86 protein-coding genes and 9 pseudogenes (2 of these 95 cut by a window edge) are annotated in these 115343 nt (G+C 40.1%); 60 read left to right on the forward strand and 35 right to left on the reverse strand.

Going from position 1 to position 115343, the window contains the following annotated elements; genetic code table 11:
• The 6 genes from PARA125_RS03605 to PARA125_RS03630 all read left to right on the forward strand — a co-directional run.
• Window positions 1–98, forward strand: partial view of a SycD/LcrH family type III secretion system chaperone gene (locus PARA125_RS03605; RefSeq protein ID WP_213157342.1) — the end only. The gene continues 472 nt to the left of window position 1, outside the view; the window shows 98 of its 570 coding nt (coding positions 473–570); its start codon lies beyond the left edge, outside the window; it ends in the stop codon at window positions 96–98.
• A gap of 53 nt (window positions 99–151) precedes the next feature.
• The gene (gene sctE, locus PARA125_RS03610; RefSeq protein ID WP_213157343.1) at window positions 152–2704 is read left to right on the forward strand and encodes a type III secretion system translocon subunit SseC family protein; all 2553 of its coding nucleotides are present in this window, start codon (window positions 152–154) and stop codon (window positions 2702–2704) included.
• Window positions 2705–2740: 36 nt separating this feature from the next.
• Window positions 2741–3517: a SycD/LcrH family type III secretion system chaperone gene (locus PARA125_RS03615; RefSeq protein WP_213157344.1), complete on the forward strand. Its 777-nt coding sequence runs from the start codon at window positions 2741–2743 to the stop codon at window positions 3515–3517.
• Between the two features lie 21 nt (window positions 3518–3538).
• Window positions 3539–5143, forward strand: coding sequence for a hypothetical protein (locus PARA125_RS03620; protein ID WP_213157345.1), 1605 nt, complete (start codon window positions 3539–3541; stop codon window positions 5141–5143).
• A gap of 41 nt (window positions 5144–5184) precedes the next feature.
• Entirely contained in the window at window positions 5185–6357 is a 1173-nt protein-coding gene (locus tag PARA125_RS03625) for a hypothetical protein (RefSeq protein ID WP_213157346.1), read from the forward strand.
• A 63-nt stretch (window positions 6358–6420) separates the two neighbouring features.
• On the forward strand, window positions 6421–6810 hold the full coding sequence (locus PARA125_RS03630; protein ID WP_213157347.1) for a type III secretion system chaperone: 390 nt from the start codon (window positions 6421–6423) through the stop codon (window positions 6808–6810).
• Between the two features lie 141 nt (window positions 6811–6951).
• On the opposite strand, the pseudogene PARA125_RS10135 reads toward PARA125_RS03630, so the two are convergent.
• The 3 genes and pseudogenes from PARA125_RS10135 to PARA125_RS10140 all read right to left on the reverse strand — a co-directional run.
• Window positions 6952–7635, reverse strand: a pseudogene (locus PARA125_RS10135) (transposase family protein); the annotation flags it as partial.
• 676 nt (window positions 7636–8311) lie between these two features.
• On the reverse strand, window positions 8312–8437 hold the full coding sequence (locus PARA125_RS09935; protein WP_283248327.1) for a hypothetical protein: 126 nt from the start codon (window positions 8435–8437) through the stop codon (window positions 8312–8314).
• On the reverse strand, window positions 8400–8792 hold the full coding sequence (locus tag PARA125_RS10140) for a transposase (RefSeq protein WP_213157348.1): 393 nt from the start codon (window positions 8790–8792) through the stop codon (window positions 8400–8402). Before PARA125_RS10140 ends, PARA125_RS09935 begins: the two co-directional genes overlap by 38 nt.
• A 246-nt stretch (window positions 8793–9038) precedes the next feature.
• Between PARA125_RS10140 and PARA125_RS03640 the strand changes: the two genes are divergently transcribed.
• Together PARA125_RS03640 and PARA125_RS03645 are read left to right on the forward strand one after the other, a co-directional pair.
• The gene (locus PARA125_RS03640) at window positions 9039–10697 is read left to right on the forward strand and encodes a hypothetical protein (RefSeq protein WP_213157349.1); all 1659 of its coding nucleotides are present in this window, start codon (window positions 9039–9041) and stop codon (window positions 10695–10697) included.
• 166 nt (window positions 10698–10863) lie between these two features.
• On the forward strand, window positions 10864–12663 hold the full coding sequence (locus tag PARA125_RS03645) for a hypothetical protein (protein ID WP_213157350.1): 1800 nt from the start codon (window positions 10864–10866) through the stop codon (window positions 12661–12663).
• Window positions 12664–13164: 501 nt separating this feature from the next.
• Here the strand turns inward: PARA125_RS03645 and PARA125_RS09725 are convergent.
• Window positions 13165–13335 carry a hypothetical protein gene (locus tag PARA125_RS09725; RefSeq protein WP_249274152.1) on the reverse strand — a complete coding sequence of 57 codons (171 nt, stop codon included), beginning with the start codon at window positions 13333–13335 and terminating at the stop codon, window positions 13165–13167.
• A gap of 432 nt (window positions 13336–13767) precedes the next feature.
• Here PARA125_RS09725 and PARA125_RS03655 point away from each other — a divergent pair, with 432 nt between their 5' ends.
• Complete coding sequence (locus tag PARA125_RS03655) at window positions 13768–18225, forward strand: ankyrin repeat domain-containing protein (RefSeq protein WP_213157352.1); 4458 nt, start codon at window positions 13768–13770, stop codon at window positions 18223–18225.
• 210 nt (window positions 18226–18435) lie between these two features.
• Here the strand turns inward: PARA125_RS03655 and PARA125_RS03660 are convergent, their stop codons facing one another.
• On the reverse strand, window positions 18436–18687 hold the full coding sequence (locus PARA125_RS03660; protein WP_213157353.1) for a type II TA system antitoxin, ParD family: 252 nt from the start codon (window positions 18685–18687) through the stop codon (window positions 18436–18438).
• A gap of 169 nt (window positions 18688–18856) precedes the next feature.
• Here PARA125_RS03660 and PARA125_RS03665 point away from each other — a divergent pair, with 169 nt between their 5' ends.
• Complete coding sequence (locus PARA125_RS03665; protein ID WP_213157354.1) at window positions 18857–19423, forward strand: hypothetical protein; 567 nt, start codon at window positions 18857–18859, stop codon at window positions 19421–19423.
• 206 nt (window positions 19424–19629) lie between these two features.
• Window positions 19630–21711 (forward strand): ankyrin repeat domain-containing protein, encoded by a 2082-nt coding sequence (locus PARA125_RS03670; protein WP_213157355.1) that lies wholly within the window; start codon window positions 19630–19632, stop codon window positions 21709–21711.
• Window positions 21712–21807: 96 nt separating this feature from the next.
• Here PARA125_RS03670 and PARA125_RS03675 read toward each other — a convergent pair whose 3' ends face one another.
• Together PARA125_RS03675 and PARA125_RS09730 are read right to left on the reverse strand one after the other, a co-directional pair.
• Complete coding sequence (locus PARA125_RS03675) at window positions 21808–21954, reverse strand: hypothetical protein (RefSeq protein ID WP_213157356.1); 147 nt, start codon at window positions 21952–21954, stop codon at window positions 21808–21810.
• 63 nt (window positions 21955–22017) lie between these two features.
• Window positions 22018–22639 (reverse strand): annotated as a pseudogene (locus PARA125_RS09730) (IS256 family transposase); the annotation flags it as partial.
• A gap of 69 nt (window positions 22640–22708) precedes the next feature.
• Here PARA125_RS09730 and PARA125_RS10065 point away from each other — a divergent pair.
• A pseudogene (locus tag PARA125_RS10065) lies at window positions 22709–22841 on the forward strand (transposase); the annotation flags it as partial.
• A gap of 201 nt (window positions 22842–23042) precedes the next feature.
• Window positions 23043–23192: a transposase gene (locus PARA125_RS03695; RefSeq protein ID WP_502920491.1), complete on the forward strand. Its 150-nt coding sequence runs from the start codon at window positions 23043–23045 to the stop codon at window positions 23190–23192.
• Between the two features lie 129 nt (window positions 23193–23321).
• Here PARA125_RS03695 and PARA125_RS03700 read toward each other — a convergent pair whose 3' ends face one another.
• Window positions 23322–23762 carry a helix-turn-helix domain-containing protein gene (locus PARA125_RS03700; protein WP_213157360.1) on the reverse strand — a complete coding sequence of 147 codons (441 nt, stop codon included), beginning with the start codon at window positions 23760–23762 and terminating at the stop codon, window positions 23322–23324.
• A 388-nt stretch (window positions 23763–24150) separates the two neighbouring features.
• On the opposite strand from PARA125_RS03700, the gene PARA125_RS03705 reads away from it, so the two are divergent.
• Window positions 24151–26118, forward strand: a complete 1968-nt coding sequence (locus tag PARA125_RS03705; RefSeq protein ID WP_249274153.1) for a patatin-like phospholipase family protein — start codon at window positions 24151–24153, stop codon at window positions 26116–26118.
• A 453-nt stretch (window positions 26119–26571) separates the two neighbouring features.
• Window positions 26572–26976: a hypothetical protein gene (locus PARA125_RS03710; protein ID WP_213157361.1), complete on the forward strand. Its 405-nt coding sequence runs from the start codon at window positions 26572–26574 to the stop codon at window positions 26974–26976.
• Here PARA125_RS03710 and PARA125_RS03715 read toward each other — a convergent pair.
• A pseudogene (locus tag PARA125_RS03715) lies at window positions 26933–27286 on the reverse strand (transposase family protein); the annotation flags it as partial. The gene PARA125_RS03710 and the pseudogene PARA125_RS03715 sit on opposite strands and share 44 nt — an antisense overlap.
• 68 nt (window positions 27287–27354) lie before the next feature.
• Here PARA125_RS03715 and PARA125_RS03720 point away from each other — a divergent pair.
• Together PARA125_RS03720 and PARA125_RS03725 are read left to right on the forward strand one after the other, a co-directional pair.
• Window positions 27355–27663, forward strand: a pseudogene (locus PARA125_RS03720) (IS982-like element ISPasp3 family transposase); the annotation flags it as partial.
• Window positions 27664–27763: 100 nt separating this feature from the next.
• Complete coding sequence (locus PARA125_RS03725) at window positions 27764–29122, forward strand: hypothetical protein (protein ID WP_213157363.1); 1359 nt, start codon at window positions 27764–27766, stop codon at window positions 29120–29122.
• A 516-nt stretch (window positions 29123–29638) separates the two neighbouring features.
• Here the strand turns inward: PARA125_RS03725 and PARA125_RS03730 are convergent.
• The 4 genes and pseudogenes from PARA125_RS03730 to PARA125_RS03745 form a co-directional block, all read right to left on the reverse strand.
• A complete protein-coding gene (locus PARA125_RS03730) occupies window positions 29639–29968 on the reverse strand; it encodes a helix-turn-helix domain-containing protein (RefSeq protein WP_213157364.1) in 330 nt (109 codons plus the stop codon).
• A pseudogene (locus PARA125_RS03735) lies at window positions 29961–30311 on the reverse strand (type II toxin-antitoxin system RelE/ParE family toxin); the annotation flags it as partial. The gene PARA125_RS03730 and the pseudogene PARA125_RS03735, both read right to left, overlap by 8 nt.
• A 611-nt stretch (window positions 30312–30922) precedes the next feature.
• The gene (locus PARA125_RS03740; RefSeq protein WP_213157366.1) at window positions 30923–31240 is read right to left on the reverse strand and encodes a type II toxin-antitoxin system HicB family antitoxin; all 318 of its coding nucleotides are present in this window, start codon (window positions 31238–31240) and stop codon (window positions 30923–30925) included.
• On the reverse strand, window positions 31234–31491 hold the full coding sequence (locus PARA125_RS03745; RefSeq protein ID WP_249274193.1) for a type II toxin-antitoxin system HicA family toxin: 258 nt from the start codon (window positions 31489–31491) through the stop codon (window positions 31234–31236). The genes PARA125_RS03740 and PARA125_RS03745 overlap by 7 nt, the downstream gene beginning before the upstream one ends.
• A 239-nt stretch (window positions 31492–31730) precedes the next feature.
• On the opposite strand from PARA125_RS03745, the gene PARA125_RS03750 reads away from it, so the two are divergent.
• Entirely contained in the window at window positions 31731–33470 is a 1740-nt protein-coding gene (locus PARA125_RS03750) for an F-box protein (RefSeq protein WP_213157368.1), read from the forward strand.
• A 69-nt stretch (window positions 33471–33539) separates the two neighbouring features.
• Here the strand turns inward: PARA125_RS03750 and PARA125_RS03755 are convergent, their stop codons facing one another.
• Complete coding sequence (locus tag PARA125_RS03755; RefSeq protein ID WP_349305669.1) at window positions 33540–33959, reverse strand: transposase; 420 nt, start codon at window positions 33957–33959, stop codon at window positions 33540–33542.
• Entirely contained in the window at window positions 33956–34321 is a 366-nt protein-coding gene (locus PARA125_RS03760) for a transposase (RefSeq protein WP_213157370.1), read from the reverse strand. Before PARA125_RS03760 ends, PARA125_RS03755 begins: the two co-directional genes overlap by 4 nt.
• Here PARA125_RS03760 and PARA125_RS03765 point away from each other — a divergent pair.
• A complete protein-coding gene (locus PARA125_RS03765; protein WP_283248328.1) occupies window positions 34321–34767 on the forward strand; it encodes a transposase in 447 nt (148 codons plus the stop codon). The two genes, PARA125_RS03760 and PARA125_RS03765, sit on opposite strands and share 1 nt — an antisense overlap.
• A 132-nt stretch (window positions 34768–34899) precedes the next feature.
• Here PARA125_RS03765 and PARA125_RS03770 read toward each other — a convergent pair whose 3' ends face one another.
• On the reverse strand, window positions 34900–35262 hold the full coding sequence (locus PARA125_RS03770) for a helix-turn-helix domain-containing protein (RefSeq protein WP_213157372.1): 363 nt from the start codon (window positions 35260–35262) through the stop codon (window positions 34900–34902).
• The gene (locus PARA125_RS03775) at window positions 35240–35620 is read right to left on the reverse strand and encodes a type II toxin-antitoxin system RelE/ParE family toxin (protein ID WP_249274154.1); all 381 of its coding nucleotides are present in this window, start codon (window positions 35618–35620) and stop codon (window positions 35240–35242) included. Before PARA125_RS03775 ends, PARA125_RS03770 begins: the two co-directional genes overlap by 23 nt.
• Window positions 35621–35869: 249 nt before the next feature.
• Between PARA125_RS03775 and PARA125_RS03780 the strand changes: the two genes are divergently transcribed.
• From PARA125_RS03780 to PARA125_RS03790, 5 genes and pseudogenes are all read left to right on the forward strand, one after another.
• Window positions 35870–36292, forward strand: coding sequence for a hypothetical protein (locus tag PARA125_RS03780; protein WP_249274155.1), 423 nt, complete (start codon window positions 35870–35872; stop codon window positions 36290–36292).
• Between the two features lie 44 nt (window positions 36293–36336).
• A complete protein-coding gene (locus PARA125_RS09740) occupies window positions 36337–36501 on the forward strand; it encodes a hypothetical protein (RefSeq protein WP_249274156.1) in 165 nt (54 codons plus the stop codon).
• Between the two features lie 12 nt (window positions 36502–36513).
• Window positions 36514–36687 carry a winged helix-turn-helix domain-containing protein gene (locus tag PARA125_RS09745; RefSeq protein WP_249274157.1) on the forward strand — a complete coding sequence of 58 codons (174 nt, stop codon included), beginning with the start codon at window positions 36514–36516 and terminating at the stop codon, window positions 36685–36687.
• Between the two features lie 62 nt (window positions 36688–36749).
• Window positions 36750–37286 (forward strand): annotated as a pseudogene (locus PARA125_RS09750) (IS630 family transposase).
• Window positions 37287–37621: 335 nt separating this feature from the next.
• Complete coding sequence (locus tag PARA125_RS03790; protein WP_213157374.1) at window positions 37622–39580, forward strand: alkyl/aryl-sulfatase; 1959 nt, start codon at window positions 37622–37624, stop codon at window positions 39578–39580.
• Between the two features lie 23 nt (window positions 39581–39603).
• Here the strand turns inward: PARA125_RS03790 and PARA125_RS09945 are convergent, their stop codons facing one another.
• Together PARA125_RS09945 and PARA125_RS03795 are read right to left on the reverse strand one after the other, a co-directional pair.
• The gene (locus tag PARA125_RS09945) at window positions 39604–39726 is read right to left on the reverse strand and encodes a hypothetical protein (RefSeq protein ID WP_283248329.1); all 123 of its coding nucleotides are present in this window, start codon (window positions 39724–39726) and stop codon (window positions 39604–39606) included.
• 180 nt (window positions 39727–39906) lie between these two features.
• Window positions 39907–40155, reverse strand: coding sequence for a hypothetical protein (locus PARA125_RS03795; protein WP_213157375.1), 249 nt, complete (start codon window positions 40153–40155; stop codon window positions 39907–39909).
• A gap of 574 nt (window positions 40156–40729) precedes the next feature.
• Here PARA125_RS03795 and ltrA point away from each other — a divergent pair.
• From ltrA to sctE (PARA125_RS03820), 7 genes and pseudogenes are all read left to right on the forward strand, one after another.
• The gene (gene ltrA / locus PARA125_RS03800; RefSeq protein WP_349305652.1) at window positions 40730–42208 is read left to right on the forward strand and encodes a group II intron reverse transcriptase/maturase; all 1479 of its coding nucleotides are present in this window, start codon (window positions 40730–40732) and stop codon (window positions 42206–42208) included.
• Window positions 42209–42291: 83 nt separating this feature from the next.
• A pseudogene (locus PARA125_RS09755) lies at window positions 42292–42674 on the forward strand (transposase family protein); the annotation flags it as partial.
• A gap of 598 nt (window positions 42675–43272) precedes the next feature.
• Window positions 43273–43557, forward strand: a complete 285-nt coding sequence (locus PARA125_RS09760) for an AAA family ATPase (RefSeq protein WP_249274158.1) — start codon at window positions 43273–43275, stop codon at window positions 43555–43557.
• A 42-nt stretch (window positions 43558–43599) separates the two neighbouring features.
• Window positions 43600–44598: an ATP-binding protein gene (locus tag PARA125_RS03805; RefSeq protein WP_249274159.1), complete on the forward strand. Its 999-nt coding sequence runs from the start codon at window positions 43600–43602 to the stop codon at window positions 44596–44598.
• Window positions 44599–45514: 916 nt separating this feature from the next.
• Window positions 45515–45880 (forward strand): hypothetical protein, encoded by a 366-nt coding sequence (locus PARA125_RS03810; protein WP_213157376.1) that lies wholly within the window; start codon window positions 45515–45517, stop codon window positions 45878–45880.
• Between the two features lie 1002 nt (window positions 45881–46882).
• Window positions 46883–47452 (forward strand): SycD/LcrH family type III secretion system chaperone, encoded by a 570-nt coding sequence (locus tag PARA125_RS03815; protein ID WP_213157377.1) that lies wholly within the window; start codon window positions 46883–46885, stop codon window positions 47450–47452.
• A gap of 50 nt (window positions 47453–47502) precedes the next feature.
• Window positions 47503–50052 carry a type III secretion system translocon subunit SseC family protein gene (gene sctE, locus PARA125_RS03820; protein WP_213157378.1) on the forward strand — a complete coding sequence of 850 codons (2550 nt, stop codon included), beginning with the start codon at window positions 47503–47505 and terminating at the stop codon, window positions 50050–50052.
• A 395-nt stretch (window positions 50053–50447) separates the two neighbouring features.
• Here sctE (PARA125_RS03820) and PARA125_RS03825 read toward each other — a convergent pair whose 3' ends face one another.
• Window positions 50448–53075, reverse strand: coding sequence for a GTPase (locus PARA125_RS03825; RefSeq protein WP_213157379.1), 2628 nt, complete (start codon window positions 53073–53075; stop codon window positions 50448–50450).
• A gap of 794 nt (window positions 53076–53869) precedes the next feature.
• Between PARA125_RS03825 and PARA125_RS03830 the strand changes: the two genes are divergently transcribed.
• Together PARA125_RS03830 and PARA125_RS03835 are read left to right on the forward strand one after the other, a co-directional pair.
• Window positions 53870–57469 (forward strand): DUF648 domain-containing protein, encoded by a 3600-nt coding sequence (locus PARA125_RS03830; RefSeq protein ID WP_213157380.1) that lies wholly within the window; start codon window positions 53870–53872, stop codon window positions 57467–57469.
• 813 nt (window positions 57470–58282) lie between these two features.
• Window positions 58283–60034: a hypothetical protein gene (locus PARA125_RS03835; RefSeq protein WP_213157381.1), complete on the forward strand. Its 1752-nt coding sequence runs from the start codon at window positions 58283–58285 to the stop codon at window positions 60032–60034.
• Between the two features lie 189 nt (window positions 60035–60223).
• On the opposite strand, the gene PARA125_RS03840 is transcribed toward PARA125_RS03835, so the two are convergent.
• The 4 genes and pseudogenes from PARA125_RS03840 to PARA125_RS03855 form a co-directional block, all read right to left on the reverse strand.
• Complete coding sequence (locus PARA125_RS03840) at window positions 60224–60997, reverse strand: hypothetical protein (RefSeq protein ID WP_213157382.1); 774 nt, start codon at window positions 60995–60997, stop codon at window positions 60224–60226.
• Window positions 60994–61965, reverse strand: a complete 972-nt coding sequence (locus PARA125_RS03845) for a hypothetical protein (protein WP_213157383.1) — start codon at window positions 61963–61965, stop codon at window positions 60994–60996. The genes PARA125_RS03840 and PARA125_RS03845 overlap by 4 nt, the downstream gene beginning before the upstream one ends.
• A 429-nt stretch (window positions 61966–62394) precedes the next feature.
• A pseudogene (locus PARA125_RS03850) lies at window positions 62395–63219 on the reverse strand (IS5 family transposase).
• Window positions 63220–63516: 297 nt separating this feature from the next.
• Window positions 63517–64116 (reverse strand): hypothetical protein, encoded by a 600-nt coding sequence (locus tag PARA125_RS03855; RefSeq protein WP_213157384.1) that lies wholly within the window; start codon window positions 64114–64116, stop codon window positions 63517–63519.
• A gap of 1456 nt (window positions 64117–65572) precedes the next feature.
• Here PARA125_RS03855 and PARA125_RS03860 point away from each other — a divergent pair.
• The 25 genes from PARA125_RS03860 to PARA125_RS03975 all read left to right on the forward strand — a co-directional run bounded on the left by PARA125_RS03860 (window position 65573) and on the right by PARA125_RS03975 (window position 99313).
• Window positions 65573–65773, forward strand: coding sequence for a hypothetical protein (locus tag PARA125_RS03860; protein WP_213157385.1), 201 nt, complete (start codon window positions 65573–65575; stop codon window positions 65771–65773).
• Window positions 65774–66348: 575 nt separating this feature from the next.
• Entirely contained in the window at window positions 66349–66639 is a 291-nt protein-coding gene (locus PARA125_RS03865) for a hypothetical protein (protein ID WP_213157386.1), read from the forward strand.
• 458 nt (window positions 66640–67097) lie between these two features.
• Window positions 67098–68009, forward strand: a complete 912-nt coding sequence (locus PARA125_RS03870; RefSeq protein WP_213157387.1) for a DUF648 domain-containing protein — start codon at window positions 67098–67100, stop codon at window positions 68007–68009.
• Between the two features lie 396 nt (window positions 68010–68405).
• Complete coding sequence (locus PARA125_RS03875) at window positions 68406–68972, forward strand: hypothetical protein (RefSeq protein WP_213157388.1); 567 nt, start codon at window positions 68406–68408, stop codon at window positions 68970–68972.
• 175 nt (window positions 68973–69147) lie between these two features.
• Window positions 69148–70641, forward strand: coding sequence for a leucine-rich repeat domain-containing protein (locus PARA125_RS03880; RefSeq protein ID WP_213157389.1), 1494 nt, complete (start codon window positions 69148–69150; stop codon window positions 70639–70641).
• A 516-nt stretch (window positions 70642–71157) separates the two neighbouring features.
• Window positions 71158–73749, forward strand: a complete 2592-nt coding sequence (locus tag PARA125_RS03885) for an ankyrin repeat domain-containing protein (protein ID WP_213157390.1) — start codon at window positions 71158–71160, stop codon at window positions 73747–73749.
• A 164-nt stretch (window positions 73750–73913) separates the two neighbouring features.
• A complete protein-coding gene (locus PARA125_RS03890) occupies window positions 73914–75404 on the forward strand; it encodes a hypothetical protein (RefSeq protein WP_213157391.1) in 1491 nt (496 codons plus the stop codon).
• A 906-nt stretch (window positions 75405–76310) separates the two neighbouring features.
• The gene (locus PARA125_RS03895; RefSeq protein WP_213157392.1) at window positions 76311–77174 is read left to right on the forward strand and encodes a KGG domain-containing protein; all 864 of its coding nucleotides are present in this window, start codon (window positions 76311–76313) and stop codon (window positions 77172–77174) included.
• Between the two features lie 753 nt (window positions 77175–77927).
• Window positions 77928–78362 carry an Hsp20/alpha crystallin family protein gene (locus PARA125_RS03900; protein WP_213157393.1) on the forward strand — a complete coding sequence of 145 codons (435 nt, stop codon included), beginning with the start codon at window positions 77928–77930 and terminating at the stop codon, window positions 78360–78362.
• A 1039-nt stretch (window positions 78363–79401) separates the two neighbouring features.
• Window positions 79402–81663 carry a type III secretion system inner membrane ring subunit SctD gene (sctD, locus tag PARA125_RS03905; RefSeq protein ID WP_213157394.1) on the forward strand — a complete coding sequence of 754 codons (2262 nt, stop codon included), beginning with the start codon at window positions 79402–79404 and terminating at the stop codon, window positions 81661–81663.
• A gap of 111 nt (window positions 81664–81774) precedes the next feature.
• A complete protein-coding gene (locus tag PARA125_RS03910; protein ID WP_213157395.1) occupies window positions 81775–82020 on the forward strand; it encodes a DUF5398 domain-containing protein in 246 nt (81 codons plus the stop codon).
• Window positions 82021–82247: 227 nt separating this feature from the next.
• On the forward strand, window positions 82248–82514 hold the full coding sequence (locus PARA125_RS03915; RefSeq protein ID WP_213157396.1) for a DUF5407 domain-containing protein: 267 nt from the start codon (window positions 82248–82250) through the stop codon (window positions 82512–82514).
• Between the two features lie 22 nt (window positions 82515–82536).
• Window positions 82537–82668: a hypothetical protein gene (locus PARA125_RS09950; protein WP_283248330.1), complete on the forward strand. Its 132-nt coding sequence runs from the start codon at window positions 82537–82539 to the stop codon at window positions 82666–82668.
• Window positions 82638–83099 carry a CdsG family type III secretion system protein gene (locus PARA125_RS03920; protein WP_213157397.1) on the forward strand — a complete coding sequence of 154 codons (462 nt, stop codon included), beginning with the start codon at window positions 82638–82640 and terminating at the stop codon, window positions 83097–83099. Before PARA125_RS09950 ends, PARA125_RS03920 begins: the two co-directional genes overlap by 31 nt.
• An 82-nt stretch (window positions 83100–83181) precedes the next feature.
• Window positions 83182–83850, forward strand: a complete 669-nt coding sequence (locus PARA125_RS03925) for a hypothetical protein (RefSeq protein WP_213157398.1) — start codon at window positions 83182–83184, stop codon at window positions 83848–83850.
• Window positions 83851–83963: 113 nt separating this feature from the next.
• Window positions 83964–85280 carry a flagellar protein export ATPase FliI gene (gene fliI / locus PARA125_RS03930; RefSeq protein WP_213157399.1) on the forward strand — a complete coding sequence of 439 codons (1317 nt, stop codon included), beginning with the start codon at window positions 83964–83966 and terminating at the stop codon, window positions 85278–85280.
• Window positions 85281–85304: 24 nt separating this feature from the next.
• A complete protein-coding gene (locus PARA125_RS03935; RefSeq protein ID WP_213157400.1) occupies window positions 85305–85796 on the forward strand; it encodes a type III secretion T3S chaperone in 492 nt (163 codons plus the stop codon).
• Window positions 85797–85821: 25 nt separating this feature from the next.
• Window positions 85822–86763 carry a hypothetical protein gene (locus PARA125_RS03940; protein WP_213157401.1) on the forward strand — a complete coding sequence of 314 codons (942 nt, stop codon included), beginning with the start codon at window positions 85822–85824 and terminating at the stop codon, window positions 86761–86763.
• A 100-nt stretch (window positions 86764–86863) separates the two neighbouring features.
• The gene (gene sctQ / locus PARA125_RS03945) at window positions 86864–88240 is read left to right on the forward strand and encodes a type III secretion system cytoplasmic ring protein SctQ (protein ID WP_213157402.1); all 1377 of its coding nucleotides are present in this window, start codon (window positions 86864–86866) and stop codon (window positions 88238–88240) included.
• Between the two features lie 268 nt (window positions 88241–88508).
• Window positions 88509–90104, forward strand: a complete 1596-nt coding sequence (locus PARA125_RS03950; RefSeq protein ID WP_213157523.1) for a protein kinase domain-containing protein — start codon at window positions 88509–88511, stop codon at window positions 90102–90104.
• 401 nt (window positions 90105–90505) lie between these two features.
• Window positions 90506–93256 (forward strand): secretin GspD/PilQ domain-containing protein, encoded by a 2751-nt coding sequence (locus PARA125_RS03955; protein ID WP_249274160.1) that lies wholly within the window; start codon window positions 90506–90508, stop codon window positions 93254–93256.
• A gap of 1 nt (window position 93257) precedes the next feature.
• Complete coding sequence (locus PARA125_RS03960) at window positions 93258–94244, forward strand: tetratricopeptide repeat protein (RefSeq protein WP_213157403.1); 987 nt, start codon at window positions 93258–93260, stop codon at window positions 94242–94244.
• Window positions 94245–94252: 8 nt separating this feature from the next.
• Window positions 94253–97063, forward strand: a complete 2811-nt coding sequence (locus PARA125_RS03965; RefSeq protein ID WP_213157404.1) for a secretin GspD/PilQ domain-containing protein — start codon at window positions 94253–94255, stop codon at window positions 97061–97063.
• The gene (gene yidD, locus PARA125_RS03970; protein WP_213157405.1) at window positions 97063–97443 is read left to right on the forward strand and encodes a membrane protein insertion efficiency factor YidD; all 381 of its coding nucleotides are present in this window, start codon (window positions 97063–97065) and stop codon (window positions 97441–97443) included. The genes PARA125_RS03965 and yidD overlap by 1 nt, the downstream gene beginning before the upstream one ends.
• A gap of 379 nt (window positions 97444–97822) precedes the next feature.
• Window positions 97823–99313, forward strand: a complete 1491-nt coding sequence (locus tag PARA125_RS03975; RefSeq protein ID WP_213157406.1) for a DUF648 domain-containing protein — start codon at window positions 97823–97825, stop codon at window positions 99311–99313.
• A 342-nt stretch (window positions 99314–99655) separates the two neighbouring features.
• On the opposite strand, the gene PARA125_RS03980 is transcribed toward PARA125_RS03975, so the two are convergent.
• The 3 genes from PARA125_RS03980 to PARA125_RS03990 all read right to left on the reverse strand — a co-directional run bounded on the left by PARA125_RS03980 (window position 99656) and on the right by PARA125_RS03990 (window position 103639).
• The gene (locus PARA125_RS03980; RefSeq protein ID WP_213157407.1) at window positions 99656–100570 is read right to left on the reverse strand and encodes a YfdX family protein; all 915 of its coding nucleotides are present in this window, start codon (window positions 100568–100570) and stop codon (window positions 99656–99658) included.
• Between the two features lie 1462 nt (window positions 100571–102032).
• Window positions 102033–102347 (reverse strand): hypothetical protein, encoded by a 315-nt coding sequence (locus tag PARA125_RS03985; RefSeq protein ID WP_213157408.1) that lies wholly within the window; start codon window positions 102345–102347, stop codon window positions 102033–102035.
• Between the two features lie 512 nt (window positions 102348–102859).
• Window positions 102860–103639: an IS982 family transposase gene (locus PARA125_RS03990; RefSeq protein WP_349305653.1), complete on the reverse strand. Its 780-nt coding sequence runs from the start codon at window positions 103637–103639 to the stop codon at window positions 102860–102862.
• A 1264-nt stretch (window positions 103640–104903) separates the two neighbouring features.
• On the opposite strand from PARA125_RS03990, the gene PARA125_RS03995 reads away from it, so the two are divergent.
• The gene (locus tag PARA125_RS03995; RefSeq protein WP_213157410.1) at window positions 104904–105326 is read left to right on the forward strand and encodes a hypothetical protein; all 423 of its coding nucleotides are present in this window, start codon (window positions 104904–104906) and stop codon (window positions 105324–105326) included.
• Between the two features lie 387 nt (window positions 105327–105713).
• Here PARA125_RS03995 and PARA125_RS04000 read toward each other — a convergent pair whose 3' ends face one another.
• Window positions 105714–106430, reverse strand: a complete 717-nt coding sequence (locus PARA125_RS04000; RefSeq protein ID WP_213157411.1) for a lipoyl protein ligase domain-containing protein — start codon at window positions 106428–106430, stop codon at window positions 105714–105716.
• Window positions 106431–106502: 72 nt separating this feature from the next.
• Here PARA125_RS04000 and PARA125_RS04005 point away from each other — a divergent pair, with 72 nt between their 5' ends.
• Entirely contained in the window at window positions 106503–107075 is a 573-nt protein-coding gene (locus PARA125_RS04005) for a hypothetical protein (protein ID WP_249274161.1), read from the forward strand.
• A 3-nt stretch (window positions 107076–107078) separates the two neighbouring features.
• On the opposite strand, the gene PARA125_RS04010 is transcribed toward PARA125_RS04005, so the two are convergent.
• The 7 genes from PARA125_RS04010 to PARA125_RS09955 all read right to left on the reverse strand — a co-directional run.
• Entirely contained in the window at window positions 107079–107819 is a 741-nt protein-coding gene (locus PARA125_RS04010) for a hypothetical protein (RefSeq protein WP_213157412.1), read from the reverse strand.
• A gap of 129 nt (window positions 107820–107948) precedes the next feature.
• Window positions 107949–109460: an NAD(P)H-hydrate dehydratase gene (locus PARA125_RS04015; RefSeq protein WP_213157413.1), complete on the reverse strand. Its 1512-nt coding sequence runs from the start codon at window positions 109458–109460 to the stop codon at window positions 107949–107951.
• A gap of 40 nt (window positions 109461–109500) precedes the next feature.
• A complete protein-coding gene (locus PARA125_RS04020) occupies window positions 109501–110499 on the reverse strand; it encodes an NAD(P)H-dependent glycerol-3-phosphate dehydrogenase (RefSeq protein WP_213157414.1) in 999 nt (332 codons plus the stop codon).
• Window positions 110500–110551: 52 nt separating this feature from the next.
• Window positions 110552–112024, reverse strand: a complete 1473-nt coding sequence (locus PARA125_RS04025; RefSeq protein WP_213157415.1) for a glycine hydroxymethyltransferase — start codon at window positions 112022–112024, stop codon at window positions 110552–110554.
• 127 nt (window positions 112025–112151) lie between these two features.
• Window positions 112152–112526: a CBM20 domain-containing protein gene (locus PARA125_RS04030; protein ID WP_213157416.1), complete on the reverse strand. Its 375-nt coding sequence runs from the start codon at window positions 112524–112526 to the stop codon at window positions 112152–112154.
• A gap of 193 nt (window positions 112527–112719) precedes the next feature.
• Window positions 112720–113178, reverse strand: a complete 459-nt coding sequence (locus PARA125_RS04035; protein WP_213157417.1) for a hypothetical protein — start codon at window positions 113176–113178, stop codon at window positions 112720–112722.
• A gap of 165 nt (window positions 113179–113343) precedes the next feature.
• A protein-coding gene (locus PARA125_RS09955; protein WP_213157418.1) for a hypothetical protein crosses the window boundary here: on the reverse strand, window positions 113344–115343 show its 3' portion. 532 nt of this gene lie beyond the right edge of the window; only the last 2000 of its 2532 coding nucleotides appear in the window; its start codon lies beyond the right edge, outside the window; the stop codon is at window positions 113344–113346.

Here is a 115343-nt window from a genome sequence, read left to right on the forward strand (position 1 = left end):
CCTTAAAAGATCGCACAACTTTGACAATTAAAAGTTTGCAAAAAGAAATTGACAAGATTTACAAGCAAATTGCGGAGACCAGCCAACCGATTTCATAGGCTTAATCGTTTGTTTTTCTAAGGCCTCTATTGAAAAACTTTAGGAGAATCGTATGGATGATATTAATATTTCGTCACAGGGACAACAAACCAACTGGAATGTGACTACCAACGAAGCGGAAGGCGCAAAAGCTACAGTAAATGTCGCGAAAGGCGCTACTACTCAAGATTCGCTCAATCAAGCAGAAGGGACACAAGGCGCACCTAAAACTTATCAGCAGCTCCCCGGTGCCCCTGCGCTAGAAACTCCGTCTGAAAATGGAGTTCCCTTTAAGCCAATGACCATGAGTGAAGCTTCCCAAATGTTCAACACCTCTGAGACCCCTGAGCAATTGTTGAATAACTTTGTGAAAGGCGGGCTCGCCGAAGCGATCCTCAGTGGAGAGCTTTCCGATTCGGATGCGGCAAAAGCGTTTACCCAGTATGCTAATCCAGCAAGATCTAAGTCATCCGTCAATCCACAAGTTAAAGTCAAATTCGATGAAGTTGTGAACCAGGCTAAGCAACAAGTCGAGCAGTTAACCAAACAAGCCCCTAATCAATCTACAGCCCAATCTCAAGCCGCCCAGCAACTTCAAGATACAGCTAATCAAACCTACGAGAATGCTTTCAAAGCTGCAGTAAAGCAAGCCGTGGCTCAAATGGGATTGCCTGAAGATGAGGCTCAACAACTGGTTGCAAAAACAATGTTCGCGCATGCCCACCCAGAAGCTGCCACAGGAACTTCCGGTGATTTGGCGAACCAGCTTGAAAAGCAAGTGGGTGAACAGGTTAAGCAAGAGTTGGGCTTATCTGAGGATTGGCAATTTTCTGCCGATAGCTCTTCCTTTGATGCAAAGCTGGCAAAAGATTACAACTCGGCTTATAATGCCGTTATTTCAGGAGATTTTTCCAAGATCCAGTCCTCTCCCGATTTGGTCAAAACCCTCCAAAATATGACTCCTCAGCAGCTTGCTCAGCTAAAGAACGCTCACTACAACCCCGGTAGTAGCGTCACAGGTAATCTACGCGATGTCAATGCGCAGTTAGAAAGCATGATTTTAGGGAGCTTAATTAGCGAATATGGATTCCCAGACGGATGGAAGCCAGCCGTAGACAACTCGGGTCAAAATGCCATCATCAAAGGCGCTTACCGCGCAGCCTTTGCCCAGCAAGTGAGCAATTACGCTAAAAATCAAAACCCACCCCTTACTCAGGACCAGATTGACCAGATCATGGAAGCTTTTGATAATCCCGAGGTGGCTTCTCCTGAAATGACAGCCTTGGTCAGCAAGCTGAAACAGGCTGCGATTAGCTCCATTCGCGACCAGTATGGATTACCCTCTGACTGGACAGCTCCCGTGGGGGCTACTCAAAATACTATGTTGGATGCCTTTTCAGCTCAAGTGGGAACAAATGCTATTAGCACGGCCCAAGAGATGATTTCCAATGCGAAAACCTTAGCTCTAGATTTGCCGAATGTTCCCATGAGAGCTGAGATTTTGGACTTCATGAAAGCTATCAGCGATGCTTTAACTCAGCTTCAGCAAGAGATTTACCTTATCCAAAATCAGGATGCCATTAAATCCAAAGATTTAGGAAAAGCCGAGCTGGATATCCAGCTGAATAAACTCGAAAAGCAAAAAGAGGAGTTGAAGAAACAACGAGAATCGGGTAAGCCCGGTATGGGGATTTTCAATTCGATCATGAAAGTGCTTGGCCCCATCATGACAGTCTTAACGGTAATCATTGCGATTTTTACGATGGGAGCAGGAGCTGGCTTGCTCGGAGTTGCCGTAGCTGCCGCAGCTATCGCTTACACCGTGGCAGACCAAGCTCTCACTGCCAGTGGAAAACCAGGAGTGATGTCTTATGTGATGAAAGGTTTGACAGAAGCCATCAAGGCTATTATTCCAGGTCCTAGTGCTTTTCAAACAGCTATGGATATGATTATTAAAACTGTGGCGATTATTGCTTTAACGGCTTTAATTATGACCGCTAATCCGATGGTGGGAATGACAGTGGGAATACAAGCCATCGGACAGGCCGTCATGGAAAGTAACATCATTCAAAACCTAGTAAAGTTCATGGGTGGAGATGAGATGGCGCAGCAAATTACGGCTATGGTGTTAGTCACCGTGGCAACCGTGGTGGCTTCGATAGCCTTTATGGTCTTTACCTTCTTTATCCAGGCCGAATTGATTCCTCAGCAAATTGCCCAAACAGTCGCGAATGTGGCAAAAACCCTTATTCAACAGCTGACCAAAATGGCGCAATTAGCAGAGAAGGTGGCTGATATGATCCTTAAATTTGCCAAATCGCAACTATTAGAGATTGCTCAAATCTCTGTTCAGCTTTTGTCAAGTGGCTTAGATGCCGCTCAAAGTGGGATTCAAATTCGATCCCAACTCAAGCAAGCTGCTCTTGCCTTAGAGAAAGCTGACCTTGAGGCAGACATGCAGATGATGAATGCCATGATTAAGTTGCTCCGTAAAATCATTGATAGCCTGACTTCCGGGATGCCTATCCAATCAGAAGCCATCTCTGAAATTTCCACACTCAAAACACATCTTTGGAGCAGCCAAAGCCAAATTACAACCAATATAGCCAATTCAGGAGCTGCCTAAAAGCAGCTCCCCAAATTACGAGAGGGAGGGTGAAGAATGGTCTCAACAGCCGAAGAGCTCATTAAAAAACAGATAGATAAATTAGGTCCCCAAATCACCAAAGAGCAGCGCCAATCTTATGAGGAAACGCTTCTTAAAATTTTTAAAGGAGGACAATCTCCCCAGCAAGCTATGGGTTTGAGCGATGAGATGCTCGAAGAATTTTATGGATATGCTTATCGTTTCTACAACGCCGGAAATTATGCCGACAGCCAAAGCCTTTTCCAATTTTTGGTGACTTTGGATGCTTCTCGCAGCAAATACGCCTTAGGCCTTGCCGCCAGCATGCATATGCAAAAAAAATATCAGGCTGCCATAGAAGTTTACATGTTAGCGGCCTTTTATGAGCAAGAATCCCCCGTTCCTTTTTTTCATATCGCAGACTGTTATTTGAAACTCAATCAACCCTACGAAGCTTTACTGGCCTTAGATGATGCCATTAGACTGGGTTTTTACCCCAGGTATTCTTTACTACGCTCTAGGGCCATCTTAATGAGAAAAAAAATTCGAGATGAGCTTGGCTTACCCGATACTCCTCCTCCTATCAAAGATTACTTGATCTCCATAGGTTGTGATGTGGAAGGGGTAGACATTGATAAGTTATTCATCAATGGAGCCGAGGAGGAAGCCAAATTTGAAAAAGCCCTGGAACAGGCAGAAGGGAAAAAAGCCTCGTCAGGCAAGACTCAACAAATGGCAGCAGGGGAGGGGGGTTCGCAAGACATGAACCTAGAGCCAGGTAGACCCTGGGAACCCCCTACTTTGGAGCTATAAAAAGACAGTAGGAGAAAACCTATGGATGGCGTTTCAGGATCAGGCGGGCCTCTTGGAGGCCCTCAACAACCCACCGTTTATGATTGGCAACAAAGAGGGATCGAAGACACACAAAAGGCCCAATTGGCGCTTGTCAAAGATACGGTCGAGATTCCCCTCACCCAATTAGGGGGAGGCGCAGAGGAAGTGTATGAACAATATAAAGCCTCAGCTTCTCGACCTGTCTTAGCCCCCTTAGCGCAATTGCGGATGGGATCTGCAGAGGATGCCCCAGAAACCCAAGATACCACCGGGATCTATCAAAACCTGCTTTCCCGTTTGCCTACGGCTTTAGCGAACGGCTTGGAGGAAAACCAAGCTCTACCTGCGCAAGAGCAAAATTTAAGCTTTGTGGCCCTCGATAATTTGCTGTCTTCTACTGCGCAAGTGCTTACCTCGCTTGAAAGTGCCGCGCTTCCTCCAGCAGCCGGCACTTTAGCCTCCGATCGCTTAGAAAATGCTCAAACAGCCCCTTATCAAGCGGTTTTATCCGCACTTAACTTAAATCAGGAGCTTTCCTCTTCCCTGCAAAGCATGCTAAGTGAAGCTGGACCCAACGATCCCAATTATGACACCCTGCAAAATGCTCTCAGCGAAATGGAAACCTTTAGCTCAGCCTTAACTGCGCTCTCTCAACAGCAAACTGTTTACTCAGGGGACCTAGTCCAAATTTCTACAGGACTGCAAAACATCCAAGAAACATTACAGCGGGATTTGCGAGAGAATTCCTATCAAATTTTAGGAAATTCAATGGAGGCTCTTAGCACCATTACCTCGGCTTATTCCCTTGGATCGGTCGCTCCTTCCAATTTGCTCTCCTTGCTGATTGTGGATAAAGGTCTCTCAGGGGAAAATGGAGTGTATAGCGACAATTTTGCCTCCCTCATCGATACTACTGCCAGTGGATTGCAAAATGTGCTCAATTTAGACAACCAGACCCAAATCCAGTCCTTAAATTTAATGCTCAGCACTTTAGCGCTGGCTTCGGTCTCAGCAGGATCTACTTTGGGAAATGGAGTAGGGCAGTTTCCCGATCGATCAGAAGGAGATATGAACGCCGCTACACGCTTTTCCACAGATCTCGCTGTGAGCTTTCTAGTAAGCTCTGGCGCGATTGAAACCGTGATTGGGGAGTTAGTTTCAACCACAGGGGTAGAGCAAAATGCAGCCGAGCCGCTCACTTCAGCCTTGACCTTGTGGTCTCTCACGCTCGGCATACAAGCCGCAGGGACCCTAGGGAAATCGCAAGCCAACGACTTAATTGAAAGCTTACAGCCCCAACTGCTCAATCATTTAAACACCCTTGACCAATACATCACTAACCAGCAAGAAAGCGGAGAGCTTTCCAAAGAGGTGGGTCAAGGGGCCTTAGTCTATCTCAGCCAAGCCAGCATCGCTTTGCAGAATCAAGATTACGAAGCTTTTTCAAGTAGTTTGGAGTCATTACTTCAATTGACAGGACAGTCAGGAGATAGCCTTAAAAAAGAGATTGTTTCTATTACAGAATTTAGCTCTTTAGCAGGAGCCGCCCTAGCAGGGAAATTAGACGACCAGCTCACAAACTTGACCGGAATCAGCCAGGTGTAGTTGGAAGAGTGAGTTTATAAACCGAAAAAAAGGAGTTCATTATGCCTATCAACTCTGATGTAACTACCCAAGGATATAATTTCGATCCCTCTTTATTCACTGCCTTTGAGAAAGCCTTGTCAGCTCAAGAAGATGCAGATGGCCAAATAGTGACAGGAGGGACACAAAAAAAACAAGTTGTTCAAACCGAAGGGCACGCAGTTAAGCCAGTCGGGGTAAGCGATACCCAGGATAGTGACGCTTCTCAAGCTGCCTCAAGTGCAGCTTCCATCGGCGTGACAGTGGACGCACAAGGCAATAAAGTCGCCGTTGTATCCGTGGGGATGCAAGATATTTTAGAGCAAGCTTCAACCGAAATTGATAAATTTAGTTCAGCTTATGTTTCTGTCAATAACCGAAACTTAATTGTCAATAGCCAATCCGATTCTCCTGCCTTAGTGCTGACTACCTCCACCGGCACCCTTCCCAGTGGGTCGGCCGGAAAAAGCAACCCCTTTTTGACAGCTTCTTTTATGGTAGCGTTAGTAGAAGTGATGGCAGAATTGATTAAAGTACAATCTGAACAAAGACAGGTTGAGACAAAGCTCGATATTATGTCCAACCAATGGACCATCGACCTAGCCAAAAGAGCCGCTAGTGATATTCTGGAAGCCGCAAAAACCGAAGCCCAAATGCACTACATGTTAGCTGCCAGCGCTGGCGTACAGCTCGGAATGGCCGTTGCCAACGGTGCGATGGGCGCCATCGCCATGAAGAAAGCGATTGGGGATCATAATGCACAGACTAAGATTTTGCAAAATAAGTACAATGATTTGAATGAACCTGTAAAATCAAATACTGCAAATGGAAAAGCAGGTACTGACCAGGAAATCTCGGATGCCTTATTTAAACTCAATGAACACAAAGCCAATAAATGGTCTAATATTTCTACTCAATTCAGAATGAGAATGTTTGCTATGGATACAGCTAAAGATGTGACAGACGCAAGCGCAAAAATGTATGAAAATGTCGTTCAAGGAATGATGAAAGTCAAAAAAGCTGAGTATGATGCAGACTTGAAAATGCTCGAAGCATACCAAGAAATTTCTCGAAAAATCGGTTCAGATGCAAGCGCTTCCTTAAAAGACATTGAAGACAAAGTGAAAAGCATTGCAGACTTGGTTTCCCAAATTCTTGATAAGAACTACCAAGCATTTAACTATCGTATTCACTAAATTTAATTTCATCCACAGACCCTTTCCAGGGTCTGTATTTTTTTATAACCAAAGAGAGTTTTCATGCTCGACAATCATATGAAACGGTTAGCTGCTGAATTAGAACTTGAGAATTCAATGACAACAGAAACCCCTGGTGTGTATGCTTTCCCTTTAAGCGAAGATATTAAAATTTATATTTTGACTATATCAGAGGGGATTTATTTCGAATGTGCATTTGCTCCATGTCCATCTACGCGACAAGAAGAATTATTTACTCAGCTTCTTCTGGCAAATTTGTTTGGACAGGGAACCCGTGGGGCAACTTTGGGATTAAGTGAAGAGGGTAAACTCGTAAAATTATCCCAACTCTTAGAGAATAAAGAAGATTATCAATTGTTCAAGAATAACCTAGAAGATTTTATTAATTCAGTCGATTTTTGGTCTGAAGAAACTTTGACTTACAATAAATAAACTTGAATTGGCACTCTTCTTAAAGCAAAACTTAAATAAAAGTGTTTGCTAATTTTAGTGTTATTTCAGCCCACATGGCTGAGGTGGGAGCTGTGCCTAGGCTATTAAGTAGTCTCTTTTTACCAGAGCTCGTGCATAACCCTAATGGTATAATTCCCAATTATAAATCCCAACGATCAAATTAGAACTTAGGCAGAAGAGTTTTTTTTTGATTTCTGTAGCGCTTAGCGATAATTTTAAATCGTTTCAACGAGCCTATCACATTTTCGTTGATTGCTCGTTCGCTGGATAGCTTGCTGTCCTTTAGTCAAGGGTGTTTTTTGCCTTTCTTTTTGGGCATACGTGTTCTAGCATGCAGCTTTTGTAATCCAAGGTAAGCTGAATCTTTTAAGACATTTATTTTCGGATGAATAGATATTTTTGATTCTTTAAAGAGCCTAAAATCATGCCTCTTGCCATTGCAAAATCGGCACAAATAATCTTTTGGCTTTTCTTATCCAATCTGCGCCTTTAAGGTGGGTCTTTTCTTCTTTCCTGAGTAGTAACACTTTTGTTTTTTTAGACCTTTCAATGGGCGTCTCTGTGGCATCAATCAAAATGGCGTCATATTCTATATTGCTTTTTAAAAGAGTTTTTCGGTCCGGAAAAGCAAAATCAGGATGTTTGATCAGTACGTCTTCAATTCAACGAATATTACACTAGCAAACGCTTTCTGAAATTTTGTAGGAGGCCGCCACATGAAAATAGGTACGATATTCTTTTATATATTCTAAAGTCTAAAGCCATCAGCAAGGGATCTTCCACGACCGACTTATTCGACTTACCACTTATAAGTGTCTAATTAGCTCAACTTCCTAAATTTTTAAGGCTAGAGCATTCTTTCGGTAAAAAGAGGAACGTCTATGCCAAAACCATTTTCAAAAGCTAAAAGACAGGAGTGTAAAAAAAATTTCTCAAACAGCGCAAAAACAGACTCTCGATCAATGGCGGGTATGCGCAAAGCAATACAGCCGTTCCTACTTTCCATTGGCTGTATTGAAAAAATTTGTTTAAAATATAATTAAAATTTTTAAAAGTTCTTATTCTTTAATTCTCAAGTTGTCAATCTTCTCATCTTGTTGAACAAAATTTATCGGAATCGAATATCAACTATCTGTTGTTCAATAGTTTTTGAAAAGAATCGATCGCCAAATAAGCATTTCAAACTGGAAAAAGCCGTTTTCACAAAAACCCAGTGATTATAGCCTGTCAGTCTTCCCCAAAGTGACCTGGCCTGTTGATCACCTCCAAGGCCTAATATTTCCAGTATGGTTATAATTTCTCCTATCATTTTTGAACTTATATCTTGGATTCATTGGAGGCGGAATTAATGGTTTGGCTCTCTTCTCTTTGATGGCTTTCCGCGCCTCCTGCCTATCGTATTCTCCGCCGCCAATCACTTGTTTTGGCGGACTGATTAGTTGATCCAGTAACGGAGCTGCCATTCTACTATCTCCAACCTCTAAGTTGTCGTGATTTCTGCTAAGATTTCCAAAGTCTCAGGATCTACTGCTAAGAGGACTTTCATCCACTTGCGAGGTCTTCCTCGTTCATGCATTTTTACTTTCCATTCGTCTTCGCCTGCCACTTTCATCCTCCTGATGTATTAAGGGTGATTGTTCTGTTGTGAGAGAGAGCTTAGGCAATGTTTTGCCTAGCTTTTGAACACACTTGCAAATCAAGGTATAGCTTGGAATCTTGTTGCATGGTAAAAGTTTTGCTAAAAAAGACTGAGCAAACCCTTGAAGGGCACGATATGCCAACTTGAACTGAATTTTGAGCATGAAAAGTATCTCAACGAATACATTCGAGTACTCGTATGGTCTTCCCTTGGTAGGCTGTCGTTTTACTGTTGGTTTGAGAAGTTTTGGCTCTAAAAGAAAAGTTAGGCTTCCACGTTGGATGAGTTGTTTGTTATACTGCTTCCAGTTGCGTTCACTCATCAGAAATTCCTTGGTCTTTTCTTTGATCGGAAAAAACAAGGCGTTTCTTTTTTTAAGGGATTTTAGCAAGATCCTAGAAGGAATTTTTTCAACACAGTCAGAGAAACGTTTAAATAAATTTTAAAAAGCAAGCTGAAACACATGTGTTTGAGTGAGGGGTTACAACTAGTAATCAAAAAATAAAGTTGTAAAAATGCTAAAAATTATTTAATGTGTTTTCTGTTCTAACTTTACAAGGAGATTACTATGCAATGTTCAACAACAAACGATTTATCAAATGGTATTCATGATGTGTATATAGCTGGGATTAAATCAAAATTAAATTCCAAAATAGGCCAACAGGAAATGAAAATAAGCTTAATATCGACTCGAGCTTTTAGCGATATGGAGCTCACCAGTTATGAAACAACGCTCCCTGATAGAGCATACGTTCCTTCCCTACATACACAAGTAAAATATTCTACCTCATTTACCAGATATACTTGGGGAATAGAAAAAATAAGAAATATCCTTACGACATCCTATGCTAAGCTTGATGTTAAAAACGGCGCAAGCTCTTTAACAATTAGCCCATTGTATACTAATCAGTTTAAAGAACACCTTCCAATAAAAATTGTTTACTATAGGGATCAGAAAACTTTTGAAAAAAAGGAAGATAAAATAGAGTTAGGAGCCATGCAAATTTATGCATTTGCAGAAGAAGAGTTTAAATATGAGTATATTCAAGCTGCGCATAGAATACAGTCAAACGATAGAAGGGTTGTCTGTGCTATCTTTAAACAAACCAAAAAACCCACTTCCTTACTTGGAAAAATTAAAAAAGCTCTAGAATCCGAGGGGGAGTATACTGAATATAAACCAGGTCAACCTTATGATATTGAAAAAGAGCTGGTTTTTAACAAAAGTAAGCCCCAAAGAAAATTACTTGGGTATTCTATAGCACCGTCTAAGCAAACTAGTTCGGATGCATCATTTGTTTCAGCGTTGTCCTCAAGTCGATCTATGTCAAGCTCTGATGAAGAATTTCAATCTGCATCAGCGCCTTCGCTTGCATCATTATCTTTAAGCTCACCAGAATCTTCTCCCTCATCGCAGTTATCTAACCATAGAGAATTTGCAGTAAATCAGCCGCATGCTGCAAAAATCTCTGAAAAATTAACTTACAAAAGAGGCCCCATAGAAGATTATAATGAAATGGTAGATGAAATTGATCGAATATTGGCCAAAAAAGGTCTCAACCGTGAAAGCAACTCCTTAGCCGGATGTCGAAAATTTACTCTTTCAATGCATTTCAAGAGCTCTTCTCGTGATCCGGCAGCAATCCTACTCACGACATGGTTGTCAGAAGCCTCTGAAGCAGGCAAACCTAGCATTCCCTTTTATGGCATACCAATGAATGTAGAAATTTCTTTTGACGATGGATCTTCAGAAAGCTTTGAATATATTCTTAGAACATGGATACGGATTCCTTTAAGTGCTCCTAAATGGGAAGGATGCTTTGCTGAAATGCCTGTTCCCAGAACTTGTGAAGAAGCGAGAAAAAATGCAGAATATGAAGCTTATTTAGACGGTTTAGCAATGAGGATTTTATTTAAGAAGGTGATGCATGAAGGTTCTTCTATAGCTAAAAGAAAGTTTAACACTATTTATTGCAACCACGGTTTCTGGACTAATATAGTTCCTCATATTTCTTATGAAAGCAAAGATTTTAAAAAGAGATGGAGCTCCTATTATCTATCCCTTAAAAAACGAGATGTCAAAAGTATTGGGATTGGCGATCGAGATAAAGATCCGGACCTTGTTGTATTTGATTTCACTAAAAAAATTAACGGAAAGGCAATGAATAGGCTGGCCAAAAACAAGCTGCTCAAGTTTGAAGTGGATAATCCTTTTTTTGCTCCATAAAATGGCAAAAATTAAGGGAAAGGTATTTTTTACCTTTCTCTTTAATTAAAAGTAATTAAAAACCCACTTTCGTAAACAATTTGTTTTATTAAATAGATAGTAAATTATTAAAATTATATAATAAGTAAGGAGCGAATGATTAATTAAAATAGCTTGAGGTATGATTATGATGATAGGGCCATCAAATTCCGGCAGCCTTGAACCCACTTATCCTGTCTCCTCTCCACAGCCTCCTCTTTCTCAGGCGCCTTCTGAATCTGAGCTTGCTTCTTCCGGCACAGTAGCTCCTCCTCCTCCCTTAAAAACAGTTTCCGGTTTGATGAATAAGATCGATGAGATCTTAGATGAGCATCAACTTAGTAGGAATCAACAAAGGCCTCAAGAATCCTTCCAAATTTCCATGCATTTTAAGCGACCGGCCGATGATCCTAGCGGCGTTTTAATGAAAACTTGGGAATTCAAGCAGACAGTGGATGGCAAAGAGACCTCAAAATTGCTTTATTCCTTTCCTATGGAAATTGAAGTTTCTTTTAAAGATGGAAAACCTCCTGTAAAATTTGAATATATATTTCAAACAGATATGGAGGTACCCGATGCTCCTCCTAGACCTGCTATAATAAATGGAGAAGAAGTGAAAAACCTTTTGCCTACCACGACAGCGGGAGCTAGAAAGCAAGCTATGTATAAGGCATACTTACACGCTTGCGCTTTTCGCAGCTTGATTAAGGCCAGCACGAATAGTCAAGATCCTCACTACGATTTAGCTAAAATGAAGGTGGAAACATTTATTAGAACAGATAGTCCTATTTTTTATTTATCGCCGCAAATTGAGGATATGAGTAAAAGGTTTGAAGTCACCTACAAGCGCCTTAAAGCTAGGAATCTTGGTCAAATCGGAGTGGGAAGTGCAAATGATCAAAATCCTTTCTTTATAGATTTTAGCGAAAGGGTCGTTAAAACATCTAAAATTGCCGGTAAAACTTTTGCAAATGCAGCTCAAAAGCATTCCCGAACACGATTGCAGCTTGATACCGATGACCCAGGAGCACAAGTTCTAGAGAAAGCCTCCCGCTTAGTTCCTCCCACCAACCCAAAAGCTATCCCAGCTTTTAAAGAGCAGCTTGAAAAAGAAGATGTCAATCCTGGCGCTTTAGTAAGATATTGGCCAGAATGCATTGAATCCGATTACGAACGATTTCAAGAGAAAAGTAAAGCTTTCATGAACTTTCCTGAAAAGCTATTGAGCTTCGGAACAATTAGAAACCTTTTTATGAGGGTTTTTTTGCAATCTACGGGAACTTCTAAGCTTCGAAAACTAAAATCTGAAATCGAAAGATATGAAAAAGATCTAGATGAAGACCGCTTGCCTCCCGCTTCCAAAAAAAATCCGCGTTCTCGCTTAGGGAGATTGCAAAAAAATAAAGGCCTCTTAGCTTTGCAGCAGCAGGCTAGCCAGGATAAGCTGAATGAATTTCGGTTAGGGATTCTTAATTTAAAAAGGCCTCCAGATAGCCGCTTGGATTTAGAAACCTTTTATAGCCTACCACCGGGAGGAGCTGCCCTTATTGATGAGGAATGGAAGGCGACAGAGCCGAATTTGAAGCCAGAAGAAAAACAACAATGGGCGGAGCTCCAAGCAAAAGCTGAGGTTAATGCTGAAGCTCTAGAGAAAGCTGAAAGAGAATTTAAAGAGTGGAAAAGGCTTCTTTTAAATACTCATCGACATTTTAAATCGGAATTTGAAGAGTTAAAAGAGCTAAGCGAGAGTATTTCGGCTCGCATGGATTGGCTAAATAAGGAGATTCCGGAAGAAGTTTGGGACGGTTTAGGAAAATCAAATGACATTAGGGAAAATATCTTTAGAATATACAAGCTTACAGCACATGTTCCTAGTCGATTGAATAAAATTCAAGGTACCTTTCAACCTCGAAATGATGCTATAGCAGAGATTGAAAATGCTAATTGAATTTTTTGAAGGTACGGACATAAACAAAGAGGGTTATTTGTGCTTACCCCCTTTTTATGAGGTAAGCGATTTTAGCCTTCTTAATTTCTTTTCATCATAGTTTTATCTTTTTGTGCCTGAAAGTTAAGCTTTTAAACACTATCCAAAAATAAGCGAAAAGTTTCTTTTCGAGTTTTTTCTAAATGGCTGTTTTTTTAATCGTTCTTAGCTGTTGCTTAAGAAAAGAGGCCTTGGTGGAAGGCCTTTATGAAAGGATTTTTGTAGTTACCCAGAAAACACGACAACGTACTTTTTTAAAGAAAGAAGGAAAGATTAAATCGCCTTTAAGGCATTTCGCAACACTCATTTATTCTTTTTGGCCTAGTCCCTTCTAGGTAAAAAAAAGACCTTTCCAAACGGTTTATCTCAAATAGCCTACGCTGTTTTCACGATCGCAGTAGAGGCTCTTTATAACTTTCTGGCTTTTTCATCACCGCTTCATTCTGCGATTTTTTTACCTCCTCATTTTGCTTTTATCCTAGCCGCATCGGCTGGATCTTTGTGAATGATGGGATGTCCTTGGACGGTGAGTAAGTGACTCTGTTCCCGATCCATCAGCTGGTGATCGAAAGCAGAAATCCTTGCAAAGTTCTTAGAGGCACACGGTAAATTGTCCTGATTAACAAGGTGCAAAGGATGGCCTCATGCGAATATATTTGAGGTTGCCTTTTTACATGCATGATTAGCTGTATGCCACAACTGCATATTAACGCCTGAAAACCAAAAAGGAGTGCTTCTATGCTGGATGAGAGATTGGTTATATTTGGCTAGCTTTTTACAATATTGAGATATGACACAGCTCTGCCGCTGCCATGGCTGAGCTGCTAGTCTACCTTATTATTTTTCCAGAAACTTCTTCTTTATGCTAGCTAGTTAAGCCCTCTTATTGGGTATTTATGCAATAAGCCATTACAGTATGTATTTTAACCAGACCGGAAATTTTTAAAGAAAATAACAAAACAATAAATTTATTTAATAAATGCTTGAAATAATAATTTGTTTGGGTGATCATGCCTTTCTAAAATGTGTTAGACTGGCAAATAATTTTCATAAAAAGGTACTAATATGTCATTCATGGGAGACTATCTATTAGCCTGGCAATTACAAGCCGAGGAGTACAAGAAATGTTCACAGGCAAAGTCTTCCTCTGCTGCTCCCCGTATCGAGGGATCATCCCAAGGACGCCAATTTAAGCGTTTATCACAGGGAAAAGAGGTTACTTACACGTTCCGAGAGGTAAGAGGCGACCGCGATTGTTTCTTTCATGCAGTGAATAGAAAAGACTTGAATCGGGGTAGCTTGATACGCACTTTAAATGAAAAAGCCCCAAATGATGAGGTGAGAAAGGCATTTGCGTCCGAAATTCGCCAATTTCTTTACCTGGGTTGTACAAGAGGGCATGAAGATCCTGCTGAGCAGCAAGCCTTTATGAGCCTCTACCAAGAAGATTTTGGCAAACTAATCGGTCAACTTACTAAGAGTGAAAATCAACTGAAGCCATCTATTATTCAGGCTCGCGCGCTCTTAGGAGAAGAGGCTACTAAGGGCAAAGGCCCTATCGAACTAGCAGGCTTATTAGAAAAAATGAAGCCGAGTTCATTATTAGCACAAAAGCTTCGCAGCGAGCATCTAGTCATGTTGCAGGCGGATGAGGAAATTATTGAATATTGTTCTCAGGAATCCATTTATAGAGGCTACGTGGAACATTATCTCAACCAAGCACGCGGCTATATTCCTTTTTCTCGTAGGCTTAAAGGCGAAAATTTTAAGACGACTATTGATGTCATCAACGAATTATTTCATATGAACATTCAAGTATTCCTACAAGACGGTTCGCGGGTGACAAAAAAACGATCAGGGCCGACTATTCCGATTTCTCATAACGGTATCGATCACTTTTCTGGGCTTAAGAAGTTGGCTCCTGAATTAGATATGCCTTCACGGAGAGGTGATGGGGGCGAGGGGATACCGTCGCTAAATAAAAAGGTATTAGTTGATAAACCGAGCATGCCTTTAACAGTAAGTGACGTCCTGAATAGAATGCTCTCATCAAGTAAACCTGAAGATTTTGAAATGGAGTCCCTCTTGCAGGCAGGCTATCTTGGAATAGATTATCAGTTATTAGTGTTGTTAGCTAAAATAGCGAAGCTGTTAGTACAAAATAAGCCATTTGAAGCTACGTTTGAGGAAAAAGATCATGGCAATTTAGATGATATTAAACTTGTCATCAAGGATGAGAAAGGCGGTAAATGTAAATTGCAAGCATTTCAGGTTAAATACTATAAGAAAAGCATTTCAGCTGACCTTTTTGTCAATAAAGAGAATGGTAAAACAATAAAAAAGAGCAGCAAGAATGCAAAAATGCATATAGGAAAATTTTTTGATGGCTGGTTGAATTTGAAAAAGAAATACTCCGAGCTTAACGATGAGGACCGGGAAAGCATCATCTATTCCAATTCAGGTTTAGATCATATTTTAGAGCAATGCGTTGAAGAGGGGGTTTTTTGCGATAAATTTATGAATGGAAAAAAATCTGTTAAGCTAGGGGGTAGGATCAATAAGGGCAAAGATTTTTATGTCCTTATGAGGGAGCAAGCATGGAGCTATTTGGAAACTGAAAAACTGCATCTAGAAATTGTAAAAAAACGTGATGAAGCCTTATTCCAGCAGTTTTTGCGTTCATTTCGATTCAAAGTGGGTAAAAAAGATTTCGTTCATTTAATCAAATCTATTATTGAGAACCTATCAAGCCTTCATAATGCAAATTCTGAAAAAGCCCCACCAGCGCAATTATTTATTAATTTATACTATGCGATAGGAGAATGGTTTCGACACAATCATGTAGGGTCTCGGAGAACACCCACGTTAACAGATGAGGTAATGATAAGCTTAATAAATGACAGCCAAATCCGATATCATGATCCAGTAGTGTTACAGGGAAGATCTCAAGCAACGCTATGGAATATTTCTGATACCTGTGAAGAAAAAACTATTAAAAGGGAAGAGCTAGACGATTTAGAACGCGCTATGTGTAAGCCAGGGTTGGTAATGGTGGTTGGAGACAAGGGTATAGGGAAATCTGGGTTGGTCAAACAAGCCCTAACGAACCGTTTCTCCCTAAATTATCTTTTTCTCGCAGCAGACGCATTGATTAAAGATCCTGAACTTAAGAAGAAGGTTCTGGATGTATCAAAATTAAAAATGCTGCGTTTGATTGTGCTCGATAGCGCAGAAGCTTTGCTATCTCTCTCTAGCAATGAGGTCCGGTATGTCATTGGCTCCCTTTTGGAGTCAGGCCTTACAGTTATTTTGACATTAACTCCTGATGCATACCATGAGCTTGCTATTGAACCGGTAAGCCATCTAGTTCCAGTGAAGCCTTTACCCCTAAATACTCTACTCCAGGCGTTTCCTAAATTGAAACCGTACCAAGAGGTTCTCCCTCTCATGGAGCTTGCTACAGTCCCCTTTTACTTAAAATTTATTCTTGAAGTGATTTCCCAGGATCCAGGCAAATTTGTGCGCCTCATAAATGCTAAAAATATCACTTTAGAAGCTCAACTAATAAAGCAAGTAGTGAAGGGGCGAAGCAAAGAGGTTGCTAAAGAGAGGCAAATCGCCTGGAAGCATTTGGCAGTTAAATTAGCTCAATCTCGGAAGCCTACGCAAGTTGAGGCATTGAAGCAAACCTCTATTGTGGTGGGTAAAGATGATAAATATGTCTTTAGTCATGATTTATTTTTTGAGCATGGTTTAATGGCTTTTTGGTTTGATGAGTGGAAAGCATCTTGTATTAAGGAAACGACACTGAAGTTTTGGGAAAAGCTTCCTAATTTTCTTAAGTTTAATAGTCCCATTGCTGTTTTGGCAAAATGGTTCACCATTCATAAAGAGAAATTAGTGCCAAATCTCTTGAAGCATGCAGAAAAGCTTTCCAATACACCTGTTTTTGGGTCTATTATAGCCATGGTTATTGCGGCTGAAGACAAGCAGTTGTTAAGTAAACTTCTCAAATACAAGAATGAAGCGCCCATGCAGAACCCTTCAGGAAGCTCTACTGTAATGCTGGCGATTTTTTATAATAGCCCAGAAGCGCTTAAAGCACTTTTTAAGCTAGGCGAGCCTGCTCATCACCGGAAATCAAGACCAGCCCTTTTGTCTGACTCAGCTTACTATACTCACCATGGGCAGGATCCCTCTTATAACCCTGAAGAAAGTTCTTCGGATGAGTCGTCAGAAAGTTCTATCGAAAGAGTCACAAGTGGAGACAATAGTGATTCGGATAGCTTCAGCTACAGTGAGCTAGAGGAATCGCCTATAGAAAAGTTTTGCGGGCATATAGCTAAATATTGGTCCGCTGGCTTTTATGAGGAGCCTTATTATGTAGATGACGACGAAGGGGATTGGATTACTAATCCTCGCTTTCAACCTCTTCCCCATAATGATTCGTACCTACATCAAGCCGTTTTGTTAAATCGCAGAGAGTGTTTATCCATACTATTGGAACAATATGAAGAACCGCAGATGCTCAACCTTTGCAATGAGTACAACGAAACACTTTTGCATTTAGGTATCTTAAAGGAAGCAATAGAGGTGGTGAGGCTTTTGCTTGCGAAAGGTGCCTTGGTTGATAGGCCTGACAATTGGGGCGAAACCCCTCTCCATAATGTGGCTTATACCGGAAATATCCAACTGGCAGAGCTACTTTTACAAAAAGATGCAGGTCCTAATAGATTAAATGAAGCAGGATTGACCCCTTTGCATATTGCTGTTGCTCGCTTAGATCTACAAATGGTGAAACTGTTCTTAGAGCATCACGGTGACTTATCTATAAGATGTTTTCATTCAGCAGAAGTAGGAGTCGCCGATATTTTAGAGGAGCTCCCCGACGCACAACAAGAAGAGATGGAAAACTTCGTGATAGGGTTAATTGAGCTTCTCAATTTTGGCTACAACCAAGGAATGGATGAACTCAATGAGGACAGTCGAGAAATTGTTGAAGATTTGATGACATTGATTGAGCATCGGGCTCAATTATCTGAATATGCGCCTGATTGGGATTATTGGGATTCGGAAACAGAATTGGAATATGCTATTAACAATGTCGATTTTGAAATGATTGAAGGACTCGCCTCTTATATTTTAGATGACCCTGATCGCATTGAGGAGGTCTTGGAATCAGACGCCTTTACTCACCTTAGGAAAGAGTTGGTGGATGGGTGGATGGATCAGCTCCATGGCACCCAGTATCAAAATCTCTTGCTATACGTCTATAATTCTGGTGACCCAGAAGTGTTAACGTGTATTGCACCTATTAATTCTTATATTTTAGATGACCCTGTTCGCATTGCGGAAGTCTTAGAATCAGAGGATTTTATTGATCTTAGGGAAAAGTTGGTGAAGGCATGGCTTGAAGAGGCTGAGGAAGAACAGTATCAAAAACTTAGAAAATACATCCAGGATTCCAAGGACCAAGAAATGTTAGCATGGATTCAAGAATTCGAAGAAGAGAGTGAAGTATAAAGAAAAACAAAGTAAAGCAGACCAATTTCTCCTGAATGTTCTTACCTCAAGACGATTTTAAGAAAAAGCTTGATTATCTTTAGGAGAATTCAATAGTTTATCCCTAGGCGGAAAGGTTATTTTTTTTTGTGTAATAGACAAGACTTAATCTGACGCTTTTGATAAATATAGCGTGCATCTTGAGAATTTCTTCTAAGGTCAGATATTTAATCATTTTTTAGACAATCTTTTTAGTACGTCCGCTTTCTCATTGAGCAAACCTTTTAATAATTCATCAAATTCATCTAGCTCAATATCCTTGTGCGTTTTTTTATCTTTTTTGAGGCTAGGTAAATGGTCTATCACGAATTGTCTTAAGCTAACTCCTTGTTTGGCCGCTAGCATTTTGAGATAGGTGTGTTGATCTGCAGGAAAATCAACTGTCAAACGAACTGTATTCTGCTTAGAATGTTGCTGTTTCATAACAAAGCCCTCCTTTCTTATAAGGTACCGTATTGCCGCAAATAAGTCAATTTTACAAAACCCTCAAAATATGACTCCTCAGCAGCTTGCTCAATTAAAGTAAGCTCACTACAACCAAGGTGATAGCGCCGCAGGTAATCTACGCGATGTCAATGCCCAGTTAGAAAGCATGATTTTAGGAGGCTTAAATAGCGAGTATGGATTCCCTGCCGGATGGAAGCCAGCGGTAGGCAACTCGAGTCAAAATGCTATGTTGGATGCCTTTTCAGCTAAAGTGGGAACAAATGCCATTAGCACGGCCCAAGAGATGATTTCCAATGCGAAAACCTTGGCTCTACATTTGCCGAATGTTCCCATGAAAGCCGAGATTTTGGACTTCATGAAAGTTATCAGCAATGCTTTAACTCAGCTGCAGCAAGAGATTTACCTCATCCAAAATCAGGCTGCCATTAAATCCAAAGACTTAGGAAAAGCCGAGCTCGATATCCATCTGAACAAACTAGAAAAGCAAAAAGAGGAGCTGAAGAGCCAAAGTAGATCGGGTAAGCCCGGTCTGGGAGTTTTCAATTCGATTATGAAGTTCTTAGACCTCATCTCCACTGTTTTATCGATAGCCATTGCCATTTTCAGGATGGGAGTTGGAGCTGGTTTAATCGGTATAGACTTAGTAGCCGCTGCTATTGCTTACACGTTGGTAGACCAAGTTCTCATTATCAGTGGAAAACGAGGGGTATGAGTTATGCCATGAAAGCCCTGAAAGCTGCCAGTAAGGCCATTATCCCAGGCGCAGTGCTTCGCAAACGCTTTGTCCATGGCTGGTAACCCCATGGTAGGAATTTGGAAATTTTTACTTTATTTTGAATGGTTAACTTAATTTTTTCTTTACTTAATTTTCGAAGCAGACTAGTTTAAGCATCAAAAAAAAATTAACAAGGATTTGTCATGATCGGTTTAAACGTAAATCAATCAGCTTACACTTTAACAGGGTTAAGTGGGGAAGCAACAAATAACAGGACATTTGTAAGCCGTAGAGCGCCAACCTTAGCAGACCTAGCTAGAAGAGTTTTTAGAATGCATTTTTCAGATAAAAGTGCTTCAGAACTACGCAATCGTTTTTTTACTTTAATCGTAGAAGTATGTGAAAGCGAAAAATGGAACATTCTTTCACAAAATAAAAATGAGATTTTTGGCTTCCTGAAAACAGCAGATCAATCTGTTATTATGCATTTCATAAGAAGCGGAAAGATTGAACTTGTTAAAAAAATCGTGAAAAATAAATTATTTAAAGCCCTAATTGGTACAGAAGAAAACCAGGTAACCCATACAGTGGTAAGAGAGGGATTTCGGGATTTATTGCATCTTTTATTGGCTGAAGACCTTGCTCACGTGAATGCGCTTGATGAAAGAGGGGCCAATTTGCTTCTGAGTGCCATTGAGGGTGATCAAACAGATTTGATAACAGACTGTTTGGGATATGGAAATAATCCCAAGCAATATTTTAGTTATATGGGATTTCGCTTGAACTCCCTTTCTTTTGCTATTTATAAAGGATCTACAGAATGTTTAGATAAGCTTATTCAAAGCTTAAAAGTTTTGAAATCCTCTTTTCCAATCGATTTTTCCGGGCAAATTGAAAACATTGGGACCGTCTTGCATCTAGCGATTCATGCGGATCAAGCCCATATGCTTGAGCATTTATTAACAAAGTATTACAAATTCACAAAAAAATTAATTGAAACTTGCGACCAGGAGGAGCGAACTCCTTTTATACTAGCCGCATACTACGGAAAAGTTAGGATGCTTGAAGCCCTAATATACGCCGGAGCTAGCCTTTTGGCAGAAGATGAGAAGGGGTATAATGCGATGCATTATGCAGTTATGGGCAAGCAATCGGAGGCAATTAAGTTTTTACATAAGCGCGGAATGGATGTGAATTCAATTGGTCTTCGTGGGAAAACACCCCTAATGATTGCTAAGAGGCTTTACAAAGAAACAAGGGATTTAGAGTATAAGAAAAAGATTAAAGTTCTTCTTGAAAATTTATCTGATTACCAAAAAGTTAATCCTTACAATCCCCTTGATTACGGTGATTTGCCGCCCGAGAGTTTTGTTTTTCAAAGTTGCATGTCCGCGCCGCCCGCCCTCTCTTCAGACATTATGAATGCATTAGAAAATTTTTTTAAGATATCGAAAAACCTCAAAAGAATAGGGGGCGTTTTTCATGGAGCATTGGCAGCAACAATTTTGGCAATAGGTGAGGACATCTCTAAAATTGACATAAGGCTTGCGGATCTATCAATCAAACAATTACCGGAGAAAAAAATTTGCGATATTCAAAAAAAGCTCGGAACGTTTACCACCACGCATCCAATCAGACCAATCTGGTCTTTTTTAAGTAATTTAAAGAATGTTAACGATGGCATTAAGCTGCGCGATCAAATTGACCAACTTATTGGCAAGTATACAGAAAAAACTCATTGCACATTTGGAGAATTAGCCGAATTAGTTTATTCACAATCAAAAAATACTCACACAAACGAATCTTTCAAGCATTTACATATTATGGTTTTCGAAGCTAAGGACATGCAAGTCTTGCAAATTAATTCCGAAGAAAAAAAATGGAAAAATTTACTTATTGCTGATGCAGTGGTTGCAGGTATTGCCTTTCCATTTTTTATAAGCATCCAAAATCTAAGAAAAAAAAAGAATCAGTGTGTCTTTAATTCAAAATTTTTTTGTATAGGAGGATGGGGATTTATAAATCCTGCAATTCAAATGTTTGACCAAAAAAAATATTTATTTAATTGTTTTGAAGACCCTTTTGAGAGTGACTATCATTTTAACAACCGCGTTGTAGGTATACGGATTAATCCAAAAAATCCTGCAGAAAAGCAATTAAATGATTTTATGAGGGGAAAACCACTAATTAAAGGGAAAGGTAAAGAAGGAAAGTTAATCGACCAAGAGCGTGTACTAAAAATTAAAATGGGTAATGTGTATAGAATAGAATGGGGATGCGAGTGATTTTTTCTTAGATTGGAATTATTGCTTAAATCATCACATAAGAATTGCAGTTCATTCTTTACTAAATCAATAGAAGAACAAGAGCTGCTAAAAAAGTTAAGGAGGAGAGAAAACGCTTAAATGACCAATCCCCTCAAAACCCGGAGTACCACCCTCAATACCCCTTAGCTGAACTTTGGAGAGAGGTTGAATACCAGTCAAAGCGACCAAAGCATAGCTAGTACTGTAGTGGTAATAGACCATAAACCCTCTTTGGAAGATATTCTCAGATGTGGTGGATGAGCGTTCCCCGATTTCTTGAAATTTCTATGCTACCTGCTCTTTTTCTTTGACTTCTCCGCCATCCTTAAACTTGGTTCCATTTATAACCTTTTCTATTAATTCATGTCTTCTAAGTCTTCTCCAATGTTTTTCAGCAGTTGTAGCTAACTTGTATACCATAGTAAGCGTACAAATCCTAGATCCACATCCCTTGGTTTGCTTTGTCCGATGCCTGATTTTGGCAAAAGTCGATTCTATAGGATTAGCCGTGCCAATATGCCCCCAGTGCATCGCTGGGAAATCATAAAAAGCCATTAAAGCTTCTTTGTCTTTCATCAGACGTTCGCAAGCTTTTGGATATTTAGCCTCATAAAGACACACAAAGGCCTCAAATGCTTTAAATCCTTTCTCCTTAGCATAGGGGCTATATAAGTCTCGTGGATCATCTTCTTGGCATTGATTTGGGCACTTTCTGGCATTTTATCTAAAATATTTGCTGTTTTATGCACCCAGCATCTTTGCTCGCGAGTTTTGGAAATTCTTTTTCCATGGCTGCCCAAAATCCTAAAGCGCCATCGCTCACAGCTAGATGAGGTGCCTGCTGCAATCCACGTCGCTTTAAATCCTGCAAGGCTTCTTTCCAAGATAGCTTGCTTTCTCTTATCCCATGGAGCAGACGAATAGCAGGCCTACCCAAATAAGGCGCCTCAAGACCGGTAGAAAAGAGGCTCCCACTGCAGCCATTGTCGATAGTCAATCTGTCAAAACGACAGAAAAAGGGGGGCTCAAAGGCTATGACGGAACCAAGAAAATTAAGGGAAGAAAAAGGCATCTTTTGGTGGATACACAAGGAAACCTAATAGGAGCCTTAGTCAATGCAGCAAGCGCAAAAGACGGCCTTAGTCTAATCGAACTTATCCAAAAAAAGGCCTATCCTTCCTACGCTAAAACTTATTTATGGCGATTTAGCTTATCGCCGCAACGAGGTCTACCGTCTTTTAAATGCGGGTTCATCAGGATTGTCTTGCTGAAGCCCTAGCCTATTTGCGTTCTCAACCCTCCTTTCGCGCATTCAGCCTAGGCGATGGGTGGTAGAGCGCACACTCGCTTGGATCTCTAAGCATAGACGGTTGAGTAAAGATTATGAACATTTGCCAGAGGGCAGCGAATCATATCTATATGCAGCCATGGCTGTGACTACTCTAAAGAAAATTACTTAAACAAATGTAAAAATGAGTCTTTGAAACACTTTCTTATCTTAAGGTCCACAACTTTTGAAATACCTCTGTCATGAAACAGATGGTTTCATCGGCTGGAAATTTTTCGTTAAGCTTTTGATACTCGGCTATTTACTCTTTTTGTTGTTGCTGATCGGCATTTCCTGGCTCAATAGCTAGTTTTTTGTAAGAAAAGCCGTGCCGCTGAAGTCCATTTCTTATGCCGCGAATGGTATATGTTATCTTAAAAGTTAGCTGGATATAAGCGACGATATCCTTGACGTAGAGATGGGCGTGCGCTTGCAGATGATCCTCAAGTTGCCTGGATTGGTTAGAAGAGAGTTTTTCTACGGAACTGCCACTCTTCGGGCGCAATTTTTTCAAAGCTCTATATTTGTCAGTATAATTGCGAATGGCTTCATTAGGCAGCAATAAGACCTCGGCAATTTCCTGAAAAGTCCAACCCTTGCCATAAAGGAGCACAGCCTTGATTCTATCACAGATGCGTTTATCACGTTTTTTTTTATGCTGAGCATGTAGCTGCAATCTTTCTTCTTCTGTTAAAGAATTCATGCCCTCCTTTTGAATGCAAGGAATATTTTTCGGAAGAAAAACTTTCATTCACAAACGGTACAGGTGAATTTTGTTTACATATTTTTTATTGTAAAGTAATTTTAATAATTTTAGTCGAAATTTGGAAGGAGTAGTTATGATATGTTCAAGCACAGATATAACGGCGGTTTCTTTAGAAGGATTAGGGGATAATGAGCAAAATGAAGCACTATCTGTAAATTTTCAAGGCGCTACTCTCACAGGTCTTTTTCAGCATAGTTTCGGAGCTAACTCTTCAAATGAAAGAGCTAGAGAATTGCATGAACGCTCCTATTCTTTAATCTTAAAAGCCTGCAAAGAGGAAGATTGGGGTATACTTTCGCAATATAAAAGTAAAATTTCTGCATGCATGGAAGAAGCAGAACAATCTGTCATCATGCATTTTTTAAGGACAAGAAATGACGAAATTATAAAGAAAATTGCAGCCAAAAAATTGTATGAAACGCTAGTTGGTCGTGATTCAAACCGTGCTATACATGAGGTTGTAAGAGGAGGACATCATAAGTTAGTACCCATTTTATTTGGGGATACCGAATTGGCTCAAGTAAATGCGCTCGATTCTAGGGGTGCCAACCTACTTATTAGCGCTATTGAAGGAAGACAAAAAGCCTTCGTAAATGTCTGTTTGCAATATGGCAACCTTCCTAATCATTATTTTATCCATGACAAATTTCGCCTAAATGCCTTTTCTTTTGCCGTTTATAAGGGAGCCATAGAGTGCCTAGATCAATTAGTTGAAACTTTGCAAAAGATGCAAAGGTTAAATAAAATTAATTTTTTGCAAGAAACAAATCCTGTAGGTAATCTTTTGCATTTAACTATTTGGGCAAATCAACCGGAAATGTTGCAGCATTTACTAACAAAATATCGAAAGAAAACCTTACCTCTTGTTGAAAATGAAGATCGGGATGGGAGAACTCCATTAATGCTTGCTGCCTCATTGGGAGACATTCAATCTTCAAAAATACTATTAGACGCGGGAGCTCTGCTAGAAGCCAGGGATAGCAAGGGAAGAACAGCAATGCATTATGCTGCAGAGAAAAACAATAGAGACGTTATTCGTTTTTTAAGCAAAAAAGGCGCTGATGAAAGTGCTCAAGATTGCTATAATAATGCGCCTAGCCAGTGCGGTGATGAGGTAACCGCACAACTCCTTCTCAATATAAAGTCTAAGAAACAAGTCGATGATGAATTTCCAACAGATTATATTGCGCTCCCTCCCCATAATTGCATATTTCAAGGCGGAGGAGCAAAAGGGTTAGTTTATCTGGGAGTTATTAAAGCTTTAGAAAAGCTGAATTTCTTCGATGATTTAAAGAGGTTTGCTGGTACATCCGCAGGAGCCTTATCCGCACTTTTTCTTTCTCTGGGTATGAGAACAACCGAAGTAGAAAATACATTGAAAGATACTTCATTAGCGAAGTTACTTGACCTACTAACGTTTCGAGTCTCAACTGAAGAAGAAAAACAAAGTATTATCCAATATTTAGGCATCGTTAAAAAAGCGGGCTCTACTATTGGCAAATTGGGAATCGCTTGTCTTAAATCTTTAGCTATTTTAGTCGGAAGAAGAACGGGATGGACCGATGGAGAGGAATTAAAAAATTGGCTAAACCTGCTCATAGAAAAATATACATATATCCCAAATTGCACTTTCGGGGAGCTTTCGGATTTGATTAAAGGTGGAGGATATAATCCTAAGGGCAGACCATTTAAACATTTACACGTAATTACAACGGACCTAAAGACATCCTCTCTTCTTCATATAAATTCTGAGCACAAAAAATGGAAAAATTTCCTAATTGCAGATGCTGTAGTAGCCTCTGCTGCCTATCCTGTACTCATTGCCCTTCAAACAATGAGAGAAAAGATCGATGGTATACTTATACCCAATCATAATTACCAATGCTCAGATGGAGGAATTCTTCTCAATTTACCTGCAGAAATTTTCGATCGAGTCGAGCAGCCAGGATGGATGGATCCTCAGTTAGCTATCCCTCAATTCAATCGTCGTTCAATTGCTTTTTGTTTTGAACAACCTAAAATTACTCCATCTGAAGACAAGGAATCGGTTTACGCTTTTCTTGGAAGTGTTTTAACTAAAATTTATATGAATTCTGAAAATCTAACTCGCCAAATGCTTTCAAAAAAGCATGAAGAAAGGCTTGTAAGAATAAGTACTGGTGGAATCACCACAACGGAGTTCCGCATTAAGCCCGATGATGAAAAAGGGATAGAAGCCATTGATAACGCTTACATAACTACAAAAAAATTTTTCGAAGAAAGAAGACGTAATGAAAAGTCTTTTTTTAAGTAATCGCTGTCTTTCAAAAAACTCAAAGGAAAACACACTGCCACTCAAATAAAAAAATTTGGAAACTCCGAATGTCTTGGCAGTACAGGTTGTCTAGCAGGCGTTATTTCTTGCCAGGCGACTTATCCCAATTAAAGTTTAAAAGGAAATGAAGCTTATAGAGTAGTAGATCTGAGATCAATTCTTCTTCTCTAAGTATCGATAATGTCGATTTTCATAAAATGGTTTCATCCAGATGATAGAAAATTGTTGTAATATCTAATCTAATTGTTAAACTTTATTTTTTTGAAAATTAGGCAAAGATAGTTTTTAAGATCTAAATTATTTATTTTTTTTATTGACAATTTAAAATTGTAAACTTAAAATTTTAACAAAAAATATTAAGCCCCAAACATCCTAAAAGATTAGAATTTCGTGCTTGGCCGAGACTTCATTACTAATTAAAGAGGAGATGTTATGCCTTTTCAGCTTCATGAAACCCGTGAAAGCTTTTATTCAAAAGTAAGGCAATTAACGGAAATTAGCACGGACAACAGTGTTTTTCTTAATACAAAATTAGAAACATCTTCTAGGCAAGATTCTAAAGTATTTCGTTGGTTAAAGTGGTTCATTTCCCTTCTCCCTAAAGTTCACCTAGTCCAAACCTCTCCTTTAAAAGTTGCCCAGGAAGTGGCTAAGTTCGCAGAAAAACATCAAAAATTTTTAGGCAAAAAAGATCAAGCAGATTTGATTGATGTGGTGAAAACGCTTAAAATTAAATGTCAAAGATCTGTAAAGGAGAAGCAAAAAAAATTTGATAATAGACCTCTTTCGAAATTCACTGGGTTAGTTCCAGATTATGAATCCCTGCAATCAAATTAAAACGGAGAGAGAACCTCTTCCGTCTGTTTCTATAGCGATCAGAGATGATCTTAAACCGCTTCAGGCTGCCGATAACATTTTCATTAAGCGCACGTTCACTAGAAAGTTGGCGGTCATTTTGCTTGTCCTCCTTTGTGAGCGGATACTTTTTCCTCCTTTTTTTGGGCATTTGCGTCTTAGCATGTAATCTCTGCAACCTTTGATATCCACTATCAGTCAATACACTTACACAGGGATGAATTCGAATTTTTGACTCTTTGAACAATCGAAAGTCATGCCTCTTCCCCCGGGAAAATGGAGATATTATCAAATGTTGTGGATCTTAAGATAAGAAGAGCGTAACCTCAGTGAAATTTTAAGCAGAGAACTTTAATATGTATGGAGCGGAATTTACCTGCAGGCAGAGAAATTTATGCAGATCCTGCTTATTTAGATTACGAGCATCAAGACATGCTTGAAAAAGTGGAGAAAATAAGGTTAATAGCAGAGCCCAAATCGAATTCTTTGCGTCCCATGGATTTGCATGAATTTGTGAATTTGAAACATATTAGAAAATTTATCGAAGGAGCATTTGGTGCAATATCAAGGCTTTTGCCGAGGAAAATTCCTGCGATTACTGCTGAAGGATTTGAAATTAAAGTTTTAGGTTTTTTAGTTGTGGCTGCAACAAATTTTTTATCAATATAGTAATTTGTAACTTACATTAAATATTAAATTTAAAAAATAGGTGCTAGATAGTATAATAGTTGATGGGCTATCTAGTTTTTATTTTTTAATTAGGGAATCTATGACATTTTCTACTCAACCCCTCGATACTTTTGCACAAGCTGTTAAAGAGTCTTATCATTTAACGGATTTAATCTTAGTCAAAGAAAAAGAAGGGCGATGGAAGATTGGACGAAAATTCTACACTTCCATTCCTTTTTTAGGTCGTTTTATCAGCTTGGTCTATTCTCGCTGGACAGACCCTACCTCGCTTCATCAAACAATCGAAGAATTTACAGCCAGCCAATCGAAATCTTACAGAAAATTCGTGGAAAAGCTGGAAAAAGACTCCATTACCCTCAGCGAAAAAGAGTTTGCATTCCACTTTCGCTTTCAAGCCTTATTTGAGCAAGCGATCTGTGAGGCAACTCGTAAATGTACGCCAAGTAAGAAAGATCTGCTGCGAGCTTGTTGGACCAGGGGGCACCTTCAATCTGCTAAGGAAAAGCTTTTAGAAATTTTTGATAGAACGCTTACTTCTTCTGCCGGGGCGGATGTAAGCTTAATCTCCAATTACCCTTCAAAACTTTTTATGCGGCAAGCACGCCTTAATTTACTAAAAGACAAAGTTTTAATACTGGGAGAATTGGGGAATTTGCTTAGTTTAATGGAGATAGCACGTTCCCGTTTTGAAAATGCACGAAAGGTGAGCTCTCGTATTGTAAAAATTGAAGGAAAAGATGTCCATGTAGAAGAAAGATGGGCAATATTTGGAAATTATACAAAAAAGATTAATAGTTATATTAATATGCTAAGTGATTCTCTAAAGCTTAATTTGTCGGTAGAAGGTCCTAAAATCAATCCTTCCCGCCACGAACCCATATTCCTAGGCAAGAACGTTGGCAAGAACTTTGCACTTTTTGCTATTGGTTCAAACAATGGTAATTTTCGAAGATGGGCCATCCTTGTAAGCCACCAATTTAGGGTAAAATATCTTGAGGCTAAAGGGCTTTCTTCCGATCAAGCAGCCTCTCTTGTTGAGTTAAAAAGACAAAAGCCAGACTTCACTAGCAAAGTGTTGAAGGGATATATTGCGACAGAGCGATTAGCATGGAAAAATCTTTATAGAGAGTACAAAATTAAGCAAAAACAAGAGGCTCTTCGAGCCTTTGAGAAAAAAGGTAGTTCAGAAGAATTGGAAAAACCAACAGGGATGGAGAGAATAAAACTCTCTCCTCAAAGTGCAGACCCAGAGGTTAAAGAAGGGAAAGGCGCCCTCCCTAGGCCTTGGGAAGAGGCGGGGGCTTTAAGCGTTGCTGAGAAGCTCTACCTCAAGAATACAGCCAGTGAACGTCGTCAAGATCCCGACAGATTTTTCTTAAAAAATATACAAGCCTATTTTGAAGTAATTATGAAGAACTCAATTGAACCTTATTTTTAAATTAGGAAATCTATGGCCTTTTCTTTTCCTTCTCAATCTATTGGTGCTTTTGCACAAGCCGTAATTGGCTGCAGGAGCTCCAATTGACCTAAATTTATCCCTGGCCCGCCTCCTAAAGGATTGGCCTAGCAAAGATTCAGGACTAAGCGTTGATAGAAGATTGAAAAAATAAAAATTGCCGACTTAAACTCTTCAAATCCTGAGTAGTACGCATTGTAGATTACTCGCTCCTTCATCCGCTTCTATGGCCCCTTATATGTATAGAGGGATAATTTCTTTAAGCCTTGCTTGTCGCTCGTATTTCCAGACGTGACTTTCGCTTGTAAGAGCAAGCCTCTTTAGGGGTTTTGGCCGAAAGTTCATATAAATATTTAATGGCACCATGGCTACTTTTGCATTTATAGCTAAATTAATAGAGCTTCGTCCGTTAGCTATTAATTGATTGTGATTAATCCTATAGGTCTCAATCAAAAGACTTATCAACTTTATTTACCCAGAAATTTTGACGGCCCTAAATCAGCGAATAACATCAAGACCTTTGCGGCGGATAACATTCAGTAATGCAAGAACAGCTCCTGTAGGTTCTTTCACTCCTCTTTCTAACTGCGATACATACCCAACACTCAAATTAAGATAACTTGCAAATGCAGCCTGGCTAAGATGGGCTTTTTCTCGTAATGCTTTAATTTCTTTGCTTGTCATTGAGTCTATTTGGGGAAAGTTTCCTTTTTTGAGATGACGCATAGTGATTTTTTCATAGTCTTTCTCTGTAATAATCCCACAATCTAACATGTCACTAGCTGTTTCAAGAATAGCATCTTTCAATCGACTAGATTTTTTATTCATAATTCACCTCTTTTAAAAGACTATTAGAAAGCGAGCGATTAAGCTCTTGATCATTAGCCTTAATCCATGCTGAAGCAAGCTCTTTTAACGATATTAATTCGTTGCTATCGATATTTTCACGTTCGTTTTTGGCAAATCCATATAGAAACACAGCTCTTTTGCCCTTTTTGTAAGCAATTAATGTGCGATAACCAGATGATCGACCTTGACCTTTTCTAGCGATCCTTATTTTGATAAGGTTTCCACCTAAATCTGCATCCACTAGTCCCTTTTCAGCTCGTTTTATTGCTTCATTTAGGGAATCATAGTCGATACCTTCTCGCATTGCATGTCGAACAAACCATTTTGTTTTAAGGCTCGCAAAGCATTCTCGCTTTTAATTTAGCTATAGCACTATGAACTATATTTTTGCAAATATGTGATTTTAAATTTAGGAGTAGGAAATGACTCAGTATTCAGCAAAAGAGCGTATTTAGAAGAGTATTATCCGATAGTGGGTGATTATAAGCAAAATTAACGATTAAGCTGGCATGCAAAAGGGATTCACCTTATCTTAACCTGCGGGTAGAAGGTCTCCTCATTTGTTCTACCAAAGTGAACACATATTTCAAGGTAAGAGAAGAGCTTTGCATTTGGTGCTATTAAACCGATGCCAATTTAGCTTAAGGGCAGCTTAAATATAGGCTAAGATTCTACATTTCCATTCCTTCGAACATTCCTTTTTTAAGCCCCCTTTTCTTATTTCCTGCATAAAGGCTTATTTATATATTTTTGGAAACTCAAGCAAAAAGTTCAGGTAAAGCTTCCCAGGAATGTCCGGAAGGCTTCAATAAGGGAAGCTGATGGCGTAACATATGCTTCCATTCTGCGGCGAGGATCGCCTTTTGATGGCGCTTTATTTATTCAAACACTGCTACAAGTTTTGGATTGAGTAAAATTATCAGTATAGAGCGGTTAAAGAGTATTTAGCTTGTTAACGATATAAGAGTTAATACTCATCCCATTCTGAGCTGCCTGTGCTGCAATTTTGACATACAGATCAGAGGGCATTCTCAAGCTAAACCTACCCGAATAAGCTTTTTCTGGATCTACGCCTCTTTCTTTGCACCAATCAAGATAATCATCAATAGACTCTTTAAAAGCATGCTCAATTTCGTCAACCGTGGTACCTTGGAAAGTAATTACAGCTTTTAATCCTGCTACCTCTCCATGAAAAATACGCGCTTCGTCATCATAAATAACGTAGCCTGAATATCCTTTATATTTTAACATGGTTTTACTCCTGCATTTTCTAAAAACCTACGAACTGAAATAACGGCTCCCTTATCCGTTTCTTTTTGTGGATGGGGCCTATGGAAGACAGCTTCTTGGTTATTAAGCAAAACTCTGATTCTAGATCCTCTTCCTTCTCGGATTTCTGCGCCTAAAGCGGCAAATAATGATTCAATGTCTTTCCAGTGAATGCTGGCTTGAACCGGTTTGGCAAATATTGCTTGTAAGGTACGCTCGTGTTTTTTATTCATAATTGAGATGATATCATTTAATGACACCGTTGTCAAATTTGTGTATTTTTTGACCCATCTCCATCCTGTGATAGGAGTTCCGTCATGTGCATGCACGGTTGTTACCGCAAATAAAATTCTTGTGTCAATTTTTTTGTGTAAGTTAAATCGTTTATTTAAATTTTAATTTTAAAAAATAGGCGCTAGATAGTATAATATTTGATTAGCTATCTAGCCCTTATTTTTAAATTAGGAAATTTATGACCTTTTCTTTTTCTTCTCAACCCATGGGCGCTTTTGCCCAAGCCGTTAAAGGCTCCTATAGTCTAACAGACTTAATCTTAGTCAAACAAAATGAGGGGCAATGGAAGATTGGGCGAAAATTCTACACCTCCATTCCTTTTTTAGGCCGTTTTATCAGTTTGGTTTATTCTCGTTGGAAGAATCCCACTTCTCTTCATGCGGCTATTGAAGAATTTACAGCTAGCCAAGCGAAATCTTACGGAGAGTTTTTGGAAAAGCTGGAAAAAGACTCGCTTACTCTCAGCGAAAAAGAGGTTGAGTCTCTCCTTCGCTTTCAAGCTTTATTTGAGCAAGCAATCTCTGAGCTAAAGCGCAAATGTGCTGCAAGTGAGGCAAATCTTCAGCAGACGGGCTGGACAAAGATGCAGCTTAAGTCGGCAGAGAAAAAGCTTCTGGAAATTTTTAATAGAGCTCTTACTTGGTCTGCTTCGGAAGATTTAAGCCTATCCTCTACAGAGCTTATAGAAAAACAGACTGCTCTTAAAAATGCGCGCGCGCTTTATGAGCTTGCGTATCGCGTGTATACAAAACTTCCTGAAACTTTTTTTAATCCTGATTTAAAAAAAAGAATCGAAAGCTTACCCTTTCCCTCTCTCATTCAGGAGAAAATTTATACCTTAGAAACTTTAACGCAAATCAAAGGAAATTGCCTTTCTCAGGAAAGGATCTTAGAATTAAGGGGAAGTCTAGAAAAACACGCCCTCAGCTTAGCCAATTTTGCCGATTTAGAGGATGACCAAATCCTGGTAATTTTGCGCGATTGGGCCATAGCAAGACAAGTGCAAACCTCCCATGAAATTTCAAGTTTTATGTGTTCTCACCAAAACAGCTTAAGGCCTCTTTTTGCTAAAATCGCAGCTCGCATTCCTGAAGATCAATTGTCCATTGCCTTAAATCCTAAATTTAAAGAAATATGCGCGCTTATTGCAGAATATTTTCCCGAAAAAGAATTTAAACAAACCGCTTCCATTCGCAAGTATTACCACGATTTGACGATAGTGGAACGTTTGCCCCTCGAGCTGTGGCTGAAAATCTTTACTAATTTGTCTTTTTGCGACCAAGCAAAGTTGGGCCTTACCTCGCGCTATTTCGCTAACCTCTACTCTGCTCTAAAACAGTCCTGCCATAAGTTTGCAAAGGCAATCGTCTCGCAATGGCTAAAGAATTACGAGCATCCTCCCCAGTATCCAGGACTGCAAGGCCATCTGAAGTTCCTGTTAGATGGATTTTCTAAGAACCCATACCTATTATGCCCTTCGAAAGGACTTTTCGTTACCCGATGTGAGAGGAGAGAAGTGGAAAAAAATCTTAAGGAAAACCAATCTACGCAAAAAAAGGAAGATCCACCTACTCAAAAAGCTGAACCCAAGAGACTCGCATTTTATAACTCTGTCCGAGAAGCTTTTACAAGAAATTTTTCCCTTGTGGAATCAAATAACTCATTAAGCTTAACCTTTGCATTTACATTTTCAGCTGCCGTAAAAAAACCGAGAGTAAAAGCAAAACATTTTTTATCTTATTTTGGTATGCAGATATCTATAGAAGAAGAGTATGTGCCTCATTCCTATCAAATCTACCATATGGACATGATTAAAATCTTTTTTGCCATGATTGAAAAATTTAATACCATAGAATTTAAAGGCTTTGCTAAGGCTTTTGACTTAATTAGCAAACATAGCGTGAAACAGATTTTGTAATGCTGTCCGATCTATCAAATATATTCCTACAAAGCATCTAAAGGAATTTATGGCTGATTTATGGCACTGTTAACAAAGTAAATGAGTAATCAACATTATTGCACAATAAATAAATGAGGTAAATGTAGAGTCTAATTTATCGTACCTCAAACTCAAACGCTTGTGTTCTTTAAGATGGCTAAAAAAGTGTTCTATTTTCACGCGTGTCTTATAAAGCTGCTTATCATACTTATTGGGAAAACAGCGATTAACTTTAGGAGGAATCACTTCTTGGTATTGATTAGAACGAATCAATTGCTTAACTTCAGAGCTAGTATATCCTTTATCAGCAATAATAAATTTCATTTTTTTCCAGGGAAAGTCTTTGCAAAGTGTGGGGAAAACCTTCACATCTTGCCTTTGGCCTTCTGATAAAACAAAATTCACATAGCCATAAGGACTTAAAGCCACATGAATTTTTGTACTCCAGCCACGTTTTCCTCTTCCTATGGACTGTTGACCTTTTTTTTAATTGCTCCGCCTCCATGACGATGGACATTGATGTTTGTTGAATCTACCCACACAATCTCGAGTTGGACCTGCTTTTTTTGTTGCAATTGATAAAGGATAGACCAAAATAAACCATTTTCACTCCAACGCTTAAATTGCATATAGACGGTATGCCAATGGCCGAAGCAAACAGGGATGTCTCGCCAACTGATGCCCGTTCTTAAAACATATAAAATGGCACAAAAGAAAAGGTAATAACCATGTTTGGGCGGTCTTCCAGGCCTTTTGTGGTGGGAATGAATGAGAGGCATGACGTGATCTTTAAAAAACTTTTCCGATAACGGAAACAAGCGATCTTTCATTGATACACCTTTGTTTATTTTTTTATAAAGGTTATCACCTCTTATACTTTGTTAACAGTGCCATAAAAGATATCTATGGGGCAGCCACATTGGATTTAGCCGAACAAAACCTTGATCGGCTTCAAGAAAAATGGAATAGCAACTACCCTTTAGCTGTAAAGCCGTGGGTATTTCGCTGGGAAAACATAAAAACGTTTTTTGATTTTTCCATTCCCATTCGTCGTATGATTTATACCGCGCATGCGGTAGAATCTCTGCATAGGCAGTTTAGAAAAGCCACTAAAAATAAGGCTATTTTCTCTTCGGATGAAGCCTCATTTAAAATACTTTTCTTAGTAGCCAGGGATGTTTTTAAAAAATGGACCATGCCAATTAAAGAATGGAAAACAATTATCTCTCATCTAGCGCTTGCTTATGAGGATCGGCTAGGTTTAGCAAATGGCTAAAACGATTTACACAGAAAAATTGGCAGACTCGCGTAACCAAAAAATCTATTGCATAGCCTTTGCGAGATTATAAGCTCATTACTCTATTAAAAAATCAAAGTTTTTCTATATTCAAATGCGGTGAAAAGACTTTTACCTTTTTAAGGCAGCTATCCGAGTACTAGAAGCAGATTCGCTAATCCATGTATGGCCTCTTTCTGCTTGAGATTTTGCAGGAGTAATCATAATGCTCACATCCTGCCCCAATTCATTTAAAAAACGAATCAGGCGCTCTAATGAAAAGCTATGTAATCTTCCACGAATTAAAGCTGAGATTTTTGGTTGATCTATTTCTAAAATTTCAGCAGCTTTTTTTTGGGTCAGCTTTTTCTTTTTAATAAGTTTAGCTATTTGGCGAGCGAGCTCCGATTTTGCAAGCGCTTCTTCCGGGTTTTTAATATCTAAGTCGGCAAAAATGTTTCCTGAGCTTTCTTCATATTTGATCCTTCTTTTCATTATTATTCTCCCTTGTTAATTCTTTATATAGAGACTCAGCCTCTTTCAAACGGCGCTTAATTAGGTTCACGTCTTGCTTAGGAGTAGAAATGCCACTTTTTGACTTTTTTTGAAAGGCATGCAATACAAAAATAAACTCTTCCATTTCCACACTGTAAACAACTCGGTATGTTCCAGACCTATCATTTTCCCGAATTTCTATAATTTTAGCGCTTCCCAATCCACTAAGCGTCTTAGCGTGGTTATGCCTCTCACCCATTTGCGCAAGATATAAGCCGTGTCCCATCTCATTTCTTACTTCATCGGGAAATTCTTTGAGGTCTTCTCGGCTTGAACCAATCCAGAACAATCTTTTCATGTGCATGCAGTTCCTAGGTATTTCTATACCTTATTATGCCTAAATAAGCATATTATGGCAAGTGATTGCAACGAAGCTTAGGATGCCGTTATTTCGGGAGGCTTTTCCAAAATCCAATCCTCTCCCGATTTAGTTAAAACCCTCCAAAATATGGCTCCTCATCAGCTTGTTCAACTAAAAAACGCTCACTACAGCCGCGGCGGTAGCGTCACAGGGAATCTACGCAACGTCAATGCCTAGGTAGAAAGTATGATTTTAGGGAGCTTAATTAGTGAGCGTGGATTTCCACCTGGATGGAACCCTGCAGTAGACAACTCGGGCCAAAATGCGATCATCAAAGGCGCTGATCGCGCAGCCTTTGCTAAGCAAGTGAGCAATTACGCTAAAACTCAAACTCCACCCCTTACTCAGGACCAGATCGACCAGATCATGGAAGCTTTTGATAACCACGAGGTGTCTTCTCCTGAGATGGCAGCGCTGGTCAGCAAGCCGAAGCAGGCCGCGATTAGCTCCATTAGCGGCCAGTATGGATTACCTTCTAACTGGACAGCTCCCGTGGGAACCACTCAAAATGCTATGCTGGATGCCTTTTCAGCTAAAGTGGGAACAAATGCCATTAACACGGCCCAAGAAATGCTTTCCAGAGATATTATCAAAAGTTGTGGATCTTAAGATAAGAAGAACGTGATAAGCGCATTTGCGATAGAATCAAAGTCGTGCTGCTTCACGATAAGTGGTGGCCTTTTCCCCAGATTGCAGAAGCTTTATTGCTCTCCGATGAAGCCATCCGAAACCATATCGAAGAGTATAAAATTTCTAAAAAATTAAAACCGCAGAATGGCGGTTCTTTAGAAAAGCTTTCCCATAAACAATCTCGATAGCTTGAAGCCCATTTGCAAGAGCATACTTATCTTTATATCAAAGACATCGTTGCATATGTTCAGATCACTTTCACTGTTACCTACACCATTCACGGTATGAGAAATTGGCTTCAAAGACGCTTTGCATATAAAAAACCTGCAGTCGTACCCGGAAAAGCAAATGAGCAACAACAAAAAAATGGATAGCTGAGTACGAGAAGCTGCGTGCTAGGCTTTCGGCAGATGAAACAATTTGCTTTATGGATGGAGTGCATCCTACACATAATGTACAGTCGACATATGGGTGGATTAAAAAAGGGGTACGTAAAGAAATTCCTACTAATGGAGGAAGGTCTAGGCTTAACCTGTCAAGAGCTTTGGATATGATTGCCTATAAGCTTATCATTCAATCAGATAAGACTTTAAACGCTGATTTAACTATTAGTTTTTTTCGAAGAATCGAGGAGGCTTATCCCGACAAGAGCAGAGTGCACGCATTTTGTGATAATGCCAAATACCATAAAAATCAATTGGTGGAGGAGTAACTTAAAATATTAAAAATAAAACTTCACTTTTTACCTCCTTATAGTCCTAATCTCAATCCCATTGAAAGGCTATGGAAGTGGATGAAAGAGCGAGTGATCTACAATACATACTACCCGGGATTTGAAGAGTTTAAGTCGGCAATTTTTGGTTTTTTCAATCTTCTATCCACCCTTGAACCTGAATCTTTACTAGGCCAATCCTTCAGAAGTCGGATCAGGGATAAATTCAGGTCAATTGGAGCTCCTGCTGCCAATTTTTGAATTTACTTCGGTATAGCTTATGCTTAAGCTACCTTTACGTTAAATTGGCGTTAGTTACTTGCAATTTACATTAATTAATAAAAAAGATAGTTTTGACTATTGAATATAAAAACGCTATTGTTGGCGATTTTCCTTTATATAAGCAAGAAGTTGAATTTAGATTTGGATACTTTTTTTAAAGATTAGAACAATTTATTCAACTGCATTTTGTACAAACAAAATGAAGCTAGACTAAACACTCGATTGGTTTCTCTGTCTGCAAAAGAAAATTGGCAGCGAGGACTCACTTCTTTTATAGGTGAGTTTTGGCCTTTAAGAACTTTGGGGGGGGGGATATGATTAGATACTTTATTTTGCATGGTTTATTAATATTTAGCAGTATGCATCTTTTAGCTGATGCCAGTTCTTTTACACGAGGCCGCAACCTAGACGCCTTAAAACAGTTACCTTTCGATAACAGAGATGATTTTGAGGAAGCAACAAAGGGATTTATTGCCGCTCTTCCAAATGATGGCTTAATTAAAAATAATCAAGGTGAGATTGTCTGGAATTTGCCCGCTTATGGCTTTGTTTCCGAGAAGAGAGAAGAGATTCCTGATACGGCTAATCCAAGTTTATGGCGTCAACTAAAATTATTGCAAAAATCTGGTCTGTTCAGGGTCGTTGATGGAATCTATCAGGTACGCAGTGCCGACCTATCCAATATGACTGTTATTGAGGGGAAAACAGGGTTGATCATCATTGATCCATTGTTATCTAAAGAAACCGCAAAAGCAGCTATTGATCTATATTATGCAAATCGTCCTAAAAAAGAGATAAAAGCTGTGATTTATACACACAGCCATGCTGACCATTTTGGAGGCGTTAAGGGAGTTATTTCTCAGGCTGATGTAGATGCTAAAAAAGTAGAAGTTATTGCTCCATATGGTTTCACAGAAGCTGCTTTGAATGAAAATATTATGGCTGGCAATGCAATGACAAGACGGGCCATGTATATGTATGGCTCTCTACTAAAGCCAGGCCCTGAAGGGCAATTATCCGCAGGATTGGGTTTAACAACCTCTAGCGGAGAAACAACCTTAATACTCCCCACGTATTTAGTGACAAAAACTGGAGAAGAAATGACGATCGACGGAGTCAAGTTTGTGTTTTTAATGGCTCCAGGATCTGAAGCGCCTGCAGAGATGCTTTTTTTCTTACCAGAATTTAAGGCTCTTGCTGCTGCTGAAGATGCGACTCATACAATGCACAATCTATACACATTGCGAGGAGCAAAAGTACGTGATGCAAGGGCTTGGGCAAGTTATTTAAATCAAGCAATCGAAATGTTTGGCGCTCAAACTGAAGTTGTTTTTGCACAACATCATTGGCCAAAATGGGGAAATGAACGAGTTATAGACTTCATCGAAAAGCAACGTGATATGTATAAATACATTCACGATCAAAGCTTACGCTTGGCTAATCAAGGTTTTAATATGGTTGAAATTGGAGAAATGATTCAAATGCCTGATAGCTTAGCTAAAGAATGGTATAATCGGGGATATTATGGCAGCTTAAATCATAATGCAAAATCTGTTTACAATTTTTATTTAGGTTGGTTTAGCGGAAACCCCTCGACATTACATCCTCTCCCAATAGTAGAAGCAAGTAAAAAGGAAGTTGAGTATATGGGAGGAGCTGATGCTATCCTTGAAAAATCAAAAAAAGATTTCGACAAAGGAAATTATCGTTGGGTAGCGCAGGTTCTAAATTACCTTGTCTATGCAGAGCCACACAATAAACAGGCTAAAAATTTATTAGCTGATACTTTAGAACAATTAGGCTATCAAGCAGAAAACGGAACTTGGCGTAATTTTTATCTTTCAGGAGCTAAAGAATTAAGAGAAGGAGTTAATCTAATGGCAACAGCGAATACTCTAAGCCCTGATATGATTTCTTCTATGCCAATTGAGAATTTTTTTGATTATTTATCCATTAAATTAAATGGGTTAAAGGCTGCTGAAAATCCGATGAGCATCAATTTTGAGCTTCCAGATCAGGATAAGAAATATTTTATTCAAATCAAAAACGGAGTATTGCATTATTTCTCTAATAAAAATCAGGATGCCGCAGATTTATCTATTACAATCAATCGTAAAGATCTAGATTCTCTTATTATTGGGAAAACAACCATTGATGGCTTGACAAAGGCAGGCAAGTTATCCATCAAAGGAGAAAAAGGAAATTTTCAAAGGTTTCTATCCTTATTTGATAAATTTAATCCTTGGTTTAATCTTGTTGAGCCAATTAACTAGTCCGCTTAATTGAACAATAATAATCAATTAATCGGCCTTCCCGTTTTAAGCTCATCTTTTCTTTTAGGAAAAGGAGCTTCTCTTTCGTTTTCTAGGGCATCAATAGCTTTGGAGAAAGCTTCAGCTTCTCCTGCTAAGGATGCCACTTAATAGTCGCCACATCTGAATCGCTACAGCGGTTCCTTTGATTCTTTCAAATTTTTGTATCCATCAGGTCGCGGGGATTGTCGGCTAGTGGCAGGACGCTTTCTCAGATTTGCTTCCTGTCTTTCTGCGGGATTTTTGCAAGGTCTTTCAGGTAGCGCTTGTTGAACTGGACTTTGTCCTTATTCGGCATCGTCCCATCCAGCTAGTCGCGTGGCGTCGCTGAAGTCAATCAGGTCACTGTCTTTCATTTCACCTAGGCGTATATCGGCCTTTTTGGCTAGTTGGTGGTCTTCGTATTCTTCGATCTCCCGAATAAGCAGATCAGAAGCGAAATCTTTCAAGGATTGTCCTTTCTTGGCGCAAAGCATCTTGAGATAAGGATAATGCTCCCTAGGGAACTCGAAATTTAGTCGAACAGTATTTTTCATGGGATTTCTCCTTTTCCTTCATTATAGCAAAAGTGATTAAATGAGTAATCTTGGGCTATTGAAAGAAGAATCCTGGGGCAAGCCCCACCAAAAAAGAGATAGTTTGCCAGGATGCTGAGGTACCAGATTACCAGAGAAGAAGTCTCAGAAACGTCTATTGAAAGATCAAAAAAAAGCAAAAACGTTTCTACTCAGGCAAAAAGAAAAAACACAGAAAGCGCCGATTAAAATCGGCTTAGAGTTGCGGATGTAAGAGCCGCACGTTGAAGATTACAGCAAAATCACAACGGCCACGAGTCATGCGCGGATAAGCGAGAGGTTATACGCGAAGCGTTAGACAGTGGTATACACAGGTTAGGTATTGAGCCCCGAAAATTTCTTAGATCAGAATGCCGACGTGTTTGTGTTCATCGGAAGGCAACACTGTTGACATCGATAATGCGAGATGTAAACAGATTCTGCGTGGTCGAAGACCCTATACATGTGTAGAAACTTTAAGCCCGGGAATCGGGAGATCCTGCAACTGGCCATGAAAACTCATGGTCCGCGTTGAAAATCCAAATGGAGCAAAGCAATGATGAACAGTTGCAGGAAGTCGGACAAATCCGTAGTACCTGAGAAGCCCTCGAACAAACCTGACAAAGTGGGAAAGGAGAGGATGGAGGGAAGGGATTTGCCCAAGGAGAATAGGCGGCCGCAAAACATGCTCCGGACACAGTGCCGGGAAGGTGTGCTCAATGAGCTGTTGCTTATACATCGAAAAGCGAAAGCGGAGAGAAGATTAAAATTCACGACCCTGATGCACCATATATACAACATCAATATGCTGAGGATGTCATATCTTGAGATAAAGAGAGATGCAGCCCCGGGTGTCGACAAGGAAACATGGGAAAGCTACGGAAGAGACCTGGAGGGAAACCTCACAATTCTCTCCAAGCAACTTAAAACTGGAGCATATAAAGCGAAAGCTGTAAGAAGAGTGTACATACCTAAAGCCGATGGAAAACAAAGGCCACTAGGGGTAACTGCGTTGGAAGACAAAATCGTCCAAAGAGCAACAGTAGCAGTACTGAACACAATCTACGAAGCAGATTTTCAGGGATTCTCGTACGGATTTCGACCGAAGCGCAGTCAGCATCAAGCGTTGGATGCCCTATACGTTGGAATATACACGAGGAAAGTGAATTATGTGTTCGATGCAGACATTCGAGATTTCTTTAACAAAATAAATCGAGAATGGCTAATAAAATTTATTGAACACCGTATTGCGGACAAAAGAGTAGTGCGACTCATCCAGAAATGGCTGAACGCGGGAATATTGGAAGAGGGAAAGATCATATACAATGAACAGGGGACTCCGCAGGGTTCGAGTGCTTCACCGCTACTTGCAAACGTGTTCTTGCACTATGTATATGACATGTGGATCCAACAATGGAGGAAACAAAAAGCGTGTGGCAATGTAGTTGTTATACGTTTTGCCGATGATACCGTAGTGGGATTCCAATACGAATCGGATGCCAGACAATTTCATGAAGAATTAAAGGAGAGATTCCTAAAATTTGGATTGGAGCTACATCCTGAGAAAACGCGACTCATTGAATTCGGGCGATTTGCATCAGAAAACAGAAAGACGCGAGGAGAGGGAAAACCAGATACATTCACATTTCTTGGATTTACACATATTTGTGGAAGAACCAGAAAGGATGGAAAATTCACAATCTGGAGGCATACAATAAAGAAGAAAATGCAGAAGAAGTTAAAAGAGGTCAAAGATGAACTCAAGAAACGCATGCATGACCCTATCCAAGAAGTTGGTCAATGGCTTAAAGCAGTGATAACAGGGCACTATAGATACTATGGAGTACCTGGAAACTATAAAGCAATGCAAGATTTCAGACATTTAATAGGACAGAAATGGAAACACTCTCTCAAAAGGAGAAGCCAGAAAGCAAATATTACATGGGAGAAATTAGGAAAACTGATTGACCAATGGCTACCACAGCCGAAAATATGGCATAAATATCCGAGTGAGCGAATCGGTGTTATTATCTAAGGGAAGAGCCGTATGCGGTAATTCCGCACGTACGGATCTGTACGGGGGGTGTTGAGTAATCGACATTCCTACCGTAACCTTTAAAGGTTGCAGTGGATAAGAAGCGACAGCAAATCATTTGCACCGCATTTTCTGAGGGCCGACGGTATGATTTTCGATTGTTCAAAGAGTCAAAAATTCGCATTCATCCCTCGGTAAGCGTATTGATTGATAGCGGATATCAAGGCCTGTAGAGGTTACATACTAAGACGCAAATGTCAAAAAAAGGAGAAAAACGCATCTGCTCACAAAGGAGGACAAGCAAAATAACCGCTAACTTTCCAATGAACGTGCGCTTAATGGAAATGTTATCGGCAGCCTGAAGCGGTTCAAGATCATCTCCATTCGGTATAGGAATAGGCGGAAGAGGCCCTTTCTTCGTTTTAATTTATTTGCAAGGATTTATAATTTAGAACTCGCCCAGTGAATTTCGAAAGAGGTCCATGGTAGTGGCAGGAAGGCTTCATCTAAGCGCCAAAGAGTCTCCTGAAATGAAATCCCTGCATGAGGTGGAAAAGGGCCTTAAAGCTTTTGAACGTTTGAAAGACCCGTTGACAATATCTCTTAATTTTGAGGATAGGGGATTATCTTTTCTCTTTTTTGTCTTTAAATCACAGAATTACAAAAACTTAACTTTCACTTCATAGAGAGTGAGAAAGGCTGTTTTATTATACAGTTCAGACTTGATAAGATATTGGCCCCTTTAACGTAGTGGTCCTTTGGTAGGCGAGAAATGCCAACAGGTTCTTCCATTTTTATTGTATAAAGCTTTTCTTCTATTGCTTTCTCGGCAATTAAAATTGAGATGGTATTTTTTAAATCGAGCTATTCTTACGTCAATTTTGAAGAGGAGAAAAAACGCAGGCAAGATACCTGTAACCAAGATAAAGAGCAAAAAAGGAAAGCAAAAGCATGGCTGCCTGCTGATTTACCCCATAAAACTGACAAAATTTGTTGAGATTAACCCTGTAAAATTGACAAAAAACGCCTAAAATTAGGGGATAAACTAGAAAAAGGTATTACTAATGAAACGCGATATAGAAAGGCATTTTATTGCATGGAAAACGTCCCCGATCAGAGCACCGCTTCTTTTGTGGGGAGCAAGACAGGTTGGCAAGAGCTGGATTGTCGAGAAATTTAGTAGGGAACAGTTTGAAAATTTGGTTGTGGTTAATTTTGAGCAGAGACCCGAAGCAATTGCTTGCTTCGGCACGCTTTTGCCTGAAAAAATAGTGGCTGACCTTGAACTTTTTACCAATTCTATCATTCGTACGGGTAAAACCCTTCTATTTTTAGTTGAAATCCAATAGTGCCCACAGGCAATTTTGGCGCTCCGTTACTTTAAAGAGCAAATGCCCGATCTTCACGTAATAAGAGCAGGTTCTTTATTAGAGTTCGTGCTTAACGATGAAAATTTTTCTATGCCAATTGGACGTATCCAATTTCTCTATTTGAGGCCTCTATCCTTTTATGAATTCTTAAGTGCGCTAGGTAGGGAAAACCTTCGCGATTATCTATCCACAGTATCCCTGCAGGACCTCCCTTCACAAGTGATTCATGAAGAGTTATTAAAGCTAGTGAGAGAATACGTATCCCTTGGTGGAATGCCTGCTGTCATTGCTGCTTATCTTCAAACCAAAAGTCTTTATCAAGCTCAAGGTGTTCAATCCGGCCTCTTATCTACTTATCGGCGGGATTTTGGAAAATATGCAACAAAAGCCAAGCACAAATATTTAAGCTTGCTCTTCGAAAAATCACCCAGCTTAGTTGGAACGTGGTTTAAATATGCTAAAATTGATCCGACCATACCTCCTCGAGAGATTAAAGCTGCCTTACAACAGCTTTGTTACGCAGGGCTTCTTTACCAAGTCCATCACACATCGGCTTCTGGATTGCCGCTCATCGCAACTCTGAATGAAAAGAAGTTCAAAATCCTATTTCTGGACGTAGGGCTTGTTAAGAAGGCTTGCTTTTTAGATACAGCTCTTCTTTTTAAAGAAGATATCATGCTGATTAATCAAGGGGTATTGACGGAGCAGCTTGTAGGGCAAGAGTTGCTTGCTTACTCAAACTGCAAAGAGGAAGGGCGTTTATTCTTTTGGGTGAGGGAACAAAAAAGCAGTAGTGCAGAAGTCGATTTTGTGATTTCTATAGGCAATAAAGTTATTCCAATAGAAGTTAAGGCCGGTAGTACAGGCGGGTTAAAATCGTTGAAAATTTTCATTGAAGAAAAAAATTCCACAATTGGTGTACGCATTTCCGCTAATCCGTTATCTCTTGAGAACAAAGTGCTTTCCATTCCTTTTTATCTCATTGGAGAGCTTTCAAGACTCCTCTCAGAGTTACAATAGATCTCTTGCGACGTTTCTTGGATTTATCTTTCTTGCCTTTACTCTATCTTTTTTATTTATTGATTTTTATTTTTTTAAGTAACAAATTATTGCTTGTAGGTGTTTTTTTATTTTTATTCTAGCCCTAATTCGCATACTAAATAGATATTAGCGATTATTGCTAAATACCAAATACAATGAGCGAGAGTATGAGTATTAAGATAAAGATGACAGCACTTACTGATACCAGTGGCCAGGTTAGCAATATAATCCCCTCAGGAGAAATGCAAGCTATAATTGGCTACATTGAGAGCCGCAATGTTACAACTGCTTTGAAGTTTATCGCTTGTATGGAATGCTTGTCCTAAATTCTTCATACTAAAGGAACCTTTCAAGTAAGATGGGAAAGCATTTTAAGGGAAAAAATTTTTGAGTTAGCCGAAGCAGAGCCTGCCGAAGTACGCCAAGCTATTAAAGCTAGCTCAATCAAATAGGAAGAGAAATTATCTCCTACTATCAAAAAAAATAAAGTACTTGACAAATGGCATATCCCTACTGCCTCATCCAGTAGGTCACCACCTTTTTGAAACTTATGGAAATAATAGAAATTTAGATGGCACGTATCTTTTAGGGGGGGCTACAGCCTCTTTTACGAGAAGTCTATCCTCTATTTTTGGCCTTACTTCTACTACAGAGGTGCAAGGCGCAGGTGCTGCGAATATGTTTGTAGAGGAAGCCTCATGCTTTTGCCAGCAGCCAACTCTGTTGTTCAAGCGTTTGGGGAGGAGCCTTAAGTTTTTAAAGGGATCGCTTATAAAAAGAGGAAAGTTTACAGCTTGGACGAGCGAGCTAGAATGAAAGATAGCTTTATCGTCCTACCAAAAAAATTAACAATTTTTAAGGTTTTAAAGAGAGCTACAGAAGAAAAGGGGAGGAAATGATGAATTATATCTTAGGATGTTTCAAGCCTTATCAAGAATATAGGGGTTTAGAGAAAAAGGGGAATGATAGGGGAGTAGAAGAGTTGCAGCAATGGATTGAAGCCCATCCGGTAAATGATTCCATTCAAAGGCTATCTACCGCTAAAACTGTTAATAAGTACGTGAAAGAACTTTTGGATAGCTTAAAGAGTGTTCCCGTGACGTCTTCAAATATCGAGACATTAAAAAAGCATTTGGTTTTGATTGCCCAGCAAAATGACGGGGTTCGGCGCAGGTTAGTTAAAGGCATTTCTTGCCTTAAGGCGGAGGAATCTCTCCGCTCTGAGTTGAGAATTAAGCTGATTCTCACTTGTGCGCATTAGCCTAGTTAAAAAATAAGCAACTATGTTTAATCCTCCCTTGGATTGCACAACTCCCGCTCCGCTCTTTCCGGCTCAATTTTTACTCTGCGACTAGGCTTCCACCCCTTTTTTGACAGCTGCTCTTTCCATTTTTCAAGCCTCTTACTGGCAAACAAACGCGCTTCCAATATAACAGCGGGTGATTTATCAACAATCCCTCTACCCATGAGGGAGCCATTTTTCTAGCCGTAAATGTCAAATTTATACGGGTGGCTATCTTAGGATATAAAGCCCGATTTTTGCGGCCATCTTTCTCTACTTTTTAAAAAACATAAGGTTTTCCTCCAGCGATTTTTGACATTTCAACCGCCCTTTTGCTGAGCCTAAGGAGGAGTGACAAACGAAAGAAATGAAGAATTATCTGCAAGTGGCATTTTACTCATCTCACGGATAGAGTGGGAGAGGTTTGTGCAAAAGGAGCAGGGCTATTTGCACGAACTCTTCTCATTCCTAAGGAGAAATGAGCGAAAGTTTCTCAATACTTCAAACAATAGGCTTTAAAAAATTAATTAATATATGCTAATGGTTTGAAGAATTCATATAAACGAGATTTCAGGAGATCCTCCTACAACGTTCTAGCAAAGCCCATAATTTTGTCGATAGCAACTATGATGCGTTCCTTCATAACTGCGAAAAAGGAAATTCAAAGACAAAGGGAGAACATAACGTTTGCCTGATTGCCGCAGCTGCTTTTACTCATACTTATCGGGATAATAAATCGGCAACCATGATGAGCCATTAACTCAATATGCCCTATTACTCCGGCGCGCTCCCTGCCTCCATCTTGAGACATTCAGGAATCCCTGATGTGGGGAACGCTCTTCAGGCTCGATAGGTTCCTTTTTCGTTAATCCAAGGAGAATAAAAACACCTAGGGTAAAACAAGGATAGCATTTTTATTCAGCGGGAAAAGATGGATTCAATCAATAAATATGTATTTTGAAAGTATAAGGAGAACCCCTGATGAAAGGTGAACAAAGCCAAATGAAAAAAGCCACCGCGCAAGTGGGAGCTGAATTAAAGGAAGAAAAAATCAAAGAAGTTAAAGTCGCCCCAGAAAATGGGGTGAAGAGGGGGCTTGCTCCCAAAGACTTGATGGGGATGAACGATGCCTCGGTCGAAGGAATTTATGGGCAAGCTTATCACCTATACAATACGGGCAAGTACAAGGATGCCTCTCATCTATTTCGCTTACTCATCATGTTGAATGGAACAGAATCCAAATATTCCATGGGATTAGCGGCCAGCTATCACATGCTAAAAGCCTATGAAAGTGCTGTGCAAGTGTATGCCATTTGTGCCTTATTAGATCCTGAAAATCCGATTCCCCATTACCATTCTTCGGATTGTTATATCCAAATGGGAGATAAAGTCTCAGCCATGATCGCTTTAAAAATGGCTCTAGAGCGCGCAGGCAATAAGCCACAATATGCGCCCTTAAAAGATCGCACAACTTTGACAATTAAAAGTTTGCAAAAAGAAATTGATAAGATTTACAAACAAATTGCAGAGACAAACCAACCGATTTCATAAGCCCGATCATTTTTTTAAGGCCTCATACTGCAACACTTTAGGAGAATCGCATGGATGATATTAATATTTCGTCACAGGGACAACAAACCAATTGGAACGTAGCTACAAATGAAGCGGAAGACGCAAAAGCTACAGCAGATGTCGCGAAAGGCGCTGCTACTCAAGATTCACTCAATCAAGCAGAAGGGACACAAGGCGCGCCTAAAAATTATCAGCAGCTCCCTAATGCCCCTGCGTTAGAAACTCCCTCTGAAAATGGGGTTCCCTTTAAGCCAATGAACATGAACGAAGCTTCCCAAATGTTCAACACCTCTCAGACTCCCGAGCAATTGTTGAATAGTTTGGTAGAAGGAGGTCTCGCAGAAGCATTCCTCAACGGGGATTTTTCCGATTCGGATGTAGCAAAAGCCTTTACCCAGTATGCTAATCCAGCAAGATCTAAGTCATCCGTCAATCCGCAAGTTAAGACTAAGCTCGATGAAGTTGTGAACCAGGCTAAGCAACAAGTTGAGCAATTAACTAAACAAACTCCTAATCAATCTACAGCCCAATCTCAGGCAGCCCAACAACTTCAAGATACAGCTAACCAAACCTACGAGAATGCTTTCAAAGCTGCAGTGAAGCAAGCCGTGGCTCAAATGGGGTTGCCTGAAGAGGAGGCTCAACAACTTACTGCAAAAACATTGTTCGCGCATGCACATCCCGAAGCTGCCACGCAACCTGCCGATGAATTAGCGAGCCAGCTTGAAAAGCAAGTGAGTGAACAAGTTAAGCAAGAGTTGGGCTTATCTGACGATTGGCAATTTTCTGCCGACAGCTCTTCCTTCGATGCGCAGCTGGCAAGTGATTATAATGCGGCTTATGATGCCGTTATTTCAGGAGACTTTTCCAAAATCCAATCCTCTCCCGATTTAGTCAAGACCCTCCAAAATATGACTCCTCAGCAGCTTGCTCTGCTTAAGAACGCTCACTATAACCCTGGTGGTAGCGTCGCAGGTAATCTACGCGATGTCAATGCACAGTTAGAAAGCATGATTTTAGGGAACTTAATTAACGAGTATGGATTTCCAGCCGGGTGGAAGCCTGCAGTAGACAACTCGAGTCAAAATGCGATCATCAAAGGCGCTTACCGCGCAGCCTTTGCCCAGCAAGTGAGCAATTACTCTAAAAATCAAAATCCGCCTCTTACCCAAGACCAGATCGACCAGATTATGGAAGATTTTGATAACCCCGAGGTGGCTTCTCCTGAGATGAAAGCTTTAATCAGCAAGCTAAAACAGGCTGCAATTAGCTCAATTAGCGACCAGTATGGATTATCTTCTGACTGGGCAGCTCCTGTGGGGGCCACTCAAAATGCCATGCTGGATGCCTTTTCAGCCAAAGTGGGAATAAATGCCATCAACACGGCCCATGAAATGGTCTCCAATGTGAAAACCCTAGCTCTAGATTTGCCGAATGTTCCCATGAGAGCTGAGGTTTTGGATTTCATGAAAGCTATCAGCGATGCTCTAACACAGCTCCAGCAGCAGATTTACCTGATCCAAAACCTGGATGCCATTAAATCCAAAGATTTAGGAAAAGCTGAGCTGGATATCCAGCTGAACAAGCTCGAAAAGCAAAAAGAGGAAATGAAGAAACAAAGAGAATCGGCTAAACCTGGGCTTGGGTTTTTGAATGTGCTTATGAAAATCTTTGCCCCTATCATGGCAATCGTATCGGTAATCATTGCGGTTTTTACGATGGGAGCTGGTGGTATGCTTGGTTTAGCTATAGCAGCCGCTGCTCTCGCTTACACAGTGGCAGACCAAGTCCTCACTTCCAGTGGAAAACCAGGAGTGATGTCTTATGTAATGAAAGCTTTGACAGAGTTGATTAAGGCCATTATCCCTGGGCCCAGTGCTTTACGAACGGCATTGGATATGATTATTAAAGCTGTGGTGATTATTGCCTTAGCGGCTTTAATGATGACCGCTAACCCGATGGTGGGAATGACGATAGGAATACAAGCCATTGGGCAAGCCACCATGGAAAGCAACATCATCCAAAATCTAGTAAAATTCATGGGTGGAGATGAGATGGCGCAGCAAATTGCGGCGATGGTATTAGTCACCGTGGCAACCGTGGTGGCCTCGATAGCCTTTATGATCTTTACTTTCTTTATCCAGGCCGAATTGATCCCCCAGCAAATCGCCGAAACAGTCGCGAATGTGGCAAGAACTCTTATTCAACAGCTGACCAAAATGGCCCAACTAGCAGAAAGAGTGGCGAATATGATCCTTAAGTTTGCAAACTCGAAACTAATGGATATTGCCCAGATCGCTGTTCAGCTTTTGTCAAATGGCTTAGATGCTGCTTATAGTGGGGTTCAAATTCGCTCCCAGCTAAAACAAGCCGCCCTTGCCTTAGAGAAAGCTGACCTTGAGGCAGACATACAGGTGATGAATGCCATGATTAAGTTGCTCCGTAAAATCATTGATAGCCTGACTTCCGGGATGCCTATCCAATCAGAAGCCATCTCTGAAATTGCCACATTTAAAACACACCTTTGGAGCAGCCAAAGCCAAATTACAACCAATATAGCCAATTCAGGAGCTGCTTAAAAGCGGCTCTTCCAATTAGGAGCGGGAGGGTGAAGAAGAGGTGTAACCAAAAAAAAGGTTTTAACAGTCAGGAAAGCCAGCTTTTCCCTTAAGTCTTCGTACATGTCTTCTTCATCTGCTTTTATTTTTATTTTCAATTCCAGGCTTATCTTTTTTTGCAAATCTGATATATAAGTATCACGCTCAGAGAGACATTTTCACAGTTTATAGATGAGCGTTTTAGAAGGCTTATTGTTAAATGGATTAAAAAGGCCTGTGAGAAAAAAAGCTTTGTTAACATGAGTTTTTCTAAGCTGATTTGGGCCTAAAAATGGGACAAGTTCATTGTAATAAAAAGCTTCTGCAAGCAATTTTTTACTGGCAGAAGCCCATAAAGACATGCTTATTTTGTAAAATTAACTTTCTAAAAGAGGTTCTTCTGAAGGATTAACATTGGATAAAAACTGAGCAAATATGCCTTTTGCTGGATCGATGCGTGATTTGCCCGAATCCTCAGTTGATGGGTTAAGCTTTAATTGTTGAACAATTTTTCCAATCAGCTGACAAAACTCATGATACGTGGCAAGATTTGAGTCCACCTTCTTAAGCTCTTTTTCTAGTTCTTTTCGAACATTTTTTAACTGCTCTAAAGTCTTCCTATCTTCCTCAATTCTTTGCTTATCTTTTTCTATTAATTCTCCAATACCCTTTTCATAATCCTTTAAGCGATTTTCGAGATCTGTCAGGTGATTCTCATGCTCCTTTTGTTGAGCTTCAAGTCCTGCTAATTGCACATTGATACTTTGAATTGTTTGAAGTGTGGCAGGAAGGTCTTTTGTCTTCGCAAAAAGTTTAGCTTTAGCCTTGCGGTCTTGCTTATACCAATACCATCGCGGGGTATAAATGGCCTCGTATTTTCCTTTATCTAATTCCTTTCCATTGATCACCTTGAATTCTCCGCCTTCCCACCCATCTTTTTCTCCCCATCCAATTTCCGGACGTAACTTTACTTCGACGATTGGAGTTTGCCCTTCTTGTTTAAAAGAGTAGGTTTTGGGAAAATACCGCCTCCAAAAAGATTGCGTGTGAACTTTTTGTCCAATGCGTTTCCAAAATACCACTGTCTCGTTGGTGCTTAAATCTTTTTTTTCCTTTTCCAGCTCCTCAATTTGCTTTTTCAGCTCAGCCTGCTTTTTTTTAGCTTCTTCAATCTGTTTTTGGATATCTTTATACTCGCTTTGTGTTTGGCTAATTAGATCCCTTTCATTACCCGATTTTGAATTAATTCTTTGCTCTGCTAGCTCTATATGCTTTTCAATATCCGCAATAAAGCTAATATTTATATCAAGTCGGATCCAGTATCCCTTTTTCTTTAAATACAAAGAATTAAAGTAAGCGGCTATTCCTGATAAACCGGCTTTCAATTTTTGGAAATTAATATCCTTAGAAGGTGAAGGATTAAAAGCAAGGGGGTGAGATAATGGATGCTTTTTAAGGTATTCTTCCATTTTTTCCCGAGAATCATCTTGGAAAATGTCGACCACCCTAACATTTTTTAATTCTTGCACCTTCTTTAAAAGGGTGATTTCTTCTTGAATTTCTACAACCCTAGGAGAAAGCAGACTGAGGAATTCTTTCTGAGTTTCTCTGAATTGTTTAAGTATTCCTTCAGAGGCTTTTGCTTCTTCTAATCTCATTTCGATTTCTTCAAGCTGCTTTATTATCTCTCTAAATTCTTTTGTCCCGGGTGACTTTTCTTGAACTTCCTTACCACAGTTGCCCTTTTCATGCAGGTTAGCTACTTCTTTAAGTTCTTCTGCTTCTGCTTCTGCTGATTTTACTTGAACCTCTTCGCTCGAATCAATCATTTCGAATTGTTTAATTATTTCAGATTCTTCTTCCATTAACGAATTTTGTTTAACTTCTTCTTTACTTGATCCAATAATTTTAGCTTCGCCTTCCTGAGGTCCTCGCAATTTCTTTTGAATTATTTTAATTTTATTAAATATTTTTTCGACCTGAATTGGGTCTTTTCCTCCTCTTTTTAAAATTATATCTCTGTCTTCTTCGAGCCCTATGATAGCTCGCGCGATTTCCTCCTCTATTTCTTCTTGGCTTGAACGATGATTGATTCTTCGGTTTTTCAAAAAATCATTAACTACGAAGAGAATGGAAGGGAGGGTATTTTCATCCACAGGCTCTTCCACCATTCTTTTTATTTTTTTTATTAGGTTGAGAAAACCGTGAGCTCTTGTGTCTTCGAATGCCGTTGAGTTAATCACTGCAATTAGCCGTTTTGGCTCATAAATGCTGGCAGCCATACCGATTGCCACGCTATTGCAAAGTTTTTCTGCAGACCCTGCAGTATCAAAAAAGCCTGCTGTATCCACATATTTTCCGTAAGCAATGGCTCCTTTTGTTTCGGAATTAAAATTGCCTAGTTTTGGATAATTACCAGCATTTTCTTTGTCTTCATAATCGGCTGCATACATGGTTACCTGTCTTTTAGTGTTAGCTGTCTCGCTTGTAACCTTTCCAAAAGTTATTTTGGCTCCTTGTAAATATCCAATAAAGGTACTTTTACCGGCCCCCGTATTCCCTATCACCATAGCATACTCTTGGCCTTGTTCTTTTTTTAATTCTCTCTCCAACATTTTTGAAAAGACAGATTCTATGGATATTAATAAGTCTTCGAGAGCAATTTTACCTAATTCTTCTGGCAACAGGCGAGCATGCTGCATTATTTGGGATGCAAGCTTGTTAAAATTTTTGGTAGGGTTCTCTTCTAGGCCTTCTTCTTTTGATAAGGCGATAGTTCCAGAAGAGGTGGCTGCTTCTAAATCGGCTGGATGCTTTTCAGTCTTTTTGTTTGAAAAAGGACTAAGTTTGGTAAATTGGTTATATCCATGACTGAAAAAAATAATTGTACGATCTGCAATAGCCGCAACTGTCGTTTGTTGATTAGCTAATTTAGCGTCCTCAACTTTTTTTTCGGATACTTTAGGGTGGCTTCCAGCTGTTGTTAAAGTTATACCTGGCAACATAAATACCTCCATATTGAAAAAGTTAATTTAATGATCTAATAAAATAAATTTTCGTAAAAAGAAAGAAAAATTTGATAGAAAATTAAATTTTTGTTTTATCCCTTTGTTTGTCAAATAGATAAATAGATTAAATTCTTAGCAATACGTGTTGAGTAGTTAAAAATATTTGCTTTCGAATAAATGTTTATCTTAAACAGTTCAAGAAGGAATTTATTTGAGCAGATAGCAGTATAAATGGCTTTTGAAAGCCTTTAAAAAGAATGAAACAAGCATCTTATACACAATCCTCTTACGCTAGCATAGAGAGGTAAATTAATAAAACCTACTGAGTAAAAGTAAAAAATCGGGCTCAAAATTTAATAAAAGTACAGACGAGAAATAGCTTAATATCTATTCAGGTTACTTGGTTATTTAAAGGCAGTATGCCATTAGTAAATGGCCTGTAGATTTATTAGAAGGCTAGTTTAGTTGCTCTAAAATCAGGAGATTTTTAAATAGCAAAGAGCTTTCTTTTAAAAAAGATAGGAATTTGTCAAGTTAGAAATCAGTAGGGGCGAGTAGGGTGTTGGAGGCATTCTTATCCTGGCAGGTACCTTAGAAAAAAACGACCTACCTCAAATAAAATGAGCGCAGATGAATTAACACGTGTAAACTTTCTTAGTAAAATAAGAATGGGTTAAATCGCTGAACATTAAAACCAAATTTTTGTTGAAATTTATTCGCTTGGCCTTTAGTTTTAACAAAAAATTTTGTTAATGCAATAAATTCTAACAACTTTATCCCTCGGAGTTAACATGGAAAAAATCTCTTTTTTTACAGCAATTAAAACTCCCAACACCCCTAAATCAGCCGGGCTATATTTACTTGAAAAGGTCGATAGCTATTTCTACCTAGGGGGGAAAAAAGCTACTGTGATTTCTGCCAGGGGAAAAAACTTAGAACTAAGCTTAGTGAATGAAAAAGTTTCTTCTTTTGCCATTGCCTTAAAAGTTGCCTCTTATTGTACCCTCCTTTTGCCTGCTTTAATGCTAGCTGCTAAAGTTTTGCTGCGCTATAAATACCGTTTTTGTCTTCACGTAAAATTGCCAGAAACCCCGTCTGCCACAAAATTAAAGCCCATAACTTTAGAAGAAAGAAAAATTGCTGCAGTAGCCAAGATTCAAAATGCCTACAGAAAGTATAAACTCGCAAAAGAAAGGCATTCTTTATTTTTACATTTTTTAGATGGCCGTAAGCAGGCTTTTTCTATCTTTAATGAAGAGAGTTTGAGGAATTTTTTAAAGATAATTGCTGAACATTTTCATCTCCATCCTCATTCACTAAAGATAACCTTAAACAATTTATCAACTAGTCAGGATGAACTAAAAAAAATCTTCCAGCTTTTAGAAAATGCAGCCAACTTCGAACCTTTATTATTTAAACTCTCTAAATGGGTAAAGGGGCAGATAATCGTTAAGCCCAAGCCAGTAAGCGCGGAAGCTTTACCTGATGGAAAGGCTCGCTTTCTCTATGGCAATGGCATCGTAGAAGAATTCATTCTGGACTGTACTGCTTATCAAGGCTGCCGTTATTTTCCAGACGGTAAAAGAGAGGTAGGGAAATTTGACGAGGAAACAGGCGAGCTAAGAGCTGGCTATCGCATGCAGAACCATGAAGTCCTCGAGTTAATTAAAATAAACCATACGCTAAATGTAACATTTCCAGATAATAGCGTCCTCAAAATAAATATTAGCAAGCTAGATGATCTTAACGCCTGTCTGGATAAAATAGTTGAAAATTTCCAATTTAATCACCAGGCCGTAAAAGCGGAGTTTTCTTCTGCTGAAGATAACGGTAAATTCGAAGAGATTTTCCAATATGTTGCCCATGCCCACCAGCTTACCTGCCTTATTTTCCACAGTTCATCTTTCCGCCTTTCTACTTACTTCCGTGGCAGCATTCTACTCAAGCCTCTGAAAATTGAGGAGCTAGCTAATGGCAAAATTCGAAAAATTTATCCAAATGGCACCATAGAAACATTTATTCGCGTAGGAGAGCAATATAAGGGGACAAGAATTTATGCGGATGGGAAAAGGGAAAAAGGATTTTTTGATCTTCAATCAGGCCAACATGTGTTTGGATTTAAAGTGGAAAGGGATGGACATATTGAACTTGTCAACATGGTATATAAACTAAGTGTAGTATTTTCAAAGTGCCCCTTAAAAGATTTTCATATTTCGAACTCAAGCCATATTGGCACTTTTTTGGGTACCATAGCCGAGCAGATCACCTCTACCCCTCCTTCAATTATTGTTGAATTTGATACAATCGCTGCCTATTCCTCTTATTCCAGGAGATTTGTTAACATTTACAATGAATCCCAATTAGAGATATGTATAGAAAGTTTTAAGAGGTTGACTTCGGATCGTTTTGACATTTGTCGGTATGGCGATTCTCGTTTAGCCGTTCAACCCAAGCCTCTTAAAACTGAAAACCTAGCAGAAAGTAAAATCCGACGTGTTTATGCGAATGGAGTCATAGAAGAGTTTTCTTTAGCAGAAAAAGAAGATTGCGGCTTGCGCAGCTTTCCAGAAGGAAAAACAGAAGAGGGAACTTTTCATAAAAAAACAGGCATGCTCCTTGCAGGATGTCGAATGGATAAGGGAGGGATAAAAGAGGAAGGAACTTTCGATGAAAGGACAGGCCAACTTACCGCAGGGGCTAAAAGCCAAAATGGGGAATTTTATTACATTAACCCCTCTTCTTTACTTTACTATTTTCAATCAAAAGGGCCTAATTTTAAAATTTGCATTATTGAAAACCAATTAGCAGTTTTAGAATCTACTCCCACTGAGAAAGATACTTACACAAAAAGTAAGCTCCCTATCGAGTCAGTTCTCCTAAAGCTTAGCGAAAGGCCTAAAAGCAGTGCAAGCCCCCTATATCTTCAAAACAAAGGCTTATTGCCTGTCTTGGCTCACCCCTCTTTCCAAGAAAAGTTAAAGCCCTTTATAGCTTATGTAGTAGCATCCAATGAAGAGGGGGTACCGCGGTTATTTAATTTCTCCGATTTAGCAGCTAAGGACATCCTAAAGATTGCGGCAAAAATTAAGGAGATTGATTTTGATCCGCAAAAATTAATCCATCCTTCTTCAGGAAAAAATTTTATCTTGCAAGCTGCATATTGGGGAAACCTTCCCCTGTTAGAAACTCTTATTCAATTATTTCCACAATCTTTTCTAGCATGTGGCCAGGACGCTATTGCAGAAATGCTAAAAAAACGTCGTAGAGATGCCATGTTTGCAGTAGCTGAGAAGTATGAAAAGCTAGGCGGTACGCTTGATATGTTCCATCAGTTGTGGCTAGCGGTCGCTTCCCAAAAGAAACCCACTCCAGAGTTTAGGGAGGATTTTCGCTCACTGACGCCTAGTCAGCAGCGCTTTTTATACGATGTCGCCTTTAAGTATGAGAACCCCTTTATTCACGAACCTCCTGATACACCTATGGCTCCCGAACAATTCTCGGTGAACTTGATGTGGATTAACAAAAGCAAAATGTCAGATGAGCAAGAGTTCTTACTAGGGAAAGGAAGCTCCCCTGAAGAAAGGTTGTTAGATTTTCAAAACAGCTTTGTAAAGCCTATTGCTAAATGGGCTACCAAAAATCCTAATAGCACCATCCACATTTGGATAGATAGCGAGATGGCCACCCCGAAAGCGATAGAAAATTCTCGCCAAATGCTTTTAAATAAATTAAAAGATGTCGCGCATGGGCAAATTTGCTTCAGAGATGTACGCTCTTTAGAGCTAGTGCAAACTTACCCTGAAGTTTTTAGCGAAAAGTTTCCCGTGTATTTTCGGGTCGATTTGCTAAGAGCTATAGCCGCTGACCATGTCTTGAGAGCTAAAGAAACCAAATTTTTCGTTTACGGAGACCTTGATATGAAGGCTCTTTCGTCTCAAGAACTGTTCGATAAAAAAACGGTAGAGTTCCTCAATGATTATGGCTTTGTAATGTCTAAAAATTCCCGCGGTTACGAAAATGGATTTCAAATTTTGAATGGAGAAAATAAGCAATTCATGGCTTCCCATCGGCATGTGATCATTGACCTTACGATAGACATGGCTTTGAAAAAACCCAAGAAGATAAAAGAGCAACAAATTTATGACACTTATAAAATAATGCTTGCCCATTTTTTACATGAAGATGGAAGATACGGCAAAGCGGATATAGAAAGTCTAGCGGAAGGAAAGAATCCAGCCAAATTTTTCAGAAGGGATCGCTTTGGGTCTTCTTCTATTTGGCTTGTTGGCGATAAAACAATCGACCTCCCAAAGTTGCTCCCTACAAAACCTGTGCGCATTCCTACGTCGCATTTTTTTTGGAGTTCAATAACAGATGAGAGCTTAGAGTGATAGGCTTCGCAGCTTTAAGAATAGAGGAGAGCCTTTGAATCAAGCAGCCTAACGCGTAATGCGAAGGTTGAGGATAAAAAGGTTCTCCTTTTGTTAACTACAAAGCAAATAGGTGCTAGTTGATTGGCTTGCTCTCGATAAATTAATCCAAACAAAATTAGAGGGCTATATAAAAAGTTTAGCTCAAACAAAGGAACACGAGTATACGAAAATTAAGATTCGCCGAAGAGAAAATTATCAAAATAACTGAAGAAGGCAAACTTCCGAATAGGCCTATTTTTTCATGGCCTATATTTCAATTAAACCTTCTTTTGCAAATTTTAAATTAATGTCTGTCCTAGTCAGGATCTTCTTACTGACAAACAAATGGGCTCTCAATAGAACAGCGGGTGATTTATCAACAAGCCCTTTACCTATGAGGATGCCATTGTTCTAGCCTCGAATGTCAAATTTATAGGGGCGGATATCTTTGGTTATAAAGCCAAATTTTTGCAGCTATCTTTCTCTACTTTTTAAAAACATTCCGTTTTTCTTCAGCAATTTTTGACATTTCAGCTGCCCTTTCGCTGAACCTAAGGGGGGATGGCAAACAAAGGGGTTGAGAATTATCTTTAAATGGTATTTTTACCAATCTCACGGATGAGATTGGAGAGGCTTTTGCAAGGTTTGGGGTTATTTGCACGAACTTTCCTCATTCCTATGAGAAAATGAAAGAAAGTTGCTTAAAATTTCAAAGAATTAGGCTTTAAAAAATTAAATAATATGTGTTAATGGTTTGAAAAATTCATCTAAACGAGATTTCAGGAGATCCCTATGCAATGTTCTAGCAAGCCCCATAACTTTGTCGATGGCAATTATGATACATTTATCCATAACTACGAAAAAGGAAATTCAAAGACAGAGGGAGAACATAAGGTTTGCCTGATTGCCGCAGCCGCTTTTAGCGATATGTACCTGGATAATAAATCGGCAACCATTATGAGCTATCACCACAATATGCCCTATTACTCTGGCGCGCTCCCTGTCTCTATCTTGACACATTCAGGAATCACTGATGTGGGCAACGCTCTTCAAGCTCGATATGCTTTACTTAGGGTGCGAAATGGAGATTGCACCTTAACGGTAAGCCAAGAGAATTACGTGGCTTTAACCAGAGATGCTGCCCATAAAAATACCCTTAAGAAAGTTCGAGTAGTTTTTTACTATAACCTAAAATGCTTGGAAGCGAAGAAAAAAAAGTTCTTAGGATCGATGGAGATAAGCTCTTTCTCCTCTGACGATGAATACATCTACCACTATTGCCAAGCGGCTCATAGGGCTCAGAAGATTATAGGAGGGGCTATCTTTAAACAAACTCGCACGCAGCTTATCCCGCGTGGCAAAAATTTGTCGGCAGGGAAACGAGTTAAAAAGTTTTTTAGCAATGTATTAGAGCGGATTGATGATGGAGCTGATAATGCCCTAAGCCATGCAGTCTATGTTCCGAATTCTTATAGAACAGATCTTCCTTACGACATTGAGAAAAATATTTCCTTGCCTGAGGAGCAAAAACGGCTATCGGGTGAATTCATTGATTTGCCATTTTATATCCCTAGAGATGTGGAATTTGATTCAGATTCTTCTTTGTCTGATTCGTCCGAATTAGAAATAACTAACCATGAAGAAATCTCGGAGAGTCCTACCGCGCTAGGATCTCACCGAGGTTCCTCAGCAAGCTATTCGCACGCACCTGCTCAAAAATTACCCATCACTAGCTTTTTCGAATGCGTAGAAAAAATCACCTCTTCCCTGGCTAAAAAGGGGTTTAACTGGGATAGCAATGGGAAAAAAGGGGAAAAATTTAATATATCCATGCATTTTCGCCGCCCTCAAGGTCACCCTGATGGGGTATTATTAAACACTTGGATGGCAGAGAATCCTAGGGAGGAGAGCGTGATGAGAGGAGCTACTGCATACTATGGGGTTCCCTTTGACGTAGAAATAGCTTTTGCAGATGGGACTAGAAAACAATTTAAATATATTTACCGCTCGTCAGTCGAGGTTCCAATTGGGCAGCCAAAAAAAGTATACGCCTCTGAAGCGGGCGTTGTTGCGGCTAAATATGCCCCTAAAACGCCGCAAGAAGCAAGGGAAAGTAGCAAGTATAAAGCTTACTTAGAAGCTTTAGGGATTCGTCATGCCATTAAAATCTCCCTCAATGGTGGCTCAGATAAATCTGTAGAAGCAAGGAATAAGCTAAGGGAAATTTTGGACAAGGGATATTGTTTTGATTTTACAGCCCATAACACATTTACCGATCCTACATATATCGATGGGTATGAAACAGAGTCTTTCAAAAAGAAATCACTGCTTTGCCTGTCAGTAGGAACTTCTTTTAAAGATCGAAATGGGATCAAGTTGAATCTTATACGTACGTTTTATGAAGTAAGAGGAGCTGAACCCAAAAGGTTCTTACGTGTCCCAAAAGAGCAGGTAAAAGCAGCAAAAAAACTAAAGAAAAAGTTAATCAGAGGGACAGAGAAGACAAGCTTGATTCATTTAGCCATGGATTATGCCGAGTCTTAAACACGCTCTCCTATGCCTGGATGAGGAGTTTGCCGGGGGGGGGATCAGCCAAACGGCGAGCATGCGGCCTACAGTTTGGATTTAATAAAATTAAAGAGAATAACAAAAGGTAGGGCCATTTATGTCTGCCCGGCTAAATTCTACAGGTTTAAACATCTTTTATAGGGGGCAATCCCAAGCGTGGAGTTTCTATGATTGGTTGCTAGGAACGGAGTAAATACTGCTAAGATTCTTTACTATTTCTTCAACCTTCACATTTTTTAGTCCTAGACTTTTGAGATCAATCGATGTGTCATTTCTTAAATGATCTAAAAAAGCTTGCATATCTTGTTTAACTGATTGGGCAAGAAAGACATGCTGGGAGGGGATCAATAACTGATACAAACGAAGGACGTCATTTTTGTGTTTCCGAATGTCTTTATGATCGATTTTCATGCCTATATTCCTTCGATTATTAAGGTCTAACCAAGCTCGCGCTTTCAATGGGATTAGATGAGCGGCACCTAACACAGAAAGGCCGCCTAGCTGCAGCTTTCCTGTATGGATAAATTGGTAATAATCTTCATCGAGCAAAATTGCCGACAAGCTTGAGATTGCTTCATCCGTAGGAATAGGTGTCAAATAGCTATCAGGAGATAATTTGACTGTATCTGGAATGCGAGAAAAAAGTTCAAGCATAGGAGGAAAATCATAAGTACTTGGCGAATTGAAGCGGTAAAAAATCTCCTTTCCTGTGCTTTTTTGCCGATTTTGATAGCCGCCTGCCTTAATAAATTGCCAAAAAGCCTCGATAAATTCTGCCGTTAATGCCTCGACATATAAAACAATATCTAGATCCTTTGTAGCGCGAAACTCTAGTCCCACATTTTCCATAATGAGCATACAAGCTGAGCCGCCAATTAAAACATACTGGTTTGCAAAAGATAAGAAATGCTTCTTAAAATGTTCCAGTCCATTCATCATCTAATTCTCTTCATCATTTCTTCTAATGCAGCTTCCACCCTCTCATCTTTGCTTTCCTGCAAGCTAAGATAAAGGGAGAAGGGATCGACAATACCATCTTTTGCAAATAGTCCAGGATCATAATTCCAAATTTCCAATTCAGTCATAGCTCCTTCAGAGGATGGTAGCTCTTTAACTCCACATCTTTTCAAAACTTTCCAGCGATCGGGGCCTATAGCAAAAACTGGAATGGTAGGAGCGTTTAACATAGACAAACGTGAAAGAGCGCTTAAGCCAGCGATACTTAATGTTTCTTTTTGAATTAACCACGCCCGATATTTAAGAGGAGATTTTAAGAACAATTTGGCTTGTTGCCATAATGCTTGTCTTTCTTCTCTAAAATACCACCAACGTTCTTTTCCCTTTCTTATCACTTCGCCAAGATTTGCCGCTTGCAATTCATCAAATGCTCTAGTTATCGTCATTAATGAATATCCTAACTTTTGAGCAAATTCTGAAACCGTCAACCCTTCTATTGTTTTATTAAGCAAAGTATAGATGACTACAGCCTGTGTTGCCGGGCTAAATGATTTCACTGAGTAGTTACGAGATTGTTTAAAATGCTCTCGCAGATCGATTCCAAGATCTGGCAAATACATTTGATTTCCAGGGATAATAAAGGGGACTTGATGCTCAATTAAACGCTTACGGTTATAAGCAGAAATGGTGGGTTGCATATAGATACACACACCCTCCCATTTTTTTTGGATTTGCTCCCACTGTTTTCTAATGACAGCTGGAGTGGCTTCTAGGCTTTCTTTAGCCAGCATCATTAAGCAAGTACGTTCCAATATAGACATTTCGTAAAAGTCATATGCCTCCCTTAAGAAGAAAGGAAGCTCATCCTTCTCTTTCCAAGGATGTAGTTTAACTTTTACATGAAGAACTCTCTCCATGTAGATTCCCAAATTTTCCAGCGTAGTATTCAAGAAAAATCTCCTCTTAATCGCATATATTTTGCATATTAACATCTTAGTTGTTATTGTGCAAACTTACCGTTAACATTTAAAGGTATTGCGTAGAAACCATAGGCTTAAGATAAAAAGTATCCATGGCGCTTTGCAAGCTGCTAAATAAAGCTCGCTTGTCGGTTAAAACAAAAAAAGATAAAAACCAAAGATTCCCAATGAATGTAAGGGGAAAACTAGATGTTCAAAGAAAAGGGCGAATTTTGCACTACGCTGAATAAATAAAAATTAGGCTTAAAATGTGTGGATACTTTGGTATTTCGCGAGACCCATTTTATCGAGAGGAGCATGCATGCAAAGAGAAAGGAGGACAAGAACTCATCAATAGTAAGCCTTGCCCTCAAAACCCCAAGTCTCGCTACCCAAAGGCATTAAATCTCTTGCATAACCTTAATTTCGTAACTCCCAATTATAGATTCCTGCGATCAAGTTAAACCGTAGCCAAAACCTTTTTCGTCGATTTCGATAGCGATCAGCAATGATTTTGAAACGCTTAAGCATGCCAATCACATTTTCATTCAACACGCGTTCACTAGCCAATTTTTGGTTGTTTTTCTTATCTGCTTTGCTTAAGGGAGTTTTTTTGGTTTTCTTCTTAGGCAATTCGCTACGCGCCTGAATCTTTTGAAGCCCTTGATAGCCAGTATCTGTAAGCGTTTTAATCCCTTGGATGCATGCGTGTTTTGGACTCCTTAAACAGCCGAAAATCATGTTTTTTCCCATTAGAAAAGGCCGTGCAGATAATTTTTTGACTCTTTTTATCCACCACCTGGCTTTTTATGGTGTGCTTTTTCTTTTTTCCGGAGTAGTAATGCCTTTGTTTTTTTTGGGGCGTTCGATAGGCGTTTCTGTAGCATCCATAAGCACTATCTCGTACTCAATATCACTCTTTAAGAGCTCTTTACGTCCAGGTAAAGCAAAATCAGCGTGCTTAATGAGAGTATCTTCAATCCAACGAATGTTGCGATAGCAGGCACTTTCTGAAATTCCATAAGAGGCTGCCACATGGAAATAAGTGCGATATTCTCGCATATATTCAAGGGCCATCAGTAAGCGGTCCTTCATCTCAAGATGGTTCGGTTTACCGCCCAGAGCTTTCTTCTTTGCTTCAGCTTCATTTAAAATACCTATCATCTTTTCAAAGGTTTGCTTTTTCACTCCTGTTAACCGACGAAATTCTTCGTCCTTAAATTCTTTCAACCTTTCGTACTTCATAGTAAAAATCTCCCTAAAATTTTTACTATTTTATCCAAAATGATAAGTTATGCAAGAGATCTATTCTCTTTCTAGAAACCTTTAAAGACCAGCCATTTATATATTAAATTTTTAGGTTTTTTAAAAAGAAGAGCTTTAGGTATTTTCTAGCTGTTTTACTTTATAAAATCAGGAAAACTAAATAAAACGATTTAATTTTCCTGATCTTTATGGGCTTTTACTAAAGCGGTCCAATAAGGTGGCTTCCCACCCGGGTAGCCAAATATACCGCAAATCTTCCGGCTGATTACAAGCCTATTAATCTTTCTTTTGCTCTTGGTCTGCCCGGATACTCTCTATAGTAGACTCTTTTAAGGCAGTGGCGATTTCAAAGGCTAAAGAGCTGTAAGCCTTATTTATTTCCGTAGATTCATCATACAAGGAATGCAAGCTTGCATTGATTTGTTGGTGCAAGGCCATCCTTTGAGCTATTTGCTCGGGCGGGATATCTTTTAGCTTTTCTAGCATTTCCTTGGCTTCACTAAAGCTTAAAGCTACTTTTTGTGAGGACTGGGTGGCTAATTTCTCGCTATCTTCAGAAAAAGCTTGGGGCATTATTTCCTGAAGGGCAGGCGGAAGCTGTAAAGGATTTAGGCTGGGAGAAGAAGCTTGATATTGAGGTTGTTCATGAGCAACGGGACTAAAAGAAGTAGAAGAAGGTGCATAGGAGGGAGGCCGAAAAGAAGGAGTTTTAAAAGAGGGAACTTGAAAAGAGGGAACCTGAAAAGAGGGAACTTGAAAAGAAGGGGGAGAACTCCAGGTACGAGTATTCCAGTTAGTAAAGCTCGGCTGGGATGCAGAACTAGAAGTTATGGAAGCGCTAAGGTTGCCTGTCGAGTCATTATTAGTAGGTTGCATAATAATTTTCCTTTTACAGTAAGTTAACAAATTTTTGGGATTTATTTTTAATATAAATTGCACGTTGCTCACTTGGAACAAAAGTTGTCTTCACTCCTATTTTTTAATGAAAAACAAATTTAGGGGCTCGAGGCCTTTTTTATTTAGTCAAAAGATCCATCTTGGATTATTAAACTACAACCTGTGCTAATTAACATGATTTTAAAATTGATTATTAACCAATTTTAACAGGCTTCATCTTAAAACAAAATAATTATTTAATTTTGGATCGAGATTTTGGTTAAACAACATCTCAGACAATTCACGCTAACTGAAACCGCTATAAATTTCTAAAATGAATAAAAAGGCTTGTTTTTCCATATTTAGTCTTTAAAGACAAAACCAAGAGAACAAAGCGATGAAAATAGAAACCTTAGCGATTTAAGCCCTTTTTGAACGGCTGTATCTCTCTGTTTCGGTCTATTACCGTAAAAAAAAGACTGAACTGTGGAAAGCTGTGGAAAGCTGTGGAAAGCTGTTGGAAGTGTGGAAATTAATTCAAAGAAAGCGACTTATCTAAATTTTTAGCTAATGGGCAGCCAAGAAAGAAGAAAGCTTTTTTCTCGAAAGCTTCAATTTTTGGTAAAAAATAAAACCTCTTCCTAATAATCATGCTCTTTCCTAGCTTCGTACCAAAACATTGCAAGGAAAAATGTTTATAAAATGACTTTATTGGCATGTGGTCTTGAAACATGTCTGGACAAATAAGCTAATTGATTCCAAGTCGTTTAAAAGGATTAATCCAGCCCAGCAAAGGTCTAAAAACCCTCCCAGCAAAGGTCTAAAAACCCTAGGTAAGTCTAAAAAGTAAGAGTTTTTATGGCTTCAATACCAGTATCACGCCGCTTTGATCAAAAAGGAACAAAAAAATTTGAAGGCGCACAACGGCGATTATAAAAGCAGCATTATCTATAGAAAAGGCATTTTGCTGCTTAAAATTCTCTTTATGCCTATTTATGCGCTTGCTCATACTGTTCGCATTAAAAGCTAAAAGAATGAATGTCTTGCATTTCTACCCTTATTAGACACGCTTGTGGAAGCGCTTACTAGTTACTGGATTTCCCGGATGTTTGAGAAAGTGCCTCTCTTGATAAAGCGCATATCTGGCGGCATAAAGGAGCTAATTATGAACCTAAATCTTGGTAGGAAATATGTTTACCGGCTTCAAACCTTCCTTTTCAACAGCTATTCCTAGGGGAGTTAGCCTGCAGAAGGAAAATACACAAGCTGCTCTTCTTTAGGTCTCTTTAGAAATTGATTTTTCTTTCCTTTAGTCTATCTTTTTTATTTATTGCTTTTTATTTTTTTAAGTAACACATTATTGCTTGTAGGTATTTTTTTTTCATTCGCGCACTAATTTACATACTAAGTAAATAGTAGCGATTATTGTTAAATACCAAATGAAATGAGTGAGAGTATGAGTATTAATGTAAAGATGACAGCATTTATTGATGCCAGTGGCCAAGTTAGCAATATAATCAACTCAGGAGAAGCTGCAGTTGGCTACATTGAGAGTCGCGACGCTACAATTAACCAGAAGTTTATCGCTTGTATGGAATGTTTGTCCCAGACTCTTCATACCAAAGGAGCCTTTAAGGAAAATGCAAAAGCATTTTAAAGGAAAAAATTTTGGAGTTAGCCAAAAAAGAACCTGCCGAAGCATGCCAAGCTATTAAAGCTAGCCTAATCAAATAGAAAGAGAAATTATCTCCTACTATCAAAAAAATAAAGTATTTGACAAATGGCCTACCCCTACAGCCCCATCCAGTAGGTCATTATTTCAGAAAATTAGGTCACCATCTCTTTGAAACTTATGGAAATAATAGGAATTTAGATGCTACGTATCTTTTAGGTGAGGCTACAGCCTCTTTTACCAGAACTGTACCCTCTATTTTTTGGCCTTACTTCTATTAAAGGGGTGGAAGCCTCATGCTTTTGCCAATCGCCAACTCTGTTTTTCAAGCACTTGGGGACAAGCCTTAAGTTTTTAAGGGGATCGCTTATAAAAAGATGAAAGTTTATAACTTGGACGAGTGAGCTAGAATGAGGGATAGCTTTATCGCCCTACTAAAAAAATTAACAATTTTTAAGGTTTTAAAGAGTGCTATAGGAGAAGAGGGGAGGAAATGATGAATTATATCTTAGGGTGTTTCAGGCCTTATCAAGAATATAGAGGTTTAGAAAAAAAGGGGGATGATAGAGGAGTTGCAGCAATGGATTGAAGCCCATCCGGCAGATAATTCAATTCAAAGGCTATCTACAGCGACAGCGGTTAATAAGTACGTGAAAGGGCTTTTAGATAGCTTAAGAAGAGTTCCCGTGACGTCTTCAAATATAGAGACGTTGAAAAAGCATTTGGTTTTGATTGCCCAGCAAAATGATGGGGTCCGGCGCAAGTTAATTAAAGGCATTTCTTGCCTTAAGGCGGAGGAATCTCTGCGCTCTGAGTTGGAAGTCAAGCTAATTCTCACCTGTGTACATTAGCCTAGTTAAAAAATAAGCAACTGTGTTTAACCCTCAGAGATTCCTCGCGAGGCCTCCGTTAAAGAGATTTGGGCTTTGGAGACGGTGTTGTCATCAGGCTAAAGTGCTGATTGAGGACTAGCCTTTCCCTCCTTTTTCCTTTCTAATTCCTTTGGAGTTAAACCTTGCCCTATCAAATATCTTTCATTGTCCGCCTTCTTCTTTTCTCTTGTGATGCTTAACATCTACACAGGACCATTGAATTTGTGGTTTTGTTTAAAGGGAGAGCCTGTTAGAACAGCTATTTTCATAATCTAAACTTTTTAAAATTTTTAGAATTAATATGTTTAGTCTTTTCACCAGCCAACAAATGCTCTAAAGTGAATAACTTTATGAATTGAGTTTAAAAAAGATTTGCATTATAATTGTTTTTTTAACTTGGAATTAGATAGAATAAGAGAGAGATAAGGAGCCTAAAAATGGATAAAATTAATTTTTTCACTCCCGTTAAATCTAGCGACTCGGCTAAATCTTTTAAACTTTTTCTGCTGGAAAAAATAGACGGCTATTTTTATCTAGGAGGAAAAAGAGCCGAGATCCTTTCTATTCCGTCACAAGGGTGTGCGATAGAAGTCAAATTAGTGAATAGCCGATGTTCCTTATTAGCAATAGCGTTAAAAGTGGCCTCTTATTGCACCCTCCTCATGCCAGCTTTAGCGCTAACGGCAAAAGTTTTTCTGCGCTCAAATTATGATTTTTATATAGTCCATGGGGAAAAACTATCTGGCGCTAATCTTAATTCTTCTAATGCTTCTATAAAAAATGAGAATCAAGGGGGCCAGCCCAGCTTGAAACACCCCTCGGCAGCTAAGGGGTCGGCCACTTCCGAGAAAAGTGAGCCTCTTTCAGGGGCCCATTCTTTTCTGTGCTTTGTGGTAAAAAGCATTGCAAAGATGAGTGCTCTTTTTTCCAGCTCTAAGGGTAAAGAAGATTACCCTACTATAGAAGGGGCTAAGAGGAGCCAAGAGGAAAAGATGATAATTAACGAAACTCAAGATTTAAAGGCTCAAAATGAAGTGATGACTGCTCAAATTGAAAAGCTTCACTCTTTTGTTAACAACGATCCTGATTTGAAACGCACTTTTGTTGTCTGCTTGCGTGAAACCCAAGAGATTTTATTACCCCCACCTGTAAAGGATAACTCGCCTCCTCATCCTAACGAAATAGTAGAAGCTTGGGGTCAAGAGATGCAGCAAGCGAATTATTTAGATAGTGTGAAAACGCGCGTTAGGGATTTTTTAGATAAGAATCCTGCTTTTTGGGAAATTCTTCGAAGAAAAATAGAACAAGGAAGTTCCTTTCCATCTACACCGGCAATTGATTGGCTGTAATTCCAAGGAAATCTCTTATAGGGGGGTAAGGAGGGGTATACGGCTGAGTATTTTTAAGGAATGCAGAAGATGGCCACTTTTTATGCAGCTTTATAAGAAGGGAGAAAACTTTAAGGCAAACTTTTAAGAGATAAATTTGGAAACGAAAATTCTATGCAAAGGCGTGAAGTGGATTTTTTGGATTTCTCCTACAATTCGATGGAGAAACACTGCGTATTTCTATCAAAGTTTGTATAGAAGCGGTTGAGGAACAGGAGTAGGACCTTTAACAAATACCTTAGGCCTGCTTCTTGATACCTAGTAATTGCTTTTCAAGCCGTATGAGTGTCAATTATTACGGCTTTAACATCTTCCCTAAATTTGAATAAGAGGTCTTTGACTAACATGAGAATAAATATGAGCGAAATGCTAGCAAAAGCTGAAAGAGGTAAAATTTCTGAGGCGGAGCTAAAAGAAGTAATTTATCGCATTGAAAACCTTACGGATAAGCCTAACCTTGAAGTTTTGCTAGCCATACTGGGGGAGACAAGAAAATTTGAATATAAAAAAATATTAGAAAAATTCTTAGTTTATCCGGAAGAGCCCATGATCTCTCGCAGCGTGGCCATCATCTTGTTCCAGGATTGGGGAATTGCGGATCAATATTCCCCTTACATTAAGGAGATGATGAAAGGGGCTTCCTGGGATCAAGATGAACAAGTGCGTCTTATTGCATTAAGGGTAGGAGGGCAACTATTTAGAGATACTAAAGATAAAGAATTTTTAAAAATTTTGATCGATGTGTTTGAAAATAAAGTTGTAGATATGATCACACGAGGGTGTGCTTACGCAGAGATCGCAGAATGCACAGGAGTGCTTCCCCAGGATTTACCAGGTGTGGGAGCTTTATCTCACCATTTAGAAAAATGGGTAGATGAAAATGTGCTTGCTCGAGCTTATCAACTACTCAAAGAAAAAAAATAAAAATTGTTCTGAAAATTTATTTAACAGCAAAGAAATGATATAGAGTGAGGGCTGTGATTTGTCCAGGCTCGAAAGCTATTGTACAAAATTTTGAAACATGTTTAATGATAAAAAATTTCACCCAGATGCATTGCATAAGATAATCCCTGAAACCTGCTAAAAAGAAATTAAAAACATGCCAATGCCTAAAAACTTATCAGTGGAAGCTTATCTAGCTACTTTAAAAGAAAAGGGAATAAAAACTTTTAGTTTTTATGGTTATGGTTGGGGTGACCAAGAACTATTTTTGCTGGCAAAATACTGTCCTCAAATGGAGTCTCTTCAATTTTCATGCGAAATTTCTGATGAAGGCTTAAAATTTTTAGCTCTATTTCCCAAGTTATCCAGTTTGTCAATAGACCCGGCCTACAGCCTAAGTGAGGAGGGCATACTCATTTTAGGTTCACTCCCTCATTTAACTCATCTGCAACTTAATGAGTGTCACATTGATGAGCGTTTTGCCAAATGCCTTTCTTCTTCTAAAACGCTTTTATCGCTCGATCTTAATAATTGCGAATATTTAATGGATTGCGATCTTGAAGCTTTATCTGCCTTAAAGCAGCTCCAACTTTTAGCTCTTGGGAACCAACCAGGATTGACGGATGAAGGGCTAAAATGGTTACAAAAATTTCAGTCTTTAAGCCACTTATGCCTTGCAAAATGCATAAATATTACAAATAAAGGGATCCTCTATTTGGCTTCTATAAAGAATTTATCGGTCCTAAATCTCAGAGAGACTTCTATCAATGATCAGGGATTGCAAGCAGTCGCAGCCCTTCCCCATTTGGAAGAGCTGTTTTTAGAGGGGTGTGGCCAAATTTCAGATCAAGGCCTTAAAACGATTGGTACCATCCAATCACTTAAAGAGCTCGATTTGGAGCAGTGCGGAGCAATTACTGATAGGGGAATTCACTACCTAAAATCTTTGAGGCACTTGGAACGTCTGAATTTAAGCCGTTGTAATATTACAGGTGCAGCGTTAGAGCCCATTGGCGCTTTATCATCGCTTGTTTATCTCAATCTTAAGAGTTGTTATAACCTCACTGATGAAGGGTGCCAAATCCTTTCTCAACTCCGCGGTCTTATTGAATTAGAACTTTCTTATTGCCACGCTATTGGCGATTTCACCCTTGCCCATTTAAAATCTTTACCTCATCTGGAAGTTTTAAACTTACATGGATGCCTACTTTTAACAGACGAGGGGCTAAAAAGCATTACTCAGATAAAAAGCTTGAAAACTCTCAATTTGCGCAATTGTGACAAAGTGTCTGATGATGGCTGTCGAATGCTTAAGCAGCTAACGCGCCTCGTTAATCTTGACCTTACTTATTGTCCAGCCATCAGCGATTTGGCACTTGGTTTTATTCAAAATCTTTCTTGTCTTGAAAGGCTTACTTTATGGGGGTGTTCGAAGATAACAGATGAAGGATTAAACCACCTTATTTCTTTAGAAAACCTAACTGAGCTTAATCTGAGGGAGTGTTATAAGTTGACTGAAAAAGGGATTTTAGGCCTTGTTCAAAACTTAAAAAAATTATCACTCCTTTATCTGAAAACCTCTAAGAATATTTCTCCATCCATAGAAACTACTATTAGAGAAATGCGACCTGGGCTGGAAATAATTTTCTAAATTTAACCTACCTTTTCTAATTGTGCTTTAAGCCAACCTTTTCCATTTTTCAAGTCTTAAGAGTTTCTGGGATTTTTAAGATAGGTTTCTGATGAGAATGAATAAATTCTAGCAACAACCTTCCTTTAGTTTTCCTAGAAGAAGGTGCTTTTTTTACCTTCTGTGTCAAGTTCCCTTCTACCTAATTCCAGATTGTTTTTAAGGCTTATACCCGTACCTTAAGCAGCTCAGGGTGAGGGTTGCTTAATATCACATCGTGCATCCTACTTTTTCACATCGATTAGCTGCAACCTAGTAACATAAGTAGATGGGACAAAAAGCCAGGTATAACAATTTGTGACAATATTTTTTCTCTCAATTTTTTGAGCCATCAGCTTAACCTTTTATCAGTTAATAAGTTTTTTCGAAAATAAATAACCTTATTGTAAATTTATAATTTGTGGAAAAAGACAATTAAGCTATAATTTTATTTTTTTGAATAAAATGTGGCATTAATAGAAGATACTTGGCTTAAAAATGGATAAGATTGGTTTTTTCACTCCCGTTAAATCTAGCGACTCGGTTAAATCTCTTAAGCTTTTTCTTCTAGAAAAAACGGACAGCTATTTCTACCTAGGGGGGAAAAGAGCGGAAATTATTTCTACCCCATCAAAAGGGCAGGCAATAGAAGTCAAATTAGTAAATAGCCGATGTTCCTTATTAGCAGTAGCGTTAAAAGTGGCCTCTTATTGCACTCTCCTCATGCCAGCTTTAGCGCTAACGGCAAAAGTTTTTCTACGCTCAAACTATGATTTTTATGTATTCCATGGAGAAAAACTACCTAGCGCTAATCTTAACTCTTTAAAGACTTCTATAAAAAATGAAAATCAAGAGGATAAATTCCGCTTGAAATCTCCTTCAATAGCTAAGAGAACGGTCGCAGCTGCCAAAAGCAAACATATTCCTGCAGATTCTCAAGGTTCTACTCTCTCCACACTTTTCCAGAGCACCTTAGGGGCTAAGCTTTCCAACGAAAGTGAATTAGAGTGGCATGAACGCTCCTATTCTTTAATTTTAAAAGCTTGCGAAGATGAAAACTGGGGCCTCCTTTCACAGTTTCAAAGTAAAGTTTCCGCCTGCGTAAAAGCTGCAGATCAGTCTATTGTTATGCATTTCTTGCTGACTGAAAATGATGAAATGATTAAAAAAATTGTCGCAAATAACTTGTATAGAACTTTGGTAGGTAAGGATTCAGATCATGTTATCCATGCTGTTGTAAGAAAAGGTCTTCGCAATTTAGCTCCCCTATTTTTTAGGCGCTCAGGTACATGTCTTGCCCGATTGAGTGCATTAGATTCAAGAGGAGCAAATTTACTTCTTAGTGCAATCGAAGGAGGACAAAACGCCTTCATACCTATCTGTTTACGATATGGCAATCATCCTAGCCAATATCTCATGTATAATAACTTTCGTCTCAATGCCCTTTCTTTTGCTATTTATAAAGGATTCATAGAGTGCTTAGACCAATTTGTGGAAGCCGTACAAGAGCTGCGACAAACAAGCAAGATCAATTTTTCCCAAAATATAGAACAGATTGGCAATATTTTACATTTAGCAATTTGGATGAATCAACCTGAAATGCTGCGGCATCTTCTAACAAAGTATCGAAAGAAAGCTTTGCCGCTTATTGAAGGTGAAGATTATGAAGGCAAAACTCCTCTCATGCTTGCTGCATCCTTGGGAGATCTTCAGAGTTTAAAAATCTTATTAGACGCAAAAGCTTTAATAGAAGCCAAGGATAGCATGGGGAGAACAGCTATGCATTATGCTGCTCAGAATAACCACAAGCATGCGATTCGCTTTTTAAGCAAAGAGGGAGCTGATGAAAGTGCGCGAGATGATCAGAATAAAGCTCCTAGTGATTTGGGCGATGAAGCAACCCGTGATCTTCTTTTTAGCTTAAAATCTAATAGGCAAATAGATGAGCGGATGTCGATAGACTGTATGATTCAAGATCCCCATAATTGCATCTTTTACGGGGGAGGAGCGCAGGGTTTAGTTTTCTTTGGGGTTGTTAAAGCCTTAGAAGAACTACAGCTGCTTGGCGGGATGAAAAGGTTTGCCGGGACAGGTGCAGGGGCCTTGGCAGCGCTTTTTCTTGCTCTAGGCATGAATGCCTCGCAACTAGAATATACACTGAAAGAGACAGTAGTAAAGGAATTACTCGATCTTTTGGCTGTGGAGCTATCAGAAGAAAAAAAGCAAAGTTTTAACGAATATTTAGAAACCGTTCAGAAAGCGGCATCTATCACTGGCAAAGTAGGGATTTCTTTACTAAAAACTTTAACTGCTTCAATGGGTTTGAGACTAGGATGGACAAATGGGGAAAAATTAAAAAATTGGCTTAACGAACTCATAAGAGAACATACAGGTATTCCTAATTGCACTTTCGGAGAGTTAGCAGCCCAAATTAAAGAAGGGAGCAGGAGTAAAATTACTTCAAAAAAGTTCAAGCATTTACACATGATTATAACCGATTTAAAAACCTTCTCTCTTCTCCACATAAATTCTGAATCTAAGAAATGGAAAAATTTTCTAATTGCAGATGCTGTAGTGGCGTCTTCTGCCTATCCTGTATTCATGGCCCCGCAAAAAATGAGAGAAAAGATTAATGGGGAGCTGGTTGCTAACCAAAGCTACCAATGCTCAGAGGGTGGAATTCTTCTTACTTTACCCGCAGAAATTTTTGATCGAAAAGAAGAGGAAGGTGGGGGGGATCCTCAATCAGCCCTGCCGCAATTTAATCGCCGTTCTATTGCTTTTTGTTTTGAACCCACTAAACTCGCTCGGTTTGAGGATGAGAGTCCCGACGCTTTTCTTGGAAGTATTCTAGCTAAAATTTATATGAATTCAGAACCTATAAATAGGCAGATACCTTCAGGTAGGCACGAAGAGAGGCTTGTAAGCGTAATGGATGGTGGGACTCAAACCACAGAGTTAAATATTAAATCCCCCAAAGAAGAAGGGGATAAAGCTATTGATAATGCTTATTTAGTTGTAAAAAAATACTTTGAGGAAAGAAAACGTGAGGCTGAAATTTTTTTTAAGGATTGCCCTAATAAAAATTAAATACCTCAAGGGAAGAAAAATATTTGCGTTCAAATAAAAATTTAATTGAAACTGTACATGCTTTGGCAAAATAAGCTAGCTTGATTGGCTCAATTGAAATGAATAGGAAATAATTCTAATTAATAACTTTTTAACTTTTTTTAATTAGCTGAAGAGAAGAGATTATGCCCTACCAGATTTACGAAAGTCGCGAAAGCTTTTATTCTAAAGTAAGGGAATTAACGGAGATTAGCAAGTCTAATAATATTTTTTTAAATACAAAATTGGAAAAAACTTCTAGGCGGGATCCCAAGTTATTGCGGTGGCTCAAGTGGCTCGTTTCTCTTCTTCCTAACGTTCACCTAGCGCAGACCTCTCCTTTAAAAGTTGCGCAGGAAGTGGCTAAATTTGCAGAAAAACATCAAAAGTTTTTAGGGAAAAAAGATCAATTAGATTTGATCGAGGTAGTGGAGGTGCTCAAAACTAGATGTCACAGCTTTGCAAGGGGAAAGGAAAAAAAATTTGATAATGTCCTCCATAAAATCCAAACTTTAGTGCCTGCCATCGAATATTCCCATACACTCTGCGACCTCCCGCAGGAAATATTTGAAGGCGTATTGAGTTACATTGGAAGCAACGACTATGAAAACTGCATGAAAGTCAATACCGGCTGGAACCAAACAATAGTAAAAATCGCTCAAAGGAAAGAAGTTTCGCTAGTCAGTCATTTTATTCGATTTGCAATGGCTCATTGTGGCTCTCAAGCCACTCCTTTCCTTTTTGAAGAAAAATTTTACCTTAGAAATTTCTTGGCCTTTAAGGCAAGTGCTCAGCCAGAGAAAAGGCTAACTTACTTAAAAAATATAAAAAACACTCTTGACTTTTCAAAACTAACGACTATAGCTCAATTAAAAGGGCATATTTATAGTGAAAAAATTAAATTTTTGATTGCCGTGTGTTCTTTTTATAGAAGAGATTTGGAAGTTTTAAATGAGCAAGCAAAAGGGATGGAGTTCCCTTGGCTTTTTCATGATATTTTTAAGCCTGAAATCAATAATCAAAGTTATATGCTTAATGGCATAGCAAAACTAATGGAACAAGGGCTTTATGATAAAGTTGCCGAGATCGCAGATTTAATTGATGAGAACCATGATTCACTCATAGATCTAACTTTAGAATTGGCATTAAGAAAACAGCTCCCCCAAGCAATTAAAATTGCTAATAGGATCCATCGTGACAAACGAGAAGAAACATTTAAAAGTATATGTATTCTATTAATAATAAATGACCAATGTGGAGCAGCGATTAAGGTTGCGAAGAAAGTTAAGAGAAAAGACCTATTAGAAAGCATATGTGAACATTTGCTTAGATTTTCCTCTAAATTAGCAGAAGATAAGCAATTTGATAAGGCTTTAGCGATTGCAAATCTGATCTTTGATGAAAGAATTAAAGACGATGCTTTTTCCTCTATCTCTGCATCTTTAGCAAGACTTCAACATCTCGAGGAAGCAACCAGGATTGCCAATATGATTTCTCATGGATATAATAAAAGTTTTGCTTTGAGTGATATTTCTCGATTGTTGGCAAAAACTCATCAGCTTGATAAAGCATTAGTGGTGGCGAATGCTATACCTTCCAAAGACGTCAAAAGCAAGGTCCTCGTAGAGATTTCTTAAGATTGGTTAAAGCTTGCCAATTTAAGAAGATGCTAGGAATTATCTCTACAACTTCTCATGAAATTCATAAAAACTAATCTTTCTTTAAAATTGCTTGTATATTGGCAAAACCTGGCCTATTAGAAGATGGGCTAGAATACGTAAAAGCAGAGCAGCTTGAGAAAACACTAGGAATTGCAAATACAACTTTTAACAAATGACAGGCTCTTGTCAATCCATTTACCTAATGACGGCACAAAAGGTGCCGCTATAAGACTGCCAGAGTATTTTGTTGCTAATAGAATCCATTTCTGTCAAATCTCCAAATAGGTTTCTTTGCCAACTTTGTCGATTTTTAATGCCTCGAATAGGTGTTTTTAATAAAAACTGGAAGCTATTTGCAAAAATGTGAATAGCAAAAGCTTCATACCGGTTTTAGGTGCTCGGTGCTCTTTGTTTTTTATTAAAAGCACATTTAATTAAAAAGAGGGTGAATTGTTAATGCAATTCTAATGTAATTAGAGTGCAAGAAAAGATTGATAAATTACTTCTGAATTAGCCATTTAATTAGCAGTTAACTAACATCCTCTACAAATTTATAACCATGCTCTTAATCAGCCTAAAAGCGATTTTAATGTTGATTTACTGAAAGTTAGAAAACAAAAATAGAAACACTAGAAAATTTATCTATCGCTTGTTTTTCTGTTGTTTTTGAAAAAAAATTAAATTTAGTTGAGTTTTCTCTTGCCACACAAATTAATCTTTTTTATAACCCTTAGTTAGGTGGTAATATTATAGTTTATCATTTATGTGCGAATAGTTGAATTGAGTTTGGTTTAATTCTCATTATCGAAACACGCAAGCTAGCAAGCATTTAACTTCTTATCATCTGTCAGTGCTTTTTACTAACAAATAAAGGAGGTTATTATGGCAGCCAAAAAATCATCTAGAATGAGCCGTCAAGAAGCAGGCCGCAAAGGAGCAGAAGCTCGTTGGGGTAAAGAAGCCGGCCATGGAGGACGTGGAGGCGGACACGGAGGACGCGGAGGCGGCCATGGTGGGCGTAGCGGCGGACGTAGAGGTCATGGCACTATGACCCTGCAAGAGGCAGGCCATAGAGGCGGGAAAGCGGTTGCGGAAAAATATGGCCCAGAATTTTATGAAGAAATTGGCCGCAAAGGGGGTCGAACTGTTGCTTCTAAGTATGGGCCTGGGTTTTATCGAGAAATTGGACGCAAAGGAGGCGAAACAGTTGCTGAAGAGCGTGGCCCAGAATTCTATGAAGAGATTGGCCGCAAAGGTGGCCGGGCCGTCGCCTCTAAATATGGTCCTGGATTTTATCGAGAAATAGGGCGTAAAGGAGGTGAAACAGTTTCTGAAGAATATGGTCCAGAGTTTTACGAAGAGATTGGTCGTAAAGGCGGGCATGCTCGTTGGGGCGAAGAAGAAGAGGAAGACTATGAAAGCGGCTATCGAGGCGGTAGAGGTCGATCAGCCCGTAGGGGTAGAGACTATGATGAAGAAGACGAGTATGAAGACGAGTATGAAGGCTATGATGAGGAAGAGGAAGACTATGGAGATTATGACGAGGAGGAAGGCTATTACGGCGAACACGGCGACTATGATGAGGAAGAAGAAGACTATGGCCACCGAAGAGGAGGCCGCCGGGGAAGAAGCAGCCGCCAAGAGGCTGGACATAAAGGAGGAGAAGCCGTTGCTTCTAAATACGGCCCCGAATTCTATCGAGAAATAGGCCGCAAAGGGGGCCAATCTCGTAGAAGAAACAGATAGTAAGCCCTATTGCTTCGTACGTCGGGAATGCGATTTTAAGTTTTCCCGACGTTTTCTTGGATGAAAAAGAGAAATTGGCAGAGGCATTGCAGCGGAATGGGAGAGGCGCAGGAAGAAGCGAGGCTGGTGGCCAAATCTTAGAGGTATTAAAGGATAGATAGAATTTTTGCATTTTTTAACCGTTTATAACCATTTAGGTAGCGATTTTGAAAATAAAACACTAGGAAAAGCCTAGATGTTAAAGAAAAAGGCGGATAGTTCATCGATTTGGATGTTTTTCTCTTATAAAAAAGGGAGCATAAGGATCGAAAAATTTTTTTCACCCACCTGAAAAGAGCAGTAAGTAGCAAGAGGTAAAAGAAAAGTTTTAGCTTCTTTAGGTCTTGGAGTGGCATATTTAGCTTAAGCAATTCTTTGGAGAAATAAGGCAGATCTCTTCAGCGAGTTTCCCCCTCACAATAGCTTTATTAAAATAGCAGTCCCTTTAGTTGAAAGATTTTTAGAAAGAAAAAGGACTTCTGAAGTATTTATAAAAGCTCCCATCAGCTCAATGAGCTTTTAGAGGGGGGCTCCTTTTACAAAATAAGGGGAGAAATTAAGTGTTTTGTAGGCTCTAGAACTAGACAAAAAGCGGTTAAAAACTTTCAAAGTATCACCGCATTTTTTGTTGACAGCATTTACAGTGCTGTGATAAGCAAAATATTGCATTTATATCGTTCATTTTTAATCTTAAAACTATTATGGAGGTATGAAATGGCTAGCAACTTATTCCCTTCTATTTTTAACCGTAATCCTTTATTTCGTGTTCCCAGAGGCTTGACATACGATCTTGAACAGCTAGTTGAACAGCTGGTGCCAGAGTCAAGTGAGCAAGGGCTTACCATTTATGAAGATAAAAATAATCGCATTGTAGTAGAAGCTGCTATGCCAGGTTTAACGCCAGAAGAGATTGAAGTGCATTTGGATAAAGGAGTTTTGTGGATTAAAGGCCAGAAAAAAGAAGAAGAAAGCGATAAAGACAAAAAATTTCACCGAAGGTCTGTTCGTTCGTTTTTTTATAGCGTAGTTCTTCCTGAGCAAATTGATGACAAGCAGGAGCCTCAAACTTCTTACAAAGAGGGGATATTGCAGATTACTTTTCAAAAGGCAAAATCGTCTGAAGCTAAGCGTATTACCGTCAAGCGGTAAAAAGTTAGGCGGGTAAATTAATAGAATTAAACCATTAGTTTTCCTCTGCAGTTTAAAAAGGGCGAGGCTGTTTAAAAGTAGGGATGCTTATTCTAACTTAAAAAAAGCCTATTTGCCCCTTATTTAAGCTGTGTCAACAGCCTGCGCAAGAGTATGCAACCTTTTTTGTCAAAAGGCTTGGGAAAGATGTTAGGCTATCGCCCGTTTTACTAGATTTCTTAGCTACCAAAAGAGGTCTATGAATTGATGGGCAATTTTGATTAAGCTTACTTTGAATTTTGCCTTATTTTTTTCCTGACGAAAGATCTTTCGGGACTCTCTTGGTATTTATTTAAATCTTGGGTAATTGTTTTAGACTCTTGATATTGTTTTTTGAAAAGCCTATTTACATCTTGGGCTCACAATCCCGCTTCTTTCAAGCCTTTTTAAAACCCCTTCCTAAAATCATTCCTAAGTTTGCATCGCTGGGGACAATTTTTCTTTCCCCTTTAAGCCGCACAAGATGGGCTAGTTTAGCCTAGTAGAGGTTTAGCTTTTTGCTATCCTTATAATAGATAAGGCTAGAAATCTGGGGTTTTTTCCTCTTTTGGCAAAAAAGGTAAGGTGGGCAGAGTTTTTTTAAGCCATAGGGATAATATTTCCGTTTAACCAAATTCCTTTGGCTTTCTAACTATCCCTCTGCTGAAAAAGGTAAAATTTTAAGAAAGCTTAAACCTTCCCGAGTTGAAGCTCTCTTTAAAGGATATGGTTGAGTGAAAAGGGTGGAGAAAAAGGGCGCGCGAACCAAAGCTCTCTTTTAAATTGCTTTGCGATTAATAAAGAGGGCACGATTAAAGGTCGTTAGCCTGCCCTTTGGCTGTAAAGCTCTTTTTTCCTAGCTGGAATGCTCATTAAAAGCGAATTTGTGATATAATTGGCTTCATCTTAATAAAGGGATTTTTAACGCCTCTCTGAAAACTGGCATGAAAATTGTATCATTATATTAAGAAATGATACATGCTTTTATGTTCTAATGTGGTTTAAAACGGATTGAAAACTTATGTCGGCTAGGTTAATTGCAGAAGATGGATTACTCAAAGGGCTTGCCCTTTTTCTCAACAAAGGTGATCAATGGGTGATCGGCCGAGATCCTGATGAATGTCAACTTCTGGTTGAAGATCCGGAAGCTTCTGGCAAGCATGCGATTTGCCGCAAAACACCCGAAGGGATTATACTAGAAAACCTAAGTATCACTAATCCCGTTCAGATCAACAATCAAGAAGTTAAGGCACCTTACCTTTTACGTGAAGGGGACAGTATTAAAATTGGAAGCGGCACATTTCGCTTTCATGTAGGGACAGATTCTGAATCTTCCGAAGAGAGCTCTCTCGATGGGCCAGATGTCGCTCAGCATGTAAAAGAGCTGAAAGAAGATTTATTAAATGAGGAGCCAGAGGAAGAGCAGCTTGGGGAATTGCCGGAGGGAGGAGAATCTGAATCCCAGAATGAACCCCAAGGGCAAGAAGCGGGTGAAGGTCAAAAAGTAGAAATAGCTCCTCAAGAAGAAAAAGAAGAGATAAAACCATTAGAACCTTCAGAGCCTGAAGAAAATAGAGAAAAAGCGGAAGGGGAAGAGTCCGAATCCCAGAATGAACCCCAAGAGCAAGAAGCGGCCGAAGATCAAAAAGTAGAAACAACTCCTCAAGAAGAAAAAGAAGAGATAAAACCATTAGAACCTTCAGAACCTGAAGAAAATAAAGAAGAAACAGTGGAAACCCCTATGAGTATTCCTAACGAAGTTGAAGCCCCTATTAACGAAGAAGAAAAATTATCCGAACACCTCACTTCCAGCAGGGACGATGAGGGCACAGACCCTTTCTCCGCTGACGACACGTTATTTGAAGAAGAGGAGGGGGAAGAGCTCGCTGAGATTAATTTTGGTCTCGAAGAAACAGGGCGTTGGATGTTAAAAGTAGTGGGAGGACCCAATAATGGGGCAGAATTTTCTCTTCAGCCCTCTCATAACTACATTATAGGGACTGACCCTAACGCCTGCGACGTAGTTTTTCACGATACCAGCGTTTCCCGTTCACATGCCAAAATTACCCTTGATGAACAGGAACATCTTTTTATTGAAGATCTCAAAAGTCGCAATGGAACTCTGGTAGATGGAGAGCCTCTGAAAGAAAGAAAGCCTCTTCAAACCAATGTGCTTGTGACGATGGGCACTACCTCCTTTATTATTTTTGACCGAGAAGGTGAAATGCATACCATTATTTCACCTTTGCTCCCTTCTATTGTCAAAGTCCTTCAAAAAGAAGAGCCGCTAGCTGAACCGATTGCTGTCCCAGAAGAAGAGGCCGCCCCCTCTGTCGCAGACGTAGCCCTCCCCCCTTCTGAAGAGAAAAAGTTAGATACATCTGCGCACGCTTTGAGCGCCTTTATTTTAATTGCGATTATTACAGGACTTTTTGCCCTGGTTGGCATGGGAATTGCAACCCTCTTTCAAAGTAAGCCGGTAGAAAGGCAAGAAACGGCAGATTCCGAGAAAAAAATTGCAGAGGCATTAGCAATGTTTCCAGGTGTTAAGTATTCTTTTAATACGTCCACGGGAAGATTGCTTTTAGTGGGGCACGTTTTGACCGCAGTGGATCGGAATCAACTTTTGTATAATTTGCAGGGTTTGCCATTCATTAAAAGCTTAGACGATACAGGCATTGTCATTGACGAATATGTTTGGAAAGAGGTTAATCAGGTTTTATCCCGAAATCCTCTTTGGAAAGGAGTGACTGTCTATGCTCCCACTCCTGGACATTTCGTTTTATCTGGTTATTTGAAGACCCGTAAACAAGCTGAGCAATTATCCGATTCTTTAAGCTCAAGCTTTCCTTATTTAGACCTTTTAGAGAAAAAGGTAGTCGTGGAAGAGGATGTGGTTTCTAATGTATTATTTCAGTTGCAAGGTCAGGGGCTGAGGGACGTAAAAGTGTCCATGCAAGAAGGGCAGCTCACTTTGGGTGGAAATGTGGATCCAAAAAAACTGAAAACTTATGATGCGCTAGTGGAAGGATTTATGAAAATTCCAGGCGTGCGTTCCTTACAAAACCTAGTTGCTGAAAGAATGCCTGCTAGTGCTATTGAAAATATTACGAATCAGTACAGAGTCAATGGGTTTTCTAGCCAGGGGAATGCCCTAAGCGTGGTCATTAACGGCCGAATTTTACAGGCGAACGATGTCTTAGACGGAATGACAATTAAAGAGATTAGATCCCATATGATTCTGCTTGAAAAAGATGGGAGAAAATATCAGATTGATTTCTAAAAGGGGTGTAAACAAAAAATTTTAGCTCCCCTTGCAAGAATAACCTTGTTGTGGTAGAGTAAAATTAGTAAAGTGTTTTTATTGCTTGCATCGTATCAAGTTGAGGTATAAATGTTTGGACTTGAGAAACAAAAAAAAGATCAAAAAAGTGAAGAACTCCTATTCGAGATCGAAAAAGACCTAGCCGATCCGATGAGATTGCGAGCTTTAAAACAAAAAATTGAACTCCGCGTTCAAAAAGTTAAAGAGATTTTGAGAGGGGGAGAAAATAAAGAAGAGTTTGACCAGTATGGCGCTCTTCTGCATGGATACACCTCTATGCTTAAAGTTATTTCTCGGTATAAAGCAAAGAAATAAAGGGTGAGTGTTCAATAGGGGATCCATGGAAACCCATTTTGGGGTTTATTAAATACCCCGAAAGGAATAAAATGGAGATCCTATTGAACACTTATAATAAAAGATTTAAGTATGAAGCGATTCAGAAAGGAGGAGACCGAAAGGTTGCCTTAAGGAAATGGAATTTCCAGTATGAATCACTGGCAAACTTATTCTCCAGTAGTAATAAATCAATCTAGGAGGATACTATGACAAGCCCAGATCGTTTTGACGGGGTTAACATTCAATCAGGATTTAGTGTAAAAAGGCTATTTGAGGTTGTCAACGACGCCACTGTCAGTGCAAAGGCCAAATTACTTGAAATCAAAAATAGGCGTAGCGCGATAAGTATCGGCGATATGTTCGAAATGCAGATGTTAATGAACCACTTGTCCCAATTATCAGAAATGTCCACCGCGGTCGTCAGTGCTGCAAACTCAGCCATTACCAGAATGGCTCAAGGGATTAAAGGATAAGCGCCATAGGCTGTTGCAGTTTATGGCAAAGTGGCGAGCATTAGCTGTAAAGCTGTTGGTCGCCGCTCAAGCTGACGAATGGATGGAAAATTGGCTTAACCATGCAAAAAGGATGACCCGTGAATGGATAAGAAAAAGCTACATGACTTTTTAGATGACTTTCCTTTGCTTATCGAAGCTGGTTTTCTAGCCGTCAAGCAACTGGACGAAATCAGCGCAACACGCATTTTCCATGCAGCAGAAGCGATAAGTCCCGGACATACCGCACCTCAGATCGGGCTAGGTTATATTGCTTTAAATAAACTTGAAGTGAAGGAAGCTACCCGCATTTTTGAAGGTGTCATTCAGCAAGAGCCTGAAAATTACTTAGCTCAAACGTTTTTAGGCATTTGTTTTCTCATGACAAAGCCAAAAAGAAAGAAAGGCGAAAAATTGATTCGGGAAGTGGTCGATAAAGCCACAGACCCCACCATTAAAAATTTAGGGGAGATTTCTCTCGAATGGGCAGAAAAGGACCTTAATAAGAAAAAATCCCCTTTTTTTCCTGATCGAGAGGCAGAAAAAGAAGAGTCTAGTTCATCATAACCTGGATGAATGGTGGGTCGGAATTTCCAAGTATAACCAGGCGTGCATGATCGTTAACTCTCATGAATAAGGAAGTTAAATCATGGCTATAGAAAAAATAGAAAAAGTAAAAAAAATAAGTACGGCCCTTCTTCCGCAAGAGCCTATAGAAAAAATCCCGGATAGGGATCGTTTTGAAGCTTTGATGCGCCAACAAAATGATAAACAGGCGACTCAAACTCAAGACATAGCCAACGTGTCTCGCGAACAAAGCTCCTTAATTGAGGCTGTGGGAGAAGCAAATCGCACCGAGGTAAATGGGAATAAATACCCCTCTACAGAACAATTGGTTGCACAGACCCAAAGCGTTGTTAGCCAAATTGATTCTCTCAGGAATACGCTGGCCACCCCTAATCTTGAACTAAAAAGTTCTGTGCGCAATCTGTTGCGCAACAAGCTTTCGCATGTAGATGATAATTTAAGAGTTGCTCTGCAAAAAGCGGGGATTGAATATACGCCACCGGAAGCTGTTCCTGTTAAGGAAAATCCGATTGAGCATTTTTTGGGATTGTTAACCCATTCCCAATATCAATTGGAAAATCTTGCCAAGGATGTGCAAATTATGCATGCTAATCGCGCGGAAATTACGCCTGCTAACATGCTACTCATTCAAATCAAGGTGGGGTTTATTCAGCAAGAGATGGAATTTTTCACAAGCGTTCTGACCAAGTCACTCGATTCCACTAAAACGATCATGAACGTTCAAATTTAAGCTCGGCCGGTCAAGAGTCTTAGGAAGGTGTCATTGAAAAAGAGTTAAGACTCTTTTTGTGTAAGGATAGGTTATTTATTTAGCTAGACTCTTTTCAGGAAAGGGAAGCCACAATGTCTTTAGACGACGAATTTGATAAATTAATTGGCGAATTAGATGACGTACAGTTAACCACGGTGAACGGAAGAATTACCGAAACCGTGGGGATGCTAATCAAGGCGATTGTTCCGCAAGTTAAAATTGGGGAGGTATGCCTTGTCAAGAGAGAAGGGGAACCTCTTCTAACAGAAGTTGTCGGTTTCACGCGCGAGGAAGTTTTTCTTTCCCCTTTAGGAGAAATGACGGGGATTGGCCCTTCGTCAGAAGTTATTCCTACACGTCTCCCTTTACACATTAAAGTAGGGCCGCAACTCTTAGGGCGTGTTTTAAACGGGTTAGGTGAGCCCCTAGACGTAGCTACAAAAGGTCCTCTAGAACTCAACGAAATTTATCCGGTTATCCAAGCACCGCCAGATCCTTTAAAAAGAAAACGGATTACAGAGCCTATTTCTGTCGGGGTGCGGGCCATAGATGGGGTTTTAACGACGGGTTTAGGGCAGCGTGTTGGCATTTTTGCAGCTGCTGGTGGGGGTAAATCCACCACCCTCGGAATGATTGCGCGCAATGCCATGGCGGACGTGAATGTGATTAGTCTAATTGGTGAACGGGGACGAGAGCTGCGCGACTTTATTGAAAAAGACTTAGGCCCAGAAGGCCTTAAACGCTCCGTTTTAGTCGTTTCTACCTCAGACCAGGCTTCTCAGCTGCGTTTGAACGCGGCTTATGTGGGGACAGCGATTGCAGAATATTTCCGCGATCAAGGAAAATCGGTTATTTTAATGATGGACTCGGTGACACGTTTTGCGCGAGCTTTGCGTGAAGTGGGTCTAGCAGCGGGAGAGCCGCCTGCGCGGGCGGGTTATACGCCCTCTGTTTTCTCCACTTTGCCCAAGCTGTTAGAAAGAACGGGGAACTCAGATGTAGGCTCGATCACTGCCTTTTATACGATTTTAGTTGCAGGCGATGATATGAATGAACCGGTGGCAGATGAAGTGCGCTCTATTCTCGATGGGCACATTATTCTCTCTAGCGATCTTGCTCGCCAGTACCATTATCCTGCCATCGATGTTCTTTCCTCTGCAAGTCGGGTGATGCCCTCCATTGTACCTAAAGAGCATCTTCAACTGGTGGGAAAATTAAAAGAAGTCTTAGCAAATTATAAAAAAAACGAACTCTTGATTAAAATCGGGGAATATAAGCGAGGCGCCGATAAGGCAGGAGACTTTGCCATTGACCATATCGATAAGGTAAATAAATTCCTTAAACAAGGAGTGGATGAAAAATGCTCTTATCAGGAAACGATGCAACTGCTGCGCAGCATGTTTAAATGAGTCTTGACTTGAGGTAGCGAATTTATGGCTAAAGTGGTTTATCCTTTACAGCAGGTTCTTCAAGTTAAGGAAAAGCGAGTCGAAGAGGCGGAGAGGATAGTCGCTGATAAACAGGCAGCCCTTCAAAAAGAAAAGGAAATCCTTGCCAAGCGAGAAGAAGAGCGCGACAAAGTGCTAACCCATATGAAAGCAAAAATGGAACAATTGCGCTACGAGATGGATCATGGGACTACAAGTCCCAAAATTCAGCAAATGAGGGTGTACATTAAAGTTGTTCAAGAGCGTTTGAAAGTCGAAGAAAAAAAAGTTGCGGATCAAAAAGAGCAAGTGGCTGTTGCCGAAAAGAATCTGGAAAATGCCAAAGCAGAATTGAAGCGGAAACGTCAAGAAGTGGATAAACTCATGACGCATCGCAAAGACTGGCTATTAGAATTGAAGAAAGAAGAAGAGATTGTGGAAGGGCGTGAACAGGATGAACTGGGCTCGGTTATGTATATGATCCACCAAAGGAAATAAATTAGGTTTATAAGGGAGTATTAATATGGGACCAGATAATTTATCTAGCATCCGAGATGCGGATCGATATCGCAGTGAAGGCCCCGCAAGAAAGTTGCTTTCTGAGAAAGATTTAAAGGTGACTCCTAAAGATGAAGCCCGAGAAGATTCACAAAAAAAACAAAAAAATGTAGCGGACAAAGGAAAATTTGCCAAGGCAGTTGAGTCTGTAAATTTAAAGGCAAATCAAGAAGAAGATGCTCAGATTAAAACGGCGGTGCCTTCCCTTTTTGATTTGGCACGAGGAGACAAATCAAAAGAAGCAGAGCAGGGCACTGGGATACAAAGAAGTCTGCCTCAGCAGGGGACGCTACCTGATGAGAAGAGAGCCGAGCGGAGCGACGAACTTTTTGTTAGTCGGGCTAAAGCAGAGGCGGGAGCAGGAATTGACTCGAAGAAAAAGCATAGCCAACCCCTGGCGCAAGAGTTGCCTAATCAGCCCTTAGTCAATCCAATGGTTGCTAAAACGGAGCTGCCTTCTATTTATACGCCCATACCGCCTCTTGTTCAGCCTGTGAATATGCTCGAGCGAATCAAACAAATAGTTGACCAAATTGGGCAAATCGATCTATACAGCATAAAAGAAGGTGGCAAAACTGAAACTGCCATCACCTTGAGCGGAATTGGCAAAATGTTTGATGGAGCGAGAGTGGTGATCTCCAGCTTCGATAATGCCAAAAATGAATTTAATATTACTTTTGAAAATCTCACTCAACAAGCCAAGAACTTGCTGGACCTCCCTAAAAACCAAGAGGCCTTAATGCATGCTTTGGCGCAAAGAGGGGAGTGGATTGTTCATCAGGTGACAACGACCACGATTAGTGAACATCGCCCTTATCTTGGTGATACTCAATTGGCTAAAGAAGGCCGACATCAAGAAGAAGGGGGATTTGAAGGGCAAGGTCGCCAAAAAAGACCGAGAGGATAATAAAGAGCCTATTTGAATTAATTGCCATTTCGCTATAATTCTTCACACGTGTTGCTCTATTGATGGCAAATGAGAACCAACTTCAAAAAAGACTTTCATAATGACTGCTACTGCTTCATATTCATGGCTGAAACGCCTCTCTCCAGAATTCGTTCGCAAGGATGAAGTTCCTTTATTTGGCTATCCACCCCCTTTTCCTTGGGAAGCATTTGCTCAGCAATTGGCGCAAACTTTTCAATTAAAAGAAGTGACTTTTACTCCCTCTATGCCGGAGTGGAGAGAGGCGAAATCTCTCTTTTCTGATTTTGGCGAACCTTTTATTGCGCGAGAATTGAGGGTTTCCTCCATCGATGGTCCGATTTGGTGGGTGATGTCTCAGCAAGATCTCCTCTTTTTAATGGGATTTTTACTAAAAAAACAAACTCATCCCGAATTTGAAGCAGATCCTGATTTTTTAAGTGCGTTTGTTCAATTTCTCAGCCTAGAAGTGATCCATGCTTTTAAAAGCGTGGAGTTTGATCATTCTCTTTCGATTCAAATCAAAGATCCTTCTTCTCAGCCAGAAGAGAGTGCCCTATGCCTGGATGTCACTGCAAAGGTTTCTGCTGAACATGCGGTAAAAGGTAGACTGGTGTTATCTGAGCCGTTTTACAAACAATGGAAAGCTCATTACGCCCAAGTTAACGCAAATGCTGCTTATCAAGCTCCCAATGCGGATTATTTGGAAGTTATTGTGCATTTAGAAGCAGGTAAGACCACCTTGAAAGCTGGCGAATGGAAAAAAATGGCTCCAGGAGATCTCCTGATATTGGATTCTTGTACGTTAAAACCCGGAGATAACAATGGCAGGGTCTTGCTAACAATTAATGGAAAGCCTTTTTTCCGAGGAAAATTAAAACAGGGGAATTTAAAAATTTTAGAATATCCCCTTTATCATGAGGTAACGGAGCCTATGGCAAAAAATCATTCTGACTATGACGACGACGAATTTGATGAGCACGAAGACTCTGAATTTAATGAAACAGAAGAAGAAGAGACCGATTCTGATTACGATGAAGATGACGAATATACCGACCATGAAGATGAGGAGGAAGAGTATACTGACGATGACTCCCTGATGGATCAGGAAGAGGTAACGGAGTCTGAAACGCATGAAGACGAAATCTCTGATGTTGAAGAATCTACTGAGCATGAGGCTGAAGAAGATGCACAAGTTGAAACTGAGAAAGAAGCTGTACCTGCAACAAAACAAGCCGCGCCATCCATCGATGATATCCCTGTAGTGGTTACGGCAGAGGTAGGGCGAATCCAAATGACAGTTAAAAAGCTTGTTGAGCTTCAACCAGGAAACCTTTTAGAGTTAAACGTTCATCCTGAAGATGGGATCGATCTGGTTGTCAATGGCAAGAGAGTTGCTCGCGGAGAGTTGCTGACAATCGGCGAAGCTTTAGGAGTACGGGTGCTTGAAATTGGCTGATAAACTCCATGAGGGGTTGGTTGTTCTTAAGCTCAAGTCACTTTTTCCTTAACCGAAGGTTATTTTTCTTAGAAAGAAGGGATTGGCTATTTTTTGACGAAAAACCCTTGTTATGCATGCTAAACTCTCTTTAGATTTCTAGGAACCAACACCTCAAGTTCTGGTTAGAAGGGAGGGGCCCTTAACGCCTTTTGTGCCAGTAAAATTTTAAAAATTGGGCCAGCTAGTAGCCCTAAATTCCTTAAGCATAGCTTCCCTTTTATACTTGATGAGTGACGATTTTCACAAAAATATCACACGCCCGGGGCTGCTTCCTCCTTTGCCGGCAGAAGCCCATCTGGAAGTTCCGAAAAAAGTGGGCCCCTACAAAATCGAATGCCTCTTGCAAAAAGGGGGAATGAGTCTCTTATATCTGGGAACCCATCCCGAAACTAAAGAACCTCTAGTCATCAAAGTTCTCTCTCCTAAATTTCTGAGCCATCCTGAAGCGATCCGCAGCTTTCAGCACGAGGCGGAAGTTATCGCTCTTACAGAAGATCCCAATATTGTAAAAATCTATGGACATGGCCGATGGGAAGGGGGGCTCTATATTGCCATGGAATTTGTGCAGGGGATCTCTTTGCGGCAATATCTTCTGCAAAATCCTATTTCTTTAAAAAAAGCGATTGAGATAATCATTGATATCGCTTATACCCTTTGCCATTTGCATACTCGGGGAATTATCCATCGAGACATTAAACCGGAAAATATCTTAATAACAGATGCGGGTGGAATTAAGCTGATCGATTTTGGCATTGCGCAAAAGTTGACTGATCAAAAAGCTGCGCTAAGTATGGCTCCTCCTCGCTTGGTTGGAACGCCCATTTACATGAGCCCAGAGCAGAAAGAAAACCCGGAGTCTGTTTCTTTTCCTTCTGATATTTACTCTTTAGCAATTATTGCCTACGAGCTTGTGCTTGGAAAGCTAAGTTATGGACAAATCCATTTATCTCTCATGCCGAGGTCCTTGCAAAAGATCTTAAGCAGAGCTTTGCAAGCAAAGCCAGAAGATCGTTATCAAGATATTGTCGATTTTATAGCGGATTTGTCGGCTTATTTACATTCCCCTCAGTTGCAAAAAGAGCAAAAAAGTGGGGACCGGCTAAGCGAGCTGTCTGAAAGCCTTAAACATGCTCAAACGTTGCTATTTCCTGACAAGATTCCTTTCTGGCCTCATGTTGAGGTGGGAATTGCAAACTATAAAGGGACGCGGGTTTTTGGGGTTTTTTACGATCTATTTGAGATTCCCGGCGGGTATGCCATTTTGATGGGAGAGTCTTCTGAAAAAACAGAAGCGAGTGTCCTTTATACGGCCACTTTGCGAGGAATGGGCCGTGCCCTAGGGCAAATGCGTAAAACCCCTCAAGAGTTTGCGGCAAAATTAAATGATGTGCTCATTCACGATACGAGCCGGCAGATTTTCAATTTAAATTATTTGATTTTATTGCCTTCGGAAAATCGCTTTTACTACATTTCATGTGGACATGGGCACTTGTGGTTGGCTTCTCCTCGGGCTCCGACCCCTGTAAAAGTTTGTTCTGAAAATTTACCACTGGGGATTGATCCTGAAGCCAAATTTATCCATATCACTCAGCAGTGGGAGGTAGGGGATATGTTGGTCTTAGATAGTTTAACTCCCGTTCCTTCTTCTCATAAGGGGCAAGCGCCTCTTACAGAAGAGGCTATTAAGCGCGCCCTTTATGAAAATCGGGATTTAAGCCCCCAAAAACAGGCCGAGCATCTTCTTAGGATAGCTAAAAGTTCGTCCCCTGAAGCTATTCTAAATTGGCCTATTTCCTTCCTTAGCATTTTTCGCCAAAAATAGAGCTCAAAAGTCGCAAAAAAGCCCTTTATTCATTTTTCTTTTCCCCTTTTCTGAAAAATGTTGCGTCCAAGAGGTAAATTATGCCAATCTTATGGAGCTAATAAACTGAGCAGGGGATTTTTTATTCCCCTAAGTTCTGGGTAACTTTGACATACAGGGCCTAATTTTTTTGTAACGAATAGCTGTCAGCTAAGTTAAAAGTGACTGAAAATCAAGAGAAAAAATCTAGCTTTGGTTTAATAGACATAAGCTCGCATCCTTTTAGCTTAAGGGGATCGGAATAAAGAGTAATTTTAACCGTGTGCGATTTTTAGTGGAAAATAATTGGTTCGTTTTGGAATAACTACTTTTTTTACAAAAGATAGCTGAATTCCCTTTCGACAACAGATACAGCAAGCATTATGAAAAAAAAATTACTACCCGTTATTTCTAGCAGCCTTTTTATTCTGGCGGCGCTTTCGCTAGAACAAAATTTTTTACATGGTCGCGAGTTTGATCAAAGCTCCTTCCCTTTGAAGAGAGAGCAAGAGGCCAGGGAAAAATCTCATTTGACTGCTAAAGAACTCGAAGAGTTAGAAGAGATGGGGTGGAAAGTTGAAGGAGAGCAAATTCTTCCACTTTCCCAGCCATATGATTCGCAGCATGTTTCAGAAAGGAAAAATACCTTGCCAGCAGAAAATCCCCTTGGAAGAGGAGCTGCGAACGAAGGTTTTTCTGAATCCTTAATTGCAGAAGCTTCCCCCTCCACTTCTGAAGTTAGCGTGAAACAGCCTCTACTAGAACCTCCTGTCAAAGAAGAGCTTGCGGTTCGATCAGATCAGCCTCAGCCTCCTGTGAGGCTTATTTCTATTAATTTTAACAACGTGCATGTGGTCGAATATATTCGCTTTGTCAGCCGCATATCGGGTAAAAATTTTATCTTCGATGAAGCAGATCTGGACTTCAACATCACTGTCATTGCAGAAGAAGCGACGACTGTGGAGAATGTTTTGGCGGCTCTTTTTCAAGAGCTTCGCGTGCATGAATTAACGATATTAGAAGAGGGGAATAACATCCTCATTCACAAGAATCCAAATGTCAGCAGTATTTCCACGGTGGGGATGGGAGACGTTGTTCCTGGAAATTCTGAACTTGTGACCCAGGTATTTTATCTGAATTCATTGGCCCCAGCTAAAGCAGCCGCAGTTATTCGGCCCTTAACTTCGGCCAAAGCGATTGTGGAAATTTTAGAAAATAGCAACAATCTGATTGTAACAGATTTAACCAGCAATGTCAGATTGATTGCAAAATTGCTAAAATCCCTAGACGCCCCTGCTGGAGGAGTTGTTTTGGGCCAATATGTGGTTAAAAATAGCTCTGTAGATACGCTGGTTGAGCTGATTCAACAGATCATGCTTCCTATCGCCCAAGAACAGCAGCTCACTTTTGTGCCCCAACCTAAAGCCAGCAGCATTTTTATTGTGTCCTCTCCGTATTTGGTAGAAAAGTCCATTTCCATGTTGCAACGGTTAGACCAGAAGCAAGGCACGACTCGCATTTATGAAATGAAAGATTTAAAAGTGCAAGAAAGAGCCATAAGCACGGCTGAAGGAGTGACTCTCCCGGGAATTGCCGGCGAAAATCAAGCGATGGGAGGGTGGGATTTAGATCCTCAAGGTAATTGGGTATTTAAACCTAGCTTGCCTCAAGCACCAGAAAATTCTCCTAAAGGGACTTGGTACAAAGATAAAAAAGGAAACTGGTTTTTCGTTCCTGAAGGCTTAACGCCACCTCCTTCTTCCACGCAAGAGACGCTCGAACGTGTGCCAAAAGGGCGGTGGGAAAAGGATCTGATTGGAGATTGGACCTTCCGATTGGGTTCTGGCGAATCTATTTCAGCCGAGCCCATATTTCGAAATGTTCCTCTGGCACCTGACCTTCCTTTAGGAGATATTGAAAGAACAAAGTTTTTTATTCATAAACTTCAATATCGAAAAGGTGCAGATATTCAACAAGCTCTTTCACTCATTGGAGCTAGCTTAGATCGCCGAGGACAAAGCAACGAGGACCTTGTGGCTACGATCAATACCGTTCAATGGTTGGAATCTTCTAATTCTTTGATTTTTACCGGGACAGTTGATGCAATTCGAAAGCTGGAAGAATTGATAGGGGAGCTAGATACCCCCCTGCGGCAGGTCTTTATCGAAATGTTGATTTTGGATACCACGTTAGATGATTCTTTACAATATGGTGTCAATTGGGGAACACGCTTCGGCGATGAGAACGTGTCAGGTTCGCAAGCCTTTTTGTCCGATGCGTCCACATTGCCAGGCGCTTTAGATACCTCGGGAATTAGGAGTGGGGCCCTTTTAAGCCCAAATGCAAGTAGCTTGGCTAGGGTTTCAGGTTTTAATTTAGGCGTCATTGGCCAGAGTGTTTCGCTCGGAAAGCTGACTTTTAATTCGATCGGGGCGCTTGTCAAGGCCATTCATGATAAGATCAATACTAACATTATCATGAATCCAAAAATCTTGACCGAAGACAATGTCACGGCTGAGGTTTTTGTGGGGTATAATACCCCCTTCCAAACTCAATCTATCTCAAACGTAGGGGGGACGCCGATTGCGAATAATTTTGAATTCCGCAACGTGGGCACAACCTTCAAAGTGACCCCATTCTTAGGTAATAGCAATGTGGTCACCTTGGAAATTAGAGAAGAAGTTAGCAGCGTAGCCTCTACCTCGTCATCAAATGTTTTAACTTCCTCGCTTCCCGGTCCAACTACCCGCTTAAGCCGTACAACCACACGTGTGCACGTACCCGATAAGTATTTCCTGGTTTTAAGTGGAATGATGCAAGATGAGGAAACTAGACGCAAGGTGTCTGTTCCTTGTTTAGGAGGTCTGCCCCTGATCGGTGCAGCATTTAATGATAAGACTGTGGGCGACACTAAGCGCAACATTATGATCTTTATACGCCCACAAATCATCGATACAGAAGAAGAAGTTCAAAAACTGACCAAACATCAGCAAGATATCTTCCGCTATAAAAATGAGACCAAGAAAAGTTGGAAGTTTGAAGTGGATGAAGCCTTAGATTTTTTCAATATTAAATCTAAGGAGCCATACCAAGAGGGTAGTTCGTGCGAAACTTTTGATAGGGATTGCAGCTAAAATGGAACGCTTCCTCTCTAAGTTTGTTTTCCAGAAAAGTTATTTCAAATCCCTTTTTCTGGGAATGGGGATTTTTTTGTGGAGCGGATGTCAGCCCGTTAATAGCCAGCTTGATCCGATGGTTCTCTACTCTCCACCTAAAAATTATATCCAGCATCTTCCCTCTCCTTTTGCTGAGGTGACAGAGGAAGAGCTAAGGCAACCGTGGGGAAAAGAGCTTTTGATTGGGCAGTCGTTTGCACGTGAGATTGATCTTTACCGAGCTATCACCTCTTTTAAGAGAGCCTTAATTTTACTTCCCGCTTCGAAATTGGATAGGTGCTTACAAATTGAGTATGAGATTGTCCTTTGTTACTATTTTGGACAAAAATATGCGGAGGCAATTGAAGCATTCGAGGATAGCCGGTTATTTCAAGCTACAGCAGATTTCCCCGCTTTCAATGAGCTGGTGTTAGTTTTATACGAAAGCTATGAAAAATTAGGGCAAGTAGAAAAAGCTCGCTCGATTTTAGATTTATTGCAGCAATCTGACGCGCAAAAAGCTCAAATGATTCAGCTATCAACTGCACTTGCCCATGCTGATTTCGCTGGAATCGCAACTTACAGCCAAGGGCTTCAAAGCCAGAAATCTGTTGACCATTTTTTGCGTGATTTTCAGCTGGGGGCAAAGTCTGTTAGAAAAGCCCAACTTCTAAATGCAGCCCTTCCAGGAGCTGGCTATTGGTATGTGGGGCAAAAAAAATCTGCCCTGACCTCCTTTTTAATTAATGCGCTTTTTATAGCGGCTGCTTATCAATTTTTTGATCACGGCCATATAGCAGCCGGGCTCATCACAACCAGTTTTGAGATGGGGTGGTATTTCGGAGGAATTAATGGGGCTGGCTTAGAGGCAAAGCAGTATAATCATTATCTGTATCAAACAGGTGTGGAGAAAATGATGGTAAACGAGGGCCTATTCCCTGTTCTTTTATTTCAAGCATCGTTTTAAGAGTATTTATGAAAATGTTTTTTTGGCTTTTACGTTTGAGTGTACTAATCCCTATTTTTCTGACTGGACATCTTAGTGGAAATCAGGAGCCTGGCCTACGGGTAGGTGAAAAGGGGGTCCCTAAAAATGGACGCAATTTGAGAAAAAATAAGCGAGCTGCCAACAAGAAACTAAATTCTGCCCACAAAGAAATGGAAGATTTAGAAGCAATGGGATGGGAAATTCAGCCGCACCCTTTTTTGCCTATGACCGAAAAAGAGTTTGCAAAAACTCCAGAAATTGCAGCTGCCGATGCTCCTGAAATGACCATACAGGCTCCTCTTGGGGGGGCTCTAGATCAGGAGGGAGAACAAACGCTTCCCCCAGCACCTTCTTTAGAAGGCGATCTGCAGCCAGAGAAAAAGAACCTTCCTGCAGATAGTGCCAATATTTTCGATGCGGGCGATGAGGAGGAGGTGCCGCAAGAAGAAACAAAAGCTCCCCTCGATGCTTCGAAGAGTGTGATCATTAATTTTAACAATATTCAGGTGATAGAATACATTCGCTTTGTTAGCAGGCTTTCTGGAAAAAACTTTGTGGTGGATGAAGCAGACTTAGACTTCAACGTCACTGTGGTCTCAGAAGAACCCGCCACGGTAGAGAGTATTTTGGCTGCGCTTATCCAAGAATTGCGTTCCCATGATTTAACGATCTTAGAAGAGGGAAACAACATTGTGATTCATAAAAATCCCAACGTGTCAAATATCTCCGCGGTGGGAGCAGGAAATTTCATCCCCCAAGGTTCTGAAGTGGTAACTCAAGTGTTTCATCTCAACACTTTAGATCCTGCTAAGGCGGCGGCTGTTATTCGGCCTCTTACCTCCACAGTGGCCTCTGTGGAAGTTTTGGAAAAGAGCAACAACATGATTGTCACAGACCTGGTAAACAATGTCAAACAAATTGCTCAGCTCATTCGATCTTTAGACGCTCCTTCAGGCGGGCTGGTAGTTGGCCAGTATGTGGTTAAATATAGCGCGCTTGATGCGATGGTTGACCTTGCTCAGCAATTGATGCTTCCGATTGCGCAAGAGCAGGAATTTACGTTGGTTCCCCATGAGGATGCTAATAGCATTTTCATCGTATCCACCCCTTTTCTGGTAGAGAAAACCATTTCTGTTTTACAGCGGTTAGATCAACGTCAAGGAATGACGCGCATTTATGAAATGCACGAGCTTAAATTACAGGGAGAGGTAGCAGGCGCAGCAGAAGGAAAAGCCCTTCCAGGAATTGCTATGGAAAAACAAGGGATGGGTAAATGGGATTTAGATACTCAAGGAAACTGGATTTTTAAACCTGTCGGTGTGCTACCGGAAGGGGAAGAAATTCCTGCCGGAAAATGGTACAAAGATGGCAATGGAAATTGGCATTTTGTTCCAGAGGGAGCACCTTCGCCTTTTGCCCCCGAAGATGCTTTAGAACGGGCTCCTGAAGGAGATTGGGAAAAAGATGAGGAGAAGAATTGGGTATTTCGCTTAGGTTCCGGAGAGTCAATTTCGGCAGAACCCATTTTTAGGCATTTAAAACCGGCTCCCGATCTTCCGCTGGGAGACATTGAAAGAACAAAGTTTTTTATTCATAAGTTGCAATACCGTAAAGGGTCAGATATTCAACAAGCCCTTTCCCAAATCGCGACAAGCTTACAGCAATTAGGGACAGGCAATGAGGATCTTATCGCGACTATTGAGACAGTGCAATGGCTAGAGGCTTCCAATTCTTTAATTTTTACAGGGACAGCTACCTCCATCAGAAAAGTGGAAGAGCTGATTGCTGAAATCGATACGCCGTTGCGTCAGGTGTTTATTGAAATGCTTATCCTCGACTCCTCTCTTGATGAATCGCTAAACTATGGGGTCAATTGGGGGACACGCTATGGGGGTGGAAATAGCGCTGGATCGCAAGCCTTTTTGTCAGCTGCCTCAAACTTGCCGGGGGGACTGGATACTGCTGGGATTGCCAGCGCCAATGGCGTAAGTACTGGAGAAGTTTTAACGCCGAGTGGCAGCAGTTTGGCAAGAACTCCTGGGTATAACCTAGGAATCGTAGGACAAAGTGTTTCGCTTGGAAACTTGACTTTCCAAACGTTTGGGGCATTAGTGAAAGCGATCCATGATAGAACTGGCACAAACATTGTGATGAATCCGAAAATTTTGGCTGAAGACAATGTGACGGCAGAAGTTTTTGTAGGCTTAAATACCCAATATCAGACGCAGTCTATCTCAAATGACCAAGGGAGTGTCATTACGACAAATTTTGAATATCGAAACGTGGGGACCACCTTAAAAATTACGCCCTTCTTAGGAAGTAATAACATTATCACCCTTGAAATTAAACAGGAAGTGAGCAGCGTTGCTTCTACCACGAATGCTCAGGCTTTGAATAACATCAGTCCTGGTCCTACCACGCGCCTCAGCCGTACGACCACGCGTGTGCACGTCCCCGATAAGTATTTTTTAGTGATCAGCGGCATGGTACAAGACCAAGAGACACGCCGACGTGTCAGTATTCCTTGCTTAGGTGGGCTCCCAATCATTGGGGCAGCTTTCTCCGATAAAAATGTAATCGATGAAAAGCGTAATTTGATGATTTTTATTCGGCCGCAGATCATCGATACAGAAGAAGAAATTCAAAAATTGACCAAGCACCAGCAAGATATTTTCCGTTATAAAAACCAATCTAAAAGAAGCTGGAAATACGAAGTGGACGAAGCTCTTGATTTCTTTAATCTCCGCTCTACTGAAAAATATGAAACAGGCGCTGGCTTGGAGGCAAGCCTTTTATAATGCCTAAACGATTGGTTTTCCTATGCTGTCTGGCTATTTCATCCTTTCTTCAAGCTAATCCTTGGGGAAAGGATGCGGATTTAGCATGCAAACAGATTGCCATCCAACCACAGGCGGTTTGTAAAACGCCCTTATTAGGATATGTAGGGGAAAAGATCATTCAGTTTCACCAAAAGGTGATTTCTCCAGCAGATGGTCCACGCAGCCATTTTATTCCAAGTAGCTCACAATATATGCTCGACGCTATGCGCAAATATGGGTTTTTTCAAGGTTTTGCCATGGGATGTGATCGACTCATGCGTGAAAACGATGACAGGTGGGTTTACCCTACGACGAGTGATGCAGTAGGAAACCTCATGAAATGGGACCCTGTCCCTTAGCTCTCCATTCTTTTGACAAGATTTCAGCCTTTTATAACTTCTTTACTTTACTTAAGTTCGATTACCCTACCTTCACCCAAGCAAAGAGAAATAGATTTTTGGGCGTTGACCAAGAAGAGTTCGCGCAGGTTGCGGGCGGAGGCGGATACTTTTGAATGAAAATCCTTTAACTTTTAGGGATAAGGGAAGACTCTTAGAAAAAAAGCGGGGGAAGTTAGGACCTTTAACGAAATAATCGCTGTTTCCTAAGCCGTTTTTTGTGCCGCTAATTTGTAGCAAGTGGTACTCATTGCTTAGGAATTAAATTTTTTACTTGAAATTATTTTATAATAGGATGTAAGCTTTGGTTTGTTTTTGATTATTAAACCAGGATGATTAAATGTCTAAACTCAGTTTTTTTACCCCTGTGGCTTATAAAACTGTGCCTCAATCTATTGAATTAAAGCTCCTTGAAAAAGTAGATAACTATTTCTACTTAGGAGGGAAAAAAGCTTATGTCATTCAAGGAAGTGCAAAAACTGAGCAAAAAGAAGTTGTTCTTTGTGAGTCCACATCTTCCCTGTTAACAAGAATAGGAAAAGTGCTTTCTTATTTTACACTCGTTGTTCCACTCGCTATGCTTATAGTAAAGTCTACTTTACGTTCAAAGCACAGCTTTAATCTTATTGATGCAAAGCAAAAATTAGAAGAAGGGATAAATTTCTCGGAGGAGACGGCGGCTAAAATTCAACTTCTTATTCCAAAGATCATTCACCGACAACGGGATGAGGCTATAGAGTGGTTAGCAGATAATTATAATTTGGTTTTCAAACTTAAAGAAGTTCCGGATGTGGTTTATAAAATGGCTTTTCCCGGAGTATCTATTCTAATTGGCAAAAAGCTGCTAAATGCTAAAGCCCGTAGCGATAATCGCTTTGCTAATATGGTTAAAGCGCAAGAAGTTTGCTTGGCCCATGGTCTAGGTCTTTTAAGGATACCGCATGCCAAAAAAATCGAGGTAGAAGCTGGAGGGACAAGATATACTCTTATTGCGGAAGAAAACTTAGATTTTGCTTCTGAAGAGAGTGCCCAGGAAGCACTTTACCATAAGTATTCTACCGAATTAAACGAAACGGCACGCCAGCTCGCTGTCTTCGTGGCAAACACAGGTTTTAATGATGTGACATGGCGCAATATCCCTCTCTTAAACGAAGCAGATGGGTTCCATGGCCCTAGGCGGGTGGCTCTGATTGATCTAGAGCACATGGAGAATGCTGCCAATGGTTTTATAGGGGATGCTAACGGAAGCCGTGGTTTGATAGGGTGTGTGTCTGAAGAGCAGATTGATAGGGTGATTGCAGAAGCAAGCAAACAAGGGGTAACGCTCTCGAGAGCACAAGTTTTGGATGCTAAAAAACGTCGTCTGCAAAAACTTGAGGAGGATAGCAGGCTGCGCACTTTTTATGCCAACAAGGGGATTACCACTGGTCAAGAACCGATACAAGTTGACTTGGACTCTTTAGGATTAGACTTAGAAGAAGAAGGGCAAATTCGTGTATCGGTAGTTGACAAAAGCGGCAAGCTTAGTTGGGAGGAAAAACCGGTGACTTTAGGAAAAGCTGCTGAAGATGTGATTGCTGAAATTACTAGGCTCATCGGGAAAAGCCCTGATAATGCCTCGATACAAGGTAAGCGTTATGGTGTTTTGAATACACATGAAGAGCCTTTTATGACATATAATTGGCTTGGCCTTCCACGTGAAAGGATGATAACCAATGAGGAAGAAGAAAAGCAATTGTGGCTTTATCGTATCGTTCAGGCCCTTGTGGATAAGGGGCATATCTTTAAATTGGATAAGGTTAATGGGCATGGTTACTTTATTCAAGCTTAATGCAGGCATATGAAGGATACAAGCAAATAAGCTTGTCTATTACAATTTTTTTTATTTTTTAAGCTATACCCTCTCCCTCAAGCAAAGATAGTGCATCGATTATTTTAAATGCCAGAAATGTGCGAAGGATATTATCCTGAGCCCGATGCCTTAATAGGGCACGTCGGGATCTAACGAGGGGGGAGATTCGAGTGATCGACTCCTCTACTCACTTCTCGCTTTTTCTTTCCTACAAACTTAAAATCAAATCTGCGCAGTACTTTTTTATTCCTTTGCTATGGAGTCTCCTCTCCATAGCATTTAAGGATTTTATCCCTTTTCTTTAACTGACTTGTTCAAACATTAATAAGCGCTTTTCGGTTTGGAAAAAAACCTTAAAAAATCTCGAAATTTATCCTTTAAAGATTGAAAGACCGAGGTGGCTTTTTGATCACTTTTAATTTTATTTTCTAAGTCTGCAAATTTTTCATTTAAACTCCTATGTTCTTCAGAATTTTTTTCCAAATAACCTAATTCTATCGAACGTCTTAATTCGAAATGCGCCTTATTTACAAGCTTCAAAGCATTCTCCTTGTTTCTTTCCTTTTCTAAGTTGCCTTCTGCTGCGTTCAGCAAAGCAATTGCTTTGATTAGCGGGATAGGAAAAATTTGATCCAATACGACTAAGGTATTAAGCGCTGTTTCTAAAGCCAAACACGCCTCTGAAGGTTGGTTCAATTCCAACAATCTTGCGGCTTCTTTGAGCACTTCAGGATAATAAGCAAGGGGCAAACAATCGATAGTAACATGAATCTCGCTTCTTAAGAGGTTGAGCAAGGCACGGCTGGAAGGATAATTTTTATGGTTGATCGCTCTTTTAATGAGCATCTCAATTCCGTTTATCTCATTTAGATCTGTCGGTGCAACATCACTCACTCGAATGATAAAATCTACAGGTAGTAAAGCACTCCTGGGATGACGAGCTAACAAGATATCACTTTTACCTGTGGCTCTCTCAAGAGCAGATAAAGCTTCAGCATTTTGTTTACTCTTAATAAAATTAATAGCCCTCTTTGTATCCTCTACAATAGAAATGGCTTCAGGCACAAGATTTTTTTGAACTTCATCTTTAGCTTGCTGGGTCTGGTGATGTATATCTTTTTGGATTTGCTCGTGAGCTTGAGAGGGAGAGAGATTAGAAGAATCTACTTCTGCGGTTAAATGAGTTATACAAGCTATAAAACCCACAATTGTGCTCATATGTATTTTAAAGTACATTAGGAACCTCCTTTTCTAACTTTTGTTATAATGGTGTTTAACTGTAATTTCATTAACAACCCCTAATACTCCTGCTAGACTGCGTACCGAAATCTCTGCTTCCTCTTTTTAAAAAGGGAAGTCTACTTCCCCCGATAAGGTTACTACTGATATCTTTATTTTATCGGAGGGGATTAATACGTTCCAACGTACGCTTTAGCAATATCCATATTTATGAGCTTTGCTGTCTTAACTGGGGCGACTATTAATTTCTTCACTACGGCTTTAACGCTAGGTATTTTCTTTATTTCCTCTTCAAGCGCAGATTTGGCTGTAAGACTTGTTACCTTTCCATCTAAGCGAGCTATCCTTCCCCCGACTTAAACAAACACATCCCCTGTATCTAAGTGAAGGGAATCCAATTTAGTAAGAATGTTTTTGCAAATTTCAAAATCTTTCTCTCACTACCTCTTTTGTCTCATCTGCAAAGATGAGAGGGGCCTTACGATAATGTGATTGATAAAGTAATAATCCCATCCTTGGCCCCCATAGCCACATGAGATGCATCCCAGTAAGGCATAGAATCAAGCTAAGAGCGAATTTTTTTATATAATCCTGTGTTATTTTTCATAGACTTTCTCCTCTCTAAAATTTCCGCATTACTCAAGGAATCGACTAGTGCCCCCAAACGATTTAGCCTAAGAATCTATAAGAACAACGTCGCCATCGCTATTTTGGACCAAAAAAAAGGATATCTCTTTACCTAGCTTACAAATAGCTAGGATTGCTTATCTGAAAACATTCTTAAGTTGGATCTGGTTGCATAAATCCATTAAATACTAGGCTTTTAAACAAGCCGGCTTATTGTCTATTTTCTCAAGCTGCAGTCCAATAACTCAGAGCCATCGCTAGCTTTGTCCTGAGGAACTAAACGAATTAGGAATAGGCCATCTCGGGACCATCCATGCAATAAGCAATAAGTGGTAAGAGAAATCCTCAAAGAGTAGGAAGAGGAGGATGATAGACAGTTTGAATCATGAGCGGACAAAAGTTTCATTGTGAGAATAAAATTAAATAAATAGCGAGGCCTTCTTTTACGCCCCGTTTGCTTACTTTCCTGCCATCCATCCATTGCTTGATTGGAAAGCCCTAAAGTTATGCTTTCTTTTTGAGCTTAAGCTTTTTTGTAGCGGGATCTGTTGTATCTGTAATAAGTGAGCTTTTTTCATAGCCTGTCTAAACTTTTTGCAGCAAGCTAAGTTTACAGCTCTTAGGTATTAAAGGGCTAATTTACTGCAGGCGTTCTATCCTATCTCCCCATTTACGCAACAACGCCATTAAGTGGCGTGAAATTTTTTAAATCCTCCTTTTGTTAAAAAAGTTTGAGTTAATTTTGTCAGAATTTGAATGAGATTTAATTTTCATATTTGAATTGTTTTCATTTAATTAAAAACCCAAACAAGCTAGAAATTTCGCCATGAGATCAACTACTTTCCATCCGTTTGATCTTCCTTTCTCGATAGGCCTGCTTGAGCTCTTGAATGAGCTGAGCGGAGCTATGGTAAATAACGTCCTCCACTTCATCAATTAAATCGAAGAAGTCTAGATTTGCTAACTTTGCCCTATCGCTCTCGAAAAAATCGATAGCCATCTCTTTGCCCATGGGAAAGGGGGTTTTTTGAGGAGCTGCTTCAATATTGGGAGCTGGGAATCCTTCTGTTTGTGGTTGATTTTGGGCGTTTTCTTGCTTTTCTGAATTTTTTGGTTGAGAGGGTTTTGAGTTGAAATTATTACTCATTTTATTTACCCCTTTATCTATGAATTAATTTTCTATACTTATAAAATACTGTATTCCCCCTACAAATTCTGTGCAAGGCAAAATTACAAAAGTTTTATAAAGTTTTCTAACTTATTTTATATTAGAAATTTAACGGGTTTTATTTATACACTTAGTTATTCGCATTTAATTGAAAATCAATAAAAATGTGAGAGTTTGCCATCAATTCCATTACTTTCCATTCGCTTGAATTTCTTTTTCCAAATAAGTCACGTTTGAGCTCATAGATAATTAAAAAGGGGATCTTCGAAGAATTATTTCCCTATTTTAAAGTTTAAAGCGTCTGCGTTTGCTATCGCTAGGGGTGGGGTTGCTTTAATTGGAACGCCAATTTAATGTAAGGCAAGCTCAAGCATAACCCAAAAGCCTTGCGTCCTGAATTTCTTTATTTGAAAAGAACAGTCTAGGCTTGTTAGGGATTAAGCAATAATTAGCTATACCTGCCATTTAGATTACTAAGAAAGTTCCAACGACTAGCGATGACGATGATGCTCGATCTGACAGCTGCTTTTGAGAAGATTAATGACGCTTTCAATAATAGCCCTTTTTCTCAGCATTAATTTATCTACCCATGTGATTAATTTGTTTCTCATCTTCTTTTTTACTTTTGTAAACAACAGGATTCCAGTTTTCAGTAAGGCATTCACAAGTTTTTCAGAAATATACTCTCGATCTGCAAAAGCTTTTCCCTTTAAGCCCTTTACCATTCCTGGAATAGGTTTTCGATCATCGGTATTGCCTGATGTCAATTTAAATGCTACAATTTCGGCATGATGATTAATGACTAAATGAAGCTTAAAATCAAAGAACCATCCTATGGTGGTTTTACCCCACTTAGCTTGTTCTTTGAAGGTGCGATGTGAAGATGCTCGCTTGACATGATAAACAGTTAAGACTGTGGAATCTATGAATAGAATTCCTTCACATACACCCTGATGTTCTTTTATAAAACAAAACATGGGAAAAAAGGCTTTAGAAGTCAATTGCACAAAGCGTAAATACCCTACCAGATTGGGAAACAAATGCTTCAAGTTTGTTTTCATGTGGTTGATATAGAAATGCTTAAATGTTCTGCAATTAGAGCGAAGGAATAACAAAAGAATAGTTAATACTTCGCTAAGGGACGTCCTAAAAGCTCTTTTTCGAATTTTTGGCTTAGTATACTCAATATGCTTTTCGGAACACATTTTTTGGAACCTGTGGCAGAAGTCATCAACCAGACAAAATAGTTCAATAATCGCAAGCTCATCCATTTTGGGCCTTTTTCGTTAGCTTTTTTGTGTTGGAAAACAAAACTTCTAACAGAAATAAGGTCCTTTTTTCAATAATTCTAATTCAAAATATTGCCTGAAGCTCGCTTACATTAAATTGGCGTTAATTGGAAAACAGTTGTATTACTTCTACTTCTAACTTAGGAGAATAGGCATTGTCTAACAAATGATGAGCTATGATTGATACAGATACTTGATAGCCTCTTTCAAGGCATACTAGGGCTGTATGCCTTCTCACTTAATGGCAAGTTAAACTTTATGATCGCCTAATTAAACTTTTTCAACCCCATAAAATTTTAAGGCGCTGCAGGTCACTTCCTAGTGCTCTTTTGGATGCCATACGTCAGGCTCTTAACTTAAAGCTCCAACACATGCTATGGGACAGATAACTATGAACTCTTAACTTGGTTGGAACAGACTTTTCTTTTAAATCTGCATTAGGAGGGAAGCCGGCTTGGTATAATTTAAAAGTTGCCTTACTAGGTGCAGAATGGGGATGGTAACTACTGCGAGTATCCTCTTCAGGCTGGTGATGGCACCTGCTAGAATTACTTATCGAACTTTTGCCATTTTGATTTTAGGCTAATAAACCTAAGGATAAATAGACATCTTTACCCATCCATGGATGCCTATTTGTCTTTTTAAAACTGCTACAAGCTTTTTTGGCAGATAAATTCAATTGTTTCCTTTTGACCTTTTTCTAACAATTCCCAGGCTATGGATTTGACTAGGAAGGTCCTTAGAGAGAAAGATTACGCGGTTGCTTATAAATTAATTAACTTATTTTCTCTCCCATTTTAAGAAAAGTGGCCTGCCCTAGCAGCTACAAGAATATGAGGTTGTATTCGGAAGTTTGGCTCATATAAATATAGAAGCAGGGATAGGCGTAGCGGAAGAGGCTAAAAGATGTTTGTTTAAGAAAATTGACTTTTTGAGGCCATGATGATAAAATTTTTTGTAATCGCATTACCTTTAAACCAAACTAAGGTGAGCAATTTTTGAAATTAGTCTTAAACTACAGGAACAAATGAGAGTTTGGATGGGATGTCTAGAGCAAATGCCAGCTATGAAGTAAAGAAGTTTTTAAACAGCTGAGGATAGCTACAGGGCTTAAACAATTTTTATACTGGGTTTTATGAGCAGTATAAATGGCTTACTCCTTGTAATTAAAAGGATTGAGGACAATTTAAATTCTTTCTCTGAATTGATAAATTCAAAAATTAACTTAAAAAATAGGAAATATCAAATGAGAACTAGTTTTACGGTGAGAGCATCTTATACATTGCAAGCTAAACTTTATGATCACCTAAATGAATTTTCTCAATCGCATAAAATTTTAGGGCGCTTCAGTGCGCTTCCTATTGCTCTTTTGGATGTGGCATGCGATAACCTTGAAATTCCAGTAAATGCTATTGAACAGATTGCGATGGCTGCTCTTAATTTGGTTGGAACAGTCTTTTCTCTTAAATCTGCATTAGCAGGGAAGCCGGCCAACTATAACTTAAAAGATGCCTTAAGATGTGCTGAATGGGGAATGGGAAGTGTTGTATGTATCCCCGTCAAGCTGGCGCTGGCACCTGCTAAAATTATTTATCAATTTTTTGCCATTCTGATATGTCCAGAAAAGGTGCAGTCTTGCTCTAGTTTTAACACTTTTAAAAGCCAGTGATTTTTAAGTTATTAGACTAAACGCAAATAGGCATCTTTACTCATCCATGGATGTCTATTTGTCTCGTTAAAAGCTTTTAAGAGCTTTTTTGACAAGGCATTCCCCATAGCTTTCTTTTAACCTTTTTCTAGTAGCTTCAAGGCTATGGATTAGTTGAAAAAGCAAATTAGATGGAAAGATAGCGTGAGTTCCCTTTTATTTCCCGGTAGTCATGCCAGAACTAATGGTCAATACGCTAATTTTAACGGCTGCTTCAATCAAGCGGCCTCTCATGGGAGGATTCGGTTTTTTTGATACGCGCTGCTGATAGTTGATTCACTTATTTTCTCTCATTTTAAGGAAAATAGCCCAAAGTGACCCTTATTCAGGAAGGTTTGAAAAATTTGATCATGAATTGGAAAAGCCATTTATTAACAACTTTTTCAGCTCCTGGCGGGCTTCACTCAATTGCTTCGCTGTATAGTTTGGTCCTAAAAGTAGATAGCTATGTTGCTTCATGGCGGTCATGACGCATGTTCCAGGTAGCAAAACTTCTTGTAAAAAAGCTTCGCTAGGCATTGCTAGAGCAATTGTGCCTTGATGAAGAAATCCATATTTGGTTCTCCTTTGCGCTCCTCCTCCCACTTTTCTTCCTTCTAGCATTACATCGTATTTGGTGGGTTTGGCCATACAAAAGTTTTGGCTAGAGGCATCTAAAGGGGTAGGTTCTTCTGGCAATAATTGAGGCGCGACCTTTGGCCCTAGGAAAGTGTTGACAGCTTGCATGACAATCTGATTGACAAAAGCGTAAGTTTCCAAGGTGTTTACCGAATAAGCAGGATGGGAAGAAGGGATTAAGACGGAGAATGCCAAATCAGAAATGTGAAAAACAATTCCTCCTCCTGTGGGGCGTTTGGCTAAATTAAGTTTTAGACGGTCTACCGCATGGGCATTTAAAAAATCAAAAGGTTGAATAAAATGCCCAAATGTAGCGCAATCTCCTTCCCATTCATAGCTATGAAAAATAGGGGCTTTAATTGACTCTAACTGGCTTAATAGCTCATAATCGCGGTACATGTTTGCAGATGCACTGCAACATCCTGAGTGAATAATTTGCCATATCATTGTACTGCCTAGGTAAAATATAAAAGAGTAGCAGATCAGCCAAATTCTAATCTACCAACCAAAAGAGAAAACATGGGAGCCCCTCCAGCTGTCCAACAAGGTTTTTGCCCTTTTCCTTCATCCATACATGCAGGCAAAAAGAGCCTAGAGAATCCTTCACCAGCAGAAGAATTTTGTTTGCCTAAAACCTCTAAAAAATCACCGCCTACAGGGGATAATAGCAACTCTGCTCAAAAGGAATTGGAGTCGAAAGAAGCGCAAGGCTTTCAAATTCCTAGCGTGTTGAAAAAAATTTGGGATTTTATGAATAAAGCCTCGGACATTATTGTCATGGCGATAGGTGTGCCCCTTAAATATACGGGATTATGTTTTCTAGTAATAGGAGCGGTTCATTTCGGAGTTGTTTTGTGCCTATCCGTTCCCCAGGTTACCTTAGCAACAGGCCTAATGGCTATCATATGCGCTTTAATTAAAAGTGGAGCTTTGCCGACAATTGTTGCAGGAGCCGCTTTGTACAAGTTTGGGGCAGATTTAATTGAAAATAAGGCTTTGCCCTCTCTGAGTTTAGTTCCTTTGGTTTTTCCCCTTCCTTTTTTTCAGTGGTTGAATATGGGAAAAGCCCCCAGTCCTATGGATCCCAGCTAGGCTTCAACGATAGATTGTAGGATGATAGCGTTCATTGAGACGATCTCCATATCCATATTCGAATTGCCTGAGAGTATGAAAAAGGGGATCTTCCCGATTTGCGATATAAACAGGATGGGCTTCTGTGTAGGCAATAAGCAAGTAATAAAGATCTTTTCTTTGGGGTGATTCTAATAAAGAAGAAAAATCTAAAGGGAGATCGGCAGTAAAAAACACCCCTGAGCATGGCTGAGAAGGAAAGATCGTGATAGGCGAAGGCGTGGTTTCTTGAGGCTCTATGGTCGTTTCAACAGTAAGATTTGTAGGTAGGGCTAACATAAGTCCTCCTAACACCCCTTGGATGCAGCTAATTTCTGTTAAAGAGCGCGCTTGGTTGCTAAGGAAGTTTTGGTAAATTTTTCCTTCTATTTGAAAAGAAGGGCGATAAACGGGGAAAAATTGATCGTAGCCTAAGCGAACAGGCCTTTTTTCAAATAATTCAGAAGCAATATGGGCTAATTGATGCTGAGATACCCCTTTTCTAAGAATTTCTGAAGACCTGGATAAATCTCTTCCATTCAAGAAAAGCTTTTCCGAAGAACATTCGTGGACTTTTGCCGCATTTATATTTAAACGTTGTCCAAGCGCATTTTCGAGCTCATTTGCCATGCCCGTTGCTTGATTTTGCGATAGAAGATCGGCAAATTCGATGAGATGATGCTTTTGAAAAAAATCGCGATGTTCTTTAGCTGTTGCAAATTTCATAATTTAGCTTAATTTTTAAGTAGTTAGAACAAACCATCATCGCTCTATTTTTCTTTTTTGGCAACCAAGAAATTCCCTGCAAATTTGGTTAACTGCTTCTAAAGCTTGTCTTAAAAGGCGTTCCTTTCTTCAAAATTCTTTTAAGCGATAAGCTTCGGGAAAATAAGTAATGATGTCAGAAGCAATCATGGCATGCGGAGAATATTCTTCGGCAGCGTGTTCCCCGGCGATCCCATGCAAGTAAACACCTAGGCAGGCTGCTTCATGAGGAGATAATTTTTGAGCAAGAAGAGCCGCTATTAACCCTGTCAATACATCCCCGCTACCTGCTGTGGCCATGCCTGGCGTGCCGGTTGGGTTCACACACGTTAAAGCTTCGGGAGAAAAAATAAAAGTAGGGCCACCTTTAAGAAGAAGGGTGGTACGATTTTTTTTTGCATAGTTTTCACAAATTTTTAACAACTCTCGACTACGATTGTCAGTTTCAGGATGTTTAAGCAAACGGAGAAGTTCTTGAAGATGAGGGGTCAAGACGGTGGGACAAGAGGGAAGAGGGATGTCTTCTTGTGCAATGAGTGTAAGCGCCTCGGCGTCTATGACGCATGGCTTTTCTAGATGGGGTAAAATATTTTTAAGAAGTTGGATTGTTTCAGTTGACCTCCCCATGCCTGGGCCTATAAAGGTTGCCGCGGCGTGGTTCATGACATGTAAAATAGCTTGGGGATCATCGTAATGATAAGGAACTTTGATTAGTTCGTAGGGACTAGCGACAAGCTCATGATGCATTCCTGCCGGATAAAGTAGACGAACTATTCCAGCCCCACCTCTAAGGCTGGCTAACGAAGATAATAAAGCAGCTCCTGGCATGCCTGGAGATCCTGCAAGGCCTACTACTTGGCCTCTTTCGTATTTATCACGTGTGCGTTTTATTTTGGGTATAAGGGGAGAAATGATATCGGGGGAGAGCATAATCAATTCTTCGGCAGATTTTTCAATGTATGTGCCTGGTAATCCAAAATCTACATACCGAAGCTTGCCCACATGATTCCAACCGTCTTGCAAAAAGAAGCCTGTTTTGGGAAGGCCTAAAAACACTGTTTCAGTTGCTTGAATAGCTTCTCCGAGTACTTCCCCTGTTTCACCGTTTAAGCCTGAAGGGATATCAATGGCGATGATAGGCAGTGCTGAATCATTCGCTTGCAAAATAGCGGCCCGGTAAATGGGATCTTTGATGGGGCCATGAAAGCCTGTTCCGAAAATTCCATCTACAATCACTCCCGTTTGCAAAAAAGAGGGGAGTGTGGGGCTATCAGCATGCGCAATCCTCCCCCCTTCCATTAAAAATCGGTGATAGTTTTGTTTACAAAGATGGCTGCATTCTTCCAAAGGAGAGAGTTGCAGAGCTAAAACTTCATAATCTAAATGTAGGAGATGGATGCCTGCAACGTAAGCGTCGCCAGCGTTATTCCCTTTACCGCATAGAAGGGTGACTTGCCGGTTTAAATCATGTTTTTCGACCAGCTCATGGACAAAAAGGGCGACTCCACTCCCCGCCTCTTCCATAAAATCGGATTCTGATGAACCACCTCGGTAGGCATCTGCTTCAATTTGCATCATTTGCTTAGGCGAAACAACTTTCATGACAAGCACCTTTTCTCACATCTATCCATTGGCTCTGTTTTTACAAATGTTCTTCTTTAATTGCACGTTCCATTAAGGCATTGACGGCAATTTGGGGGTTCATTTTGTTGTAGATAATTTCATAGATGACTTTTGTAATGGGCATGCTTACATTCAATTTCTCGCTCAATTCTAAAGCTGAGACACAAGTATAAGCGCCTTCCACTACCATTCCAATTTTATTTTGGGCCTCTTCGGGAGTCAGACCTTGAGTGATAAGATGGCCAAACCTGAAATTGCGACTCATGAATGAGCTACATGTTAAAAATAAATCTCCCATGCCAGATAAGCCATTTAGGGTTTCTGCTTTACATCCTTGAGCAACGGCGAGCTTACGAATCTCGTGCAAACCTCGTGTCATTAAAGCAGCCTTAGCGCTATTTCCTAACCCTAGGCCCTCGCAAATTCCACAGGCGATAGCAATGATGTTTTTTAGAGCCCCTCCAAATGCTACGCCCTGAATATCGGCGTTTGGATAGACCCTAAAAGTGGGCGAGGTAAAAATTTGACACACAGTCATCAATAAATTTTTATCGTATGCAGAAACAACCACTGAAGTGGGGAGATTGCGTATCACTTCCTCTGCAAATCCTGGCCCACTTAAGAAACCAACTTGTTTTTTAATTTGAGGACCTAGTGTTTGAATGGCTACATCTGGCAAAATCAGGCCACTCCCTTGTTCAATTCCCTTGGAAGTCATGACTAAAGGAACATTTAAAGGAGAAATGGCTTTAACCTTTTCCAGAACAGGGCGTAGGCCTGCAGATGTCACGGATTCAATAAGCAATTCGGATTGATCTAAAACCGCTTTAAGGTTTGTTGTGAAAAAAAGCTTTCCTTTAGCTTTATGCCCCAGAAGAGAAGGGTGTTCGCGGGTTTGGTTCAAATGATCGGCAAGTTCTTGCTTGGTGGTCCAACAATTTAATTCATAGCCTTTAGCGGCTAAGATTGAGGCTAGGCAAAATCCCCAAGCCCCCATCCCTAAGTATCCGATTTTCATGCGTTTACTGAGCCTTTCACATTGTAGTTAAATTCTTTATTCTGATTTTAATTTAAATTTCGATTTCCGGATAAAGGGGAAATTTTGCCAATAAAGACTTAACTCTGCTTTGCGCTTCTTCGAGAACTTTCGGATCGATCTGGGCATTTGCTTTACTCGACTGTCCTGTTTTTTCTACAATAGCGGGTTTTGTATTTTTTAAAACATGTAAGATGATGCTTGCTATCTCAGTCATTTCATCCGTTCCCATTCCCAAAGTAGTTGTGGCAGGAGTTCCAAGCCGTATTCCAGAAGTATACCAAGGGCCATTTTGATCTCCAGGAATGGTATTGCGATTAACAGTCAAGCCTGCTTTTCTCAAAATGGACTCCGCATGCCTGCCTGTTAATCCAAATGAAGAAAGATCGAGAATGACCAAGTGGTTTTCAGTTGCGCCAGAAACAATGCGACCCCCTTCAGCTTTTAGCTTTTCAGCAAGTGTTTGAGCATTATTCACGATCCTTTGAGCGTAATTTCGAAAGCTGGGAGAGTTGGCTTCTTTAAAAGCGATGGCTTTAGCCGCGATCACATGAGGAAGGGGACCGCCTAAAGCTAAAGGGCATCCTTTATTAACTGTATCCGCAAATTCAGCTTTGCATAAAACAAATCCTCCTCTTGGCCCTCTTAAAGTTTTATGCGTGGTGGAAGTGACGATGTGCGCATAAGGGACAGGATTATATTCGCCTTGAAAAACTTTTCCGGCAACTAGTCCTGAAAAATGGGCCATATCGACCATGAAAACAGCTCCAACGGTATCGGCAATTTCTCTCATTTTAGCAAAATTAATTTTGCGAGAATAGGCAGAGTAACCCGCTAACAAAATATCCGGTTTTTCTTTTTGGACTTGTTGAGCTAATTTTTGATAATCTAGTTGTTCTGTTTGAGGATCTACCTCATAAAACACGGCACGCATCATTTTGGAAGAGAGGTTGTGTCTATACCCGTGTGTTAAATGGCCTCCAGAGCTTAATGACATTCCCATCAATTTTTGTTGATTCATCAGCTTGCGAATTTGCTCATATTCTTCCGCCGTTAGCTCATCGAGAGTTTTCTTTCCTAATCTCTCGATCTCTTTATTTTGGACTCTTTGCACGAGAATAGACCAAAAGGCGACTAAATTCGCATCAGCTCCTGAGTGTGGTTGAACGTAAGCGTGGTCTGCTCCAAAAATTTGTTTTAGTTCTTCTTGAGCCATTTCTTCGATAAAATCGACGTTTTCACATCCAGCGTAAAAACGATGGTGGGGGAATCCTTCGGCATATTTATCCGTTAAAAGGTTTCCCATTGCTAATTGAACAGCAAGGGAGGAGTAATTTTCTGATGCAATTAATTTCAAATGCGAGCGTTGGTCACGAAGTTCCTGCTCAATGGCATGGGCTATTTGGGGAGTACAAATTTCAATGTGATCTAAAGCTGCGAGGTAGGCGATTGCTGCAGGCTGAAGATTTTGGGAATGCTTTTGTAAATATTTTTTTATGCGTTGCATAGAATATCCTTCATTTCGTGAGCTGATGTGCGAAAATAGATTAATGGATATTCGATTTAATTGCAGCTTCCGTAGATGTAAAATCCGCAAGAAGATTTTTCTTGCGGACTTTCTTAAGAGACAAGAATTAAGAAAACTTCGGGGTAAACTCCACACAACCTTTATACTGCAGGGGGTGATTGTCTCCCTCTTCGTAGATTTGATCGTTAATCAAAACTTTAAATTCGCATGCATGAAAAGGAATTTCGGTTTCCCAAATCCATTCATCGGCCTTTATATTTTTCAATTTAATCCCTTTATCCCAGGATAAATCGGCGCCATTCCCGCGAATATAAAGATGGTTGTTAAATCCTACATCATACCGAATAACGACGCGGGATTTTACAGGTTGTTTAGCAGCAGGAGGGTGGATTTTTTGAGGAGCTATTTGTGTTGAGGGAGAAGATGGCTTTGCATCTGCTTTCTTTTGAGAAGGTATTGGCTGCTTTTTAGGGACCACCATAAAAAAACTCCTTTGAATTAATCTTATTTCACGTTCCTTCGTATGGCGTTTTTTTAAAAGATAGTCAAACAATTTTTTTGTAAATAGGAAAAGCGTTTCTTAATACTTTCAATATGAAGTGATTAAATTGTGTGAAGTTGGTGCGTTTCTTATCATTTTTTAAAAAAAATTAACGAATAGGTGGCTAAGTTTTTTATTTGGAAATTGCCCGAGCTCCCTTCCATTTACCTAACGTATTCACCAGAACATGGGCTGTGGTTTCTTTTTTTCGATCCCAGTGCGAATTCCAAGTAATAAACATCATTTCATTATCTAATAATTTTACCTCGTATTCATCTATCACTGTTTCTTTGTTTGAAGTAATCTGCTCAGGGGATGACCAGGCATTGATGGATAAGGTATAAGATGCTCCGTAGAGCTTTCGCACACCGCTTTCTACTGTCGACCATATTAAAACAGCATTTCCGCTGTTGTTCATGGCAAATTTAGGATTTTCACAGTTAACCCCTTGGATTTCAAACTCGGTTATAGGTGTCCAGGCACCTTCGTTTGGCAAAACGGTTGTTTGAATTACAGTATGGGGTTTATTCAGTGTCCAAAGGACGATTGCATTGCCGTTGGAATCAGCATGTAATTTGACGTTTCTGGGCACATTAGAATAGGCCAAGCAAGAAATTAGACAAAAAGTGAGCATTATTAAATTGAAATAAATTTTTTGCATTTTCCTTTAACCTTTTGCATTTGCTATCTGCAAGGAAGCCATTTAAAGTCATGAGAAAAAATTAAGCGATTTTTTCCCACCACTTTCTTCGTTTGTTTATTGAATTTGAAAAACAGTCATGTATCCCATTGTATAATTGTAAGATGAAACAGATCCCGCCGTTCCGAGTGTAATGGGATTTAGTCCCATACAAATAAGAAAAACAGGCGTTGTGCTCGTAAGATTAACCAATACCTGAACAGGAGTGAAGCTAAGATTTTGGTCCATTCTGAAATGGCTACCAGGTAAAATATTTGCAATTGCCTTAGCCGCAGATGAAATATTTGTTGTCAATGCAAAGTCAGCCTGTCCACTTACTGAAAACCCATAGGTGAAAATGTAACGTCCTGGAGAAAGAATAAGCTCATTATTTACGGGCGTTTTATAAACGGCTTTCGAAGAGGCTGAAGAGCTAGTGATTACAATCCCAGAGCTAGGAGAAGCATAGCTTCCCGTAATAAAATTCACTGTACAATCAGATACAGGAGGGGGATTGTAGGCCCCTAGTCCATAAATAGTATACCCCTGTCCTGAGCAGCCTGGAGCACCACTTATATAAAGGCTGGCAGCAAGAGACATGCCACTTGAGCCAGTAGGGCCTGTAGCTCCGGTGGCACCCTTAGCCCCCGTGGCCCCAGTAGGCCCTGTAGGGCCGGTTTCACCGGTTGAACCGGTTGCGCCTGTGGCTCCCGTAGGCCCTGCGGGTCCAGCTGGTCCTGTTTCACCTGTGAGGCCAGTAGCGCCAGTTGGTCCAGTAGGGCCGGTAGGGCCAGTCTCACCGGTTACACCTGTGGCACCCGTTGGGCCAGTGGGCCCAGTTGGTCCTATATCGCCAGTAGGTCCGGTAGCTCCGGTAGCACCTGTAGGCCCAGCGGCTCCGGCTGGTCCAATAGGACCCGTTTCACCGGTTGCGCCTGTGGCACCTGTGGGACCAGCAGGTCCAGTTGGCCCTATATCGCCAGTAGGTCCGGTAGCCCCGGTAGGTCCGGTAGGGCCAGTCTCACCGGTTACACCTGTGGCACCCGTTGGACCAGCAGGCCCAGTTGGCCCTATATCGCCAGTAGGTCCAGTAGCGCCGGTAGGTCCGGTAGGGCCCGTTTCACCGGTTGCGCCTGTGGCACCCGTTGGGCCAGCAGGTCCAGTTGGTCCTATATCGCCAGTAGGTCCGGTAGCTCCGGTAGGCCCAGTAGGGCCAGTCTCACCGGTTACACCTGTGGCACCCGTTGGACCAGCAGGCCCAGTTGGCCCTATATCGCCAGTAGCTCCGGTAGGCCCAGTAGGACCCGTTTCACCGGTTACACCTGTGGCACCCGTTGGACCAGCAGGTCCAGTTGGCCCTATATCGCCAGTAGGTCCAGTGGCTCCGGTAGGCCCAGTAGGACCCGTTTCACCGGTTACACCTGTGGCACCTGTTGGGCCAGCAGGTCCAGTTGGCCCTATATCGCCAGTAGGTCCAGTAGCGCCGGTAGGCCCAGTAGGACCCGTTTCACCGGTTACACCTGTGGCACCCGTTGGACCAGCAGGTCCAGTTGGCCCTATATCGCCAGTAGGTCCAGCGGCTCCGGTAGGCCCAGTAGGACCTGTTTCACCGGTTGCGCCTGTGGCACCCGTTGGGCCAGCAGGCCCAGTTGGTCCTATATCGCCAGTAGGTCCGGTAGCTCCGGTAGGTCCGGTAGGACCCATTTCACCGGTTGCGCCTGTGGCACCCGTTGGGCCAGCAGGTCCAGTTGGTCCTATATCGCCAGTAGGTCCGGTGGCCCCGGTAGGACCAGTAAGACCGGGTTCACCTGTCGCGCCTGTGGCGCCTGTAGGTCCGGTAGCTCCAGTAGGCCCAATAGGACCCGTTTCACCGGTCGCGCCTGTGGCACCTGTGGGACCAGCAGGTCCAGCTGGTCCTATATCGCCAGTAGGTCCGGTAGCTCCAGTAGAACCAGTAGGGCCGGTAGGGCCAGTCTCACCGGTTGCACCGGTAGCTCCTTTTGGGCCAGTAGATCCAGCAGGACCTGTTTCACCTGTAGGCCCGGTAGGACCAGCAGGGCCGGTAGGGCCAGTCTCAC

This window comes from Parachlamydia sp. AcF125, assembly GCF_018342475.1.
GTDB lineage: Bacteria > Chlamydiota > Chlamydiia > Chlamydiales > Parachlamydiaceae > Parachlamydia.

Bases quoted from the DNA above. Each gene is read 5' to 3' on its own strand.
- PARA125_RS03740 (WP_213157366.1), bottom strand. From the start codon at position 31,240: ATGTTAAAATATAAAGGATATTCAGGCTACGTTATTTATGATGACGAA.
- PARA125_RS03935 (WP_213157400.1), top strand. From the start codon at position 85,305: ATGGCTAAAGTGGTTTATCCTTTACAGCAGGTTCTTCAAGTTAAGGAA.
- fliI (WP_213157399.1), top strand. From the start codon at position 83,964: ATGTCTTTAGACGACGAATTTGATAAATTAATTGGCGAATTAGATGAC.
- PARA125_RS04020 (WP_213157414.1), bottom strand. From the start codon at position 110,499: ATGAAAATCGGATACTTAGGGATGGGGGCTTGGGGATTTTGCCTAGCC.
- PARA125_RS03830 (WP_213157380.1), top strand. From the start codon at position 53,870: ATGGAAAAAATCTCTTTTTTTACAGCAATTAAAACTCCCAACACCCCT.
- PARA125_RS03875 (WP_213157388.1), top strand. From the start codon at position 68,406: ATGAGCGAAATGCTAGCAAAAGCTGAAAGAGGTAAAATTTCTGAGGCG.
- PARA125_RS03810 (WP_213157376.1), top strand. From the start codon at position 45,515: ATGATGAATTATATCTTAGGATGTTTCAAGCCTTATCAAGAATATAGG.
- PARA125_RS03625 (WP_213157346.1), top strand. From the start codon at position 5,185: ATGCCTATCAACTCTGATGTAACTACCCAAGGATATAATTTCGATCCC.
- PARA125_RS03880 (WP_213157389.1), top strand. From the start codon at position 69,148: ATGCCAATGCCTAAAAACTTATCAGTGGAAGCTTATCTAGCTACTTTA.
- PARA125_RS03775 (WP_249274154.1), bottom strand. From the start codon at position 35,620: ATGAAAAGATTGTTCTGGATTGGTTCAAGCCGAGAAGACCTCAAAGAA.
- PARA125_RS03955 (WP_249274160.1), top strand. From the start codon at position 90,506: ATGAAAAAAAAATTACTACCCGTTATTTCTAGCAGCCTTTTTATTCTG.
- PARA125_RS03940 (WP_213157401.1), top strand. From the start codon at position 85,822: ATGGGACCAGATAATTTATCTAGCATCCGAGATGCGGATCGATATCGC.
- PARA125_RS03790 (WP_213157374.1), top strand. From the start codon at position 37,622: ATGATTAGATACTTTATTTTGCATGGTTTATTAATATTTAGCAGTATG.
- PARA125_RS10140 (WP_213157348.1), bottom strand. From the start codon at position 8,792: ATGAGTGAACGCAACTGGAAGCAGTATAACAAACAACTCATCCAACGT.
- PARA125_RS03895 (WP_213157392.1), top strand. From the start codon at position 76,311: ATGGCAGCCAAAAAATCATCTAGAATGAGCCGTCAAGAAGCAGGCCGC.
- PARA125_RS04025 (WP_213157415.1), bottom strand. From the start codon at position 112,024: ATGCAACGCATAAAAAAATATTTACAAAAGCATTCCCAAAATCTTCAG.
- PARA125_RS03860 (WP_213157385.1), top strand. From the start codon at position 65,573: ATGAGTATTAATGTAAAGATGACAGCATTTATTGATGCCAGTGGCCAA.
- PARA125_RS03665 (WP_213157354.1), top strand. From the start codon at position 18,857: ATGATTTTAGGAGGCTTAAATAGCGAGTATGGATTCCCTGCCGGATGG.
- PARA125_RS04010 (WP_213157412.1), bottom strand. From the start codon at position 107,819: ATGAAATTTGCAACAGCTAAAGAACATCGCGATTTTTTTCAAAAGCAT.
- PARA125_RS03660 (WP_213157353.1), bottom strand. From the start codon at position 18,687: ATGAAACAGCAACATTCTAAGCAGAATACAGTTCGTTTGACAGTTGAT.
- PARA125_RS04000 (WP_213157411.1), bottom strand. From the start codon at position 106,430: ATGATATGGCAAATTATTCACTCAGGATGTTGCAGTGCATCTGCAAAC.
- PARA125_RS03615 (WP_213157344.1), top strand. From the start codon at position 2,741: ATGGTCTCAACAGCCGAAGAGCTCATTAAAAAACAGATAGATAAATTA.
- sctE (WP_213157378.1), top strand. From the start codon at position 47,503: ATGGATGATATTAATATTTCGTCACAGGGACAACAAACCAATTGGAAC.
- PARA125_RS03910 (WP_213157395.1), top strand. From the start codon at position 81,775: ATGTTTGGACTTGAGAAACAAAAAAAAGATCAAAAAAGTGAAGAACTC.
- PARA125_RS03960 (WP_213157403.1), top strand. From the start codon at position 93,258: ATGGAACGCTTCCTCTCTAAGTTTGTTTTCCAGAAAAGTTATTTCAAA.
- PARA125_RS03865 (WP_213157386.1), top strand. From the start codon at position 66,349: ATGATAGAGGAGTTGCAGCAATGGATTGAAGCCCATCCGGCAGATAAT.
- PARA125_RS03655 (WP_213157352.1), top strand. From the start codon at position 13,768: ATGTCATTCATGGGAGACTATCTATTAGCCTGGCAATTACAAGCCGAG.
- PARA125_RS03915 (WP_213157396.1), top strand. From the start codon at position 82,248: ATGACAAGCCCAGATCGTTTTGACGGGGTTAACATTCAATCAGGATTT.
- PARA125_RS03870 (WP_213157387.1), top strand. From the start codon at position 67,098: ATGGATAAAATTAATTTTTTCACTCCCGTTAAATCTAGCGACTCGGCT.
- PARA125_RS03885 (WP_213157390.1), top strand. From the start codon at position 71,158: ATGGATAAGATTGGTTTTTTCACTCCCGTTAAATCTAGCGACTCGGTT.
- PARA125_RS03985 (WP_213157408.1), bottom strand. From the start codon at position 102,347: ATGAGTAATAATTTCAACTCAAAACCCTCTCAACCAAAAAATTCAGAA.
- sctE (WP_213157343.1), top strand. From the start codon at position 152: ATGGATGATATTAATATTTCGTCACAGGGACAACAAACCAACTGGAAT.
- PARA125_RS03975 (WP_213157406.1), top strand. From the start codon at position 97,823: ATGTCTAAACTCAGTTTTTTTACCCCTGTGGCTTATAAAACTGTGCCT.
- PARA125_RS03855 (WP_213157384.1), bottom strand. From the start codon at position 64,116: ATGCAACCTACTAATAATGACTCGACAGGCAACCTTAGCGCTTCCATA.
- PARA125_RS03980 (WP_213157407.1), bottom strand. From the start codon at position 100,570: ATGTACTTTAAAATACATATGAGCACAATTGTGGGTTTTATAGCTTGT.
- PARA125_RS03710 (WP_213157361.1), top strand. From the start codon at position 26,572: ATGCCTTTTCAGCTTCATGAAACCCGTGAAAGCTTTTATTCAAAAGTA.
- PARA125_RS03950 (WP_213157523.1), top strand. From the start codon at position 88,509: ATGAGTGACGATTTTCACAAAAATATCACACGCCCGGGGCTGCTTCCT.
- PARA125_RS03920 (WP_213157397.1), top strand. From the start codon at position 82,638: ATGGATAAGAAAAAGCTACATGACTTTTTAGATGACTTTCCTTTGCTT.
- PARA125_RS09760 (WP_249274158.1), top strand. From the start codon at position 43,273: ATGAAACGCGATATAGAAAGGCATTTTATTGCATGGAAAACGTCCCCG.
- PARA125_RS03730 (WP_213157364.1), bottom strand. From the start codon at position 29,968: ATGAATAAAAAATCTAGTCGATTGAAAGATGCTATTCTTGAAACAGCT.
- PARA125_RS03645 (WP_213157350.1), top strand. From the start codon at position 10,864: ATGATGATAGGGCCATCAAATTCCGGCAGCCTTGAACCCACTTATCCT.
- PARA125_RS03840 (WP_213157382.1), bottom strand. From the start codon at position 60,997: ATGATGAATGGACTGGAACATTTTAAGAAGCATTTCTTATCTTTTGCA.
- PARA125_RS03890 (WP_213157391.1), top strand. From the start codon at position 73,914: ATGCCCTACCAGATTTACGAAAGTCGCGAAAGCTTTTATTCTAAAGTA.
- PARA125_RS03805 (WP_249274159.1), top strand. From the start codon at position 43,600: ATGCCCGATCTTCACGTAATAAGAGCAGGTTCTTTATTAGAGTTCGTG.
- PARA125_RS03780 (WP_249274155.1), top strand. From the start codon at position 35,870: ATGATTTTAGGGAGCTTAATTAGTGAGCGTGGATTTCCACCTGGATGG.
- PARA125_RS04030 (WP_213157416.1), bottom strand. From the start codon at position 112,526: ATGGTGGTCCCTAAAAAGCAGCCAATACCTTCTCAAAAGAAAGCAGAT.
- PARA125_RS03835 (WP_213157381.1), top strand. From the start codon at position 58,283: ATGCAATGTTCTAGCAAGCCCCATAACTTTGTCGATGGCAATTATGAT.
- yidD (WP_213157405.1), top strand. From the start codon at position 97,063: ATGCCTAAACGATTGGTTTTCCTATGCTGTCTGGCTATTTCATCCTTT.
- PARA125_RS03675 (WP_213157356.1), bottom strand. From the start codon at position 21,954: ATGGTCTATTACCACTACAGTACTAGCTATGCTTTGGTCGCTTTGACT.
- PARA125_RS09950 (WP_283248330.1), top strand. From the start codon at position 82,537: ATGGCAAAGTGGCGAGCATTAGCTGTAAAGCTGTTGGTCGCCGCTCAA.
- sctQ (WP_213157402.1), top strand. From the start codon at position 86,864: ATGACTGCTACTGCTTCATATTCATGGCTGAAACGCCTCTCTCCAGAA.
- PARA125_RS03825 (WP_213157379.1), bottom strand. From the start codon at position 53,075: ATGTTGCCAGGTATAACTTTAACAACAGCTGGAAGCCACCCTAAAGTA.
- PARA125_RS04005 (WP_249274161.1), top strand. From the start codon at position 106,503: ATGGGAGCCCCTCCAGCTGTCCAACAAGGTTTTTGCCCTTTTCCTTCA.
- PARA125_RS03815 (WP_213157377.1), top strand. From the start codon at position 46,883: ATGAAAGGTGAACAAAGCCAAATGAAAAAAGCCACCGCGCAAGTGGGA.
- PARA125_RS03630 (WP_213157347.1), top strand. From the start codon at position 6,421: ATGCTCGACAATCATATGAAACGGTTAGCTGCTGAATTAGAACTTGAG.
- PARA125_RS03995 (WP_213157410.1), top strand. From the start codon at position 104,904: ATGAGAACTAGTTTTACGGTGAGAGCATCTTATACATTGCAAGCTAAA.
- PARA125_RS03640 (WP_213157349.1), top strand. From the start codon at position 9,039: ATGCAATGTTCAACAACAAACGATTTATCAAATGGTATTCATGATGTG.
- sctD (WP_213157394.1), top strand. From the start codon at position 79,402: ATGTCGGCTAGGTTAATTGCAGAAGATGGATTACTCAAAGGGCTTGCC.
- PARA125_RS03965 (WP_213157404.1), top strand. From the start codon at position 94,253: ATGAAAATGTTTTTTTGGCTTTTACGTTTGAGTGTACTAATCCCTATT.
- PARA125_RS03620 (WP_213157345.1), top strand. From the start codon at position 3,539: ATGGATGGCGTTTCAGGATCAGGCGGGCCTCTTGGAGGCCCTCAACAA.
- PARA125_RS03700 (WP_213157360.1), bottom strand. From the start codon at position 23,762: ATGAATTCTTTAACAGAAGAAGAAAGATTGCAGCTACATGCTCAGCAT.
- PARA125_RS03670 (WP_213157355.1), top strand. From the start codon at position 19,630: ATGATCGGTTTAAACGTAAATCAATCAGCTTACACTTTAACAGGGTTA.
- PARA125_RS03760 (WP_213157370.1), bottom strand. From the start codon at position 34,321: ATGAAAGATCGCTTGTTTCCGTTATCGGAAAAGTTTTTTAAAGATCAC.
- PARA125_RS03745 (WP_249274193.1), bottom strand. From the start codon at position 31,491: ATGAATAAAAAACACGAGCGTACCTTACAAGCAATATTTGCCAAACCG.
- PARA125_RS03925 (WP_213157398.1), top strand. From the start codon at position 83,182: ATGGCTATAGAAAAAATAGAAAAAGTAAAAAAAATAAGTACGGCCCTT.
- PARA125_RS03750 (WP_213157368.1), top strand. From the start codon at position 31,731: ATGACCTTTTCTTTTTCTTCTCAACCCATGGGCGCTTTTGCCCAAGCC.
- ltrA (WP_349305652.1), top strand. From the start codon at position 40,730: ATGATGAACAGTTGCAGGAAGTCGGACAAATCCGTAGTACCTGAGAAG.
- PARA125_RS03900 (WP_213157393.1), top strand. From the start codon at position 77,928: ATGGCTAGCAACTTATTCCCTTCTATTTTTAACCGTAATCCTTTATTT.
- PARA125_RS03990 (WP_349305653.1), bottom strand. From the start codon at position 103,639: ATGGATGAGCTTGCGATTATTGAACTATTTTGTCTGGTTGATGACTTC.
- PARA125_RS03705 (WP_249274153.1), top strand. From the start codon at position 24,151: ATGGAAGAAGCAGAACAATCTGTCATCATGCATTTTTTAAGGACAAGA.
- PARA125_RS03795 (WP_213157375.1), bottom strand. From the start codon at position 40,155: ATGAAAAATACTGTTCGACTAAATTTCGAGTTCCCTAGGGAGCATTAT.
- PARA125_RS03770 (WP_213157372.1), bottom strand. From the start codon at position 35,262: ATGAAAAGAAGGATCAAATATGAAGAAAGCTCAGGAAACATTTTTGCC.
- PARA125_RS03725 (WP_213157363.1), top strand. From the start codon at position 27,764: ATGACATTTTCTACTCAACCCCTCGATACTTTTGCACAAGCTGTTAAA.
- PARA125_RS04015 (WP_213157413.1), bottom strand. From the start codon at position 109,460: ATGAAAGTTGTTTCGCCTAAGCAAATGATGCAAATTGAAGCAGATGCC.